Below are 112,780 nucleotides of genomic sequence, written 5' to 3' on the forward strand. Positions count from 1 at the left end.
TCTGGCGGCCACCAGCCTGGAAACCCTCAAGCTCAACTACCCTGATCACCCGAGCCTGCAGGACGGCCAGTTCGTGCCACGGGTCGCCGAAGCCGACAACCGTTCGTTCCTGAGCAAGGCGACGCTGGGCCTGATCGAATCCCGTCCACCGCTTCCGCCGGGCGAAACCCGCGCCAACCAGGACGTGCAGAAGCAGTTCCAGGACGCGAAAGACGCGATCCCGAACGAGCTCAAGCCTAAAGACGAAAACGGCGACGTGATCGAAGAGCCGGAGCCGGAATCCAGCGACACTGACCGCTCGTGGTTCAGCTACATGACCTTCGGCGTGTTCGACTGATCACATCGGCGGTACGAAAAAGGGAGATCTGCAGATCTCCCTTTTTTATTGCCGCGCTTTAATAGGCTGTGCGCTGCTCGGGTCCTTGGCTAAACTGCCGGATCATCAGTCGAAAAGCCGCTCATCATGCTTCGTTTATTGTTCTGGATTGCCCTGATCTTCGCCGCCATCTGGCTCTGGCGCAAATTCAAGGCCCCTGCCTCGTCCACCCGATCCCCGCGCGAACAGGACGCTGCGCCGATGGTGCGTTGCGCCCATTGCGGCGTGCACCTGCCGCGCGACCGCGCCCTGGGCAATCAGCAACAGTGGTATTGCAGCCAGGCTCATCTTGAGCAAGGCCCGGGCGCCAGTGGTCGCTGAGACCGCCAACGCCGACCAGAAACAGGCGCAGCGTCTGCTGCGCCTTTATCACCTGTACCGTTTAAGTGTCGGCATCACCTTGGTGCTGCTGATCTCAAGCAACATGGACAACAGCCTGCTGACGTCCGCCAACGACGATTTGCTACGCGGCGGCAGCTGGCTGTACCTGATCATCAATATGCTGCTGGTGGTGTTCCTCGAAAACACCCGGCGCCCGGCGCAACTGTTCGCCCTGGCGCTGATCGATGTGCTGCTGTTGTGCGGTCTGTTCTACGCCGCGGGCGGCGTGGCCAGCGCGCTGGGCAACTTGCTGGTCGTCTCGGTGGCGATCAGCAACACCCTGCTGCGACGGCGCATCGGCCTGCTGATTGCCGCCATTGCGGCGATCGGCATTGTCGGCCTGAGCTTTCTGCTGGGCCTCAACCATCCCCTCAGCGCCAACGCCTACCTGCAAGCGGGCACCCTCGGTGCGCTGTGCTTTGCCGCCTCGTTGCTGGTGCAAGGGCTGATCCGGCGCCTTGAGCTCAGTGAGACCCTGGCCGAACAGCGCGCCAGTGAAGTGGTTGGCCTGGAGGCGCTGAATGCACTGATCCTGCAACGCATGCGCACCGGCATTCTGGTGCTCGACGAACAGCGCCGGGTGCAACTGGCCAATCACAGTGCGCAGAGTCTGCTTGCACATAGCCACCTGCAAGGTCATCTGATTGACGATTACTCGCCCGCGCTGGTCGATCGTCTGCAACTGTGGCGCAACAACCCGACCCTGCGCCCGCAGAGCCTGAAAATTCCCGGCAATGGTCTTGAACTGCAGCCTAGCTTCATCGCCCTGGAGCAAAGCCCTAACCAGCAGACGCTGGTGTTTCTCGAAGACCTGGCGCAAATCACCCAACAGGCGCAGCAACTCAAGCTCGCTGCGCTCGGGCGTTTGACCGCCGGCATCTCTCACGAAATTCGCAATCCACTGGGCGCGATCAGTCATGCCGCGCAGCTGTTGGCCGAGTCCGAGGAACTCGATAGCGCAGATCGGCGTCTGACGCAGATTATTCAAGACCACTCCCAGCGCATGAATCGAGTCATCGAAAACGTCCTGCAACTGTCCCGCCGTCAGCAAAGCGCACCGCAACGGCTGGACCTCAAGCCGTGGCTGGAAAACTTCGTCGGCGAAACCCGCGAGCAGGCCAACGAGCGCCAGCACATTCATCTGCGGATCAATTCGGGAGATTTCACCACGCTGATGGACCCCAACCAGCTGCGGCAGATTCTCGACAATCTGATACGCAACGCCTGGCGGCACAGTGCCCAACTACACGAGCAGGCCGAAGTCTGGCTGGCACTGTTCGTCGATCCCGACAGCCAATTGGCAGTGCTCGAAGTGCAGGACAATGGCCCCGGCGTGTCGGCCGATGAACAGGCGCATCTGTTTGAACCGTTCTTCACTACAAGCAGCCAGGGCACCGGTCTTGGCCTTTATCTGTCCCGTGAGCTGTGCGAAAGCAACCAGGCACGCCTAGACTTCAAATCACGCCAAGGCGGCGGCTGCTTTCGCATCACCTTTGCTCACGGACGGAAACAAAGTTGAATAAAAGCCCACGGCAAAAAATTCTTATCGTCGACGACGAACCGGATATCCGCGAGCTCCTGGAAATTACCCTGGGACGGATGAAACTCGAGACCTTCAGCGCACGCAATCTGGGCGAGGCTCAGGCGCTGTTGCAGCGCGAGCACTTTGACCTGTGCCTGACCGACATGCGCCTGCCCGACGGCACCGGGCTGGAGCTGGTGCAACACATCCAGAAAAGCAACCCGCACCTGCCGGTGGCAATGATCACCGCGTACGGAAACCTGGAAACGGCTATCAATGCGCTGAAGGCCGGGGCATTCGATTTCCTCACCAAACCGGTGGAGCTGCCGCGACTCCGCGAGTTGGTCAGTTCGGCCCTACGCATGCCGACGGCGGCCGGCCTGAGCACGGCAATCGAGCGAAGGCTGCTGGGTGATTCGCTGCCGATGGCCAATTTACGCAAGCAGATCGATAAACTTGCGCGCAGCCAGGCGCCCGTTTACATCAGCGGCGAGTCCGGCAGCGGTAAAGAACTGGTTGCGCGCCTGATCCACGAACAGGGCCCGCGCGCCAGCCAGCCATTTGTGCCGGTGAACTGCGGGGCAATTCCGTCGGAGCTGATGGAAAGCGAATTCTTTGGCCACCGCAAAGGCAGTTTCACTGGTGCCGTCGAAGACAAGCCGGGGCTGTTCCAGGCGGCCCATGGCGGCACTCTGTTTCTCGATGAAGTTGCCGATCTGCCGCTGTCGATGCAAGTGAAGCTGCTGCGGGCGATTCAGGAAAAAGCCGTGCGCAGCGTCGGCGGCCAGCAGGAAACGGTGGTCGACGTGCGCATCCTTTGCGCCACGCACAAAGACCTTGAGGCCGAAGTCGCGGCCGAGCGCTTTCGCCAGGATCTGTATTACCGGCTCAACGTCATCGAACTGCGCGTACCTTCCCTGCGCGAACGCCGCGATGACATCGAGGCGCTTGCCATGCACGTGCTCAAGCGCTTGGCCAAAGACACCGGACAACCGGAAGCGCGGCTGCACCCGCAAGCGCTGGAAGCGCTGAAGAACTATCGCTTTCCCGGCAATGTGCGCGAACTGGAGAATGTCCTCGAACGCGCGCACACCTTGTGCGAAAACCGCATGATCGACGCGCAGGATCTGCGTTTGAGCGAAGGCAACTGCACAGCGGATGGGGCGTTGGCCGATCTGACGCAGATCGACAATCTCGAGGATTATCTGGAGAGCGTCGAGAGGAAGCTGATTCTGCAGGCGCTGGAGGAAACCCGCTGGAACCGTACGGCGGCGGCGCAAAGGTTGAGTCTTTCGTTCAGGTCGATGCGCTATCGGCTGAAGAAATTGGGCTTGGATTAGATCGCAAAGATCGCAGCCTTCGGCAGCTCCTACAGGGAACGCATTCCATTGTAGGAGCTGCCGAAGGCTGCGATCTTTTGACCTTGCTCTAGAGGCGGCCCTCAGGCGCATACGGCGCCGGATCAATGATCGGCGCCCGTCCCAGCATCACATCGGCAAACAACTGACACGACGCCGGCGCCAGCACCAGCCCGTTGCGGTAATGCCCGCAGTTCAGCCACAAACCCTCGAACCCCGGCACCCGGCCAATAAACGGAACGCCTTCCGGCGACCCCGGTCGCAGCCCGGCCCAGTGCCCCACCACCTCGGCATCCGCCAGCGCCGGCAACAACTCGATGGCCGAGGCCTTGAGGCTTTCCAGCGCTATGTCGGTGGGGGTCTTGTCGTAGCCTTCGTGCTCCAGCGTACTGCCGATCAAAATATGGCCGTCGCGACGCGGGATCGCATAACGCCCCTTGGCCAGCACCATGCTCGGCAGAAAATCAGCCGCGCACTTGTAGAGAATCATCTGGCCTTTGACCGGCTCGACCGGCAGCGTCAGGTTCAGCGTCTTGAGTAGATCTCCGCTCCACGCCCCCGCCGTCAGCACAATCTGCTCGCCGCTGATCACGCCAGTGGAGGTCTGCACGCCGACCACGCGCTCCCCCTCGCGGACGAAGCCACTGACTTCGCATTGCTCATGAATCATCACGTTCGGCAGCGCCAGCAACGCGGCCTTCAGCGATTTGACCAGTCGTGGATTGCGCACGTTGGCGACATCGGCCATATAGATCGCCCGGCTGAAACCACTGCCTAGCACCGGCACCGCGTCATGCGCCGCCGAGATATCCACAGCCCGCAGTGGCCGGTGTTCCCGCTCGGCCCAGGCCAGCGCTGCGGCTTCATCGTCCAGATCCAACCAGTACAGGCCGGTAGTGTGGACTTCAGGATCGACCCCGGTGCCGGCAAACAAGCGCTCGCCGAGCTGTGGATAAAAATCCTGCGACCAATGCGCCAGCGCAGTAACCGCCGGGCTGTAGCGCCACGGATACAGCGGCGAAACAATGCCGCCGCCGGCCCAGGACGACTCCTGGCCGACATTCGAGCGGTCCAGCAGCACTACGCTGCGCACTTCGGAGGCGAGATTGTAGGCAGTGAGCAGGCCAATTACCCCGCCACCGACAATCACCACTTGCTGTTGCCTGGTCATGTTTGATCCAACCGTAAAAAAGACAGTGGGCGCAAAAGGCGCCCGGAAGAGAGTGCGTCAGCGGCCCCAGCAATCCTTGGTGGTCACTCCGGTGGTCGCGTTGTTCATGCTTCGCACGCCGGTGTTGGTCAGGGTGAAATCCCCGCACTTGTCGGTGGCCATAGCCGAACCGGTTTTACGCGTCGCGGTGAGCACGAAGGTCTGGTCGGTCAGCGTTGGGGTGATGGTGTAGAAATCATTGCCCGTGCTCAGCCCGGTGACGCCGGTGTAGACATTGTTGCGGGTGTAGAAGCGTTCGAGGGTCTGCGCCTGCTCCGATAGCAGCGAGACCACTTCGGCGCGACGGCCCTTCTTCACGTATTCGTTGTAGCTGGGAATGCTGATGGTGAGGATGATCCCGATAATCGCGATGACGATCATGATTTCGATCAGGGTAAAACCTCGGCTGGTTTTGCGCATGCCTCAAATTCTCGCTTACTGGATTTGTCGCCACATGATACGACGGCTGCCGCCGCCACCCTTTTCCACAACGGTGGTGATGACGCCACTGGTGTCGCTCACGAGCTTGGTCTTGGCATCACTGGAGATGACGTTAAGGGTCGGGATGCCACCGGTGAATACCACGCCACTGGATATCGTGTCATTGCCATCAACCAAACGGTCGCCGTTGGTGTCGATCACGGCGTAGTTGAGCATCTTACCGTTGAACGCATCCAGTTCGACCAACCTGCCCGTGCCAAAGCTCGAACAAGGGTCAGTGGTATCGACGCTGGCAGTGGTAAAAACAACTCGCCCCAACACCAGACTGGCCTGGTTGATCACGCGCTCGCCGGTCAGCACGTTGTTGTATACCAGCGGCAAATACCAGCCTTTTTCTCCCGGATACGTCGTTTCATTCTGGCTGGTGGTCAGGAATTGCCCGGAACTGCCGGAGAACGAACCGGTTATCGCCTGCGCCTGCAAATTGCTGACGGTGATTTGTCCGGCTCCACCTTCTGCATCCCAGATTGAATAGAACGCCTGCAGATCCTTGTTGGTCTTGTCGGCGGTTTCGTTGAACTTGCCGGTGCCAAAGAACACCTGCTTGCCGCCCTGTGGGTTATCCGCCAGCAGCGGTTGCGCGGTGATCGGCTGCGTTGCCCCACCCGGGGCGGTGAACAATGGCTTGCCCGCGAACGCCACACCCCAGCTTTCCGGCGCCGTCGCGCTCAGGTCGAATTTCCACATGCGTCCCTTGAGGTCTCCACCGTAGACAGCCTGCACCACGTTCGAGGAATTGACCCGGAGCTTCACCGATGACAGACCGTTGCTGGTTTCCGTGCTGTCGATCACGATTTTCCTGATCAGCGAACCATCCAGCGCATCCAGCACATACAAAGCCGCAACCCCCGAATGGCTGCCGTAGCCATTGGCAATGAAGGTCGCCCAGCGACCGTTGGCCAAGCGTGCCACTTCCGGACGGGCGTAGGCGTAACCCAGATCATTGAAAGCATTCGCCGTGTTGGCGGTCACCGGCGCACTGACTTCCCACAGTGCCCTGATCACGTTACCTGCCGAGGCATCGAACAGTTGCAGCCCATAGAAGGTTTTGCCGCCGGCCCCCGTTCCGCCAATGGCCAGGGTTTTCCAGGTGGTACCGGACTGTGCATCGAATACGCCGACCTGACCATCCACCAGAAACTTGTGGCTGACGCCGTTGACGTAGTTGGTGTCCGCGATCAGCCGCAAGGAAGGCAGCACGCTGGAAGGCATGTACGCATAACGACGGGTGCCGTTCGCCGAATTGATCACGTTGACGAAACCGTCGTTGGCGTTCACCACCAGACTGGTGTTCATGTTCGCAGCCTTGGTCGTCAGGTAGTTGGTGTAACTGCTGTCACCTGTCAGATCGGATGCGGTCTTGTCCGAAGGCGCCGCGAGCACCAGCGGCGAATTGATGATGTCGCCGAGCAGCACACTGCGCACCTTGAGCCCGGCCTTGTTGGTGCCCTTGCTCCACTCCACCAGATCATTGCCGGTGATTCCGGTGGGCAGGCCCTGATTCAGCGTGGTCTGCTGGGCTGGGGAAAAGCTGCCAAATGCCAAGGCAATCGGCGCATTGCTCGCGGTGTTCCATGACTGAAAAGTCGGCGCCGTGGCAGCGGGCACGATCGTGGTGTCGGTCGACCATTGCGCCGCCGAGGTATTTACCGTGCCGGTCGAGGTGAAGCCGAACGACCTGATCGTGCCGCGCCAATCCTTGGGATCGTAGGTGGTCTGGTAAAAACTGCTGCCACTGGTCAACGTGCTGCTGCTGGCGACGCCGGCACCACCGGAGCCGGCCTTTGAGGTGATATCGCTCAGTGCCGACGACAATGCCGCATTGAGCCCGGAGCTGTCGGTCGCCTGGTAGTACCTGCCCTGCCCATAACTGGCGGCGTCGGACAACATGTCGTTATCCGCAGCAAAACCGACGGTGTAGGTGTTCATGTTCTGCCGGGGAAAATCCACCGCGTTCCAGCTCTTGCCGGCGGCGTCGGTGCCGGTCGAGCGCATGTCGATGTCGAAGGCAAACTTGGCAATGTCATCCAGATACAGCGTGTCGCCTTCACCGTCACCGTTGAGGTTGTCGCCGTCATTATTCACGCCATCCCAGTTCGGCAAGCGGCTGCCACCCAGTGGATCGTTGGTGGGGAAAGTACGATCGTAAGTCGGCAAGCCGTCGGTAATCACCACGCCGTAGTTTTTCTGGCAACGATATTGAATCGGGCTGGTATAGGTCGCCGGCGTGCCGTTGTAATACGGCGCCAGGCCACGCATATAGCGAGTGACTTCGTAATAGCTCTCGGCCAACGGTGTATTGGCCACCGCGTTCAAGCCGTTGATCGATGAAATCAGCGCATTGTAGTTAGCGTCGGCCTGGGCCTGGGTCACGCTGCCGGTGACCGGCGACAGATCGGTGATCGAGCGGGCAATGAAGCCGCCATTGCCCGGGTTGGTGCTGGTGGCCGGATTGAACGTCGACAGGCCCATGCGCAAGGTGCGGTTGCTGCTCACCAACGCGGTGGAAACGTTGCGCGCGACGTTCATCCGGTAATCGTTGGGAATCGCCCCAGTGGTGAAATCGCGGGTGCCGTTGCTGTTGGCCAGGCTGACTATGTAGGAAATGTAATCGCCGGAATAACGGGTGTTCTCGTTGCCTACCGGGTCGGGGAGCTTGAGGCACAACGGCGCCACACTGTTGTTGTAGAACGCATAGGCGCCTCCCGAGCAACCGGAGGTTGGCAGGCTCGATAGAAACACCGTGTCGCCAGTAATCTGCGGCGCATTGAGTGCAGAGCACAAGCCGAGGAAGGCATTGCACTGTCGGGCGGGAGTGCGATTGACATTCGGGTCGAATCCGGCAGCGTAAATGATGCTGTTCATACTCCCTGAATCGTCGATCAGCAGCATCACGTTTGGCGCCACGGCAGCCGCACTCAGCAATGGCGAATCGGAAGGCGTGAAAGCCCAGGCCGGCGCCGCCAGATAGAAACTCAGGAGCATGCCGACCAGCAGCGAGGCGCCGCGCTCAATACTTCGCATAGACACTCTCCACCACGCTACGCGAATTTCCGGCGATGCCGACCGCAGTGACGCGATACAAGGTTGCCGAGGTGTTGCTCGGCACGTTCACCGCGGTCAGAGTCGTTCCGATGTTCTGCACCCCGTAAAAGCCATTACCGGCGGCGATCCAGGTTACCCCGGAGGTCGAATTGAAGCCGGCCGAATTGACCACGGACGACTCCGCCGGCGGTAGACATGTTGTGCCGCTACACACTGCCAGCGAGTAACTGTCCAGTTGCACCGCGCTTTCGCCAATACGCAGCGCCGCTTCGGCAGCCTGGAATGATTGATTGCGCAGGCTTACGCTGCCGGCCATTTTTTCCTGCAGGTTGGCGCTCTGCATCGAGGACAAACCGATCAAGGTAAGCAACAGCAGAAACACCAGACTGACCAGCAAGACCATGCCGCGTTGTGCCTGACGTTGCTGCAAGGAAATCCTCATCGCCGCCCCCTCATGGCAAGCGGTTGCGCAATGCCGCAACCACGTTGAAGGTTTGGTTACGCACCCGATTGTTCGGGTCGGTGAGGGTCAGGCTCAGGCGTACACTGCGGATGCGCGCCGGATCGCCAGGGTTGCTGCTGTAAGTGGAGGCCGCCACGTCGGTCGCGGAGCTGGCCAGACCGAAGGTAACGTTGAAGGCGCTGACGTTGTTCACCAGCACCTGCTGCGCCGGATTGCCGCTGCCAGTGCCCATGAGGATCTGGTTATTGCTGAAGCTATAGATCAGACGCCGGATCGGGAAAGCGATCTGCCCTGTGGTCGGGCTGCGCAACCCGCTGTAGGCGACCGCGCTGTTGCGACAGTCTGAAATCACTGTCCAGGTCGGTGTCCCGCCGCCGCTGCCGACATCGGCGGTGACCATGGTCAGCTTGAGACTGGCGTTATCCCAGTTGATCGGGGTGAGCTGCGCGGCGTTGAAATCCCCTGCCGCGCTGGAGTCGACGATGGTGCCGAGACAGCCGAACATGCCGACCATGCGGATTTCCTGAATCATTTTGCTGAGGACGAAACGCGCATCTTCCTGCATCGCCGCAGCGCTGTTCTGACTGACGTAGGTGTTTTTCGCGGCGATGAAGATCTGCACCACACCCAGCACGACGATCAGCCCTAACGCCAACGCGATCAGCAACTCGATCAGGCCGAAACCGCGGCTGGAACGCTTCATGGTGTAGCTACCGGATCGACTGCTGCCCGACTGGTCAGCACGAAGCTGCGCTGGGCACTGGCAGCATTGGCCGCGCGCGCATCACTCCAGGTAATCGTGATGGTGTAGACCCGTTGGTTGAGGGTGATGCTGCCCGTCGCGGTCGGACCGCCAAAGTTGGCGATATTGGTGGTGAAGTCGTAGAGATCCTGATCCCGCGCCACACTGAGATTGCCCGAGGTCGGTGGCGTGACGGTGTAGTCGGCACCGGAGTTGGCGCGAATCCTGTCCATCATGTCGTAGGCAATGAAACTGGCCTGACTGGTCATCCGCGAACTGTCGGTGTACTTCAGCGCATTGAGCTGCACCGCTGCTGCGCCCAACAGCCCGACGGTCAGAATCAGTAACGCGACCAGCACTTCGATCAGCGTCATGCCCTCCTGTGCGTTTTTGCTCCCTGCCCTCATCCGCAATTTCCACCCAGTTGAATGCGTCCGTTCAAACACACGTTCAGCGTCCTGCTTTGCGTGCCCAGCGTGTAACCGATGACCACCGCCGTCGACGGTGCCGCCAGACCGCCGAGGTTGTTGAAATCCAGGGCGGTCACTCCTGAGGGTAGCGTCAGAGTCGCGCCACTGCTCATCGCTGGAACAACCCGCAACACATTGGCCGGATTGCCGGTACTGTCGTAGACCGCCAGTTCACCGGTCCAGACGCTGCCGCCAGCGGTCGGGCGCAAACGCGTGGTCACGCCGCGATTGATCGCCTCGAGGCGAGCGAAATTGATTGCCCGCTGCAAGTCGCCGACTTCGGTATCCGCCTTGCTGCTCTGGATCGTACGGGTAAAGGCAGGCACCGCCAGCGTGATCAGTACCAGGAACACCGCGATGGCGACCAGCAATTCGACCAGCGTGAAACCTTTTGTACGAAGATCCATCGATGCCCTCCGTTGCCGTCGGCTATACCTGCTTCTACACGCTAGAACATTCGCTCGGCACGCGCCGACTGATTTGCCCTGCGCGGCGCACGGATTGCGCTGCTCATACCATTCCACGGAGGGATTTTTTATGCCGCAACACGGTTTCAGCCTCATTGAACTGCTTATGGGACTGGCGATTGGCGCAATTGTTCTGCTGCTGGTCAGCCCGGCGTTCGCTGCGCTCAAGCAAGCGACTCAACGCGATCATGCAGCGCAGTCGCTGCTCGAAGGTATTCGCCACGCTCGCACCCTGGCTATGACACACAACCAGAGCGTGGTGATCCATGGCATCGACGGCGACTGGAGTCGTGGCTGGCGAATCATTCTGGATCTTAGCGGCAAGGGTTCGGAGGACAGCAGCAATCCGCTATTGGTTGAACGCGCCAGTGAGGTGAAGGTGCCGATTGTCGGCAATTGGTGGGTGAGCCGCTTTGTGCGGTTCAGTCATCTGGGGCAACCGCTGATGCCAGGACGGCGATTTCAGGCGGGAACAATACACATCTGCTCGCCGCGTGAACCGGTCAGCCAGCGCCAGATCGTACTGGCGGCGACCGGTCGCGTGCGCCTGAGCAGTCGGGAAACTGAACAGGCGCTGTGCGACAGACGCAGAAACGTCAGATCGAACGCACGCGCAGCTCTTTCGGCATCGAGAACGTTATGTTCTCTTCACGGCCGGCCAGTTCATCGGCACCGGTCGCGCCCCAGGCCTGCAATTGCTGGATCACGCCACGGACCAGCACTTCCGGTGCCGAGGCGCCAGCAGTAATGCCGATACGCTCGACGCCGTCGAACCAGCTCTGTTGCAGATCTTCGGCACCGTCGATCAGGTAGGCCGGAGTCGCCATGCGTTCAGCCAGTTCCCGCAGACGGTTGGAGTTGGAGCTGTTCGGGCTGCCGACCACCAGTACCACGTCGCACTCGTCGGCCAGTTGCTTGACGGCGTCCTGGCGATTTTGTGTGGCGTAGCAAATGTCGTCCTTGCGCGGACCGCCGATCGCCGGGAACCGCGTGCGCAGGGCATCGATGACGCGGCTGGTGTCGTCCATCGACAAAGTCGTCTGGGTGACGAAGGCGAGTCTTTCCGGATCGCGCACCTGCAACTCGGCCACGTCCTTCTCGTCTTCGACGAGGTAGATCGCCCCGCCATTGCTGGCATCGTACTGACCCATGGTGCCTTCGACTTCCGGGTGACCGGCGTGGCCGATCAGGATGCACTCACGACCGTCGCGGCTGTATTTGGCCACTTCGATGTGCACCTTGGTGACCAGCGGGCAGGTTGCATCGAAGACTTTCAGGCCACGACCGGCGGCTTCGTTGCGCACGGCTTGGGAAACACCGTGGGCGCTGAAGATGACGATGACGTCATCGGGCACCTGATCGAGCTCTTCGACGAAAATCGCGCCACGGCTGCGCAGATCTTCAACGACGAATTTGTTGTGCACCACTTCGTGACGCACATAGATCGGCGGCCCGAAGACTTCCAGGGCGCGGTTGACGATTTCGATCGCCCGGTCCACACCGGCGCAGAAGCCACGGGGGTTGGCGAGTTTGATTTGCATGCTGTGCCTCGTGTCTTGCGCGCGAAAACAATGGAGAACCACTGTAGGAGCGAGCTTGCTCGCGAAGGGGGCCATCACCTGCAACATTTCTGTTGGTTGACACACCGCTTTCGCGAGCAGGCTCGCTCCCACATTTTGACCTTATACAGTCAGTTATAGCGCTTTGACGGAAATGATTTCCACGTCAAAGGTCAGCGTCTTACCGGCCAGCGGGTGGTTGAAGTCGACGGTCACTTGCGTGTCGTCGAACTCCTTCACCACACCCGGCAATTCAGTATTGGCCGCATCGTTGAAGATCACCAGCAGGCCCGGTGACAACTCCATGTCGGTGAACTGCGAACGCGGGATGGTCTGCACGTTCTGCGGGTTCGGCTGACCGAAAGCGTTTTCCGGCTCGACGGTCAGGGTGCGCTTGTCGCCGGCCTTGAAGCCGAACAGTGCGGCTTCGAAACCCGGCAGCAGGTTGCCGTCGCCGACCTTGAAGGTGGCCGGGGCCTTGTCGAACGTACTGTCGACGGTATCACCGTTTTCCAGGCGCAGGGCAAAGTGCAGCGTGACTTCGGTGTTCTGGCCGATGCGTTGCTCAGTCGATAGCGGTTCAGTCATGAGCGGCCTCTTCGGTTTTCTTCGATTTGAACATGTCCAGCGCCAGCATGATCGCGCCAACGGTGATCGCGCTGTCGGCAATGTTGAACGCCGGGAAATACCAGCGGTTCTGCCAGTGCACCAGAATGAAGTCGATCACATGGCCCAAGGCAACGCGGTCATACAAGTTGCCCAGCGCGCCACCCAGAACCAGCGCCAGGGCGACGGCCAGCCAGGTGTCGTTGCGGCCCAGGCGCTTGAGCCAGACCACCAGCACGGCGCTGACGACAATGGCGATCAGCGCAAACAGCCAGCGCTGCCAGCCGGAGCTGTCCGCGAGGAAGCTGAAGGCGGCGCCGGTGTTGTAGGCCAGGGTCCAGCTGAACAGATCGGGAATGATCACGATCTGCTGGAACATTTCGAGCTTGCTTTCGAAGTAGAACTTGCTGGCCTGGTCAATGACCAGGACCAGCAGGCTCAACCACAGCCAGCTCAGCCGTCCGAAACGGCCAATGGCATCAGGCATAGTGACGAACCTCGCCAGCGCCGCTGATGTTGTCGACGCAACGACCGCAGATTTCCGGATGCTCCGGGTTCACGCCAACGTCTTCGCGGCAATGCCAGCAACGTGCGCACTTCGGGAACGCCGATTTGACGATCTTCAGTTTCAGACCGCTGACTTCGGTGACCACTGCATCGGCCGGAGCCTGCACGAATGGCGCAACGCTGGCAGTCGAGGTGATCAGGACAAAGCGCAGCTCGTTGCTCAGCTTGGCCAGATCGGCGCTCAGCGCCTCTTCGGCAAACAGCGTCACTTCGGCCTGCAGGTTGCCACCGACGGCTTTCGCCGCGCGCTGGATTTCCATTTCCTTGTTGACCGCGACCTTCACTTCCATGATGCGATCCCAGTAGGCGCGACCCAGCTCGAAGCCTTCCGGCAGCTCGGTCAGGCCTTCGTACCAGGTGTTGAGCATGACGGATTCGTTACGCTCGCCCGGCAGGTATTGCCACAGCTCATCGGCAGTGAAGGCGAGGATCGGCGCGATCCAGCGCACCAGCGCTTCGGAGATGTGGAACAGCGCGGTCTGGCACGAGCGACGGGCCTTGCTGTCGGCGCCGGTGGTGTACTGGCGGTCCTTGATGATGTCGAGGTAGAAACCACCCAGCTCCTGCACGCAGAAGTTGTGGATCTTCGAGTAGACGTTCCAGAAACGGTATTCGCCGTAGTGCTCTTGCAACTCGCGTTGCAGCAGCAGCGTGCGATCCACCGCCCAGCGATCCAGCGCCAGCATGTCTTCAGCAGGCAGCAGGTCAGTGGCCGGATTGAAACCGGTCAGGTTGGAAAGCAGGAAGCGCGCAGTGTTACGGATACGACGGTAGGCATCCGCGCTGCGCTGCAGGATCTGCTCGGACACCGCCATTTCGCCGGAGTAGTCGGTCGAAGCGACCCACAGACGCATGATGTCGGCGCCCAGGGTGTCGTTGACCTTCTGCGGCGCGATCACGTTGCCCAGCGATTTGGACATCTTGCGGCCGGACTCGTCGACGGTGAAGCCATGCGTCAGCAGTTCGCGGTACGGCGCATGATTGTCGATGGCGCAACCGGTCAGCAGGGACGAGTGGAACCAGCCACGGTGCTGGTCGGAGCCTTCCAGATACAGGTCGGCACGCGGGCCGCTCTCATGACCCATCGGGTGCGAACCGCGCAGGACGTGCCAGTGCGTGGTGCCGGAGTCGAACCAGACGTCGAGGGTGTCGCTGATCTTGTCGTACTGCGGCGCTTCATCGCCCAGCAGTTCGGCGGCGTCGAGCTTGAACCAGGCTTCGATACCTTCGACTTCAACACGTTTGGCGACTTCTTCCATCAGCTCGACGGTGCGTGGATGCAGCTCGCCGCTTTCCTTGTTGAGGAAGAACGGGATTGGCACGCCCCAGTTGCGCTGACGCGAGATGCACCAGTCCGGACGGTTGGCGATCATCGAGTGCAGGCGCGCCTGACCCCAGGCCGGAACGAACTTGGTGTCTTCGATGGCTTTGAGCGAGCGCACACGCAGGGTGTCGCCGCTGGTTGGCTCCTTGTCCATGCCGATGAACCACTGCGCGGTGGCGCGGTAGATCAGTGGGGTCTTGTGGCGCCAGCAGTGCATGTAGCTGTGTTCGATGACGGTGGTGTGCATCAGCGCACCGACTTCGGTCAGTTTTTCCACGATGGCCGGGTTGGCCTTCCAGATGAACTGGCCGCCGAAGAATTCCAGCGACGGCACGTACACGCCGTTGCTCTGCACAGGGTTGAGGATGTCGTCGTTGACCATGCCGTATTTCTTGCAGGTCACGAAGTCGTCCACGCCGTAGGCCGGGGCGGAGTGAACCACGCCAGTCCCAGCGCCCAGTTCGACGTAGTCAGCCAGGTACACCGGCGACAGGCGATCGTAGAACGGATGACGGAAGTTGATCAGCTCCAGTTGTTTACCGGTGGTGGTGGCGATCACCGAACCTTCCACGCCGTAGCGCGCCAGGCAGGCTTCGACCAGCTCTTCAGCCAGCACCAGCAGCTTGTCGCCGATATCGACCAGGGCGTAGTTGAATTCCGGGTGCACGTTCAGCGCCTGGTTGGCTGGGATGGTCCACGGGGTGGTGGTCCAGATCACGATCGCAGCAGGCTTGCTCAGCGACGCCAGACCGAACGCGGCAGCCAGTTTGGCTTCGTCGGCGATCGGGAACGCCACGTCGATGGTCGAGGACTTCTTGTTCTCGTACTCGACTTCCGCTTCAGCCAGCGCCGAACCGCAGTCGAAGCACCAGTTCACGGGCTTCAGGCCTTTGAAGACGAAACCACCCTTGACGATTTCGGCGAGGGCGCGGATTTCACCGGCCTCGTTCTTGAAATCCATGGTCTTGTACGGGTTGGCGAAGTCGCCCAGCACACCCAGGCGGATGAACTCGGACTTCTGCCCTTCGATCTGCTCGGTGGCGTAGGCACGGCACAGCTCGCGGGTTTTATCCGCGCCGAGGTTCTTGCCGTGGGTCACTTCAACCTTGTGCTCGATCGGCAGGCCGTGGCAATCCCAGCCCGGGACATACGGCGCGTCGAAACCCGACAGGGTCTTCGAGCGGATGATCATGTCCTTGAGAATCTTGTTCAGTGCGTGACCGATGTGGATCGTGCCGTTGGCGTACGGAGGGCCGTCGTGCAGGACGAACTTCGGACGATCCTTGCCAATCTCGCGCAACTTTCCGTACAGGCCAATACTGTCCCAGCGCTGCAGGATCCGCGGTTCGCGCTGTGGCAGGCCGGCCTTCATTGGGAAGGCGGTGTCCGGAAGGTTTAGCGTGGCTTTATAGTCGGTCATTTAAGGCTCTTCATTAGCGATGGGCGCTAGGTGCGGCTAGTGCACGGGCGGTGGCGACATCCGCATTGATCGCCGTTTTCAATGCCTCCAGAGAGGCGAAGCGCTGCTCTTCACGCAGCTTTTGGTGGAAAACCACCGTCAAACGCCGGTCATACAGATCGCCGGCAAAATCTAACAGATGGACCTCGAGGTGGGCTTTTCCATCCCCTTGCACCGTGGGACGCACGCCGATATTGGCGACGCCGGGCCAGGTCTTGCCTTCGATGTCGACGCTCACCAGATAGACCCCGGTGAACGGCACGCGACGACGCTTGAGTTGAATGTTGGCAGTGGGCGTGCCCAGTTGCCGGGCGAGTTTCTGGCCATGCAGCACGCGACCGGCGATGCGGTACGGGCGGCCGAGCAAGCGTTCGGCCAAGGCAAAATCGGCCGCAGCCAAGGCGTTGCGCACTTGCGTGCTGCTGACGCGAATGCCGTCCAGCTCGACGGTTTGCGCGGCTTCGACGCTAAAACCATGAACCTGCCCGGCCTGCAGCAGGAAATCGAAATCGCCCAGACGGTCGCAGCCGAAGCGGAAATCATCACCGACCTCGAGATGTTGCACGCCAAGGCCATCGACCAGAATGGTATCGACGAACTCACTGGCGCTGAGCTTGCTCAGGCGCTGGTTGAAAGCCAGGCACAAGACCCGGTCGACGCCTTCGGCGGCCAGCAATTGCAGCTTGTCGCGCAACCGCGCCAGGCGCGCTGGCGCCGTGTCGGGAGCGAAGAATTCCCGTGGCTGCGGCTCGAAAATCACCACGCAGCTGGGTACGCCCAACTCGAGCGCACGCTCACGCAGCCGGGCCAGGATAGCCTGGTGACCACGGTGAACACCGTCAAAGTTGCCAATAGTGGCGACGCAGCCCCGATGCTGGGGGCGCAAGTTGTGGAGGCCTCGAACCAGCTGCATAACGCGCTTCTTGCTCATAAAGTGGTCGATTATAACCACACCCGACGGCCGACGACAGGCAACACCGTAACGCAAAGTGAACGAGCCGACAAAACCGCCGGCCCGTGCCTGTCGATAAAGGCTGAAACCTTAGCTCAAGGCCTTGCGATTGAAGTCGCGCAGGCGGAAACCCAGCAGCAGCAACATACCGAAATACGCCACCACACCGGCAACCACCAGCGCACCCAGGCGCAGGAAGCGCTCGAGCATATGGCCCTCATCCCAAGCGGGCATGAAATGCATGCCGGCCAGCAACACCGCCGACATCACCGTCACCGCAACAACCAGTTTGAAACCGAATTTGCCCCAGCCCGGCTGCGGTTGATACATCTTCTGCTTGCGCAGTTGATAGAACAGCAGCCCCGCATTCAGGCAAGCGCCGGCGCTGATCGCCAGCGCCAGACCGGCATGGGCCAGCGGCCCGATCAGCGCCAGGTTGAACAACTGGGTGCAGACCAAGGTGAAGATTGCGATTTTCACTGGCGTGCGGATGTTCTGTTGCGCATAAAAGCCCGGCGCGAGCACTTTGATCACGATTATCCCGAGCAGACCGACAGAATAGGCGATCAGCGCACGCTGGGTCATCTCGGCATCGAAGCCACTGAACTGGCCGTACTGGAACAGCGAAACGGTCAACGGCTCGGCCAGAATCCCCAGCGCCAGCGCGCACGGCAGCACCAGCACAAAACACAGGCGCAGCCCCCAGTCGAGAATTCGCGAATACTCGTGGCGATCCTTGCTGGCGTAGGTCTTGGCCAGCGTTGGCAGAAGAATCGTGCCGAGCGCCACGCCCAATACGCCCGACGGCAATTCCATCAAGCGGTCGGCGTAATACATCCACGACACTGAACCGGCGACCAGAAACGAGGCGAAGATCGTGTTGATGATCAGCGAGATCTGACTGACCGACACGCCGAGAACCGCCGGCAGCATCTGCTTCATCACCCGCCATACGCCGCTGTCGCGCAGATTCAGGCACGGCAGCACCAGCATGCCGATCTTTTTCAGGTGCGGCAGCTGATAAAGCAGTTGTGCCAGACCGCCGACCAACACCGCCCAGCCGAGGGCCATGACCGGCGGATCGAAGTACGGTGTGAGGAACAGCGAAAACACGATCATGCTGACGTTGAGCAAAGTCGGCACGAAGGCCGGCACCGAGAAACGGTTCCAGGTGTTGAGGATCGCGCCGGCCAGCGACGACAGCGAGATCAGCAATATATAAGGAAAGGTCACCCGCAACAGATCGGAGGTGAGCTGGAATTTTTCCGGGGTATCGGTAAAACCGGGGGCCGTGGCCCAGATCACCCAGGGCGCAGCGATCATGCCCAGCGCCGTCACAACCGCCAACACCAGCGTCAACAGGCCCGATACATAGGCAATAAAGGTGCGCGTCGCCTCCTCGCCCTGCTGACTTTTATATTCGGCCAGGATCGGCACAAATGCCTGGGAGAAAGCCCCTTCGGCAAAGATCCGCCGCAGCAGGTTGGGCAGCTTGAAAGCAATAAAGAAGGCATCCGTGGCCATCCCGGCGCCGAATGTCCGCGCGATCAGCGTGTCACGAACAAACCCCAGAATCCGGGAAAGCATCGTGATAGAGCTGACGGCGGCCAACGATTTGAGCAGATTCATTGAGAGAGTTTGTGCCTGTCGATAAACAGCAGGCGAACAATGCGCCCACTTGTGCGATACTCCGCGCCGCAACAGCACAGAGCCAAAGCTCGCGAGTTTACAGGTCAAGCGCCGGAAATAAATATCCCGCCTCTTTATACCTACCACTTAGCGGAACGATTCAAGTGCCCTTGACAAGACAAGTCTTCATCGGCATGATTCGCGGCCTATTTTGTTTGCTATTTCCTAAAAAGTCTTTCGAGGAGCTCGACGGTGGCCAACTCACCTTCCGCCAAAAAACGTGCAAAACAGGCTGAGAAGCGTCGCAGCCACAACGCCAGCCTGCGTTCCATGGTTCGTACCTACATCAAGAATGTAGTTAAGGCCATCGACGCAAAAGACGCTGAAAAAGCTCAAGCTGCATACGTTCTGGCTGTGCCAGTTATCGACCGTATGGCCGATAAAGGTATCATCCACAAGAACAAGGCTGCTCGTCATAAGAGCCGTCTGAATGGCCACGTCAAAGCGCTGAAAGAAGCCGCTTAATCGACGTAGTCATTAAAAAACCGACCTCAGGGTCGGTTTTTTATTGCCTGTGATTTAACAAGCTACAGGCAAAAAAATGTGGGAGCGAGCCTGCTCGCGATGGCGGTGAGTCAGATGAGAATTTTCTATCTGACACACCGCCATCGCGAGCAGGCTCACTCCTACAATTGGTTTTGCGGTGTTATGGCTGGACAGGCACCCACGGCAGGATCGGGATAGCGGTTACGGCATTCTGCGGACTGCCTTCGATCAGACGATCGCTGTAGACCAGGTACACCAGCGTATTGCGCTTCTTGTCGAGGAAACGCACCACCTGCATGGTCTTGAACACCAGCGAGGTGCGCTCCTTGAAGACCTCGTCGCCATCCTTCAGTTCGCCCTTGAACTTGATCGGCCCGACCTGACGACAAGCGATCGAGGCTTCGGCACGATCCTCGGCCAGACCGAGACCACCCTTCACTCCGCCGGTCTTGGCGCGCGACAGGTAGCAGGTCACGCCTTCGACTTTCGGATCGTCGAACGCCTCGACCACGATCCGGTCATTCGGACCGACAAACTTGAACACCGTCGACACCTGACCGATTTCCTCGGCCGAGGCCAGCAATGGCATGGCCATCAGCAGGCCCAACAATCCTTTCGCTACACGCATCGAATTTTCCTTAGACCAGAATCAGGTTGTCACGGTGAACCAGTTCCGGCTCCGCCATGTAACCGAGCAAACCGACAATCGCATCCGACGACTGACCGATGATTTTTTGCGCCTCCAGGGCGCTGTAATTGGCCAGTCCCCGCGCGATCTCACGACCGTCCGGCGCCACGCAGACCACCATCTCACCACGCCGGAAACTGCCTTGAACCAGTTTCACCCCTACCGGCAGCAGACTTTTGTTGCCCTTGGACAACGCCGACACTGCCCCTTCATCCAGCACCAGAGTGCCACGGGTTTGCAGATGCCCGGCCAGCCACTGCTTGCGCGCCGCGAGCATGCCGCGCTCAGGCGACAGCAGCGTACCGATGCGCTCGCCCGCCTTCAGGCGATCGAGCACGCGCTCAAGCCGCCCGCCGACGATGATGGTGTGCGCACCGGAACGAGCTGCCAGTCGCGCCGCGCGCAACTTGGTCTGCATGCCGCCGCGCCCCAGGGCACCGCCGGTACCGCCAGCCACTGCATCGAGCGTCGGATCATCGGCGCGCGCCTCATAAATCAGCTGCGCATCGGGATTGTTGCGCGGATCAGCGTCGAACATGCCGTCGCGATCGGTAAGGATCACCAGCAGATCGGCCTCGACCAGATTAGCCACCAGTGCCGCCAGCGTGTCGTTGTCGCCAAAACGGATTTCATCGGTGACCACGGTGTCGTTTTCGTTGATCACCGGAATGACTTTCAGCTCGACCAAAGCACGCAAGGTACTGCGGGCGTTGAGGTAGCGCTTGCGGTCGGACAGGTCGTCGTGGGTCAGGAGAATCTGCGCGGTGTGCCGGCCATGCTCGGCGAAGCTCGACTCCCACGCCTGCACCAGCCCCATCTGACCGATTGCAGCGGCCGCCTGCAGCTCGTGCATGGCACTGGGTCGCGCGGTCCAGCCCAAGCGACTCATGCCGGCCGCCACCGCCCCGGAGGACACCAGCACCAGCTCGACGCCCGCTTCATGCAGCGCCACCATCTGCTCGACCCAGACACTCATTGCCGCGCGATCCAGCCCCTTGCCATCAGCTGTCAGCAAAGCGCTGCCGATTTTCACGACCCAACGCTGCGCACCTGTCACCTTGCTCCGCATCATCTTCAACCTTAGCTTGAGGGCAGCGCGACCGGCACTGCCCGTGACGTTAATCGTGGCGATTGCTGACCAACGATCGATTTCCGGATACTAAAACGCCGCTCGATTGAGCGGCGTTCAAGTTTATCGCAACGGATCAGTCACGCACGTAAATGATTTCCGGACCGTCTTCGTCATCCACATCTTCTTCGTCCCAGTCATCGTCGCCGATGTCATGGACCGACTTCACGCCACTGCGGCGCAGGGCACGCTTGTCGTCCAGCGCCTGCAACTGCGCACGGGCTTCGTCTTCGATGCGCTGATCGAGATCGGCCAGCTCTTCCTTGTACGCAGGGTCTGCGGCCAGGCGATCGGCACGGTCTTCCATGTAGCGCATGATGTCGTGGCACAGACGCTCGGTACCGATCTTGGCGATGGCCGAAATCACGTACACCGGACCGGTCCATTCCAGACGATCGACGATTTCCTTGACGCGAGCATCGTGCTCTTCTTCAAGGATCTGGTCGCACTTGTTCAGCACCAGCCAGCGATCACGCTCGGCCAGCGACGGGCTGAACTTGATCAGCTCGTTGACGATCACTTCAGCCGCGTCCGGAGCACTGGAATCATCCAGCGGAGCCATGTCGACGAGGTGCAGCAGCAGACGCGTACGCGCCAGGTGCTTGAGGAAGCGAATGCCCAGGCCGGCACCGTCGGAAGCGCCTTCGATCAGACCCGGAATGTCGGCAATGACGAAACTCTTCCAGCGATCGACGCTGACCACACCGAGGTTCGGCACCAGTGTGGTGAACGGGTAGTCGGCGACTTTCGGCTTGGCGGCCGAGACCGAACGGATAAAGGTACTTTTACCGGCGTTCGGCAAGCCCAGCAGACCGACGTCAGCCAGCACTTTCATTTCCAGTTTCAGGTCGCGCTGCTCGCCGGGCTTGCCTGGCGTAGTCTGACGCGGCGCACGGTTGGTACTGGATTTGAAACGGGTGTTGCCCAGGCCGTGCCAGCCGCCCTGCACTACCATCAGTTTCTGGCCGGCCTTGGTCAGGTCGCCGATGACTTCCTGAGTAGCGGAGTCGATCACGGTAGTGCCGACCGGCACGCGCAGGATCAGGTCTTCGCCCTTCTTGCCGGTGCAGTCGGTGCTGCCACCGTTGGAGCCACGCTCGGCATCGAAGTGACGGGTGTAACGGTAGTCCACCAGGGTGTTGAGGTTTTCGTCGGCCATCATGTAGATGGAACCGCCGTCACCGCCATCACCACCGTTCGGGCCACCGTTTTCAATGAATTTTTCCCGGCGGAAACTCATGGCACCGTTGCCACCGTCACCAGCCTTTACGCGAATCGATACTTCATCAACAAACTTCATAACCAACGCCTCTCGCCGTACGGACGAGCCGAAAAACAATCAAGACATAAGACTCTTGCAAAAATGAGCGCAGCGACCCCAAGACACGACCTGCATCGCACGCCGACAGCCCATACAAACAGCTTTGCAAGAGACTCACCCCACAAACGAAAAAGCCCCGTCGCAAGACAGGGCTTCTCCAGCGATCTCGCGATTAAGCCGCGATTACGCTCACGTAACGACGACCGAAGGCGCCCTTTACTTCGAACTTGATCACGCCTTCGATTTTAGCGAAGAGAGTGTGATCCTTACCCATGCCAACGCCGTAGCCAGCGTGGAATTGGGTGCCGCGCTGACGCACGATGATGTTGCCGGCCTTGATGACCTGGCCGCCATACATCTTCACGCCAAGGCGTTTGGCTTCTGAGTCGCGACCGTTACGGGTACTACCACCAGCTTTTTTGTGTGCCATGAGTTCAATTCTCCTAGTGAGGAATTAGGCTGTAATTAAGCCTGAATACCGGTGATTTTGATCTCGGTGAACCACTGGCGGTGGCCCATACGCTTCATGTGGTGCTTACGGCGACGGAACTTGATGATGCGGACTTTATCGTGACGACCTTGGGAGATCACTTCAGCCTTGACGGTTGCGCCAGCAACAACTGGTGCGCCGATGTTCACGTCGTCGCCGTTGGCGACCAGCAGAACGCGATCAAAAGTCACGGATTCGCCAGTAGCGATTTCCAGTTTTTCGATCTTCAGGTATTCACCTTCAGCGACCTTGTATTGCTTACCGCCGGTAACGATTACTGCGTACATGGTATTTCTCCGATAATCCTGCTCACCCAGCTCTTTATAAGAAGAGGTATTGGCTGGCATGGCTGCATGGGGCTGGAACGGCCCAAGTGCAATTGCGTAAGGCAGGTGCTGCCCAGGAAGTTCAGGGTGCGCGATTGTACGCAAGCCGCCGCAGGCTTGCAAGGGGCCGTCCATCGCGCCTTGACAGGTCTGGGAAGGGGTCCTAGCATGCCGCGCAACCCTTCTGGAGCGACTCTCGCTGATGCAACCCCAAGCTTTCTACCGCGCGGTGGCGGACGATTTTAGCGCCGTCGACGGCATCATCAAGAAGCAGCTGACGTCTCGAGTGCCGCTGGTATCGAAAATCGGCGATTACATCACTTCGGCCGGCGGCAAACGCCTGCGTCCTTTATTAGTGTTGCTGTGTGGCAAGGCCCTGGGTCGCGAAGGCGACGACATGCGCCTGCTGGCCGCCACCATCGAATTCCTGCATACCGCGACCCTGCTGCATGACGACGTCGTCGACATGTCCGGCATGCGCCGTGGCCGCTCGACCGCCAACGCCATGTGGGGCAACGCCCCGAGCGTATTGGTCGGTGATTTCCTGTATTCGCGCTCGTTCGAAATGATGGTCGAACTCGGCTCGATGCCGGTGATGAAGATTTTGTCGCAAGCCACGCGCATCATCGCGGAAGGCGAAGTGTTGCAGCTGTCCAAGGTACGTGACGCCAGCACCAGCGAAGAAACCTACATGGAAGTCATTCGCGGCAAGACCGCAATGCTCTTTGAAGCGTCGACCCACAGCGCCGCCGCCCTGGCCGGTGCGACCGCCGAGCAGAGCGAAGCCCTGCGCACGTTCGGTGATCACCTGGGCGTGGCGTTCCAGCTCGTCGATGACCTGCTGGATTACAAGGGCGACGCAGAAACCCTGGGCAAGAACGTCGGTGACGATCTGGCCGAAGGCAAGCCGACCCTGCCGCTGATCTACACCATGCGCGAAGGTACGGCCGAACAGGCGGCACTGGTGCGTCAGGCGATCCAGAAAGGCGGGATCGAAGACCTGGAAAGCATCCGTATCGCCGTGGAAGCGTCTGGTTCGCTGGAATACACCGCGCAACTGGCCCGCGACTACGTGGCCCGTGCGATCAAGTGCCTGGAAGCGCTGCCGGCCAGCGAATATCGCGATGCACTGGTTGAACTGAGCGAGTTCGCGGTCGCCCGCACGCACTGATTCAATCCCCTGTGGGAGCGAGCCTGCTCGCGAAAGCATTCTGCCAGCGGACAGTTATGTTGTCTGGCAGGACGCCTTCGCGAGCAGGCTCGCTCCCACAGTTGTTTCTGCGCTATGCCCTTCGCAGCCTAAAACCCTATACAATGTGCGCCCTTTAGTCCTCCTGATACCCAAGGAACCTTAGTGAGCACGTTGCCACCCTGCCCGAAATGCAATTCCGAATACACCTACGAAGACGGCACCCAACTGGTCTGCCCCGAGTGCGCCCATGAGTGGTCTGCCAGCGGCGAAGCCGAAATGGCTACCGATGATGCCGTAAAGAAAGATTCGGTCGGCAACGTCCTGCAGGACGGCGACACCATCACCGTGATCAAGGACCTCAAGGTCAAAGGCACGTCGCTGGTGGTCAAGGTCGGCACCAAGGTCAAGAACATCCGCCTGTGCGATGGCGATCACGACATCGACTGCAAGATCGACGGCATCGGCCCGATGAAGCTCAAATCCGAGTTCGTCAGAAAAGTCTGAGCCTTATGTCATCCATCCCGCGCCAGCCGTGGGATGGAGCGTTGCCCTCCCCGCTTCAGCTCAATGAATCCGCGCATGGCCATCAGCCAGCCATTTTGACCTGACACAACCCTTACCCGGAAAAATACACGATCTGCCAATAGGCGCTTGCTATTTGATGAATAAGAATTATTCTCATTGAAACCTTTCAAGGAGATGAGACCCATGACTTATTTGATCGACGCCTGGCTGGACCGCCCACACCCTTACCTCAGAATCCTTCATCGGGAAACCGGCGAAGTCTGTGCGGTGCTTGAAGAAGAAGCCTTGCATGAACTGCAGGATCAAGGTGATCTGGACGTCAGCAGCCTCAATTCCAGCGAGCCGCTGGTACTCAAGGAGCTGGTGCGCAATCTGTTCCTGTTCTGCTATGCCCGGGCGTTGCGCCCGACCAGTGAGCTGCACAACAAGATCGAAATATGAGCGGTAATACAAAACCTGTGGGAGCGAGCCTGCTCGCGAAGACGGATTTCCAGCCGACGATCGAGTTGACTGACACACCGCTTTCGCGAGCAGGCTCGCTCCCACAGGGTTAGCCCGCCATCAAGCAGGCTGGGGATTACAGAACGTCAAGCAACTCGACGTCGAATACCAGAACGCTGTGCGGCGGGATGCTGCCCACGCCTTGGGCGCCGTAAGCCAGTTCGCTCGGCACGTACAGGCGCCATTTGCTGCCGGCATTCATCAGTTGCAGGGCTTCGGTCCAGCCAGCGATCACGCCGCCGACCGGGAATTCTGCAGGCTGGCCGCGCTCGTAGGAGCTGTCGAACACAGTGCCGTCGATCAGTGTGCCGTGATAGTGCGTGCGCACGTGGTCTTCACGGCTCGGCTTGGCGCCGTCGCCCTGAGTCAGCACTTCGAATTGCAGGCCGGAAGCCAGGGTGGTGATGCCGTCACGCTTGGCGTTTTCGGCGAGGAAGGCCAGGCCTTCGCCAGCCGCGGCTTCAGCCTTGGCAGCCGCTTCGGCCTGCATGATCTCGCGGATCACTTTGAAGCTGGCGGACATTTCTTCCTGGCCCACACGGCTTGGTTTGCCGGCGAAAGCGTCGGTCAGACCGGCCAGGATCGCGTCCAGGCTGACACCCGGTGGCGGGTTGTCGCGCAGCTGGTCGCCGAGTTGACGGCCGATACCGTAGCTGACGCGGGTTTCGTCGGTGGACAGATTTACTTCGGACATGACACTGCTCCGCTGTGCGGACGGCCACAGGACTTGCCGTGCGTGCACAGCGCGTCCCGGCGCGCCCGGAACCAAAAGGGCGAGCAGACTAGCACAGATACCCCGGGGTTGGGGCCGGGCCTACAGGGCCGAGCGCCAGGCCAGTGGCACTTTCAGGCTTTCATTGATGCCACCACCCAGACCGCACATTTCATCGTGCACCGAGGTGTGAACCAGATTGAACGGCAGCACCGGAAACGCATGCAACATTTCCCGCGCGTGCTCGACGGAACGAAGAGTCAGGGTTTTCCCCAGCGGATCGTGGAGCGGATGAGCCGCCCCGTGCATGCGCGCTTCCAGCAGATAGATCCCGCCCTCCATGGAAATCAGATTCAGTTCATCGACCTTGCCGGCGTTGGCAAACGCGTTCAACTCTTGCAGGTTCATGGAAGCACCTCACACCATGGAGAATCGCACCGTTACAGGGATAGGCCGCTGCGCTTGAAAGCACAAGCCACAAACGAAACCGCCCGTCTGTTTCGCAACAGACGGGCGGTTCTTTTGCCTTGACCGGTCGATCAGTGCTTGGTGACCTTGTCCAGATATCCCATGGCAAACGCGGACACCACAAAAGTCATGTGGATGATCACGTACCACATCAAGTGCTCGGGATCGACGTTCTTGGCATCCATGAAGATGCGCAGCAAGTGGATCGAGGAAATCGCCACGATCGAGGCCGCGACTTTCATCTTCAGCGACGAGGAGTCCATGGTGCCCAGCCAGCTGAGCTTCTCTTTGCCTTCGTCGATGTCCAGTTGCGAGACGAAGTTCTCGTAGCCGGAAATCATCACCATCACCAGCAGCCCGCCTACCAGCGCCATGTCGATCAACGACAGCAGCACCAGAATCAGATCAGATTCGGCCATAGCGAAGACGTTGGGCAGGATATGGATGATTTCCTGGAAGAACTTCAATGCCAGCGCCAGCAGACCGAGGGACAGGCCGATATAGATCGGCGCCAGCAGCCAGCGGGTGGCGTACATTGCATTTTCGATAAAGCGTTCCATTGACTCTCACACAAGGGGCTGGAAATGGTGGCGAGTATAACAGCCCGCTGTGACAGCCAGAAACCGCCGGAAAATCCGCCACCTGCGTGTGTGTGACAAAGTTTTTCTGCTAGTGTCCAAAGCATTGACAGCCCTATGACAGTGGACGGGACGCGTGGAAATGGATGTGCGATCAGCCTTGACGACTGCCGGAATCTGCCTCGCCTTGCTCATCGGCGGTTGCTCGCCCGGCGATGAAAAGCACGTCGCAAACCTTGATGAAAAGACCGCCACCTTCGAACAGTCACTGGACACGATCAGCGATCCGAAGCTCAAGGACGCGATCACCGAACTCGGCGGTTCGCTGCTGTTGCTGGAAAGAGCCCGGCTCAAGCTCGACGATATCACGCCACATACCGAATACGGCGCCGATGCCCTCGCCGTGCTCAAGCACTACCCTAACCCGCAGGCGCTGGTCGATACCTTCATCAACGGCCTGTTCGTGCTGCACAAGGACGCCAGCTCGGATTACCTCACCGACCTGCAGCCGGTATTCCCGTTCAACCTGAACATTCCCGGTGGCTTTCTGTTTCCCCACGGCATCGAGTGGCATTCGGTGACGCTGAGCAACAAACGCGTGATCGCCTGGCAGCCGGAGTGGTCGGAAACCGATCCGGGCATTCAGCTCAGCCCGTCCAGCTCCAACGTGACCAACCCCGATGATCTGACGGTGACCTACCCGTTCATCGATGGCCTCAACGTCGACAAGAAAAGCCTGCCGCAACCGGTCAGTCTGCAAGGCCAGGTCGAAGTCATCGCGCCACGTCGCCTGTACAGCTTCGACCTGACGCAGAAAGACGTCGGCCAGACCCGCACCAACGACAACCTCAGCGTCAAACTGCTCAAGCTGGAGAAGAACTACGCCGAGGTCGAAGTCAGCAACAGCCTGCCGCTGGCTCCCGAAGTCGCCCAAACCCGGATCAATCCGCTGATCGTTCAGGCCCGCGACGCCAGCGGCCAATACCTGGTGCGCGCCGGTTCGATCAACGAAAGCCCGGAGCAGGTCGAGTTTTATCAGCGACAGCTGGCGCAGCTACAGAAGCAGAAGAGCTGGAGCGACACCCTGGAAAAACAGCTCAGCGACGACCAGCAAGCCTTCGAGAAAGACCACCCGCGCCGCTATAACAAGGTGTATTTCCACGGCCCGATCGACACACTGGAAGTCAGCGTGCTCGACTTCTCCTCGGCAACCGTGACGCGCAAACAGCTGGATCTGCCAGTTCGCACCTTCGATCTGCACACCACGGCCAAAGCCGTGCAACCGCTGGACTTGCCGGTGGTGGTTTACGACGATCTCGCCGCCAACTGGCTCAAAGGCGCGAACCTGACCGAAGAGCAACTGAAGGCCGGCGTGCGCATTCATCAATCGGTGGAAGAGCCGAGCGCGGCGCGTATCGAGTTCTCCCACCGCCGTACCTTCAATGACGAATTGCTTGGCGACGAACTCAACCCCGGCGTCAGCCCGGTGACCTTCTTCACGGAAAAGCGCGGCGGCAAACTCGACGAGCCGATCGAGCTGCCACCCGAGGCGTATCAGGTCGATCCGCTGCAAGCGACGATTACTTATGATCTGAATCTGTTTCCGGAAACCCCGGCGATCGCCGTGGGCTCGATGCCGCTGTTTCTGGCCACGGTGACCAAGCAATCCTACGACGCGCAGTCATTGCCCAAAGGCCTGGCGATCAAGGACAACACGCTGGTGGTTGACCTGAAAGCCTTCCCGCCCAACGAGTGGCGTTTCTTTGTCAAGGACGACAGCGGCCACTATCTCAAGCAGATTGTCTCGGTGAGCCACGACGCCAGCACCGAAGGCCCCGCGCTGGTCGGCGTGCACTACTTTTACGGTCGCCCGACTCGCGTGGAAACCTATCAGCGTACCGACCTCGCCACCGTGCAATACGGCTTTGAGGTCAAGCTCGACAAGGCGCCGGCGGACGAGGTTGCTCATTGAAGAGCAAGATCAAAAGAACGCAGCCTTCGGCAGCTCCTACAGGCTGCGCCCACGGCCGCCGTTGATCTGCCGCAACTGAGCTTGCAGGTGCAGGCTCCAGATCTGCGGATCGTCGGCCAGTTCGTAGCCGTGCAAAGTCAGGCTTTCCACGATGGTGTCGAGAATCGACTCGGCCGCGACCGGTCCGGGGAACGGGCCCTGGGCTTTGATCGCGGAAGGTTGTTCGCCGGCCATGCCGGCCGCGAAGAGCAGCGTCCACATGCCGTTGTCGCCGGCCAGCGGCTTGACGGCGCATTCGATCCGGGTCACCAGACCCAGGCATTGACGAGTGAGACAGAGGTTGCGCGACATGGCGGCGACCCTCGGTAAAGCCGGTGTTCAGCCCCCAGGAGAGGACTGGCTCGATCCAGTGATACTGTCGATATCCTTGACCTGAGAATAGAAGAAAAGTCCGCAGCGCAAGCAAGATAGAACCAGAAGGCGCCGAATGGTCATTGTGTGAATATTGGCGTCAGAGTTGTGGCGAATTTTCCGAAGATCACCACAAAGACCAATCTGGAAAAACAATTGTGGGAGCGAGCTTTCTCGCGAATACGGAGTGCCAGGCAACTGATTCGTCGACTGATACGCCGCTTTCGCGAGCAAGCTCGCTCCCACAGGGTTTGCTTTAAGACTGTTAAGCCGGTTTGGCTTCGGCCAGCGCCTCTTGTGCCAACTCCTTCTCGGCCTCTTTCAGGTCCTCTTCGCTGATCATCTCGGCGATATCGCGCAGGCGTTCGACCACCCGGGCATTGATACTGCCTTCAGGGAATTCGCCATCGGCATTCGGCTCGCCTGCCGGCTCGCCCACCAGCAGGCTCAATGCCTCGTCGGCCTGACGCACTGCATAGACATGGAATTGCCCGGCGCGTACGGCGGCGAGGACTTTCTCATCGAGCATCAGCGTGGCGACGTTGGCCTGCGGAATGATCGCGCCCTGCTCGCCGGTCAGGCCGCGTGCTTCGCAGAGGCGGAAGAAGCCTTCAATCTTCTCGTTGACCCCGCCGACCGCCTGCACCTCACCGAACTGGTTGATCGAACCGGTGATGGCGAAGCATTGCTTGAGCGGCGTTTTCGACAGCGCCGAAATCAGCGTGCACGCCTCGCCCAGCGACGCACTGTCGCCATCGACGTAGCCGTAGGACTGCTCAAGAGCAATGCTCGCCGAGATCGCCAGCGGGAATTCCTGGGCGTAACGGCTGCCCAGATAGCCGGTGAGGATCATCACGCCTTTGGAGTGGATCGGCTGGCCAAGGTTGACCTCGCGCTCGATATCGACGATGCCGCTGCCGCCCGGATAGACCGTGGCGGAAATCCGCGCCGGCACACCGAACGCCGAGTCGCCGACTTCCAGCACCGTCAGCCCGTTGCACTTGCCGACCGCCGCGCCATCGGTGTCGATGAGGATGATCCCGGCGAGCATGTCGTCGAGAATCCGCGCCGAGACCCGCCCGGTGCGGGTGGCCTTGGCTTTCAAAGCTCGCTCGATGTGCCCGGCGTCGGTCATTTCATCGCCGGCCAGATGGCGAATGAAATCGGCCTCGCTGACCAACTGGAACAGATCGCCGATACGCGCCGACAGCCGCCCTTGATGCTCGGCCAAGCGAGCGCTGTAGGTCGCCAGACGCGCCACCGCATCGGCGGTCAATGGCGCCATGCCTTCTTCCGATGTGCGGGTTTTCAGCAGTTGGGCGAACTGCTCGAGGCTTTCGTCGACCATCGGAATGTCTTCGTCGAAGTCGACCAGAACGCGGAACATCTCCTGGAAGTCCGGATCGAGGTCTTGCAGCGTGTAGTACAGCGATCGCGCACCGATGATGATGACCTTGACCTGCAACGGAATGTGCTGCGGATTGAGGGTCACGGTGGCGAAGCGGCCCATTTCGCCCAGTGGCGATTCCATTTTCAGCTTGCGCGATTGCAGGGCGCGTTTCAGCGCATCCCACACGAACGGCTCGCTGAGCATTTTTTCCGCTTCGAGAATCAGGAAACCGCCATTGGCGCGATGCAGCGCGCCCGGGCGCAACTGTCGATAGGTTGTATAGAGCGCACCTTGATCGGTGGTGTACTCGATGCGGCCGAACAGGTTTTCGTAGGTCGGATGCGGCTCGAACACCACCGGCGCACCACCGCTGGCTGGATGCCCGACCACCAGGCTGGGTGCGTATTGCTCTTCCAGCAACTTGCGCGCGACGGCGTCGGTCTTGCTGTCGTCGACCAGTTGCTCGACCACGGTTTTCAGCAGATAAACCTGCATCGCTTGCAGGTAACCGCAGACCGCAGCGTTCTCTGCGTACTTCTCCGACAGCGGCGCCAGGAGCGGCTGCAACGCCAGGGTGATGGTTTCTTCGTTGAGCTGACGCAGTTGATTGTTCGACTCGCGCTTCCACTGCGGCAGGCTGGCGAGTTCTTCGTTCAGGCGCTCTTCGAGGCCGGAAATGTCGTCGTGGAAACGCTCGCGCTCGGCTTCCGGCAACTGGGCGAATTCAGCTTCGTCCAGGGCCTTGCCGTCGAGCATCGGCGTGAACGCGATGTTGCTGCTGTCGCGGTACAGGGCGACGTCTTTTTCCAGGGCCAGGCGCTCGATGATGTCCAGCGCCTTGTCGTAGCGCTGGTTGAAAGCGCGGTCGATGGCGCTTTTTTTCTGCTGGTATGAAGGGTGTTCGAAGACGGCCGGGAAAGTCGCCAGCAGGTTGTCGATCAAGCCGTTGATGTCGCCGATGAACGAGCCCGCCGTGCCCGATGGCAGCTCCAGCGCGCGCGGTTCGCGCGGCTCGTCGAAGTTGTTGACGTAGACCCAGTCTGCCGGGGTCTGCAGGCGCTTGCCTTCGGCTTTGAGGTAGCGTTTGACGAACGAGAAGCGGCCGGTGCCTGGCTCGCCCATGACGAACACGTTGTAACCGGGGCGTGGCATCGCCACACCGAACTGCAAGGCTTCGACCGCGCGTTCCTGGCCGAGCACACCGCGAAAGGGCTCCAGATCATTGGTGGTAGTGAAGCTGAACTGTTCAGCGGAAAACGGACGAGTCAGCGCTTCGGGCGCAAGACGCAGGCTGGCAGCAACAGGATCAGGCATCGGGCTTCCTTAACAATCAGGCGGGGCAGGTAGCGGCATTCTGGCGCTGCCCGTGCCCCACTGGCAAGGCGCGCCACATGACAAAGCATAGACAAGCGCGCCGCGGGTCGACGCGTCCCGATAAATCAGAGGTTTATTCCAAATATTTTGCAAAAAGTCACGGAACCGCTGGAACGTGCCTAAACTCCAAACTGCGCGGCTGGAACTAATACCGGCCCACTGACACTTTCGGCGCTGTCCTCGGGCAGAGTGCGAAAGGCCAGAACCCTGTCCATTGGTATGCACATAAAGAGAACAAAGCTATGAAACGGATTCTTCTCGGTACTCTCTTCACCGCTGTATCCATCAACGCAATGGCGCAAGCCCCGGGCGGCCCGGATTGCGGTTGGGGCAACATGCTGTTCGAAGGTCAGCGTGGCACCCCGGCGCACTTCCTTGCTTCCACCACCAACGGCACTTCCGGTAACGCCACGTTCGGTATGACTTCCGGCACCAACGGTTGCTCGACCAACGCATCGCTGACCTACGGCGGCAAATCCTGGTTCGCCATGAATGGCATGATGAACGAGCTGTCCGAAGACATGGCCAAAGGCAACGGCGAAGCGCTGACCACCTATGCCGTGGTACTGGGCGTAGCACCGGAAGACCGCGCGCATTTCGCGCAAGTGACCCACGAGCACTTCCAGCAGATCTTCAGCAAAGCTGACGTGACCGCTGAAGACGTGCATACCAACACCCTGGCGGTACTGAAATCGGACCCACGTCTGGCCAAGTACGCAACTCAGGCTTAAGCTCGACCCCGCCCGCTTCCTTCGGGGAGCGGGTTTTTATTTTTTGCCAAATGACGCGTTGTAGGAGCTGACGAGTGCAACGAGGCTGCGATCTTGCTTTTGAAGATCAAAAGATCGCAGCCTCGTTGCACTCGTCAGCTCCTACAGTTTGTTGGTATTGAATTTTTTCTTTCGACTTAAGTTGCCGACTATGCTCAAACGCCTTGCCTGGCTGGCGCTCTGTGTCTGCGCCCCGCTGTCCGCCGCGCCTCACATCGATCCTCAACGTTTGCAGCAACTGGCCAACGACCGCTTCTGGATTTCCCTCGGTCATTACGAAACCGCCAAGCTCGGCGGCTGGCGCAGCTATGTCAGCGACAAGAAATTCTTTCTCGCCCCCGATGGCAACGAACATCCGGACCGCGAACTGGCGGCCACCGTGCAGGCGCTCTACGCCCCGGCCAGCCTCGGCGAGCAACATGCCCAATGCGTTTACCCGGCGCGTACCCGCTGGCTGAAAGCGCAACTCAACCTCTCCGACTTGCCCGCGCCGGAATGCGCCGAATACAAGAAATGGTTCAAGGACGTCTCGCCGCACAGCGCGGTGATGATTTTCCCGGCGGCGTATCTCAACAGTCCTTCGTCGATGTTCGGCCACACCCTGCTGCGCATCGATCAGGCGGATGTGCAGGCCGACAAGACCTCGCTGCTCAGCTACGCGATCAACTTCGGCGCCTACATCGAAGGCTCGGACAACAGCATTCTGTATGCCTGGAAAGGCTTGATGGGTGGCTACCCGGGGTTGTTTGCGCTGGTGCCGTATCAGGAAAAGCTCTCCGAGTACCGCAGCCTGGAAAACCGCGACCTGTGGGAATACCGGCTCAACCTGACCCAGGAAGAAACCGCACGCATGGTCGAGCATGTGTGGGAGCTCAAGCAGATCCAGTTCGACTATTTCTTCTTCGACGAAAACTGCTCGTATCGCTTGCTGGAACTGCTGCAAGTGGCGCGACCGAGCCTGCGCCTGACCGAACAATTCCCGTTGACCGCGATCCCCACCGACACCGTCAAAGCGGTGAAAGAGGCCGGGCTGGTCGAGCACATCGAATATCGCCCCTCCCGCGAACGTGAACTGCTCAGCCGCGCCGAGCCGTTGAGCGATGACGAACAGCAATGGGTACTGAAAGTCAGCGCCGATCAAAAAATCCTGCAAGAGCCAACGTTCAAAGCCCTGCCCCGCGCGCGTCAGGCGCTGATCGTCGATGCCGCCTATCGCCTGGAGCGCTACCGCGCCAACGGCCAGGAACGCGACCCGCAGAGAGCGCAGCGCAGTTTCGAACTGCTGCGGGCGATCAACAAGAACCCGGCGCCGGAGCTGGAAATTCCGCAACCCGGTCTGCCCGAAGACGGCCACGAATCGCGCACCTGGCAGGCCGGCCTCGGTACCCGCGGTGATCGGGCGTTCGGGGAATATGGCCTGCGCATGGCCTACCACGACCTCAACGACAACGCCGAAAGCTTTCCTCTCGGCGCGCAGATCGAAATTTTGCAACTGAAGCTGCGTCAGTACGAAGGCAATGACTGGCAGTTGCAGCAATTGGATCTGGCGACCATTCGTTCGCTGACACCGCGCAACGAGCTGCTGCAACCGCTGTCGTGGCAAGTCACCGGTGGCCTCGAGCGCGTGCCGGGCAAGCATGACGACGAAACGCTGGTCAGCCATGTCAACGGTGGCGGTGGCGGCACGTGGCAGTTGGGCGACGACGTGCTCGGCTTTGCCCTTGGCACGGTGCGCGTGGAACACAATAACGACTTCGCCGAGTTTGTTTCCCCGGCCGGTGGCTTCAATACCGGGGTGTTGTGGAAAAACCCGCTGGGCAACCTGAGCCTGGAGGCCAAGGGCGATTATTTCTTCAACGGGGAAGTGCGCCGCAGCCTGAGTTTGAATCAGCAGTGGGAGTTGTCGCGCAACCTCGGTTTGCGCTTGAGCGCGCAGCGCGAATTCAGCCAGCTCGCCAGCCCGGAAACGGAAGTCATGCTTGAAGTGAAATGGTATCACTACTGAAAAGATCGCAGCCTTCGGCAGCTCCTACATTTGCAATGCATCCCCCCTGTAGGAGCTGCCGAAGGCCGCGATCTTTTGATCTTTCTTTCACACCACATCGACCAATCCCCTTCTAGACTTCCCCTATCAGCCGAAAACCGGCGCGGGAGAGTGCGATGTGGCGGTGCGTGGGGTTGTTGGGGCTTGTCCTGGCGCTGGGCGGTTGCCAGACCACTCATGAAGACTTGATCGCCAAGGGTTATCCACCGGCCTTCGCCGACGGTTTCGATGACGGTTGCGTCAGCGGCCGGCAAGCGGCGGGTTCGATCAGCGGCGAGTTTCGCAAGAACGTGCCGCGCTATCTCAAGGACCAGCAATACGCCGAAGGCTGGGTCGACGGCTTCCGCCAATGCCAGGCGATGCTGGAAAACAAGGATCGCGAGCAATACCGCAACGAACATTGGGACGAACGCGAACGTGCCTGGCAGCAGCAGAAGGACCAGGACGTCGGGCGGGCTTATCGCTCGCAATAGGTCGCTTGCAGACATCCGTTGAAACCAAATGCCGGCAACCATGGCCCAAATCCTTTAACAGGAGGACTTCATGAGTCGCGCATTCGTCAACGAAGACAACGCCGCCGCGCAGGCCGATCAGCCGGTCGAACGTCAGGTCAGCACGCAGCCCAATTACGTCACGCCGCAAGGCCTGGCGCAGTTGCAGGCGAAAGTCGCCGAACTGCAAAGCCTGCACGCCGAGCAAACGGCCAAAGGCGAGCAAGCCGACAAGCAACGGCTGGCCGACCTGCAACGGGATCTGCGTTATTTCACCCAACGCCTGAGCAGCGCCCAAGTCGCTGTCGCCGCGACGTCCACCGACAAGGTGCAGATCGGCAGTTGGGTGACTTTTGCTGACGAACACGACACCGAACACCGCGTGCAACTGGTCGGCGAGGATCAGGCCGACGCCAGTAAGGGCCTGATCAACTGGGCCTCGCCGCTAGGCCGGGCCTTGCTCGGCGCCCGGCTCAACGATGAAGTGCTCTGGCAGCGACCGGCCGGCGATCAACTGATCGAAGTGATCCGCATCGAACCGGCTTAAACCACGCCTTGCGCCAACATCGCATCGGCGACTTTGACGAAACCGGCGATGTTCGCGCCTTTGACGTAATTGACCTGACCGTTGTCTTCGCCGTAATGCACGCAAGCGTGGTGGATCGACTGCATGATCGCGTGCAGCTTGCTGTCCACCTCGCCCGCCGTCCACAGCAGGCGCATGGCGTTCTGCGACATCTCCAGCCCACTCACAGCCACGCCGCCGGCATTCGAGGCTTTGCCCGGCGCAAAGAGAATGCCGGCCTCGATAAAGATATCCACAGCCTCCAGCGTGGTCGGCATGTTCGCGCCTTCAGCCACACACACGCAGCCGTTGCCCAGCAGAGTGCGCGCGGCTTCGGCGTCGAGTTCGTTCTGCGTCGCGCAAGGCAACGCGATGTCGCACGGCAGCGACCATGGATGCTGACCGGCGCGGAACTCCAGGCCATGAGCGCTCGCCAATTCGCTGATGCGCCCGCGCTTGATGTTTTTCAGTTTCAGCAGCGCCAGCCACTGTTCTTCGCTCAGCCCGGCTTCGCAGTACAGCGTGCCCTCGGAGTCGGACAGGGAAATCACTTTGCCGCCCAGATCCATCACTTTGCGCGCCGCGTACTGGGCAACGTTGCCGGAGCCGGAAATCGCCACGCGCTTGCCTTCCACGGTCTGCCCGCGGCGCTTGAGCATTTCTTCAGCGAAGTACACGCAACCGAAGCCGGTGGCTTCCGGGCGAATCAGGCTGCCGCCGTAGGTCATACCTTTGCCGGTGAGGACGCTGGTGAACTGGTTGCTCAGGCGTTTGTATTGACCGAAGAGGAAGCCAATTTCCCTCGCACCGACGCCGATATCGCCGGCCGGCACGTCTACGTCGGCGCCGATGTGGCGGTACAGCTCGCTCATGAACGCCTGACAGAAACGCATGACTTCCGCATCGCTCTTGCCCTTCGGATCGAAGTCCGAACCGCCCTTGCCGCCGCCCATGGGCAGGGAGGTCAGCGAGTTCTTGAAGGTCTGCTCGAAGGCGAGGAATTTCAGCACGCCCATGTTCACCGATGGATGAAAACGCAGACCGCCCTTGTATGGGCCGATGGCGCTGTTCATCTGGATGCGGAAACCGCGATTGACCTGGACCTTGCCTTGATCATCGACCCACGACACGCGAAACACTACGGCGCGCTCCGGCTCGCAGATACGCTCAAGAACCCCCGAGGTCAGGTAGTGCGGATTGGCTTCGAGAAACGGCCATAGACTGCGCAGCACCTCTTCGACAGCCTGGTGAAATTCGGGCTGGTCCGGGTCGCGTTTTTTCAGGCGCGCAAGGAAGGATTCGACGGATTCGATCATGGGCAAAGTCTCGGCAAATTTATTGTCGTTGGAGGAGATTGGGCCGGACTGTAACAAACGAGTTGCGCACAGGAACAGAGCAAAATGTCGCAGTTATGAAATTAAATGGTGCACAGGATATAAATCAGGTCGGTTTTTGACCCTGCTTTGCACTCTGATGGTGAGATCAGACTCACGTCATGCACCAACAGTTACACCCCCTTCGCGAGCAAGCTCGCTCCCACATTTGAAATGCGTTCTTCTGTGGGAGCGAGCTTGCTCGCGAAGGGAGCGCCTCGGTTTCGCTAAAAAACCAGGCAAAAAAAACGGAGCCCGAAGGCTCCGCTCTTACTGCAACCAACCCGATATCAGGCCAGTTTCTTGTGACGTACCCGATGTGGCTGGGCCGCTGCTTCGCCGAGGCGCTTTTTGCGGTCGGCTTCGTACTCGGTGTAGTTGCCTTCGAAGAACACCGCTTGCGAGTCGTCTTCGTACGCCAGGATGTGCGTGGCGACACGGTCAAGGAACCACCGATCGTGGGAGATCACAATGGCGGCGCCCGGGAAGTCCAGCAGGGCTTCTTCCAGCGAACGCAGGGTTTCCACGTCGAGGTCGTTGGACGGTTCGTCGAGCAGCAGGACGTTGCCGCCCTCCTTCAGGGTCAGCGCCAGGTGCAGACGACCGCGCTCACCACCGGACAGGTCCTTGACGAACTTCTGCTGGTCGCCACCCTTGAAGTTGAAGCGACCGACGTAAGTGCGCGACGGGATTTCGTAGTTGCCGATGCGGATCTGGTCGGAACCGTCGGAGATCTGCTGGAACACAGTCTTGCTGCCATCGAGGTCTTCGCGGCTCTGATCAACGCAAGCCAGCTGCACGGTTTCGCCGACTTCGATGCTGCCCGAATCCGGTGTTTCCTTGCCCATCAGCATGCGGAACAGGGTCGATTTACCGGCACCGTTACCGCCGATCACGCCGACGATGGCGCCTTTCGGCATGGAGAACGACAGGTTGTCGATCAGCACGCGATCGCCGTAGCCCTTGGTGACGTTCTTGAATTCGATGACCTTGTCGCCCAGGCGCGGACCGGCCGGGATGTAGATCTCGTTGGTTTCGCTGCGCTTCTGGAATTCCTGCGATTGCATTTCTTCGAAGCGTTGCAGACGTGCCTTGGATTTCGACTGGCGGGCCTTCGCGCCTTTGCGCACCCACTCCAGTTCTTCCTTCATGGCTTTTTCATGGGCCGACTGCTGCTTGGATTCGGCGGCCAGACGATCGGACTTGGCTTCAAGCCAACCGGAGTAGTTGCCTTCGTACGGAATGCCCGCGCCGCGGTCGAGTTCGAGAATCCAGCCAGCGACGTTGTCGAGGAAGTAACGGTCGTGCGTGATCGCTACCACAGTGCCCGGGAAGTCGTGGAGGAAGTGCTCCAGCCACGCCACCGAATCGGCGTCCAGGTGGTTGGTCGGTTCGTCGAGCAGCAGCATGTCCGGGGCGGACAGCAGCAGACGGCACAGGGCGACACGACGCTTCTCACCACCGGACAGGTGTTCAACCTTGGCGTCCCAGGCCGGCAGACGCAGCGCATCGGCGGCGACTTCCAGCTGGCGCTCGAGGTTGTGGCCGTCGCTGGCCTGCAGGATCGCTTCGAGCTTGGCCTGTTCAGCGGCGAGCTTGTCGAAGTCGGCATCCGGGTCGGCGTAGGCGGCGTAGACCTCGTCCAGGCGCGCTTGCGCGTCCTTGATCACGCTGACCGCTTCCTCGACCACTTCACGCACGGTCTTGGCAGGGTCGAGCTGCGGCTCTTGCGGCAGGTAACCGATGTTCAGGTCCGGCATCGGACGGGCTTCGCCTTCGAACTCGGTATCGACGCCGGCCATGATTTTCAGCAGCGTGGATTTACCCGAACCGTTGAGGCCGAGCACGCCGATCTTGGCGCCGGGGAAGAAGGACAGCGAAATGTTCTTGAGGATTTCCCGCTTCGGCGGAACAACTTTGCCCAGCCGATGCATGGTGAAGACGTATTGAGCCATGGAGAACCTTGGGTCAGTGACAGATGAATGATTGGAGCGCAGGCGATGCCTGGCCAGACCGGTGCGCGTCGTTCACTTGAGGGTCATCAATGCGTGCGCGCTGGAAAAAGTCTGATTGTAGGGGCTGGAACGCCCCCGGTCTAACCGGCAAAGCTACCTTAATGCTGGAAGGCAGTCCAGCCGAGAGGGGCTGGCACTTCGCCACAACTCAAGGCATGCTAGCCGCCCTTCGGGCGTCCGGCTTATAGTGCACGTCGCGCCAGTCCAGCCAAATCGCAGGATCACAGCTTGACCAATGTCACTCCGCCAGCCTCTGTGAGCAGCACCCCACCGGCGCCCGGCTCGCCCCTGCGCGGAACATTGAAGGGGGCGCTGGCCACCCTCGTGCTGTTATTGCTGGCGCTGCTGTTCTGGCAACTGCTTGATCAATTGCGCGAAACCCAGAAGAACCAGCGTCAGTTCACCATCGATTACACCGCCGACCTCGCCGCGCAGGTCAGCCTGAACATGGCGCTGAACGCACAAATCGCCCTCAATCTGCTACCGATCGTCGAACAACCGCAAACCGCCGACGAACAGCAGATGCTCCTGCGCAAACTGCAGCGCTCGCTGCCCGATCTGCGCAGCATGGCCCTGCTCTCGCCCTCCGGCCGCATCATCAGCGACAGTGCCAGCGACAGCTCCGATGCCGATTACCTGACCGAACTGGTGCGCCGCAGCCGCGCTCAGGCGCATTACTTCAGCAATGCCGATGACGGCTCGGTGGTGCATCTGCTGCTGCATCAGGCCAGCGGCAGCAGTCGCGGTTACTGGGCCTTGCGCCTGACGCCGACCTTCTTCGACTCGCTGACCAAACAGGACGCCACCGCCCTGCGCCCCTTGTGGCTGGTGGAAAACCGCCTCAATCACCAGATCATCAGCCGCGACGCCGCGCTGACATCGGCCAAGGCCGGCGTGCTGACCCCGGACGATGTCGCCAACACCGTGCTGACCGTGCCGCTGAGCAGCAGTGACTGGCAACTGCGTGGGCTGTTCGACCGCCAGCGCGTACTGGAAGAATTGCTGCCGGCGTTCATTGGTAAGTGCCTGCTCGGCCTGGCGATTTCGATGCTGCCGGTGATCGCGCTGCTGAACATGCGCCGCCGCCAGCGCCAGGTGCACGAAGGTCGGCGGCGCTATCAGGATATTTTCGAAGGCACCGGCGTGGCCTTGTGCGTGCTTGACCTGTCCGGCCTCAAGCAGATGTTCGACAAGGCGCAGATCCAGACCAGCGACCAGCTAAAAGCCTGGCTCGACCAACCACAGCAGCGCCAGCAACTTCTACAGGAAATGCGCGTCACCGAGGTCAATCAGGTCGCCCTGCAACTGCTCGATGTGCATTCCTGCGACGATGCCTGGCAACTGCTGATCGACGGCCAGCGCCATCCGCAGTGCGCAATCGGCCAGCAGATCCTCGACGCCGTCCTGCAACAGCAGAAGCAGCTGGAACTGGAAATCAAACTGCCCAACAGCAATGGCCGCGACCAGCACCTGTGGATGGTCCTGCGCCTGCCGAGCGAGCAGCACGACTATAAAGCGGTGATCCTCAGCATCAACGACATCACCAGCCGCAAGCTGATCGAACTGTCGTTGCTGGAGCGCGAAGGTTTCTGGTCGGACGTGGTGCGCACCGTGCCGGATCATCTGTATGTGCAGGACGTGATCAGCCAGCGGATGATTTTCAGTAACCACCACCTCGGCCAGACCCTCGGCTACAACCGCACCGAGCTGCATCAAATGGGCGAATACTTCTGGGAAATCCTCCTGCACCCGGAAGACGCCGACTACTACCATCGCTCGCGGCAGTTGCAGCGCCACGCCGGTTACAGCCAGTTGTTGCAATGCCAGTTGCGCTTCCGTCATCGCGACGGCAAGTGGCGGCGCTTCGACATTCGCGAACAGGCACTGGCGCGGGACAAGCACGATCAGGTCACGCGGATCATCGGCGTCGCCAAGGACATCACCGAACAGATCGAGGCCAGCGAATCGCTGCGTGACAGCGAACAGCGCTATCGCATGCTCGCCGAAAGCATCAGCGACGTGATTTTCTCCACCGACAGCAAGCTTTCGCTGAACTACGTCAGCCCGTCGGTGCAAGCCGTGCTTGGCTACAATGCCGAATGGATTTTCCAGAACGGCTGGCAATCGACCATCGCCAATCCCGGGCAACTGAACGGTATCTATGCGCTGATGGACCGCGTCAGCAAGGCGCTGGACAAGCCCGAGCAACTGGCGTTGCTGCGCAGTCAGGTGCAAACGCAGCTGTTCCTGTTCGATTGCCTGCGCGCCGATGGCCGCAAGATTCCGATCGAACTGCGCCTGGTACTGGTGTGGGACGAACATGGCGCGTTCGAAGGTGTGCTCGGCGTCGGCCGCGATATCAGTCAGCAGCGCCGCGCGGAAAAAGACCTGCGCATGGCCGCCACGGTATTCGAGCATTCGACTTCGGCGATCCTGATCACCGACCCGGCCGGCTACATCGTCCAGGCCAACGAAGCGTTCAGTCGGGTCAGCGGTTACACCGTCAGCGAAGTGCTCGACCAGTTGCCGAACATGCTCACTGTCGACGAGCAGCAGGACGCGCACCTGCGTTACGTGCTCAAGCAGTTGCACGAGCACAGCACCTGGGAAGGCGAAGTATGGATGAAGCGCCGTAACGGCGAGCATTACCCGGCGTGGGTCGGCATCACTGCCGTGCTCGACGACGAGGGCGATCTGGCCAGCTACGTGTGTTTCTTCAGCGACATCAGCGAGCGCAAGGCCAGCGAGCAGCGCATTCACCGCCTCGCCTATTACGACGCCCTCACCCACCTGCCGAACCGCACGCTGTTCCAGGATCGTCTGCACACCGCCCTGCAAGCGGCCGAACGGCAGAAGTCGTGGGTGGTACTGATGTTCCTCGACCTCGACCGTTTCAAACCGATCAATGACTCCTTGGGCCACGCCGCCGGCGACCGCATGCTCAAGGACATGGCCACGCGCCTGCTGGCCTGCGTCGATGACGACGACACCGTCGCGCGCATGGGTGGCGACGAATTCACCTTGCTGTTGCAACATCGCTCCAGCCGCGAACTGGCGCTGAACCGGGCGATTCACGTGGCCGAGCAGATTCTCGCCAGCCTGGTGCGGCCGTTCGTGCTCGAGGGCCGCGAGTTCTTCGTCACCGCCAGTATCGGCATTGCCTTGAGCCCGCAGGACGGCAACGAACTCAGCCAGTTGATGAAGAACGCCGACACCGCGATGTACCACGCCAAGGAACGCGGCAAGAACAACTTCCAGTTTTATCAGGCCGACATGAACGCCAGTGCGCTGGAACGTCTGGAGCTGGAAAGCGACCTGCGTCATGCGTTGGAACAGAACGAATTCGTCTTGTATTACCAGCCACAGTTCAGCGGCGACGGCAAACGTTTGACCGGCGCCGAAGCGCTGCTGCGCTGGCGTCATCCCCGTCGCGGGCTGGTGCCGCCGGGGGATTTCATTCCGGTGCTGGAAGAGCTCGGGCTGGTGGTGGACGTTGGCGACTGGGTCATCAGCGAGGCGTGCCGGCAGCTGAAAACCTGGCACCAGCAACGGGTGCGGGTGCCGAAGGTCTCGGTGAACATTTCCGCACGGCAGTTCTCCGACGGCCAGTTGGGCACGCGGATCGCCACGATCCTGCGGGAAACCGGCCTGCCACCGGCGTGCCTGGAACTGGAATTGACCGAAAGCATCCTGATGCGCGAGGTCAGCGAGGCGATGCAGATTCTTGCCGGGCTGAAGAACCTCGGCCTGAGCATCGCAGTCGATGACTTCGGCACCGGTTATTCATCGCTGAACTACCTCAAGCAATTCCCGATCGACGTGCTGAAGATCGACCGTACCTTCGTCGACGGCTTGCCGTCCGGCGAACAGGACGCGCAGATCGCCCGGGCGATCATCGCCATGGCCCACAGCCTGAATCTGGCGGTGATCGCCGAGGGTGTGGAAACCCATGAACAACTGGACTTCCTGCGTGAGCATGGCTGCGATGAGGTGCAGGGTTACCTGTTCGGACGGCCAATGCCGGCGGGACGGTTTGAAGCGCAGTTCTGTAACGACGCGCTGTTCATGTTCGACTGAAGATTCGCGGCGGGGCCTTCGCGAGCAAGCTCGCTCCCACAGGGATTGATGGCGGTCACAAAATAGCGAGGTCACCTCGGTTACTGTGGGAGCGAGCTTGCTCGCGAAGAGGCCGGCAGATGCACCGCACATCTGTCATGAACACCACTTGTCTGCGACATGATGTCGTTTCATATGTCATCCAAAAGCGGTTGGGTTAGAATGCCCCCCTTTTCTGCCCCCGATCCTTGAGGACCGCCATGTTCAGCCGTGATTTGACTATTGCCAAGTACGACGCCGACCTTTTTGCCGCCATGGAGCAAGAAGCTCAGCGTCAGGAAGAACACATTGAGCTGATCGCTTCGGAAAACTACACCAGCCCAGCGGTGATGGAAGCTCAAGGCTCGGTCCTGACCAACAAGTACGCCGAAGGTTATCCAGGCAAGCGTTACTACGGTGGTTGCGAATACGTCGACGTGGTTGAACAACTGGCCATCGACCGTGCCAAGGAACTGTTCGGCGCCGATTACGCCAACGTTCAGCCGCACGCCGGTTCCCAGGCCAACGCTGCGGTGTACCTGGCGCTGCTGTCGGCTGGCGACACCATTCTGGGCATGAGCCTGGCCCACGGCGGTCACCTGACCCACGGCGCCAGCGTTTCCTCCTCGGGCAAGCTGTACAACGCCATCCAGTACGGCATCGACGCCAACGGCCTGATCGACTACGACGAAGTCGAGCGCCTGGCAGTCGAGCACAAGCCGAAAATGATCGTTGCCGGTTTCTCTGCCTACTCGCAGATCCTCGACTTCCCGCGCTTCCGCGAAATCGCTGACAAGGTCGGCGCCTACCTGTTCGTCGACATGGCTCACGTCGCCGGTCTGGTTGCCGCTGGTGTCTACCCGAACCCGGTGCCTTTCGCTGACGTCGTGACCACCACCACGCACAAGACCCTGCGCGGTCCACGTGGCGGTCTGATCCTGGCCAAGGCCAACGCCGAGATCGAGAAAAAGCTCAACTCCGCCGTATTCCCGGGCGCCCAGGGCGGCCCGCTGGAGCACGTGATCGCGGCCAAGGCCATCTGCTTCAAGGAAGCGCTGCAGCCTGAGTTCAAGGCATACCAGCAACAAGTGGTGAAGAACGCCAAGGCCATGGCCGAAGTGTTCATCGCGCGCGGTTTCGACGTGGTATCGGGCGGTACTGAAAACCACCTGTTCCTGCTGTCGCTGATCAAGCAGGACATCTCCGGGAAAGACGCCGACGCCGCTCTGGGCAAAGCGTTCATCACCGTGAACAAGAACTCCGTGCCTAACGATCCACGCTCGCCGTTCGTCACCTCCGGCCTGCGCTTCGGTACTCCGGCTGTGACCACTCGCGGTTTCAAAGAGGCTGAGTGCAAAGAGCTGGCCGGCTGGATCTGCGACATCCTGGCTGACCTGAACAACGAAGCGGTGATCGACGCCGTTCGCGAGAAAGTCAAAGCCATCTGCAAGAAATTGCCGGTATACGGCGCTTAATGCGACGTTAGACTTGCAGCATGAAAAACCGGCCAAGTGATTGGCCGGTTTTTTTTCGCCTGTGATTCCGCTGTAGGAGCTGCCGAAGGCTGCGATCTTTTGATCTGGATTTAAAAACAAGATCAAAAGATCGCAGCCTTCGGCAGCTCCTACACGTGGCTAGGGCCACTGGCCAGACCGGTCATGCCAATTCTGATCTTTTCACTTGTCATCCCGAAAAAACCGAGCGTAGACTGCGCCTGCACTGGACATACCGGTAAGACCACAATAATTAAGTCCTGAATCCGATGCGCAACGCGTGCGGCAGCCAGGACACCGACCCAGGATTCCTCCCATGCTCAGATGGTGCTCGCGTTCAATCTTCCTTCAAGTGGTTCTCGGACTGATGCTCGGCATCGTCTGCGGGCTGACCCTTCCTGAATACTCCGCCCAACTGAAACCGCTCGGCGATGGCTTCATCAAACTGATCAAGATGTTGATCGGCCTGATCGTGTTCTGCGTAGTGGTCAGCGGCATCAGCGGCGCGGGCGATCTGAAGAAGGTCGGGCGCATCGGCCTCAAATCGGTGATCTACTTTGAAGTGCTGACCACCATCGCCCTGGTGATCGGCCTGGTGTTCGCTTTCAGTACCGGCATCGGCAGCGGCGCGAATATCCATCTTGAGCAACTCTCCAGCGCCGACATGGGCGACCTCGCCGAACGCGGTCAGCACATGCACACCACCACACAATTCCTGATGGACCTGATCCCGACCTCGGTAATCGGTGCCTTCGCCGACAACAACATTCTGCAAGTGCTGCTGTTCTCGGTGCTGTTCGGCAGTGCGCTGAATCTGGTCGGCGAAGCGGCGTCCGGGATCTCGCGGCTGATCAACGAACTGAGCCATGTGATCTTCCGCATCATGGGCATGATCGTGCGTCTGGCGCCGATCGGCGTGTTCGGCGCCATCGCCTTCACCACCAGCAAATACGGCCTCGACTCGCTGCAGCACCTGGGCAGTCTGGTCGGTCTGTTCTACCTGACCTGCGTCGCCTTCGTCGCGCTGATTCTCGGTCTGGTCATGCGCGTTTCCGGCCTGCGCATGTGGCCTCTGCTCAAGTACCTGCGCGAAGAACTGCTGATCGTCATGGGCACCGCCTCTTCCGACGCCGTGCTGCCGCAGATCATGCGCAAGCTCGAACACCTCGGTATCGGCAGCTCCACCGTCGGGCTGGTGATCCCGACCGGGTACTCGTTCAACCTCGACGGTTTCTCGATCTACCTGACCCTGGCCATCGTGTTCATCGCCAATGCCACCGGTACACCACTGGCGATGACTGATTTGCTGACGATTCTGCTGGTCTCGCTGATCACCTCGAAAGGCGCCCACGGCATTCCCGGTTCGGCGCTGGTGATTCTCGCGGCGACGCTGACGGCGATCCCGGCGATTCCTGTGGTTGGTCTGGTGCTGGTGTTGGCGGTCGATTGGTTCATGGGCATCGGCCGGGCGCTGACCAATCTGATCGGCAACTGCGTCGCCACTGTGGCCATCGCCCGCTGGGAAAAGGACATCGACGTGCAGCGCGCGAACAAGGTGCTCAACGGCGAACAGGGCTATAACTTTCAACCGCGAAAAACCGTCGCTCAGGCGGCGGCCAAAGAATTTTGAATGAGTGCCGTGCCTGCCAATGCGCAGGCACGGCGCAGGGAGCCAATACGTGATTACAACTTCAACCGTCGTCAACTCAGTGGTGGAAAAGCTCCGCGCCGCGTTGGCTCGTGGCCAGTGGCGCACAGGCGACATGCTGCCAGGCCAGCGCGAACTGGCCGAACAACTGGGCATCAGCCGGCCGAGCCTGCGCGAAGCAGTGATCGTCCTCGAAACCCTCGGTCTGGTGCGCTCGATGCCGGGCAAAGGCGTGGTCGTCCTCGATGCGCAACTCAGCGACAGCCAGAGCCACGACAGCGCGGTGGCCGGGGCCAGCCTCGAAGACGTGCTGCAACTGCGCTACACCCTCGAGCCGTTCATCGTCGGGCTGGTTGCGCAATCGATCAGCAGCAAGGAAGTCGGCCAGTTGCGCCTGACCCTGATGGACATGCGCGAAGCCCTCGAGGCCGGCGACAGCGAAGCCGGGGTCAGCGCCTACATTGCCTTTCACGAAGAGCTGTTCACCCTCACCTCGAACCCGATTTTCCAGAGCGTGGTCCAGCAGACCAGCAATGCCCTCAAGCAAAGCGCTGACGTGTTGCGCAATTCCCCGGAGCATCTGGCTGAGCGTCTGGAAGAAAACGAAGCCGTGGTCCGCGCGATCCGCAGCAAGAACAGCGCTCAGGCCAGCGCCGAGATGCGCCGGCACATTCTGCGCGAAGGCCAGCGCATGGGCGTCGAGCTGAATATTCCGGACGACAACCTGCCCACCTGATCTGCCAGGAGAACGGCCATGAACAGTTTTGCTTCAACCTCGCATGCGCATTCGACCGCCCTGCTCTTCTCTGGCCTGCGCACGCCGGTGGAGGATCTGTATCCGCGAGTGTTCGATGCGATTCTCGAGCAGCGTATCGATGAACACAGCCGGTTTACCGAGGACAGTCTGAAGGCGATGTTCAGCGCCGGCCGCGCCGATGTGCGGCGGGTACTGACGCAGTTGTCCCATGAACAGATCGTGGTGCTGCGCGCCAATCATCGGCCGCGAGTGGCGGCGCCCGATCGAGAGTTGATCCGACAGACCTTGCATGCGCGGCGGCTGGCTGAAAGCACATTGGTGCGATTGGCCTGTCAGCGGCCGCGTGCAGATGAATTGAAATGCTTGCGCACGTTGATCGAGCGCGAGAAGCGCGCCGTCGAGCAGGATCGGCGCGGGGCGGCGATTCGGTTGTCCGGGGAGTTTCATCTGACGTTGGCGCAGATGGCGGGCAATCTGCCGTTGGCGCATTTTCTTGCCAGTCTGGTGCCGCTGACGTCGCTGGCGATTGCGCGGAGTGACTGCCAGACGCACAGCTGTTGCGCGTGGCAAGAGCATTTGGCGCTGGTTGAAACAGTGGAGCGAGGTGATGCTGCCAAGGCAGGGATGGTGATGAGCCGACATCTGGATCATCTTGAGCAGACCCTGCTGGGTTCAGACCTTGAGCATTGTGCTGTCGGTTAGATCGCCTTCGCGAGCAAGCTCGCTCCCACAGTTGAGCGCATATCTCTGGACGGAATACCGTCTCCTGTGGGAGCGAGCTTGCTCGCGAAGAGGCCATCACTGACAACCAAGATCCATCAGGCAGAAACCACTTTGGCAAACCCCGCCCGAATCTTCTCTTCCGGCAAATCATCGGCAATAAACACGATCACGCTTTCCCGCGCCTCGCCTTCGGCCCATTCGGTGTCCCAGTCGAAACCATAGAGTTTCAGCACCCCCTGAAACACCAGCCGTCGATCCTCGCCGGCAATATTCAGCACGCCTTTGTAGCGCAGCAATTGCTTGCCGTGTTCCTCCAGCAGTTCGTTCATGAACTCGCTGAGCTGATCGATATCCAGCGCCTGATCGGTGCGCAGCACCAGGCTGGAGATGCGATCGATCGACGGCGCCTTGCTCACCGGACGCAAGCTCAAACCACCACCGAGATCAGCATTGAGATTGAAGCCGCGCACATCCAGCAGTTCGGCCAGATCGATGTTGCCATGCTCGACCACCCGGATCGGCGCGCGGCGGTTGATCCGCGTCAGCCGCTCGCTCAGTGCAGTGAACGAGGCCTCATCGACCAGATCGGTCTTGCTCACCAGCAAGCGATCGGCAAAACCGATCTGCGCCTGGGCGATGGCCTGGGTCAGGTGCACATCGGCGTGGGCGGCGTCGACCAGGGTGATGATGCCGTCGAGCAGATAACGCTCGCGCAGCTCTTCGTCTATGAAGAACGTCTGCGCCACCGGCGCCGGGTCGGCCAGACCGGTGCACTCGATAACCAGACGGTCGAAGGAGATCTCGCCGCTGTCCAGGCGTTCGAGCAGCAGGTACAGCGCCTTGGTCAGATCGGTGTGAATGGTGCAGCAGACGCAGCCATTGGCCAGGGTCATGACTTGCACCGGCTCATCACCCAGCAACTGAGTGTCGATGCCGGCTTCGCTGAATTCGTTTTCGATCACGGCGATTTTCAGGCCGTGCTCGGCTTTCAATAAATGACGCAGCAAGGTGGTCTTGCCGGCGCCGAGGAAACCGCTGAGGACCGTTACCGGAATGGGAGATGACAAACACTTTCTCCTTCAAAAATAAATGAACAACCCAAAAACAAATGTGGGAGCGAGCTTGCTCGCGAAGGGGTCGTGTCAGCCGACATCAATGCCCGATGACACACCGCTTTCGCGAGCAAGCTCGCTCCCACAGGGATTACCTCAACCGCAGGCTGTCAGCTCAACAGCACTTCGGCCCACCCTTGCCACCGTAACGGGCCTCCTGACGTTCGCGAAAGAACATCTCGTAGCTCATCACCGGTTTGTCCGGGTGTTTGGTTTGCATATGCTCGACGTAGGTGTCGTAGTCGGGCATGCCGACCATCAGGCGCGCGGCCTGACCGAGGTATTTACCGAGGCGACTCAGGTCATTGAACATGCTGCAATCCTCTGGTTACGCATCCGGCAGGGCCTGGAATGGCGATTCTTTATCCGTACGCTCTTTTTTGCCCCAGGCGGCGATGCCGACCTTGAGCGCATAGAACAGGATGCTGAAGACCACGAACAGGAACAGCGCAGTGAGTGTGGCGTTGGTGTAGGCGTTGAAGATCACGTGCTGCATCTGCTCGACGCTTTTCGCCGGTGCCAGCACCTGACCGTTGGCCAGCGCATCGCTGTACTTCTTCGCCAGCGACAGGAAGCCGATCGCCGGGTTGGCGTCGAACAGCTTGATGAAGCCAGCAGTGGTGGTGCAGATCAACAGCCAGGTGGCCGGCAACAGGGTGACCCAGATGTAGCGCTGGCGCTTCATCTTGATCAGGACCACGGTGCCGAGCATCAGCGCGATACCGGCGAGCATCTGGTTGGAGATGCCGAACAGTGGCCACAGGGTGTTGATGCCGCCCAATGGATCGACCACGCCCTGATACAGCAACCAGCCCCACATCGCCACACAACCGGCGGTGGCGATCAGGTTGGCGCTCCACGATTCGGTGCGTTTCAGCGCCGGAACGAAAGAGCCGAGCAAGTCCTGCAGCATGAAACGCCCGGCACGGGTACCGGCGTCGACAGCCGTGAGGATGAACAGCGCTTCGAACAGGATCGCGAAGTGGTACCAGAACGCCATGGTGTTTTCACCCGGCAGGACACTGTGCAGGATCTGCGCGATACCGACCGCCAGGGTCGGCGCACCACCGGCGCGAGCCAGGATGGTGGTTTCGCCGATGTCATGGGCAACCGCTTGCAGCGCTTCCGGCGTGATCGCGAAGCCCCAACTGGTGACCATTTGCGCTACTGACGCGGCATCACTGCCGACCACGGCGGCCGGGCTGTTCATGGCGAAGTACACGCCCGGCTCGATCACCGAAGCGGCAACCATGGCCATGATCGCCACGAACGATTCCATCAGCATGCCGCCGTAACCGATGTAGCGGGCGTTGGTTTCGTTATCCAGCAGCTTCGGCGTGGTGCCCGACGAGATCAGTGCGTGGAAACCCGATACCGCACCGCAGGCGATGGTGATGAACAGGAACGGGAACAGACCGCCCTTCCACACCGGCCCGGTGCCGTCGACGAACTGGGTCAGCGCCGGCATTTTCAGCTCGGGCATGGTGATCAGGATGCCGATCGCCAGCGCGACGATGGTGCCGATCTTGAGGAAGGTCGACAGATAGTCACGCGGTGCCAGAATCAGCCAGACCGGCAGCGAGGCGGCGACAAAACCGTAACCGACCAGCATCCAGGTAATCTGCACACCGGTGAAGGTAAAGGCCTTGGCCCATACCGGATCGGCAGCAATCTGCCCGCCCAGCCAGATCGAACCGAGCAGCAGCAACACGCCGACCACGGAGATTTCGCCGATGCGGCCCGGGCGGATGTAGCGCATGTAGATGCCCATGAACATCGCGATCGGGATGGTCGCCATCACGGTGAAGATGCCCCACGGGCTCTCGGCCAGGGCCTTGACCACGATCAGCGCCAGCACCGCGAGGATGATGATCATGATCAGGAAGCAGCCGAACAGCGCGATCGTGCCGGGAATCCGGCCCATTTCTTCACGCACCATGTCGCCCAGGGAACGGCCGTTGCGGCGGGTCGACATGAACAGGACCATGAAGTCCTGCACCGCGCCCGCCAGCACCACGCCGGCAATCAGCCAGAGCGTGCCGGGCAGATACCCCATCTGCGCCGCCAGCACCGGACCGACCAGCGGCCCCGCGCCAGCGATGGCCGCAAAGTGGTGACCGAAAAGAATGTGTTTGTTGGTCGGCACATAGTCCAGACCATCGTTGTTGAGCACGGCGGGGGTGGCCCGACGCGGATCCAGTTGCATCACGTTGTTGGCGATGAACAGACTGTAGTAACGGTACGCAACCAGATAAATGGCCACGGCAGCGACCACAATCCACAAGGCGTTGATCGCCTCGCCGCGGCGCAATGCCACTACGCCCAGGGCGCACGCTCCTACGATTGCCAGCACGAGCCAGGGTAAGTGGCGCAGCAGGCTATTATTATTTTTCATTTTTTTATTCCAGCCAGGGTGGACAAGAAAGACAGCCACCCCGAGTTTAGCGCTTACGGCGCCAAAGGCCATACCCCGACATAGGTCTAGACGCGTGAGCGATTGGCTGGCGCCCGCATTCGCGGTCTATAGTCAGCGAACCTTCATGAGGATTGCGCCATGAACGAGCAACCCGCCAATCGACGTCGCTTCAAACGTATTGCGTTCGATGCCCGAACCGAGCTGAAACAAGGCGAGTACATCTGGCCGGTCAGGCTGATCGACCTGTCACTCAAGGGCCTGCTGATCGAGCGACCGGAGCCGTGGCTTGGGGATAAAGAGCAGGACTTCTTCGTCGACATTCATCTGAGCGACGACGTCGATATCGAGATGGACGTGCATCTGGCGCATGAGGAGAACGGCCATTTGGGGTTCATCTGCCGGCACATCAGCCTGGAATCGATCCAGCGCCTGCGGCGGTTGATCGAGCTGAACCTGGCGGATGAGGCCGAATTGGAGCGCGAGTTGGGCGCGCTGATCGACATCTGACTTGGCCCCCTGTAGGAGCTGCCGAAGGCTGCGATCTTTTGATCTTGAAACAGAATCAAAAGATCGCAGCCTTCGGCAGCTCCTACACAGGGGATTGTGGTTATTCGAAGAGTGCGTCGAGGGCTTGTTCGAGGCGAGTGACCGCAATGATCTGCAACCCTGCCGGCGCTTCCTTCGGTGCGTTGCCCTTGGGCACGATCGCGCGTTTGAAACCGTGCTTGGCCGCTTCTTTCAGCCGCTCCTGCCCGCTCGGCACCGGGCGCACTTCGCCGGACAGGCCGACTTCACCGAACACCAGCAAATCATGGGGCAACGGCCGATTGCGCAAACTCGACATCACCGCCGCCATCAGCGCCAGATCCGACGCCGTCTCCAGCACCTTCACGCCACCGACCACGTTGAGGAACACGTCCTGATCGTGAGTCGGAATGCCGCCATGACGGTGCAGCACCGCGAGCAGCATTGCCAGACGGTTCTGATCCAGCCCCAGCGTCACCCGACGCGGGTTGGCCAGATGGCTGTCATCAACCAGCGCCTGGACTTCCACCAGCATCGGCCGGGTGCCTTCCCACGTCGCCATGACCACACTGCCCGGGACTTCTTCCTGGGCCCGGGTGAGAAAAATCGCCGAAGGATTGGAGACTTCTTTCAGGCCCTTGTCGGTCATGCCGAACACGCCCAATTCGTTGACCGCGCCGAAACGGTTTTTCACTGCACGCAGCAAACGCAGGCGACCGTCGGATTCGCCTTCGAAATACAGCACGGTGTCGACCATGTGTTCCAGCACACGAGGACCGGCCAGAGCGCCCTCTTTGGTAACGTGGCCGACGAGGAAAATCGCCGTGCCACTCTGCTTGGCGTAACGCACCAGCAGCGCCGCACTCTCACGCACCTGGGACACGCCGCCCGGCGCCGATTGCAGTTGCTCGGTGAAAATGGTCTGGATCGAGTCGATCACCATCACCTTGGGCTTTTCCTGGCGGGCGGTGGCGATGATGGTTTCGATGCAGGTTTCGGTCATCACCCGCAGCTGATCCTGCGGCAGACCGAGACGGCGTGCGCGCATCGCCACTTGCTGCTGGGATTCCTCACCGGTGACGTACAGCGCCGGCATGCTCTTGGCCAGGTTGCACAGGGTTTGCAAAAGGATGGTCGATTTGCCGATCCCCGGATCACCGCCGATCAGCACCACCGAGCCATCCACCAGACCACCGCCGAGGACGCGGTCGAGCTCACCGGACGCGGTGGAAAACCGTGGAATTTCTTCGATGCTGACTTCGGCCAGGGTCTTGATCTGCGCCTGTTGCCCGGCCCAGCCGGTGCGCCCGGTAGGTGCCGTGGCGCCGCCGCTTTCGATCATGGTTTCGGTCAGGGTGTTCCAGGCACCGCACTCACCGCATTGCCCGGCCCATTTGGGAAAGGTTGCGCCGCACTCGGTGCAGCCGTACATGCGCTTGGCCTTGGCCATCAGAACCCCCGAAGCAAAAGACGCGATGATAACGCAGCCACCGCCGATCAGCGCGGCGCAGCGGTACGGATTTCACCGCTGGCCAGACGCGCGGCACTATTACCCAGCGGATCCTCGGCATCGAGATCGGCGCCCTTGGCTTGCAGTGCATCAAGCAATTCCAGACGCTTGAACAGTCCGGCATACATCGCCGCAGTCTGCCCGGCGCCGTTACGCTGGTCTGGGCTGCAATCGGTGGCCATCAGGCGCCGGGCGATCTGCAACTCGCCTTTGAAAATCGCGCCCATCAGCGCCGTGTTGCCGCGTTGATCCTGAGCACAGGCGTCGGCGCCAGCGGCGAGCAGGCGCTCAACCGCCGGTGCCTGACCGTGGTAGGCCGCCAGAATCAGCGCGGTGTAACCCTTGCTGTCGCGGGTATCGAGGGAATAGCCGGACTCGATAAAGGTATCGAGCATCGGCACATCGCCCCGGCGTGCGGCGTCGAAATAGTATTCCTGCAACTGTGCCTTGATCGCCTCAGGGCTTTGCTCGACCGGGGCCGCCCACGCGGTGAAGGACAGGCACGCGGTGAACCATAAAAGACAAAAACGCATCGGCACTCTCCTGTAACGCACGCGAGGCCGAACTGCCCCCGCGTGCGCCGCATCGCTATCAGTCGGTCAGTTTGGCCGCCAGCGCCTTCACGCGGCTAAGGTCGCCCTTGGCCACTTCGGTGACACCGCTGCCGTACTCAGGGTCGGCCTTGTACAAGAACGACAGGATGATGTGTTTGCTCTCGTCATCGGTGGTGGCCAGCGAGCCGCCAAAGCTTTCGATCAGGTCGCGGCGTTCCTGCTTGCTGTACGAGCGATACAGATCACCGGCCTGCTTGAAGTTCTGCTCCCTCTGGATTTTCGCCTGCTGGGTGCTGCCCGCCAGCGCCGACTGGCTGTAACGCGCCGACGGCGTCTCTTCACGCGGTTGCAGGCGGCTCGGCTGGTAGTTGACCCCGGACTGGCTGGCACCGAAGTTCATCGCACCATCCTGATTGCCATTGTTCACCGCGGTTTTCGGCGCGTTGATCGGCAATTGCAAAGCGTTGGCGCCGAGGCGATACATTTGCGTATCGGCATAAGAGAACACCCGGCCCTGCAACAAGCGATCTTCCGAAGGCTCGATACCCGGAACTACGTTGGCCGGCGCCATCGCAACTTGTTCGGTTTCCTGAAATACATTGGCCGGATTACGGTTCAAGACCATTTGTCCAACTTTGCGCTCGGGAATACCCGGCCAGATCTTGGTGGCGTCCAATGGATCGAAATCAAACTTGGACAAATCCTGTGGCTTGAGAACTTGCACGTACAAGTCCCACTTCGGGAAGTTGCCTTTGTTGATATTGCTGACCAAGTCATTGGTCATATGGCTGTAATCCTGCCCCTGAACTTTTGCAACCTGCTTTGGCCGCAGGTTATTAATGCCTTGCAAGCTCTTCCAATGAAACTTCACATAATGAACTTCATTCTTTGCGTTGATCAGCTTATAGGCATGAACGCCATTGCCGTCCATTTCCCGGTAACTGGCCGGAGTGCCATAGTTGGAATACAACTCGGTCAGCGTGCGGGTCGATTCCGGTACATGGGAGAAGAAATCGAACCGGCGCGAATCGTCATCGAGGTTGGTGCGCGGATCGGGTTTGAAGGCATGGACCATGTCCGGGAACTTGATCGCATCGCGGATGAAAAAGGTCGGGAAGTTGTTGCCGACCAGATCCCAGTTGCCGTCAGCGGTGTAGAACTTGGTGGCGAAACCGCGCGGGTCGCGCAGGGTTTCCGGGGAATGGTTGCCGTGCACCACCGCCGAGAAACGCACGAACACCGGGGTGCTCTGGCCTGCGGCGAACACCTTGGCCTTGCTCAGGTCGCTGAGGTCATTGGTCACGGTGAAGGTGCCATGGGCGCCAGTGCCGCGCGCATGCACCACGCGCTCCGGAATGCGTTCACGATCGAAACGCTGCAGCTTCTGGATCAGTTGCACATCCTGCAGCAGCACCGGGCCGTTGGCGCCGGCGGTTTGCGAGTTCTGATTGTCACCGACAGCAGCGCCGTTATCGCGGGTCAGCGGAGCAGCGTTGACCGAAAAGGTCAGCAGGCTGGCGGTCAATACACCGAAGGTGCGGCGGTAGGGAAAAGCCCCCAGTCCAAGCGTGGAAGTCATATCAGGTTCCTCTGGTTTTATTGGGCGCATCCAGGTGCGCCACCCCAAGGCTAGAGGCCTGTGCCGCGGAACATAAATAGAAAGAACGTAACACCATGATTGAAGAAATTGGCTGTGCAATCAGCGCTTTAGCGCGTATTTCGCGCGCGATTGCTGGCATTTTGCAAACTAATCGTCGATTGATGTGTCGATAAAAACGGGCATTGTAAGAAGGTGTTACGCGCAGGAGGCGTTTCGCTGATTTACACTGCCACCACCAAACTCATCTGTAACAAGGAAATAACTATGGGCGTGCTTAGCGAGTTCAAGGCCTTCGCGGTCAAAGGCAATGTGGTCGATATGGCCGTCGGTATCATCATTGGCGCGGCGTTCGGCAAGATTGTTTCGTCGTTTGTCGGCGACGTGATCATGCCGCCGATTGGCCTGTTGATCGGTGGGGTGGACTTCAGCGACCTGGCCGTCACGCTCAAAGCCGCCCAGGGCGATGCGCCCGCGGTGGTGCTGGCTTACGGCAAATTCCTGCAGACCGTGCTGGATTTCGTGATAGTCGCGTTCGCCATCTTCATGGGCGTCAAAGCCATCAACCGCCTCAAGCGCGAAGAAGCCGTAGCACCGACCGCGCCGCCGATCCCGAGCAAGGAAGAGCAACTGCTGGGCGAAATTCGCGACCTGCTCAAGGCGCAAAACGAGCGGCCCTGAGGCATTCGGTACTCATTAAGACGGCACCCGCGGGTGCCGTTTTCGTTACCAGTAATTCTCCACGGCAACCTGCCCCGGCTTGCGCGTCAGACTGAGGCGCATGTCGCGTTGCTTCAGTAGAGCACGGCTGTCGTCGATCATTTGCGGGTTACCGCACAACATCACCCGCGAATGCTCTGGCGATAGCTCAACGCCCGTCGCGCGCTCCAGTTCGCCGTTTTCGATCAGCGTGGTAATGCGACCTTGCAACGCGCCGGGATGCGCTTCGCGGGTCACCGTTGGGATGAATTGCAGCTTGTGGACGTGTTCGCTCAGGTAGTCACGTTGCGCCAATCCGGCGATCAGCTCCTGATACGCCAGCTCCCGAGCCTCGCGCACGCTGTAAACCAGAATGATGCGCTCGAATTTCTCCCAGACCTCGAAGTCCTGCAGGATCGACAGAAACGGCGCCACCCCGGTGCCGGTGGACAATAACCACAGGTCTCGGCCATCGACAAAGCGATCCAGCGTCAGATAGCCGAACGCCTGGCGCTCCACCATCAAGCTGTCGCCAACCTGGAGCCGGCTCAGCTCACTGGTGAATTCGCCGCCCGGCACGACGATGGAAAAGAATTCCAGAAACTCGTCGAAGGGCGATGACACCATCGAATAAGCGCGCCAGACCGTGCTGCCATCGGCTTTGGTGACGCCCAGGCGGGCGAACTGGCCGGCACGGAATCGAAAGCCGGGGTCACGGGTGGTGCGCAGCGTGAACAGGTTCGGGGTCAACGGTTGGACATCGAGTAACGTCTGGGTGGTGTACTTCTCGGCGCTGGCAGTCATGAGGCACTCCTTGAAACGATTACCCACAGTGTCCCGCAAAATCGTGCTGCCGGACACTTGTCATTGTTACGGGACGAGCAGCTTCAGCGCAGTGTATTAGTACTCGCCGCCAACATCAGATTTGGAGTAATAACTTTAAGATGCCAGTTTGAATATAACGGTTTGTATTGCTAAGAACGCTTTATGAAAAACCTCCAAGTTTCAATCTCGAAATAATGTAAGGCGATTCGTAGGAAAGATCCTACACTTCGCTTCGTGCCGGATCTTTTGGATCCATTCGGCGCCCAGATAAAGCAATGGAGGCAATGGTTCATGGAAACGTGGAAGGAATCACAACTGAAACAACTGACGTTTGCCAAGGGAATAGAGACGGCGTACCCAATACTGCTGAGATTCGCCGAAAACCTGGGCTTCAATTAGTGCGCGATCGCCGTAACCTCGCCACATCGCGATGTGCACCTCAATGCCCTGCAAATCAATAATTACCCCAAAGATTGGAACGTACAGTACGACAAAGAAAATTACCGCAACGTTGACCCGATAATAGCGCATTGCAATCACTCAATATTGCCAATTGTCTGGGAGGAAAGAGTCTTCGCCCAGGCACCTGAACTTTGGCGAGCGTTGCAAAAAAACGGACTGCAGCATGGCTGGTCGCAAGCGTTTCATGATGAGACCAGCGGCTTGTGCAGCATTATCAGTCTCGCCCGCTCTCACTGTTCGATCAGCCCGCTGGAGCTGTATGAGCATTACGGTTATATCTTTTTCGCCAACCGACACGTCAGCGAATTGTATGCCCGCACCGTGCCCATACCGACCAAACCCAGCAGGCCCAGGCTTTCGTCCCGGGAACTGGAGATTCTGCAACTGTCCGCCATGGGCAAGACCGCGCATGATATTTCGAGAATTCTCAGCCTCAGCGAACGTACCGTTAACTACCATGTGCAAAACCTGATCGAGAAGTTCAAAGTCTGCAATAAGATCTCCGCCGTGATCGCGGCGGCTCGGGCGGGAATCATCTGAATCGTCAACTGACTCCCGACTCAATCCTGCGAGTATTCGCCCGCAAAAAAACGTACCATTGAGGTCTTCTCCGAGTGATGACGCACACCGCTTGCATCGCAGTCCACTCGGTCGGGTTCCGTGGCGTGAGAAGCCGGCAACGGGACACCAGCCGAATATTCCGAGTCCCCGCCCCATGCCTTTGCTTGAAACACCTTTCGCCCAACTCGACCTGATCCGCCAGCCCGAACAGCAGAATGAACCGCTGCAAGCCTTCGATGCGGCAGACGAATACGTGCTCAATCATCTCGCCAGCGAACAACCGGCAAGCAGCACCCGCGTGCTGGTACTCAATGACAGCTTTGGTGCCTTGGCGATCAGTTTGCTGGGCAAGGTCGAGGTCAGCAGCAGCGGCGACTCGTTCCTGGGTTTCGTCGGGTTGGAAAAAAATCTGCTGCGCAATGGTCAGGCGTTCGATGCGATCCGGCCGCTACCGGCCAGCGAACCTTTAGTGGGGCCGTTTGACCGGGTGCTGATCCGCGTTCCCAAAACCCTGGCGCTGCTGGAAGAACAACTGATCCGCCTGCAAGGACAACTCGCCCCCGGCGTGCAAGTGATCGCGGCCGCGATGGTCAAGCATCTGCCCCGTGCCGCCGGCGATCTGCTCGAGCGCTACATTGGCCCGGTGCAGGCGTCGCTGGCCGTGAAGAAAGCCCGACTGCTGATCGCCACGCCTGAAAGCAAACTGCCCGCGACATCGCCCTACCCGACTCGCTATCGCCTCGATGAACCGGCGATCGAACTGCTCAACCACGCCAACGTGTTCTGCCGCGAAGGCCTGGACATCGGCACGCGCGCGTTTCTGCCGCATCTGCCGAAAAACCTTGGCAACGCACGAGTCGCCGACCTGGGTTGTGGTAACGGTGTACTGGCAATTGCCAGCGCCCTGCAGAACCCGGATGCGCATTACACGCTGGTCGACGAATCGTTCATGGCGGTGCAATCGGCTGCCGAGAACTGGCGCGAGGCGTTGGGCGATCGCGAAGTCATCGTGCGCGCTGGCGATGGTCTGGCCGGGCTGGCGCCGCAGTCGCTGGACGTGGTGCTGTGCAACCCACCGTTCCATCAGCAGCAGGTGGTCGGCGACTTCCTCGCCTGGCGCATGTTCCAGCAGGCCCGCGAGGCACTGGTGGTAGGCGGTGCGCTGTACATTGTCGGCAATCGGCACCTGGGCTATCACAGCAAACTGGCGCGCTTGTTCCGCGGTGTCGAGCAAGTCGCGGCAACGCCGAAGTTCGTCATCCTCAAGGCGCGCAAATAAATCCCGGGCATAAAAAACCTCCGTGAGGAGGGTTGCAAACCCGTACCCGAAGGCGCCGGGACGGGATGTTTCAGTGGGTGGTCAAGCCTGCGGCATTCATGAACATGCGCATCAGGCTGGCGGCGATGAACAACACGCCGACACTGCCAACCCAGATCAAGGCCAACCAGCCGAGCCGCTGCCACAGCGGTTTTTTTTCGGCTTCTTCAATGTCGTGCAGGGAATGCTTGCCGGTCATAGAATCGATCTCCGTTAAGCCAAGGCGCCACCGATGGCGCCTTCGCGAGCAGGCTCGCTCTCACAGGGCAAGCCCGGCATTGGATTAGTGATAACCGTCTTCATGGGTGACTTTGCCGCGGAACACGTAGTAGCTCCAGAAGGTATAACCCAGGATGAACGGGATGATGAACAGCGTGCCCACCAGCATGAAGCCCTGACTTTGCGGCGGTGCGGCGGCGTCCCAGATCGAGATCGATGGCGGTACGATGTTCGGCCAGAGGCTGATGCCCAAGCCGCTGTAGCCGAGGAATATCAACACCAGAGTCAGCAGGAACGGCGTGTAGTTGGCATTACGTGCCACTGCGCGGATCAGGCCATACAGGGTAACCAGCACCAGAATCGGCACCGGCATGAACCACAACAGATTCGGCATGCTGAACCAGCGCGAGGCAATTTCCGGGTGGGACAACGGCGTCCAGATACTGACAATGCCGATCACCGCCAACAGCACAAACGCCAGCGGCCGCGCCAGATCATGCATCTGTTCCTGCAACTTGCCTTCGGTCTTCATGATCAGCCAGGTGCAGCCGAGCAAGGCATAGGCCACCACCAGCGCTGCGCCGCAGAACAGTGTGAACGGCGTGAGCCAGTCCAGTGATCCACCGGCGAACTGGCGATTGACCACCGGCAAGCCGTCGATGAACGCACCTAGCGCCACACCCTGAAAGAACGTCGCCGCGATCGAACCACCGATGAACGCCTTGTCCCACAGGTGACGTTTTTCATCCTTGGCCTTGAAGCGGAACTCGAAGGCCACGCCACGGAAAATCAGCCCCATCAGCATGAAGATCAGCGGCAGGTACAGCGCCGACAACACAACCGAATAGGCCAGCGGGAAGGCGCCAAACAACGCCGCGCCCCCCAGCACCAGCCAGGTTTCGTTGCCGTCCCAGACTGGCGCAACCGTGTTCATCATCACGTCGCGGTCTGTCTTGCCGGGCACGAACGGGAAAAGAATGCCGATGCCCAGATCGAAACCGTCCATGACCACGTACATCATGATGCCGAAGATGATGATCACGGCCCAGATCAGCGGAAGATCAATACCCATGAGTCAAATCTCCTTGGTCAAGCGAGTGTTGTCTTCGTGCTCGCCCTCGGCCGGATCGTCGGCTGCGGACAGCGGACGCGCCGGGGTGCGTTTCTTGCCTGGACCACCGTCGGGCGTTTCGCTGCCTTCGCTGATCTTCGGCCCCTTGCGCACCAGACGCATCATGTAGCCGAGACCTGCGCCGAACAGCGCGAAATAGATCACGACGAACATGATCAGGGTGATGCTCATCTGCATGAAGCTGTGGTTGGAAGAAGCATCTGCGGTGCGCATCAAGCCGTACACGACCCATGGCTGACGGCCGATTTCCGTGGTGAACCAGCCGGCAAGAATCGCGATCAGGCCGGACGGCCCCATCCACAACGCCAGATGCAGGAACGGCCGCGAGGTATACAGCGAGTCACGCTTGCGCAGCCACAGACTCCACAACCCGGTGAAGATCATCAGGAAACCGAGGCCGACCATGATGCGGAACGACCAGAACACGATGGTCGAATTCGGCCGGTCTTCCGGCGGGAATTCCTTCAGTGCCGGCACTTGCTTGTCCAGCGAGTGCGTGAGAATCAGGCTGCCGAGGTAGGGAATCTCCACGGCGAACCTGGTGCGTTCTTCTTTCATGTCCGGCCAGCCGAACAGGATCAGCGGCGTCGCTTCGTCGCCGTGGTTTTCCCAGTGGCCTTCGATCGCAGCGATTTTTGCCGGCTGATGCTTGAGCGTGTTGAGCCCGTGGAAGTCGCCGATCACTGCCTGGATCGGCGCGACGATCAGCGCCATCCACATGGCCATCGACAACATGGTGCGGATCGCCGGGTTGTCCCTGCCGCGCAGCAAATGCCAGGCCGCCGACGAGCCGACGAAGAATGCCGTCGCGACGAACGCGGCGGTGGCCATGTGCATCAGGCGATAAGGGAATGACGGGTTGAAGACAATCGCCAGCCAATCGGTCGGAATCACCTGACCGTTGACGATTTCAAAGCCCTGCGGAGTCTGCATCCAGCTGTTGGAAGCGAGAATCCAGAAGGTCGAAATCAGCGTGCCGATCGCCACCATCACCGTCGAAAAGAAGTGCAGGCCGCGCCCGACCTTGTTCCAGCCGAACAGCATCACGCCAAGGAAACCGGCCTCGAGGAAAAACGCTGTAAGCACTTCATAGGTCAGCAACGGCCCGGTGACGGCACCGGCGAAATCAGAGAATCGACTCCAGTTGGTGCCGAACTGATAGGCCATGACCAGACCGGAAACCACGCCCATGCCGAAGTTGACGGCAAAGATCTTCGACCAGAAATGGTAGAGGTCACGGTAGGTATCGTTGCGGGTTTTCAGCCACAAGCCTTCGAGCACCGCCAGGTAACTCGCCAGGCCGATGGTGATGGCCGGGAACAGAATGTGGAACGAGATGGTGAACGCGAACTGAATTCGGGCGAGATCGAGAGCCTCTAAACCGAACATATGGCTTCCTCTGTCAGGTAGTACGGGTAGCGGACCCGGAGGCCTGCACCACTGCCCCCACGGATATGGAGTGCGGCGAATTCGGATTCGTTCTTTTTTTACAACCATCGCAACGCAGGGAGTCTGGCCAACTGGCCGTCAGATCAGTTCCGGTCGGGGTCTTGATCTGGATCAAGCAACGTTGAAAGAGTAGTCCCATTTTTACCAACGAACCGCGTGGTCGTTTGCCGCGTGACAAGTTGTCTCATTGGCGCAGCAAGGTTCTGGCCTGAATAAGTTGTGGGTTAACCCGAAAAGATTGATGCACATCTGACTGAATTTTTTCTCGTAGCAACTTCCTGTTACAGACTGGTGATAATCTCGCCGTTCACTCGTCCAAGACCTGCCTTCAGATGCCCACTCAAGAGCCCCTGCTGCTACGTCACCATCGTCCGTTCATGGCCTTCTGGCTGGCGCGGATTTTCACCGCCAGCGGTTTCCAGATGCTCACCGTGGCGATTGGCTGGAATCTGTATCAACTGACCGGCAACGTGCTGGATCTGGGCCTGGTCGGTCTGGTCGAATTTGCCCCGCGCGTGCTGTTCATGCTGCACACCGGGCATGTCGCCGACCGCTATGACCGGCGCAAGGTCGCCGCGCTTTGTCAGTCGTTGCAGGCACTGATTGCCTTGGCGCTGGCCATCGGCAGTGCCACCGACAATGTCACTCGCGAGATGATTTTCATCCTCGCCTTTCTTCTGGGCGCTGCGCGGTCGTTCGAAATGCCGACGACCCAGGCGCTATTGCCAAGCATCGTCCCCAGCGCCCTGTTCCCCCGCGCCGTCGCTGCCGCGCAATCGGCGCAGCAGTCTGCGACCATCGTCGCCCCGGCTCTCGGCGGCTTGCTCTATGCATTTGGCAGCGTCTGGGTCTACGGTCCAACCGTACTTCTGTATGTGATCGCCTGCACGCTGATGCTCAATCTGCCGGCACGCCAGACGCCGCTGAACAAAGGCAAAGCCACGCTGGATTCGTTGCTGGCGGGAATCCGTTTCATCCGCAGCCGCCCGGACATCCTCGGCGCGATCTCGCTGGACCTTTTTGCCGTGCTGCTCGGCGGCGCCACGGCGTTGCTGCCGGTGTTCGCCAAGGACATTCTGCTGACTGGCCCGTGGGGCCTTGGCCTGCTGCGCTCGGCGCCGGCAGTGGGCGCGTTGCTGATGTCATTGTTCCTGGCGCGATTTGCCGTGGAGCGCAATGTCGGTCGGGTGATGTTCACCGCCGTCGGCATCTTCGGCGTCGCCACCATCGCCTTCGGCCTGTCGACCTCGTTCTGGTTCTCGCTGGCAGTGCTGGTGGTGCTCGGTGCAGCGGACATGATCAGCATGGTCATCCGCGCCTCGTTCGTACAACTGGAAACCCCGGACGAAATGCGCGGCCGGGTCAGCGCGGTCAACGGCCTGTTCATTGGTGCCTCGAACCAGTTGGGCGAATTCGAATCCGGCCTCACGGCCCACTGGTTCGGCACCGTGCCGGCGGTGGTCATGGGCGGAATCGGCACGCTGGTGGTGACCGGGACGTGGATCAAGCTGTTCCCGACATTGGCGAACCGGGACCGGATGCATGTGCCGGTGGAGGAGAAGGTCTGAATCCTTCAGGCCATCAACTCCACCGCCACCCTCGTCCGCAACGCCTTGCCGCCAAGTTGCTCGACCAGGGTCAAGGCAAATTCCAGCGCCGGTCCCGAGCCTTGGGCGGTGATGCAGTTGCCGTCGACCACCACTGATTGATCAACAAACGTACAGCCCGACAACTGATGACTGGCGCCGGGCTGGCAGGTCATCCGTCGCTGGCGCAGCACGCCTGACGCTTGCAGCGCGACGGCCGGGGCTTCGCCGATGGCGGCGAACAGTCGGCCGGCGCTGGCTTGGTCCTTGAGCAATTGCTGTAATGGCTGATGCGCCGCCAGATGCTGGGAACCGACGGCGCCGCCCGGCAGGACAATCAGGTCGAAGCGCTGCGCGAGTACATCGACCAGCATGCCATCGGCAGTCAACCGGGTGCCGCGCGCGCAGGTCAGCATGCGCCGGCCTTCGATACTGGCGGCGACCACTTCGATGCCGGCGCGGCGCAGCACGTCGATCAGGGTCACGGTTTGCAAATCGTCGATGCCCTCGGCGAGGGCAATCAGGGCTCTGGAAGTCATGGGCGCTTTCCGCTGGGTAGTCTGTAAAGCGTAGTCAGCTTTGTCCCACCCTGTTCGAAGTCAGCCGTTACTTGATGTAAAGCTGAGTCGAGAGCGTGTTGCGCGGAGCGTTGATCGAGGTGTTGCTGAAGCTGAAGGTGCCTTCCTGTTTGCCGGCCAGATCGAAGGTATAGAGAGAACCGACGGTTTTGCTGCCAGGCGTGCATTCGGTGAGGTTGCCATTATCGAAGGCACACACCGGGCCTCGAGTGCCGTTGACCTCGAAGCCATCCAGAGTCACGTGTGGCTGGTTCTGGCCATAGCCGACTTCCAGCACGAAGACTTTGATATTCGGCCCACTGTGATTGCATTGGGTTTGCGGCTGGTTATCGGCGATATCTTCCAGTCCGCAGGGCGGTGACTGTACTTTGATCACCTTCACTTCGCTCAACGGCGGCGCCGAAGCCGCGAACGCCGGGACCGCCGCCAGCAGTGCTGCAATCCATCCGAAAATCCTGATCCCGCTGTTGCGCATGCCTGCCCACTCCGAAAAATCAGCGCGCAGTATGGCGCAGTTGTCTGCTGCGCAAAACTTCGCCGACGATCGACACCAACATCCGCCAAATTCCTCACGCGGCTGGTATGATGCGCGGCTTTTTCCGGCCCACGACAATTTCCCAGGCGCTTGCGACGGTCTGTGCTTTGCTGTTGAGGTCGATACATTCACGGCGCCACGCGCGCCACGGGGAGCAGACATGCTGGAAAGGCTGTTTCAACTCAAGGCACACAACACCAACGTGCGCACCGAAATTCTCGCGGGCGTCACGACTTTCCTGGCCATGGCTTACATTCTGTTCGTCAACCCGAGCATCCTCGGCGAGACCGGCATGGACAAGGGCGCGATCTTCGTCGCCACCTGTCTGGCGGCTGCAATCGGCTCGACCGTGATGGGCCTGATCGCCAACTACCCGATCGCCCTCGCTCCGGGCATGGGCCTGAACGCCTTCTTTACCTACACCGTGGTTCTGCACATGGGCCACACCTGGCAGGTGGCGCTGGGTGCGGTGTTCATTTCCGCCGTGCTGTTCTTCCTGCTGTCGATCTTCCGTATCCGTGAATGGATCATCAATGCCATCCCGCTGCCGCTGCGCTCGGCAATTGCCGCCGGTATCGGCCTGTTCCTGGCGTTGATTGCCTTGCACAACGCGGAAATCGTGGTCGGCAATTCGGCGACCATGGTCGGCCTCGGTGATCTGACGAAACCGGCACCGATCCTTGCGACTATCGGCTTCGCTGTGATCGTCGCCCTCGAAGCGCTGAAAGTGCGCGGCGCGGTGCTGATCGGCATCCTCGCGGTAACCATCGCCTCGATCGCGCTGAACGTCACCAAGTTCGGCGGCATCCTGTCGATGCCGCCGTCGCTGGCGCCGACCTTCCTGCAACTGGACATCAAAGGTGCACTGGACATCGGTCTGGTCAGCGTGATCTTCGCCTTCCTGTTCGTCGACCTGTTCGACAACTCCGGGACCCTGATCGGCGTCGCCAAGCGCGCCGGCCTGATGGGCAAGGACGGCCACATGCCGAAAATGGGTCGCGCGCTGATCGCCGACAGTACTGCGGCCATGGCCGGTTCGCTGCTGGGCACTTCGACCACCACCAGTTACATCGAATCCGCTGCCGGCGTCAGTGCCGGCGGCCGCACCGGCCTGACCGCCATTGTCGTGGCAATTCTGTTCCTGCTGGCGCTGTTCTTCTCGCCACTGGCGGCCAGCGTTCCGGCTTTCGCCACCGCCCCAGCGCTGCTGTTCGTCGCCGTGCTGATGACTTCCGGCCTGGCGGAAATAGACTGGGATGACATCACCGTCGCCGCGCCGGTGGTGGTCACCGCGCTGGCGATGCCGTTCACCTATTCGATCGCCAACGGCATCGCCTTCGGCTTCATCGCCTGGACCGCCATCAAGCTGCTGTCCGGCCGTGCCCGTGAGCTGAACCCGGCACTGGTGATTCTGTCGATTCTGTTTGTGATCAAGCTGGGTTGGTTCAACGCATGACTTTCGATTCCCAAGCCTACGCCGAACAGCTCGAAGCCAAGGTCACACGTCTGCGTGAGCTGCTGGCGCCGTTCGATGCACCCGAGCCGACGGTGTTTGATTCGCCGCTGCAGAACTTCCGCCTGCGCGCCGAATTCCGCCTGTGGCGCGAGGGCGGCGAGCGACATTACGCGATGTTCTCTCAGGACGACAAACGCACGCCGATCCTCATCGAAGAATTCCCGATTGCCAGCCTGCGCATCAACCAGTTGATGCCGCAGTTGAAGGCCGCGTGGCAGGCCAGTTCGGCGCTGAGCCACAAGTTGTTCCAGGTCGAATTCCTGACCACGCTGGCCGGCGACGCGATGATCACCCTGTGCTATCACCGCCCGCTGGATGAGCATTGGCACGCGGCGGCGACTCAGTTGGCGACCAATCTCGGTGTGAGCATCATCGGCCGCTCCAAAGGCAAGCGCGAAGTGCTCGGCCAGGATTATGTCGTCGAAAAACTCGAAGTCGGCGGCCGCATCTTCAGCTATCGCCAGCCCGAAGGCGCGTTCACCCAGCCCAACGGTACGGTGAACCAGAAAATGCTCAACTGGGCATACGAAGCGCTGGGCGATCGCAGCGACGATCTGCTGGAGTTGTACTGCGGCAATGGCAACTTCACCCTGCCGCTGGCCACCCGCGTACGCAAAGTGCTCGCTACCGAAATCAGCAAGACGTCGGTCAACGCGGCCCTGAGCAACCTCAGCGAAAACGCTGTGGATAACGTCACCCTCGTGCGTTTGTCCGCCGAAGAACTGACCGAAGCGCTCAACGAAGTGCGCCCGTTCCGCCGCCTGCACGGCATCGATCTGAAGAGCTACGACTTCGGCAGCGTCTTCGTCGACCCACCGCGCGCCGGCATGGACCCGGATACCTGCGAACTGACCCGACGCTTCGACAATATCCTGTACATCTCCTGCAACCCGGAGACCCTCGCGGCCAACATCGCCCAATTGCATGACACCCACCGCATTACCAAGTGCGCATTGTTCGACCAATTCCCGTGGACCCATCACATGGAATCCGGTGTGCTGCTGACCCGGCGTTGATTGCGGGTAGCGGATACGGAAAAGCCGTCGTGATTGACGGCTTTTTCGTGGCTCTAAAAGATCGCAGCCTTCGGCAGCTCCTACAGATAACCGCGTTCCACATGTAGGAGCTGCCGAAGGCTGCGATCTTTTGATCTGTGCGATCACCGAACATAAAACGCCCAGGTCATTTCTGTTCAATTGACCGATGTAACCATCTAGTACATTTTATCTCCACAGGCCGGAACCTCTTGGCCCATGCCAAAAACAAGAAGTGGAGTTACCCCCATGCCCCCTATCGTTCTGGTGCTTAACGGCCCGAACCTGAACCTGCTTGGCACCCGCGAGCCGGCGACTTATGGTCATGAAACCCTGGCGGACATTTCCGCGCTGTGTGGTCGCGCGGCTGACGAGTTCGGCCTGACCGTGGAGTTTCGCCAGACCAATCATGAAGGCGAGCTGCTCGACTGGATTCACGCCGCGCGGGGGCGTTGCGCCGGGATCGTGATCAATCCGGCGGCGTGGACGCATACTTCGGTGGCGATTCGCGATGCCTTGGTTGCCAGCGAGCTGCCAGTGATTGAAGTGCATCTGTCCAACGTGCATGCCCGCGAGCCGTTCCGTCATCACTCGTTCGTTTCAGGCATTGCCACGGCGGTGATGTGCGGGTTCGGCAGCCATGGTTATCGCTTGGCGCTGGAACATTTCAGTCAGCGGTTAAAGGGATAAAGGCCATGTCGCGCTCCAATGTAATACTCGCCGGTCTGATCGGGGCCGGCATTCAAGCTTCGCGCACTCCCGCACTGCACGAGCACGAAGGCGATGCGCAGGGCCTGCGTTATCTCTACCAACTTATCGACCTCGATCAATTGCGCCTCGACAGCACGGCCCTGCCCGATTTGCTGCAAGCGGCCGAGCGGATGCATTACACCGGGCTGAACATCACGTTTCCGTGCAAGCAGGCAATCATCCCGCTGCTTGATGAATTGTCGCCGGAAGCCCGCGGTATCGGCGCAGTGAACACGGTGGTGCTGAAGGACGGCAAGCGTGTCGGCCACAACACCGACTGTCTCGGCTTCGCCGAGGGTTTTCGCCGGGGTCTGACAGACGCTGCCCGTGAACGAGTAGTCCAGATGGGCGCTGGCGGCGCTGGTGCGGCGGTGGCCCACGCACTGCTCAGCGAAGGCGTACGGCAACTGACGATTTTTGATGTCGATCACGAGCGCGCGGAAAGTCTGGCGAACAATCTGAATCAACATTTTGGCGCCGGTCGCGCGCAGGCCGGGCGGGATTTGCCCTCGGCGCTGGCGCAGGCCGATGGTCTGGTCAACACCACGCCGATGGGCATGGCCAAGCTGCCGGGTACACCAGTGCCGGCCGGGTTGTTGCGCAAGGAAATGTGGGTGGCGGAGATCGTGTATTTCCCGCTGGAAACCGAACTGCTGCGCGACGCCCGTGCTTTGGGTTGCCGCACGCTGGATGGCGGCAACATGGCGGTGTTTCAGGCGGTCAAGGCGTTTGAATTGTTCAGCGAAGTGGTGCCGGATGCGCAACGCATGCTTGAGCATTTTCAGAACATGAATGGTTAAAGAGCAAAAGATCGCAGCCTTCGGCAGCTCCTACAGGAAACGGTGTAGGAGCTGCCGAAGGCTGCGATCTTTTGACTGTCAGGCCTTCAGGTAGCGCAACACCGATTCGCAGATCATCTCGCGGTGGCGCTGCTTGATGGTTTCGTCCGGCAGATCGATCTGGAAGATTTCCCCCAGCGTGTGGCGGTTCGAGACGCGGTAGAAGCAGAACGAACTGATCAGCAGGTGCACGTCCAGCGCATCGATGCCGCGCCGGAACACATCTTCGTCCGCCCCTCTTTGCAGAATCCCGCCCAAGGTATCGAGGATCGTGTTGTTCAGCGCCTTGATCGCATCGGAACGCTTCACGTACTCGGCATTGTGGATATTTTCGATGCTGACAATGCGCACGAAATCGACATTGCGGTCGTGGTGATCGAAGGTGAATTCCACCAGCCGACGGATCGCCAGTTCGGGCGGCAGTTCGTCCAGGTGCAGGCGGTTTTCCGTGCTGCGGATATCGCCGTAAAGCTTCTCCAGCACCTCGACGTACAGCCGCTCCTTGCTGCCGAAGTAGTAGTAGATCATGCGTTTGGAGGTTCGGATGCGCTCGGCGATCGCGTCGACGCGGGCGCCGGACAGGCCCTGCTGGACGAACTCGACGATCGCCTCCTGCAGGATGTTTTCGCGGGTCTTTTCCGGGTTGTTCTTGCGACTCTTGCGCGGCACTGCGTCGGACTCGACAGCCGCGGCGGAAAGTTCTGAATTCATGGTCATCGCGGGCTCACGGCCATCACTGCACAAGCTGGCGATTATGGGCCGCGCGGGACAGTGAAGGAAGCCGCGCAGCCAGTGTTTAATCCCGCGTTTACGAATTCCCTACAACTTCGCCTGACGCACCGCGCCGCTGCGGGATTTAGCCATCGCCGCCAGCCGCACCGCAACGTTGGCCGCGCCGTAGCCGGCATAGCCATTCTTGCGCTGGATGATCTCGAAGAAGAAGCGCCCTTCGAACGGCTCGGTGTAGACATGAAACAACTCGCCGCCTTGGGCGTCACGGTCGTAGAGCACGTTGTAATAGGCCAGCTCGCTGAGAAACTCATCGTCGAAATCGAAGCGCGCCGCGAGGTCATCGTAGTAGTTCAGCGGGATGTCCAGCAGCGGCACACCGGCCTCTTTGGCGCGACTGACCTGGGCGAAGATGTCGTCACAATCGAAGGCGATGTGGTGCACGCCGGAGCCGCGATAGCTCGACAGTGCATGGGAGATCGCGGTATTGCGGTTCTCGGAAATATTCAGCGGCAGCCGGATCGAACTGTCGCGGCTGCGCAGTGCGCGGCTTTTCACCAGACCGTACGGATCGGGCAGCACCACTTCGTCATCGGCCTCAAAATCCAGCAGGCTCTTGTAGAACAGCACCCAACTGTCGAGGCTGTCGGCCGGCAGCGCCATGGCCATGTGATCGATTCGCTTGAGGCCGCCGCCGGTCTGTGCGTTCGGCAGCAGATTAAAATCGGTGCCGTAAACGTCGGCGTCCTCGTCGACCAGATAAATCAGGCTGCCGTCCGGTGCACGCACCGCCGCCAGTTCCAGCTCATTCGGCCCGACCAGCCCGCGATAGGGTTGCCCCTTGTAAGCGACCGCGCGGGCCAGCGCGCTGGCGCTGTCCTTGACCCGCACAGCCGTGGCGCAAAGCGAGGGGCCGTGGGCTTCGAAAAAGCTGTGGGCGAACGAATAGGGCTCGGAGTTGAGGATCAGGTTGATATCGCCCTGACGCAACAGGCTGACACTTTTCGAGCGATGCTGGCCGGCCTTGGCAAAACCGAGTCGTTGCAGCCAGTGACAGAGCTTCGCCCCGAGCGCTTCGTCGACGGCAAACTCGAGAAACTCAACGCCGTTGTATTCGCTGGCCTGCGGCGTTTCGAAGAGGATTTCGCGGTTGGCCACCGGCGGTGCTTCCTGCTCGAGACGCTGGCGGGTCTTCTCCTCCAGATACAGCAGCGAACGCAAACCGTCGGCGGCGTTGGCCCGTGGCGGCGCAGCGCGGAAGCCGTCGTTGAAAATTTCCAGCGACAGCGGCCCGGTATAGCCACTCTTGATGATCGGCGCGAGGAAACCCGGCAAATCGAATTCGCCCTGCCCCGGGAAGCAGCGGAAATGCCGGCTCCACTCCAGCACATCCATCTGCAGAATCGGCGCGTCGGCCATTTGCACGAAGAAGATCTTTTCGCCGGGAATATCGGCGATGGCGCTTGGATCGCCCTTCAGCGACAGCGTGTGGAAGCTGTCGAGCAGCACGCCGAGACTAGGATGATCGGCCTGACGGACGATGTCCCAGACCTGTTGATAAGTGTTGACGTGACGGCCCCAGGCCAGCGCTTCGTAACCGATACGCAAGCCACGGGCGTCGGCGCGTTCGGCCAGCAGTCGCAGATCATCGACAAGAATCTGATGATCGCCGAGGCTGTCGGCAGAAGCGTTACTGCAGACCAGCACCAGGTCGGTGCCAAGTTCCTGCATCAGATCGAACTTGCGCTCGGCGCGCTCGAGGTTGCGCGCCAGGCGATCACGGCGGCAGCCTTCGAAATCACGGAACGGTTGAAACAAGGTGATAGCGACGCCGAGATCGGCGCACATCTGTTTAACTTCGCGGGGACTGCCGTCGTAGTACAGGAGGTCGTTTTCGAAAATCTCCACCCCGTCGAACCCGGCGGCGGCAATGGCTTCGAGTTTTTCCGGCAGGGTGCCGCTCAAGGAAACGGTGGCAATGGAACGCTGCATGTTTCAACTCCCGGACTGCGCCGCTTTTGGGTAGGAGCTGCCGAAGGCTGCGATCTGTTGATCCTGAAAAGCAAAGATCGCAGCCTTCGGCAGCTCCTACGAGGGAATGGGTTTTTATAGTGAGGGAAATTATTGGCTGCATCCTTGCGCGCAGCAATTTAAAGTGTACTACCCGGTTAGTTTTGCGTGCGATTATCGAACACTAAGGCGATTTGGCGAATTGACGATTTTTTGTTCACTGCCCAACATCGGTTGCACATCGAGTCCGGCCGCTAACCACCGGACAAGGTGTTCGACCGTAAAGAACACCAAATAACAAATCCAAAAACGGGTGGAACACATGATTCCTTCACAGACTTCCCGCATGGCTCCGGCCATGAGCACTGCCACGGGTGGCATCGGCGACAAGATCCGCGGCGCCATGGCGGTCGGCAAGACCCGCTGGGGCATGCTGGCGCTGGTGTTTTTTGCCACCACTCTCAACTACATCGACCGCGCCGCCCTAGGCGTCATGCAGCCGATCCTCGCCAAGGAAATGAGCTGGACGGCGATGGATTACGCCAACATCAACTTCTGGTTCCAGGTCGGCTACGCGATCGGGTTTGTCCTGCAGGGACGCCTGATCGACCGGGTCGGCGTCAAGCGCGTGTTCTTCTGCGCCGTGCTGCTCTGGAGCCTGGCCACCGGCGCCCATGGCCTGGCGACCTCGGCAGTCGGCTTCATGGTCTGCCGCTTCATCCTCGGCCTCACCGAAGCGGCCAATTACCCGGCCTGCGTGAAAACCACGCGCCTGTGGTTCCCGGCCGGTGAACGTGCAGTCGCTACCGGCATCTTCAACGCCGGCACCAACGTCGGCGCGATGTTCACGCCGATGCTGCTGCCGCTGATCCTGCATGCGTGGGGCTGGCAAGCGGCGTTCCTGTGCATGGCCGCACTCGGCGGGATCTGGCTGCTGTTCTGGGGCTTGAAGTACTTCAATCCGGAAGATCATCCACGGGTGAAACAGTCGGAGCTCGAATACATCCAGCAGCAAGTCGAACCGGAACAGGCCCGCGTGCCGTTCAGCAAGATCCTGCGCATGCGCGGCACCTGGGCCTTCGCCCTCGCCTACTCGCTGACCGCGCCGGTGTTCTGGTTCTATCTGTACTGGCTGCCGCCGTTTCTCAATCAGCAATACAACCTCGGCATCAACGTCACGCAGATGGGTATTCCGCTGATCATCATCTACGTCACGGCTGACTTCGGCAGTGTCGGCGGCGGAATTCTGTCCTCGTTCCTGATCGGTCGCGGCATGAACTCGATCAAGGCGCGGCTGCTGTCGATGTTGCTGTTTGCCTGCTGCATCATCGGCGTGGTCATGGCCGCCGGCTCGGCGAATCTGTGGGTGGCGGTGGCGGCGATCTCGCTGGCGATCGGCGCGCATCAGGCCTGGACTGCGAACATCTGGAGCCTGGTGATGGACTACACGCCCAAGCACATGATGAGCACGGTGTTCGGCTTCGGCGGCATGTGCGCGGCGATCGGCGGGATGTTCATGACCCAGATCGTCGGCCACATTCTCACCGTTACCAACAACAACTACACGGTGTTGTTCACGCTGATTCCGGCGATGTACTTTCTCGCACTGACGTGGATGTACTTCATGGCACCACGCAAGATTCCGACCGTCGAATAACCCGCTAAATTGCCCCTGTAGGAGCTGCGGAACGCTGCGATCTTTTGATCTTGCTGTTTAAGATCAAAAGATCGCAGCCTCGTTTCACTCGTCAGCTCCTACAAGGGATCTTTGCTCCCCCTTAGCGCCGGCTCTGCTGCCACGCCGCCGCCAATCCGCTGCAGCAGATCACTGCAATACCGATCACCGTCAACCCGCTTGGCGTGTGATTGAACAGCAGCCAGCCCAACAACCCGGCAAAGACGATCTGGCAATAGCCGAACGGCGCCAGCAGCGCCGGAGCTGCGTGACGGAAGGCCTGGGTCAGAAACAGGTGAGCAGTCATTCCGCAACTGCCCAGCGCCAGCATCAGCGCGGCATGAGGCAACGTCGGCACCTGCCAGAAGAACGGCACCAGCGCGCTCATCACCAGGGTATTGCACAGCCCGGCGAAGAAGTTGCTGGTGGTCGGGCTGTCCACTTCGGCGAGCTTGCGCGTCAGCAGTTGGTAGAAGCAGAAAAACAGCGCCGAGCAGAACGGCAGCAGGATCGCCGGGGTGAACAGTTCGCCGCCGGGGTGGACGATGATCAGCACGCCGATGAAGCCGCAGATCACCGCGATCCATTGCCCGCGCGTCACCCGTTCCTTGAGCAGCGGCACCGACAACGCCGTCACCAATACCGGCGCGAGAAAGTTGACCGCCGTGGCTTCTGCCAGCGGGATGTACAACAGCGCCGTGGTGAAAAACAGGCTGGTGCCGAGCAGGCACAGGGCACGGGCGAGCTGCCATAGCGGTTTCTTGGTGCGCAGTACGCGCAAGCCAGACTGCGGCAGGAAAATCCCCGCCATCAACAAGGTGTGCACCACATAGCGCGCCCACACCACCATCACGATGGGATAGAAGCCGGACAGGTATTTGGACAATGCGTCGTGGCTGGAAAACAGGAACGTCGCCACGACAATCAGCAGGATCCCCTTGAAGGGCTGGTTGACACCGGAGAGCGGGGTGCTGACGGTCATTGGCAATCTCTGAAAAATACCCAGGCGAGCGTTCGCGCTGGCGGCAATCGGTGTGGCAATCATAGTCGGCAGAGCTTTCAGCAACCGCACAGGTTGCCATCTTCTTCGCCGGGAAACCGCCGTTGAGCAAAACCGTGAGGCAAGATTCCCGCCACTTCGGCTCTCGACAAGTCTGCAACATCACAGACTGCTGTCGAAACAGCCGGTTCATGGATTCGCCGGAAGAAATTCCTTTCGGGATTGAATTCACGGCCCGCTCGACCGTCAATACCAGGCCCGCACCACGCGGGCGCGTGTGCATGGACGGACGACCGGACTGGCGCCACACTCACACAACGGCAACACTCATCACCTGACTCATCACCCGCAATAAAGAGGATTCCCACATGCTATGGAAAAAAGGCCGACGCAGTGACAACGTCGTCGACGCCCGGGGTGATGATGCCGGCGGTGGCGGCGGCATGCGCTTCGGTGGCGGCAAGGGCCTGAGCCTGACTGCCATCGTGCTGATTGTCGGTATCGGCTGGCTGACCGGCCAGGACCCGATGCAGATCCTCGGCCAGTTGACCGGGCAGATGGACCAACCGGCGCCCACCTCGCAAACCCGTCAGGCACCGCCGGCCAATGATGAACAAGCCGAATTCGTCCGCTCAATCCTCGGCGACACCGAAGACACCTGGGGTCCGATCTTCCAGCAGGCCGGGCGCCAATACAAAGACCCGACGCTGGTGCTGTTCAGCAACCGGGTTAACTCGGCGTGCGGCATGGCCACTTCGGCCACCGGCCCGTTCTATTGCCCGGCCGACCAGAAGGTCTATCTGGACATGGCCTTCTTCCAGGAAATGTCGCAGCGCTTCAAAGCCGCCGGGGATTTCGCTCAGGCCTACGTGATCGCGCACGAGGTCGGCCACCATGTGCAAACGCTGCTCGGCGTCTCGGCGAAGATGCAGACAGCGCGCCAGCAAGGTCGGCAAATGGAAGGCGACGGCGGCCTGCTGGTCCGTCAGGAATTGCAGGCCGACTGCCTCGCGGGCGTCTGGGCGTACAACGCGCAGAAGCGCCTGAACTGGCTGGAGCCCGGCGACATCGAAGAAGCCTTGAACGCTGCCAATGCCATCGGCGATGATCGCCTGCAACAACAGGGTCAGGGCCGTGTGGTGCCGGACTCGTTTACCCACGGTACGTCGGCGCAAAGGGTGCGCTGGTTCAAAACCGGATTCGCGCAAGGCCAGGTAAGCCAGTGCGACACCTTCGCGGCGAAAACCCTGTAAATGCATAAATGGCTTGTGGCGTTACTGTTCATCGCCGGCACCGCGCAAGCGGCCGGCGTCGATGCGATCAGCCCCGGTCGCCTGCAACTCAAGGCCGGGGAAATGGCGGTGGGCATCGGCCCGGCGCCGGAGAAGATCGAGCGCGTGCTGATCGTCATTCACGGTCGCCTGCGCAACGCCGAGACCTATCGCAAAAGCGCGGAAAGCGCCGCCGAACTCGCCGGGCAAACCGCGCACACGCTGGTGATCGCCCCGCAATTTCTCAATGAAAGCGACGTCACTTTGTACTCCTTGCCACCGACGGTGCTGCGCTGGCAGGGCAACGAGTGGATGGGCGGCGGCTTGTCCACCGGGCCGAATCCGCTGAGTTCCTACGCGGCGCTGGACGAAATCGTCGCGCGCGTCAGCGATCGCAAACAGTTTCCGGACGTGAAACAGATCGTGATCTTCGGCCACTCCGGCGGTGCTCAGGTGGTGCAGCGTTATGCGCTGCTGGCCAAGGATCAGCCGGCACTCAAGGCCAACGGCATTCGCTTGCGCTTTGTAGTCGCCAATCCTTCTTCTTATGCGTATTTAAACGAGCAGCGGCCGGTGGCGTTCGATCACGCGCAATGCCCCGGTTTCAATCGCTGGAAATACGGATTGGCGGACATGCCGGTGTATGCCGGCGGGCAAACGCCTTTGCAGGTCGAGAGCGCTTACGTCAAACGCGAGGTGATTTATCTGCTTGGCCAACAGGATGTCGACCCGGAGCATCCGGCGCTGGACAAGAGTTGCGCGGCCGAGGCGCAAGGGGCTTACCGCTTGATGCGCGGCAAACTGTATTTCGGTTATTTGCTGCGCCGCCATCCTGAGGGAGTCAATCAAAGGCTGATTGAAGTGCCTGGGGTTGGGCATGACGGGGATGGGATGTTGACGTCGGCGGAGGGGCAGAAGGCTTTGTTTGATCAGTGAGTTGTTTGCTGAATCTACCGGCCTCTTCGCGAGCAGGCTCGCTCCCACATTTGGAATGAATGCCACATTTGGAATGCATTCCCCCTGTGGGAGCGAGCTTGCTCGCGAAGGGGCCGGCTCAGGCGACGAAAATGTCAGGCTGACAGCATCCGCCGCAACTCAACACAATCCTGTGCATGCCAATCGGTCAGCTCCGGCCAAGGGTTATCCGGCAGATTCACCAACACCGTGCGCGCCCCCGCCGCGCGCCCGCAATCCAGATCAAAGCGGTAATCACCAACCATCACCATGTCACTCGCTGGCACCTGCCAGGCCTCGGCCAGTTTCAGCAAACCGCCGGGGTGCGGCTTTGGCGGTGCTTCATCTCGACCCAGCACATCCTCGACCGCGAAGCAGTCAGCCAGGCCGATGGCCTCCAGCGTGACATGCGCCAGTTCCCGCGCATTGCGCGTGAGGATGCCGAGGCGATAACCGCGCGCGTGCAGGTCACGCACCAGCTCCACCGCGCCGGTGGCCGGGGTCGAACCCAGCGCCAGATCGCGTTCATGCTCGAGCAACCAGGCATGCTTGGCCGCCGCTTCAGCGGCCGGCAACGCGGCGAGATGGGTGAGGATGTCGTCCTCCGGCGGAATCGCCAGCGCCACGCGAATCGCCGCGAAGTCATGCACGGCCACGGTCAGCGTGCCGTCCATGTCGAACACCCAATGACGAACCTCGGTCAGGCTCATGCCCAGTCCTTGCGATGGCGAATCAGGCCTTCCTGAGTCACCGAAGCGACCAGTTGCCCGGCACGGTTGAATACGCTGCCACGGGAGAAGCCGCGCGAATTACCGGCCCACGGGCTGTCCATCGCGTAGAGCAACCAGTCATCAGCACGCAGGTCATTGTGGAACCACAGCGCGTGATCGAGGCTGGCGACCTGCATGTCTTTCTGCCAGACCGACTTGCCGTGGGGCAACATCGACGTGGTCAGCAGGCCGAAGTCCGAGGCATACGCCAGCAGATACTTGTGCAGCGCCGGGATGTCGGCCAAGGCGCCGTCGGCGCGGAACCACACGTACTTCACCGGATCGGCCGGTTGCGGGTTGTACGGGTCTTTTTCGGTGACCGGGCGCACTTCGATCGGTTTCGGGCACAGCAGTTTTTCACGCATATGCTCGGGAATCAGGTGCGCGCGCTGCTGGGTCAGTTCCAGCTCCGAGGGCAGGTTTTCCGGGCCGACCACCGCCGGCATCTGACCCTGATGTTCGAAGCCTTTTTCGTCGTACTGGAACGAAGCGCTGCAGGTAAAGATCGGGTGGCCCTTCTGGATCGCCGTCACGCGGCGAGTGCTGAAGCTGCCGCCATCACGCACGCGATCAACCGAATACACCACCGGCAACTTGGCATCGCCCGGGCGCAGGAAATAACCGTGCAGCGAGTGCACGTGGCGCGCTTCTTCCACCGTCTGACTGGCCGCCGACAGCGACTGGCCGAGCACCTGACCGCCGAACAACTGGCGGAACCCCAGATCCTGGCTGCGGCCACGGAACAGGTTTTCTTCGATCGGCTCCAGGGTCAGCAGATCGACCAGATCTTCCAGCACTTGGCTCATTCAGGCACTCCTCACACAAAGCAATGGCCGCGCAGTCTTGGCTGCGGCGGACGATTCAGGTTCTGGCACGGGCCAAATACGATGGCGGCCATTGTAAACGTCCGTGTCGGCTTATTCATGCAAGGTTTGCAGCCATTGTTCGCGGCTGATGCGATACAGGACATGTCGGCGCAACGGGTGATCGAGCGCAAGCCTGGGGTGATCGAAATCGTCCTGCGGGTCGTGATGCATGCCGATGGCCTGCATGACCTTTTCCGACTGGGCATTCTGCTCGGCGGTGAACGAGACGATTTCCTCCAGTTTCAAGCGGTCGAAGCCGGCGCGCAGAGCGGTCCACGCCGCTTCACTGGCGTAGCCCAGCCCCCAATGTTCCCTGGCCAGACGCCAGCCGATTTCCACCGCCGGGGTGAACGGCGCATCGAAGCCGACCACGCCGAGCCCGGTGAAACCGATGAACTCGCCCGTGTCCTTGCGCTCCAGCGCCCACAGGCCAAAGCCGTGCTCGGCAAAATGCCCGCGCACGCGGCCAATCAAAGCGGCACTTTCCAGCCGGGTCAACGGCGCCGGGAAGTAGCGCATCACCTGCGGATCGGCACACATCGCCGCAAATGCCGGCAAATCCTCGTCCTGCCACTGCCGCATCAACAACCGCGCGCTTTGCAACTCCAGTATCGGCTCCATCGTCCCCTCCATTTCCATGCCGTTGAGTCTACATCGCTGGTAGGATCGTTCATTCGTTCCCAGGTTCTGCGCGAAACAAGCCATGCCCTTGCCGTTGATCTATCACGAAGACTACAGCCCCGAGTTCCCGGCGGATCACCGCTTTCCGATGGACAAGTTTCGTCTGCTGCGCGATCACCTGATCGACAGCGGCCTGATCCGTGACGCCGACCTTCTGCGCCCGCAGATCTGCCCCAACGACATTCTCGCCCTCGCCCATGACCGCAGCTATATCGAACGCTACATGAGCGGCGAGTTGTCCCGCGAAGACCAACGGCGCCTCGGTCTGCCGTGGAACGAAGCGCTGGCGCGGCGCACCGTGCGTGCGGTGGGCGGTTCGATCCTCGCGGCAGAGAAAGCGCTGGAACATGGCCTGGCCTGTCATCTGGCCGGCGGCACCCATCACGCTCACTACGATTACCCTGCCGGCTTCTGCATCTTCAATGACCTGGCGATCATCAGCCAGTACCTGTTGCAGAGCGGCCGGGTCAATCGCGTGCTGATCTTCGATTGCGACGTGCATCAGGGCGACGGCACTGCGCGGATTCTTCACGACACGCCGGAGGCGATTACCGTTTCCCTGCACTGCGAAAAGAATTTTCCCGCGCGCAAAGCCGAAAGTGACTGGGACATTCCACTGCCCAAGGGCATGGGCGATGCCGATTACTTGCGGGTGGTCGATGACACGCTCAACTACCTGCTGCCGCTGTACCAACCGGATCTGGTGCTCTACGACGCTGGCGTTGATGTGCACAAGGACGATGCCCTTGGTTATCTGCAACTGACCGACGAGGGCGTAGCCGAGCGCGATGAACGGGTGATGCGCCATTGCCTGGGCCGCGACATCCCGGTGGTCGGAGTGATCGGCGGCGGCTACAGCAAGGATCGCCACGCCCTCGCCCGCCGCCACGGCATCCTCCATCACAGCGCGCAACGAGTGTGGGATTCACACGGCTGTCACTGAAACGTGCTGCGTTACCCACAATCGCTGTGGAACTGCCTGTGGATAACCTGCGCGAAAGGGACTGCAGGCCATGCTGGGCATGGGGTACAGCGCACTGTTTATTTTTTAACCACACTCGAAACACACCGCAGCCCCTGTGGGAGCGAGCCTGCTCGCGAAGGCGGCAGATCAGCCAACACATCATCAACTGACCCACCGTCTTCGCGAGCAAGCTCGCCCCCACATGGGGTCTCCCACAGGGTTCAGCGCTGTTAGAATGCGCGCCTTGTCCCGCCATACCGCAGCGCACGCCCATGACTCAGAACACCGCCCCCGCCAACACCCACGTCGCCATCATCGGCGGTGGCCCTGCCGGCCTGATGGCCGCCGAAGTGCTGAGCCAGGCGGAAATCCGCGTCGATCTGTATGACGGCATGCCCTCTGTCGGGCGCAAATTCCTGCTGGCCGGGGTCGGCGGCATGAACATCACCCACTCCGAAGCCTACCCGGCATTCCTCTCCCGCTACGCTGAACGCGCACCGCACATCGCCCCGCTACTGCGCGCGTTCGATGCCGATGCCTTGTGCCAGTGGATTCACGAGCTGGGCATAGAAACCTTCATCGGCAGCTCCGGCCGCGTATTCCCCACCGACATGAAAGCCGCGCCGCTGTTGCGCGCCTGGCTCAAACGCCTGCGCGACAGCGGCGTGGTTATCCACACCCGCCATCGCTGGCTCGGTTGGGACGCAAGCGGCGCATTGCGCATCGCCAGTCCGCACGGCGAAATCAGCGTTAACCCCGACGCCACCCTACTCGCTTTGGGTGGCGGCAGCTGGTCGCGCCTGGGCTCGGATGGCGCGTGGATGTTGCCGCTGGAGCAACGTGGCGTGGATCTGGCGCCGCTGCAGCCGAGCAACTGCGGCTTCGAGGTACAGGCCTGGAGCGACCTGATGGTGAGCAAATTCGCCGGCGCGCCGCTGAAAAACATCGCCATCGGCTTGAACGACGATATCCCGCGTCTGGGCGAATGCGTGATCACCACGACCGGCATCGAAGGCAGCCTGATCTACGCCCTGTCGGCGCCAATTCGCGAAGAGATCAATCGCTATGGCGCAGCGGTTATCCACATCGACCTGCTGCCCGGCCGCCCTGTGGATAAATTACACACGGCGCTAAGCAAACCACGCGGCTCGCGCTCAATGGCCAAGCATCTGCACAGTCAGGTGGGGATTGATGGGGTTAAGGCAGCGTTGTTGCGCGAGCTGACCGATGCCGAAACCTTCGCCGATCCGGCGCTCCTGGCGCGAGCGATCAAGGCATTGCCGCTGACTCTGGTGAAAACCCGTCCGCTGGACGAGGCGATCAGCAGCGCCGGTGGCGTGAGGTTCGAAGCGATGGATGAGCGCTTGATGCTCAAGGCGTTGCCGGGGGTGTTTTGCGCCGGCGAGATGCTTGACTGGGAAGCGCCAACCGGAGGGTATTTGCTGACCGGGTGTTTTGCCAGTGGGCGGGCGGCTGGGCTGGGAATCGTGCAATGGCTTAAGCACAAAACCCTGTAGGAGCTGACGAGTGAAACGAGGCTGCGATCTTTTGATGTTCAAAAATCAACATCAAAAGATCGCAGCGTTCCGCAGCTCCTACAGGGAAACGCATTCCCAATGTGGGAGCGAGCCTGCTCGCGAAGACGTCCTTACAAACGCTTCATCAAATCAAGGCTTGCGCTTGCGCGGCCCGGTATTGAACACCGGCACTTTGCGCACTGGCTTGATCGATGGCTCCGGTGCCGAGGTCTCGCCGCTGTCGACCCACTTGCCCAGATTGCGTTTACCACCGCCACCGCCCGACGCTTTCGGCTTCTTCGGTTTTTTCGGCTTCTTGATCACCTGACCACTGGCATCGGTGTCCGGCACGCGGTGCTCGGGTTCGAAATCCGGTTCGTTCTGGCGCTTCAGGTTCTGCCGCGTGAGCATTTCGATCGCCGAGAGCATGTTCACTTCATCGGCACACACCAGCGAGATCGCCTCACCGGTGGCACCCGCGCGGCCAGTGCGGCCGATGCGGTGAATGTAATCTTCGGCGACGATCGGCAGATCGAAGTTGACCACCAGCGGCAGATCTTCGATGTCCAGACCACGGGCGGCAACATCCGTCGCCACCAGAATCTGCACTTCGCTGAGCTTGAAACGGTCCAGTGCGCGCTGGCGCGTGGCCTGCGGTTTGTCGCCATGGATGCCGTCAGCGTTCACGCCCAAACCTTGAAGTTTCTCCACCAGCGCATCGACGCCGTTACGGGTCTTGGCGAACACCAGGACCTGCTTCCACTTGTTCTTGCGCATCAGGTGCACGAACAGTTCGGCCTTGCGTTTCTTGTCCACAGTCACGATCCACTGCTTGACCGTGTTGGCGGCGACATTGCGCGGGCTGACTTCGACGCTCAAAGGATCGTTGAGCATCTGCCCGGCGAGCAGGCGGATGTCATCGGAGAAGGTGGCGGAAAACAGCAGCGTCTGGCGCTTTTTCGGCAGCATGCGGTAGATATTCGCCAGTTCCTCGGAGAAGCCCAGGTCGAGCATACGATCGGCTTCATCCAGCACCAGCGTTTGCAGCTGATCCAGTTTCAGCGCGTTCTGACGGAACAGGTCGATCAAGCGACCGGGCGTGGCGACCAGCACATCGACGCCGCCGCGCAGCTTCATCATCTGTGGGTTGATGCTGACACCGCCGTACACCGCATAAGTGCGCAGCGGCAGGTTTTCCGCGTATTGGCGCACGGCTTCGTGGACCTGCTCGGCCAGCTCGCGGGTCGGCACCAGAATCAGCGCGCGCGCCGAGTTGGCGCTGACTTTCGGCCCTTCCATGGCCAGCAACTGCAACAGCGGCAAAGCGAAACCGGCAGTTTTGCCGGTGCCGGTCTGGGCCGCTGCCATCAGGTCGCGACCGGCCAACACCGCCGGAATGGCTTGCGCCTGCACCGGCGTCGGGGTCTGGTAGCCGAGCGTCTCGAGGGAGCGCAGCAAGGGTTCGATCAGGCCAAGGGAGGCGAAAGTCATGGGAGTACCGTAGGAGAAAATGACGCGGGGATGCAATGCCGCGCAGTTTACCCTAATTCGTACGCGCTTCCGTCGGAACGACTTTCGCCTCCCCCACTGGCGGCTGTGCCGGCCGGCGCCACTGCGGCAGGCTGATCAGCAGCACGGCGCTGATGATCACCAGCATCGCCAGCGCTTCTTCGATACCGATGGTCTCGCCAACAAACACCACGCCGAGCAACACCGCCACCGCCGGGTTGACGTAGGCATAACTGGTCGCTGCCGCCGGGCGTACGTGCTTGAGCAGATACATGTAGGAATTGAAGGCGATGATCGAGCCAAAGAAGATCAGATAGGCCAGTGCCAGCCAACCTTCGATCGGTGGCATGGCTTGCAGGTGCTCGCCGCTCAGCGCGCTGCCGATCAGCAAGACCACGCCGCCAATCAGCATTTCCACCGCACTGGCCATCGCCCCTGCGGGCAGCGGCAGATGCTTGCTCCACACCGAACCGAACGCCCAGCTCGCCGCCGCGAAGATCAGCAACATCGCGCCGAGTGGACTCGACTGCAGATTGGAACCCATGTTGAGCATGGCGATGCCAATGATCCCCAGCGCGACCCCGGCCCATTCGAGACGGGTATTGCGCGCGCCCCAGAAATAGCCGAACAACAAGGTGAACAGCGGCACCGTCGCCACCGCCAGCGCGGCAACGCCCGAAGCCACGCCGGTGTGCTCGGCGACGCTGACCGCGCCGTTACCGAAACTGAGCAGCAGAATGCCGACCAGCCCCGCCGCTTTCCATTGCGCCCAGGTTGGCGCCGGAGTCCCACGCCAGCGCAGCCAGGCATACATCAAGCTGCCAGCAATGACGAAACGCACCCCAGCCAGCAACAACGGCGGCCAGTATTCGACGCCGATGCGGATCACCAGATAGGTCGACCCCCAAATTACGTACAGCGCAAAAAACGCAGCGATCAACGGCAGGGAAAAACGGCGCAAGGCAGGCATGGGCAGCTCGACATTCAGATTTCGGTGGACGGGTTATTCTAGAAAGGCCGCCAGGCAAAAATAAGTTACAAAACCTGTTTATCGCGCCGGTACACTTTTGAAATCACGGAGATCACCGGCTTCAACCACGATTTCGAAAGTCCGCCCATTTCAGGAGTTCGCCTTGGACAAATACGACCGCATGCTGCTCAGCGCCCTGCTGGAAAACGGCCGCGCGTCCTACGCCGATCTGGCGCGCAAGGTTAACCTCTCCGCCCCTGCCGTCGCCGAGCGCGTGGCCAAACTGGAAGCGGCCGGAGTGATCACCGGGTATCAGGCAAAAATCGACCTGGCGAAAATCGGCCTGCCGATCCAGTGCGTCATCGAACTGCGCCTGAACCAGCACGGCAACCAGAAGACTTACGACGAACTGATCAAAATCCCGCAGATCACCGAATGCCATCGGGTCACCGGCGACCCGTGCGTGATCATGCAAGCGGCGGTGGCCTCGATGCCGGAGCTGGAAGAGTTGATCAACCGCGTGGCGAAATTCGGGTTCAGCAAGACGTCGATTGTGCTTTCAAGCGCAGTCGAAAAGCGTGTGCCGTTGGGACACATCGAAGGCAATGGTAAATCCTGAAAACGATGATTCCCCCTGTGGGTGCGAGCCTGCTCGCGAATACGGTGTATCAAACAACATCAATGTTGAATGAAAAACCGTATTCGCGAGCAGGCTCGCTCCCACAGGGGTTAGTACTGGATTCAGGATCAGCGATAACGCTGCAAATGTTCGCCCACTTTGGCGGCGGGGACTTTCTGCAATTTGCACAGCAGGTCGTGATTCAACTCGCGCACGCCGTGCTTGCCACGCAATTCATCGGCCAGATGCGCCATCAGATTGGCTGCCATCTCGGCATCGGCCATGGCCCGGTGAGCCTGGCCCGTATGCGGCAACTGCGCGAACGTGGTGAGCGTACCGAGCTTGTGATTCGGTGCCGCCGGCATCAGGCGTCGCGCCAGTAGCAGCGAACAGGCGAAGTTCTGCAGGCGCGTGCGTTTGATCCGCCCCAGTTCGAAATCCCAGAACTTCTGGTCGAACGAGGCGTTGTGCGCCAGCAGCGGCGTGCAGCCGACGAACTCGTTGACCTCTTCCATCACGCGCTCAGCGGGCGGCGCGGTGCGCAGCATGGCGTTGCTGATGCCGGTCAGTTGTTCGATGAACGCGGGGACGCGCACGCCGGCGTTCATCAGGCTCTGGTAACGCTCGACGATGCGGCCGTTTTCCAGCATGACCACGGCGATTTCCGTGGCGCGGCAGCTGCTGTTCGGCGACAGGCCGGTGGTTTCAAAGTCGATGACTGCAATGCGTTCCAAACCGGTTTCAACTCCGTACGAATCAATTCTTTAAAAGCAGCGCGCCTTCGATCGGCACGTAACGGCTGGCGGCGCGGATCAGCGAGTTGGCGGTCAGGCCGGGTACGCCGTAGGCCACCGCCTGCACACCGTGCTTGTTGATGATGCGCTCGAGCAGCATGTCGAAATCGCCGTCACCGGAGGCCAGCACCACTTCGTCGACATGGTCGGCGGCGTCCATGATGTCCAGCGTAATGCCCACGTCCCAGTCGCCCTTGGCCGAGCCGTCGCTGCGCTGGATGTAGGGCTTGAGCTTCACGGTGAAACCGAGGTTGCGCAGGATCTGCTGGAACTGCTGCTGCTTGCTGTCGCCACGGTCGATCGCGTAGGCGTAGGCCTCGACGATCTGCCCGTGCTTGCTGATGTCGGCCCACAGTGCGGCGTAGTTGAAGTGGCAACCATAGGCCTGACGCACGGTGTAGTAGAGGTTCTGCACATCGGCGAACACTGCGATTTTTTTCACCGGAGTTCCTGTGAGCGCGCGAGCGCACGAAGCGGGTTCAGGCGATCAGGCCCGAAAAAGGCGCTCAGTATGCCAGTCCGAAGGAGGGTTCCGCGAATAATCGGCCCGAAGCCCCGCAGGGCTCCGGACGAATGGTGAATCAGACGAAGGAGTCGTCGTCATCGAACAACGACGAATTGTCGCTGCTGTAATCGGCGTCGCTGAAACCGCCCTGATCATTAGCGTAAGTATCGTTGCCGGCCACGTGCTGCTCATCGCCCCAGCCGTTGTTGCTCTGGTCGGCGACCTGCGCCGGTTCTTCCTTGATGATCTCGACGATTTCTTCCGGTTGCTGATTGTGGTGGAACAGGCTGCTGATGCCCTGCGCCAGCATCACACCGCCGGCCACGCCCGCAGCGGTTTTCAGCGCGCCGCCGAGGAAGCTGTTGCCGGCCGGCGCCGCTTGCTGGGCATAGTTGGGCGGCGCGGCGCCGAAGCTCTGTTGTGGCGCCGGTGCCTGATAGCTCTGCTGCGGCGCCGGCTCGCGCCAGCCGCCGGTAGATGCGGGTGCTGCGCTCTGGCTCGGCGCCGGACGCGAATTGCCGCCACCAAAAATGCTCGACAGGAAACCACCGCCACCGCTCGCTGCCGGTGCGCCGCTCTGCGCCTTGGCCGATTGCAGTTCAGCCTGCAAACGCTGCACCTGCTGGGTCAGCTGCTTGTTCTGCTCGTCGAGGCTTTTCAGCGCGGCCTCTTGCACCAGAATCGCCTGGGTCATGAAATAACCTGCCGCCGGTTGGCGCGTCAGGTGTTCCTTGATCCGCGCCTCGGCCTGGGCGTCGCGCGGGGCTGCCTCCGTCTCGGCCTGTTGCAGCCGGGAAAACAGTCCATCGATCAGGGTTTGCTCTTCGCTGTTCATGGCGACCTCGTAGATTGCCGGTAATAACGTGCCCGCGCCCACTCTGGGCGTGGTGCTCTCCTGTAATGGAGACAGTGACAAAACGTTTCAATGACCTTTACCGAATGTTTACGTTTGTGTCGCCCCGCGTTGCATCGGTTAAAGTGAGCCACTGTTTTCGACCTGCGATACCGACTGATGAATGCCCTCGAAGTACTGCGCGACTCTTTGTATTTTTTCAAACGCCATCTGGGCAGCATCGTGCAGTTGTGCCTGCCGCTGGTGATTGTCGAAGCCTTCCTGCAGCAGGCAGTCGATCACGCCACCGGGCCGGACACCTTTGCCGGGGTCAGCATCATCGTCGGTCTGCTGGTGTATCCGCTGTACACCGCCGCGCTGATCCTGTTTCTCGATGCGCGCAGTCGTGGCGAGTCGCCGCGCAACCGAGACCTGCTGGCGATGGCCGCAACCCTGTGGCCGCGCTTCGCCGTGCTCACCGCGCTCAATACCTTGCTGATTCTGCTCGGCCTGTCGCTGTACTTCCTGCCGGGCCTGATGCTGATGGTCATGCTCGCCTTCGCTGAATACCTGCTGGTGTTGCGCGGCCTCGGGCCGTTGCAGGCGATGAAGGAAAGCCTGCGCCTGACCCGCGGACACTTCTGGCGCATTCTGCTGTGCATTCTCTGTGTGATGACGCCGTTGTGGCTGCTCAAGGGCGCGACGCTGGCGGTCTACCCCGAGCCGCAGAATCCGCTGATCGCCGGGCTGATCGACAGCGCTCACAGCTTTCTGCAACTGTTCACCAGTGTGGTGCTGTTCCGTCTGTTCATGCTGATCAGCGAATTGCCTGACAAACGTAACGGAGCGGTCTGACCGCGCCATGCTTGGGCTTCGCCGCTGCCGTCAGGTATGCTCGGGGCCACTTTCTGTAACGCTATAAGCCGAGCCATGACCCGTCTGCTGCGCTACACCTTGCTCCTTGTTGTCCTCGCCGTCGTCCTGCTCGGCGTGCTGCTGTTCAGCCTCACCTGGCGTCCCGACGCCCGCGAAACCCTGCCGGTCAGCTGTAATGCTACGGCGCCGACACTGGTGCCCGGGCAAGCGCTGAAAGTCATGACGTGGAACGTGCAGTTCCTCGCCGGCAAGCGCTACGTGTTCTGGAATGACTTGGCTCAGGGCGACGATGAAGCGCCAACTCTCGAAGACATGGCTTTCAGCCTCGACGAAGTGGCGCGGGTGATCCGCGACGAACAACCCGATGTGGTGCTGTTGCAGGAGCTCGACGACGGCGCCAAGGCCAGCGATTACCAGAATCAGCTCAAGCTGTTGCAGGAACGCGTCGCCGACCTGTATCCGTGCAGTGCCAGCGCCTTCGACTGGAAGGCCGATTTCGTCCCCGACCCCCATATCTACGGCAGCGTCGGCCGCCAGTTGGCGACATTGAGTCGCTATCGCATCGAACACGCCGAACGCCTGCAACTTCCTGTTGCCTCAAGCAACTTCATCAGCCGCCAGTTCCAGCCCAAAGACGCTTTGCTGGCAGCCAAGCTGCCGCTCAGCGATGGCGGACAACTGACCGTATTCAACACCCACTTGCAGCGCGCCAGCCAGGCGGACGGCAACGTACACGCGCAAGTCGCTGCGGTGGCCAAAGTGCTCGACAAGTATGAAAGCCAAGGCCTGCCCTGGCTGATCGGTGGCGATTTCAATCTGTTGCCGCTCGGCCAGTATCGGCGCCTGCCCGTCGAGCGGCGCACGCCCTACTCCGCCGACAGCGAACTGCACCTGCTGTGGGACAAGTACCCGATGATCCCGACCAACAACGAAGCCGGCGGCATCGACCGGGCCAAATGGCTGACCCATTACCCCAACGACCCCGGCCTCAACGGCCCGGATCGCACGGTCGATTATCTGTTCTACAGCCCGAAGCTCAAACGCGTGCAAGCGCAGGTGCGGCAGGACGATACCTTGCGCATCTCCGATCACTTGCCGGTGATTGCGCGGTTCTTGCTACCCGCTGCGCCATAAGCTTTTGCCCTTATAAACCGGGCGGAACGTAACCCGGAACATAGCGAACATTGGCGCACTTGCCGTGCAGTATTCGCCCGTCTTCGATCAGGAACTGGGCGATCTTCTTCTGCTGATTGATCTTCGCCTGCAACTTGCAGGTAGAACTATGGCCGACCTGTTGGTAGTGCTCGGTGTACATCATGCCGTTGCCGGTATGGGTCATCGAAGTCCCGGCCGCTTCGGTGGTGGTCCAGCTCGCGGACTTGTACCAGGTCAGCACGGCCAAGGGTTCGCCATTCGGGCCGGTTTCCTTTGCCATCGAGTCGGGCGTGCCGAACAGGTCCAGTGCTTCCTGGAGGTCGCGGCCTTCCCAGCGGCTTTGCGCAATGCTGGAACAACCGGTCAAAAATAACCCCGCCAACAGGATTGCCAGCCATAAGCGTGTGTAAGTCATTGGAGGCCCCGGCTTATTTCTTGAGTTCGAGCAGGCTGTCGATGTTGTCCATCATCTGGCTCTTTTGCTGAATCGGCGCGAGCTTGAAGAACATCTGCTGCAGCATCTCGATCATCTGCAGGTATTCCATCTTGCCCACGGCGGCCATGTCGTTTTTCGCGCGACTGCCCGGCGCACAGGCAAACTTCAGCGCTTGCTGGACCCAGAACTCTTTCGGCGTCTGCCATTGATTGGCAACTTTCAGATGACGCATGGTGTAGGCGAGACGTTCGATGGACTGGCCATTGATAAACCGAACCTTGCCGGTAGAGCACTGGGCTTCGAGGTTGTAGACGTCGATCATCGGTTTGCCCGGCTCTTCATAAACCAGAGTCACCGCGACCATGGTCGCGCCTTTGGTTTTCTGCGAAGGCACTACCGACGTCGCATCGGCGACGTACATGATGTTTTTCTGGGGCACGCCGTTGCCGTAGATAATCCACCAGTCGCCAATCGGATTGGGTTCTTCGGCCAGGGCCGGACTGGAGGCGGCCAATAGCGCAGCCGACAAGAAGATCAGCTTCTTGAGCTTGAAAAAAGAGGTCATGGGGCAGTTCCGTTCCTTGGGCACAAGTTGCCAGGCAACAAGGCTTGTTATTGTTCAGGCGGCGATTTTGCGAGCCTGAACAAACAAGGGCAATTAGCACGGATGGGCTAATGGCGCGCTGCCATTGCAGGTCAGGTGCCCCGTGGTTTTGCCCGTGCGGTAGCTTCGGCGACCAAGGGATCATCCGGCCAATAGTGCTTCGGATATCGCCCCTTCAGATCCTTCTTCACCTCGGCATAAGTGCTGCGCCAGAAGTTGGCCAGATCCTGAGTAACCTGCACCGGGCGCCGCGCTGGCGAGAGCAGATGCAGCTTGACCACTTGCCGGCCGCCGGCAATCCGTGGCGTATCAGCCAAGCCGAACAGCTCTTGCAGACGTACCGCGAGAATCGGCGGGTATTCGCTGTAATCCAGACGAATCGATGAGCCCGACGGCACGCTCAAATGATGCGGCGCCAGTTCGTCGAGCTTCTGTGGCAGCGGCCACGGCAGCAGATTGCGCACGATGCTCAATAGATCGAGGCTGGCGAAATGGCTGAGCCGCGAGACCTTGCCCAGATACGGCATCAACCAGTCTTCCAGCGTATTCAGTAGCGCTGCGTCGCTGACATCCGGCCACTGGCTGTCGTCCTGAGTGCTCAGATCGAGCTGGCGCAACAGCGCCACCCGCGCTTGCCACTGGCGCAGTTCCGGCGTCCATGGCAGCAGCTCCAGCCCCTTGCGCCGCACCAGATTGACCAGCGCCTGACTGCGCGCGTTTTCATCCAGACCGGTCAGCGGCTCGCGGCTGAGAATCAGCTCGCCGACCTTGCGCTGGCGCTCGGCGCGCAACACGCCTTCGCGCTCGTCCCAGTCGAGTTGATCGACGCTGCGCACTTGCTCGGCGAGCAACGAATCGAACAGCGCCGGATCGAAATCCGCCGCCAGATAAATCCGTTCCTCGCGCTGGCCCTGACGGCTGCCGAGGTCGGCGATGACGATCCACTCGTGCTTCATCAGGCTGTCGGCCTCAGCGAACAGCGCGGCGCGACCGTTGGCCAAACGATATTCAGCACCACCGGCACGTCGTTGCTGGGCGACGCGATCCGGGTAGGCCAGCGCCAGCAGTGCGCCGAGCCAGCGCGGATGCTCGGCATCGCTGACCGGTTCGCTCGGCTTGCCGCGCAGATAGCCGCGATATTGCCGGGCCAATTGCCGGGCGCGCTGCACCCCGCCCTGCGCCCCACGACCGGCGCGCTCTTCGCCAGAAAGCAGGACCAATCGGCTGTGCAAATCCGCGCCAGCGCCGCGCAGGATATCGCGCTCGCCGAGCAGTGCCGCCACATCGCAGGCCATGGCCGCCAACCCCAGCGCCTGACCGCGCAACAGCAAATGCGCAATGCGCGGATGCGCCGGCAGTTCGGCCATCGCCTGGCCGTGGGCCGTCAGCGTGTCGCCGTGCAAGGCGCCGAGCCGTTGCAGCAGATCCTGCGCCTGGGCATACGCGGCGGCGGGCGGCACGTCGAGCCAGACCAGTTCGCCCGGGGCCACGCCCCAGCGCCCAAGCTGCAACGCGAGGCTGGCCAGATCCGCCGAGAGAATTTCCGCGCTGCCATAGGCCGCCAGTTGTTCGTGCTGGTCCTGCGACCACAGGCGGTAACACACGCCCGGCTCCAGGCGCCCGGCGCGGCCGGAACGCTGGGTGGCGCTGGCCTTGGAGATTCGTTGTGTGTCGAGACGGGTCATGCCGCTGCCCGGGTCGAAACGCGGCACGCGCGCCAGCCCGGCATCGATGACCACGCGCACGCCGTTGATGGTCAGGCTGGTCTCGGCGATGTTGGTCGCCAGCACCACTTTGCGTTGGCCGGACGGCGCCGGATCGATCGCCGCGCGTTGCGCATTGAGGTCGAGTTCACCGTGCAGCGGGCACAGCAAAACGTCCTTGCGCTCGCCGATGGCGTCGGCCAACTGCTGATGCACGCGGCGGATTTCTGCTTGCCCCGGCAGGAACACCAACAGGCTGCCGGTCTCGTCGTGCAGCGCTTCGAGCACGGTTTGCGTGATGCGCTGATCGATATATTCGCCCGGCTGAAATGGTCGGCCCCAGCGCATCGTCACCGGATACATGCGCCCTTCGCTGCGAAGGATCGGCGCGTCATCGAGCAAGCCAGCCAAGCGCTCGCCTTCGAGGGTGGCCGACATCAGCAAAATCTTCAGCGGCTGTTCAGCGCGAAACAGCTCGCGACCGTTCAGACTGAGCGCCAGCGCCAGATCGGCGTCGAGACTGCGTTCATGAAATTCGTCGAAGATCAGCAGGCCCACGCCTTCCAGCGCCGGGTCGTCCTGCAAGCGCCGGGTGAGGATGCCTTCGGTGACCACTTCGATACGCGTCTTCGGGCCGACCTTGCTGTCGAGGCGAATGCGATAACCGACGGTTTCACCGACCTGCTCACCGAGCTCGCTGGCCAAACGCTCCGCCGCCGCCCGCGCAGCCAGACGCCGGGGTTCGAGCATGACGATGGTCTGCCCGCCCAGCCAGGCTTCATTGAGCAAGGCCAAGGGCACGCGGGTGGTTTTACCGGCGCCGGGCGGTGCTTCGAGCACAGCTTCATGGCGCGACGCGAGGGCTTCACGCAGCGCGGGTAAAACATCGTCGATCGGCAAAGAAATCATGCTGGCTCCCAAACAGAGGCGCGAGTATAACGGCGAACTGCAACGCGTTCGTCAGGGTCTTAACTTCACAAGACGAAGCTTCGTTATTTGATGACTCAGGAGACATTTCCATGCGCTTACCCTTTCGCCTGATTGGCGGTGTTCTGGTTGCCACCCTTCTCACGCAACTGTCAGCGTGCGGTTCGATTTTCTACCCGGACCGGCGTGGCCAGATCGACGGCAAGATCGACCCGGCGATTGCCGTGCTCGACGCCGTGGGCCTGCTGTTCTACATCATTCCCGGGCTGATCGCGTTTGCCGTCGACTTCGCCACCGGCGCGATCTATTTCGAACCGGGCCACACTGCGCAGATCGATCCGGCCAGGCTCAAGCAAGCCATCGGCCCGGACGGTCAGGTCGACAATCACAAGTTGCAGGCGATTCTTGAAAGCGAGTTGGGCCGAGATTTCCCACTCGACGACCCGCGCCTGATTCAACACAAAGGCAGCACTCAACAACTGGCGATGTTCGGCCTGCAACCCGCCGCTTAACAAGGACGTTCAATGACCTCCAGCCCCGAACACGCCCGCCTGCTGCGGCTGGCGACCCGCGCTTCGGTGGCGGTCGCCTGCACGCTGATCGTCGCCAAGGCGATTGCCTGGTGGCTCAGTGGTTCGGTGAGCATGCTCGCCGGCCTCACCGACTCGGCGCTGGATGGCGTCACCTCGATGCTCAATCTGCTGGCAGTGCATTACGCGTTGCGCCCGGCGGATGACGATCACCGTTATGGCCACGGCAAAGCCGAGTCCCTGGCGGGCATGGCGCAGGCGTTGTTCATCGGTGGCAGCGCGGTGTTGATCGCGTTTCAGGCCTACCAGCGCTTGCAGACGCCGGAGCCGCTTGGCGCGCCTTGGCTGAGCATCGGGGTGATCGTGTTTTCTCTGCTGCTGACCGCCGCGCTGCTGATGTTGCAGCATCGGGTGATCAAGCAGACCGGCTCCAACGCCGTACGCGCCGACTCGCTGCATTACCGTTCAGACCTGCTGCTCAACGGCAGCATCCTGATCGCGCTGGTGCTGGCGGGTATGGGCTTTGCGCAACTGGATGCTTGGTTTGGCCTGGGGATTGCCGCGTACATTTTCTGGAGCGCGATCCAGATCGCCCGGGAAAGTTTTTCGGTGTTGATGGACGAGGAACTGCCGACCGATGTCAGCCAGCACATGCTCGAACTGGCCTGCAGCGTGCCGGGCGTGCTCGGCGCACATGACCTGCGCACGCGGATTTCCGGCAATCACTGGTTTGTGCAATTGCATCTTGAATTGCCAGGCGAACTGACCCTGTCAGTTGCCCATGGCATCAGCGATCAAGCGGCAGCGGCGATTCACAGGGCTTATCCGAAGGCCGAAGTGCTGGTGCACGCCGACCCACAGGAAGTGGTGCTCGCCGCCCGCACTCAATAATTGACCTGGTAACCGCGACTGCTCAGGCAGTTGCCCTGCGCCTGGCGATACGCCTGAACCACTTCGGGCGCCGGTTGATAAGTCGCGGTGCGCGGGTCGAAACCGCTTTGCTGCACCGCGTACTGCGAGCACTGGTAACCGTCCTGCTGCACTTGCTGCGGTGACTGGCCGTTGGCCGGGTAGGCTTCGACGTCATAGCCTTGGGATTGTGGTTGCGGCTGTTGCTGCACCGGCGGCTCGACCACCACGTAATCCTGCGTCGCCTCCTGATAGGCGTAATACGAGCCGGCGGCGAGGAACAGCAGCGAACCACCGACCCACACTTCACGGGCGTAATCCGGCAAATACTGGATGCGGATCCCGCGCGGTGGCTGCACGACGATGTAGCGCGGGCCTTGCGGCCGATACCAATAGCCGCCGGAATAGAAGTACTCCTGACCGCGATAAGGCACGCGGTAATCACGATCCGGGAAACGCTCGATCACATGCCCCGGTCGATATTGCGGGCCGGGGCCCCAGCCATTGCCGTGACCGTTCGGACGACCCGGCCAGCGGTTGTCATCGGGACGCGGCCGCGTCTGCCATTGCTGATTGTGATAACCGTTCTGCGGGCGCTCGTCGCGGTAGTAACCCTGACGCGGCTCCTGAGTCTGGTGCACGGCGTCGGGTCGCGGCTGGATCGGCAGGTTGTTGCCCGGCTGGCGAGGCGGTTCTGGACGATCATCGGCACGGTTGCGGTTCTGCCATTGACCGTCATTGTTGGGCGGCTGGCCGTTCTGTTCGAACTGGCGGCTGTTGTCGCCACGGATGATCCCGTCGTTTTGCGGCCCGTTGCCCGGCCCGCGATTCTGCGGCTCATCCGCCAGCGCTTGCGCACCGACACCCACACACAGCAAACCAACACCGGCCAGACGCCAGATGCGCGAATTCATGCTTTTCCTCATTGTGGGAGCCTGTCGTTGGGAGGGCCTGTTGCTGAGACTCGAATCAGGCCCACCGGGTTCTGCCACAGGTTATCAGTCGCGCGACATATTTATTGAGTCGCCAACATGAAATCGCAGGCAAGAAAAAAGGGAGACCCGTCGGCCTCCCTTCTGGAGAACTTCGTCCTGGCTCGACGCTTTTGACGTCGGCTCACCTCACGCCGTCTTCTGGACAGTGTGCAGCTCGGGGGCCGGCACATCCCCGGTGGGGGTGGCGGCCGCGGCGGGCCTGATTGGGCGGGCCGCGTGGACTATGTTACCGAGCAGTGATTCTGGTGATAAGAATAGGCCTGAGACCGCGACAGATGATTGCGAAAATTGCTCAATTAAACACTGCTTGCGCAATTTTTAACCCTGGATAGATAATCTGCCGCAATAGTTACGACCAAGGACAGATTGATGAGCAAACTTGACCGGTATGACCTGAGTATTTTGGCGGAATTGCAGCGCGACGCCCGTATCTCCAACCAGGAACTGGCCGAGCGCATCGGTCTGTCGCCCTCGCCTTGCTCGCGCCGGGTCAAGCAGCTTGAAGACGATGGCTATATCTCGCGCCAGGTTGCGCTGCTCGATCGCAAGATGCTCGGCTTGAGCCTGACGGCGTATGTGCTGATCGGCATGGACCGGCACACCCCCGAGCGCTTCGAGAATTTCGAGGCGGCAATTCGCACGTTGCCGCAAGTGCTGGAGTGCAGCCTGGTGACCGGAGTGGATGCTGATTACCAGTTGAAAGTGGTGGTGCCGGATATGGATCACTATCAGAAGTTGCTGTTGGGGCATTTGACCCGGATTGAGGGGGTTACGAGCGTGCGGTCGAGTTTTGTGTTGAATCAAGTTTTAAACAGCACGGAATTGCCTCTCACCCATCTGCGCAATTGAACACTGTCCCTCTGTAGGAGCTGCCGAAGGCTGCGATCTTGTGATTGGGACGCAGAGCGCCCCAAACTGCATTCCCACGCAGAGCGTGGGAACGATCAAATTGCCGCTGACTCATTTGCGTAGCTGAAATCGCTTTCGCGAGCAGGCTCGCTCCCACATTTGGAATGCATTTCAACCTGTGGGAGCGAGCCTGCTCGCGAAGAGGCCGGCACAGGCGACACAGATCAATGCCCCGCCATCCGCCCTTGGCGTATACTCGCCGCCGCCCTTTAGCCCTGTCCGCGCCGGAGATCGCCAATGGATCCAGCACTGTTCGAAGAATGGATGATGACCGGTCTGGTCAGCATCCTGATCATTTTCATGGGTTTCATCGTCTGGGATCTGGCGAAGAAGTCCAAGGCCGGGCGGTTCGGCTCGTTCATTCTGTTTTTCGTGCTGGGGCTGGGCGTGGCCGCGTTCATCATCAAGAGTGTGGTGATCGGCCTGATCGAATCCGGCGCCTTATAAGCGCGCCGGCACTTCCTGCCACTGGCCCTGATCGAGCCCTTCAATCGTCCAGTCGCCAATCCTGACCCGCACCAGACGCAACGTCGGTAGCCCGACCGCCGCCGTCATGCGCCGCACCTGACGGTTGCGTCCTTCGCGAATCACCAGTTCCAGCCAGCTCGTCGGCACGCTTTTGCGAAAGCGCACCGGGGGATTGCGCGGCCACAACTGCGGCTCATCCACCTGCCGCGCTTCTGCGGGCAAGGTCATGCCGTCATTCAGCTCGACGCCATCACGCAGGCGCTGCAACTGCTCGGCCGTCGGCTCGCCCTCCACTTGCACCCAATAGGTCTTCGCCAGTTTGTGTTTCGGATCGGCGATGCGCGCCTGCAACTGGCCGTCGTTGGTCAGCAGCAATAAACCTTCGCTGTCGCGATCCAGACGTCCGGCCGGATAAATCCCCGGCACCTCAATGTAATCCTTGAGCGTCGCCCGCCCTTCACCGTCGCTGAATTGCGTCAGCACGTCGAAAGGTTTGTTGAACAGGATCAGCTTCGGCTCGGCCGGCGGCGCTTTTGCGACACGGCGTGGCGAGGACGATTGCGCTTTCACACCGGGACGGCGCGAAGGTGGACGTGGGGGACGGGACATGGCGAAGAGAACATCTAACGGTCAGGGCTGTTAATGCTAGTGCCCCGACCGCCAAATGACCACGACTAACCGTTAACGGAACGGCGGCTCGTCGAAGCTGCGCAACTTGCGCGAGTGCAGCGAGTTGAGTTCGGTGCGCAGCAGATCCACCGCTTCGATACCGATTTTCAAATGCTGGCTGACCGCACGCTCATAGAAGGCGTTGGCCGAGCCCGGCAGTTTGATTTCGCTGTGCAGTGGTTTGTCCGAAACGCAGAGCAGCGTGCCATACGGCACTCGCAGGCGATAACCCTGGGCGGCAATGGTGCCGCTTTCCATGTCCACTGCGACCGCGCGGGACAGGTTGATCAGCGGTCGTTCCTGAGCCCAGCGCAATTCCCAGTTACGGTCGTCGTAGGTCAGGACCGTGCCGGTGCGCAGGCGTTTTTTCAGGTCGTCGCCCTTCTCGCCAGTGACATTCGCCGCTGCCTGCTGCAGAGCAAGCTGCACTTCGGCCAGTGCCGGGATCGGAATATTCGGCGGCACCACGCGGTCGAGAATGCCGTCGCGGCGCATATAGGCGTGAGCCAAAACGTAGTCGCCGATGGTCTGCGACTGACGCAGACCGCCGCAGTGGCCGATCATCAGCCAGCAATGCGGACGCAGCACAGCCAGGTGATCGGTGATGTTCTTGGCGTTGGACGGGCCGACGCCAATGTTCACCAGCGTGACGCCGTGGCCGTCGTTGGCGATCAGGTGATAGGCCGGCATCTGGTAACGGTGCCAGACCACACCGGCGGCAATCGCCGAGGCTTCGCCGTGATCCATGCTCTTCTCGATGATCACGTTGCCCGGCAGAACCATGCGCACGAAACGCGGGTCGTTGCGCAGTTGCTCCAGGCCATGAACGATGAACTGGTCGACGTAGCGGTGATAGTTGGTCAGCAGGATCCACGGCTGCACATGGCGCCAGTCGCTGCCGGTGTAATGCACCAGACGGCGCAGGGAAAAGTCCACGCGTGCGGCATCGAACAGCGCCAGTGGCAGCGGATCGGTGTTTTCCCAGTCGTAGAGACCGTCGGCAATGCCATCAGTGGCGGCGGACAGATCGGTACTCGGGAACACCCGCGCCAGCACCGCCGCGGTGACGCCGGAACCGGCCAGTTCATCGCCCTGCTCGACCACATACGGATACGGAATGTTCTGCTGGCTGACGCCGACTTCGACGGTTACGGTGAAGTCGTGCATCAACGGCGTCAGTTGTTCGAGCAGGTATTTGCGAAACGCCGCCGGGTGAGTGACGGTGACGCTGTAAGTGCCCGGCAACTGCACCTTGGCGTAAGCGCGGGTGGTCTGCGGCACTTCGCCCTGGCAGTGGTAGGTCAGACGCAGTTCGGGATAGCGAAACAGGGCACGCTGTTCGGCGTCGGGTTCGACGCGGTCCTTGAGGTAACGCTTGAGCGCTGAATTCAGCGCAGTGGTGGCCCGCTCATGCAGCTCGGCCAGACGATCCACGGCTTGTTCGGCGGTTTGAACGACAATAAACGCTTCGGTCACGATCAGCTTCCTGTGTTCTGACTTGCAGAGCTTCATCTTGCCTGCATCGTGGTCGCACGGGAACAGTGGCGTTGTGGGTGTACCGAAATCTTTAAATTAATGAAGATCCCCTGTGGGAGCGAGCTTGCTCGCGAATGCGGTTTGTCATTCAACATTTATGTCGACTGATGTACCGCTTTCGCGAGCAGGCTCGCTCCCACAGGGGGAATTTGAGGTGGGTCATAAAAGCTGTGGGGTCGAGCGGGCGACGATGGTTTCGACATCCAGCCCACGCGGCAACGCGCCGTAGACGCGACCACCACCACTCAAGCGGCTGGCAATGAAGGCATCACTGACGGTTGAATTCCCCGCCTCCAACAGAAGCTTGGCCTGCAACCCAAGCGCAATGTCCTCGGTCAGCTGCCGCGCCCGATACTGAATATCACTGGTGTCCTTGAATTGCGCCTGCAACTGCTGGATATGCGTGGCCAGACGCTTGTCGCCATGGCCGTCGCCCAGTTCGCTGAACAGCACATCGAGCACGCCCGGCTCTTTCGACAATGCGCGCAGCACGTCCAGACACTGCACATTTCCCGACCCTTCCCAGGTCGAATTCACCGGCGCTTCGCGGTACAGGCGCGGCAGGATGCTGTCTTCGACATAACCGGCGCCGCCCATGCACTCGGCGGCTTCGTTGATCATTCCTGGCGCACGTTTGCATATCCAGTATTTGCCCACCGCCGTCACCAGCCGCGCGAACTGCGCTTCGTGACGATCATCCAGATGATCGAGGGCCTTGCCCATGCGCAGACTCAAAGCCAGCGCCGCTTCGCTTTCCAGCGCCAGATCGGCCAGCACGTTTTGCATCAGCGGCTGCTCGCTAAGCAATTTGCCACCAACCTTACGGTGTGCGCAGTGATGGCTGGCCTGGGTCAGCGCCTGGCGCATCAGCGAGCTGGAGCCGACCATGCAATCGAAACGGGTCATCGCCACCATCTCGATAATGGTCGGCACACCGCGCCCTTCTTCGCCGATCATCCACGCCAGTGCACCACGAAATTCCACTTCGCTGGAGGCGTTGGACTGGTTGCCGAGTTTGTTTTTCAGACGCTGGATGTAGAACTGATTGCGCGTGTCGTCCGGGCGATGCCGCGGCAGCAGGAAGCAACTCAAGCCCTTGTCGGTCTGCGCCAGCGTGAGGAAGGCGTCGCACATCGGCGCCGAGCAGAACCACTTGTGCCCGACCAATTCATAAGCCTGTCCCGGGCCGCTGGCGCCGACCGGATAAGCCTTGGTGGTATTGGCGCGAACGTCGGTGCCGCCCTGCTTCTCGGTCATCGCCATGCCGATGGTCACGCCGGCCTTGTGCGCCATGCCAACGTTGCGCGGATCGTATTCGGTGGCGAGGACTTTCGGCAGCCACTGTTCAGCCAGGTCCGGCTGCAAGCGCAGGGCCGGCACGCTGGCGAAGGTCATGGTCAACGGGCACCCACTGCCCGCTTCAGCCTGGCTGTGCAGATAGGTCATCGACGCGCGGGCGACATGTGCGCCGTCCTGCGGGTGCGCCCAGGGCAGCGAGGTCAGGCCATGTTCAATCGCGGTACGCATGAGCTCGTGATAAGCCGGATGAAATTCGACGAGATCGATGCGGTGACCGTAGCGATCATGGCTGGCAAATAGCGGTTTGTTCTGGTTGGCGAGAAACCCCGCTTCCATCAAAGGCCCGCCCGCCAGTGCGCCATAGGCGTCGATCCGCGACTCGGCCCAACCGGCGCCAAAACGCCGCGACCACTCCTGTAACGGCAGGTCGATGCGGTACAGATTGGTGCCGTCCAGCGACGGCGGCTGATTGGTGACTTCGTGGGTTTCGGCGAACTGATGCAGGTTCATGACGGCGCTCCTTGTTCAGCAATGGCACCAGTTAAGCACTGGTGCTTTTTTGAACAAAGTGTCATAGGCGCCGTTTTTGCGGCGCTTTTACCCCATCAGCAGCTGAGCACGCGGCGCTGCAACGCAGCCTGCAGATCCTCGAATTTCACCGGTTTGGGCAGATAGTCGATGACCACGCCCGGGGCGCATTGCTGGCGGTCAGCGCTCAACGCCAACATGAATACCGGCAGGTGCGCGCAGCCCGGCAACGCATGGATCTGGCAGCACAACGATGCGCCTTCGTGGCTGGGCAACTGGCAATCGATCAGCACCGCGTCGAAGCTTTCCCGTTGCAGGCAGTCCAGCGCGGCGGCGCCGTTGTCAGCGCTGCGCACGCGAAAACCGAGCTTGAGCAACATGCCGCGCATCACCAGTTGGTTGACGCTGTTGTCATCCACCAACAGCACCGTGCAATCCTGCGGCGCACGAATGCAATCGCGGGTCGGCTGATCCGCAGGCGCTTCGATAATCGGCAGCTCGAACTCAACATCGAGCTGGAAACGGCTGCCGCGCCCCGGCTCGGAGCGGTGGGTGAGTTTGCCGCCGAGCAATTCGACCAGTTGCCGACAGATCGCCAGACCTACCCCCAGGCCGCCGTATTCGCGAGTCATCGAACCGTCGAGCTGGAAGAAGCGCTGATACAGGGTGGCCTCGCCGAGATCGGTGAAACCGATGCCGGTGTCGATCACCGCAAACGACAGCGCCATGCGGTTATCCGTCGAAGGCCGCCCGGTAACGCGTAGCGCAAGGCCGCCGACACGGGTGAACTTGATCGCATTGTCGAGCAGGCATTCCAGGCACTGCGCCAGTTTCGCGCTGTCGCCGAGCAAGCGATCCGGCAGGGTCGGCAGCACGTCGACCTTGAAGTCCAGCGACTTGCTCGCCGCATTACCCTCGAACTGCACGCGCAGCGCTTCGACCACTGCGCGCAGGCTGAAACTGCCCGGCGTGGCCTTGAGCTTGCCGGCCTGCAATTCAGTCAGGGTGAGGATGCCATTGACCATGCGCATCATGTCGCGGGCGGAACCGGCGGCGGTCTGTTGATATTGCTCAAGCTCGGGATCGAGGTCGACGGTCTGCATCAGCTCCAGCGAACCGATCACCCCGTTCATCGGCGTGCGCAGTTCGTGGGTCAGGGTGGCGAGAAATTCATCCTTGAGCTTGTTGCTGTGGGCCAGTTGCTGGTTGAGCACTTCGAGTTTCTGCCCGGCGTCGAACAAGGTCTGCGCCTGTTGTTCGCGCATGGCGTTGATGCGATCGGCCAGCGCCAGCGACAGTAGCGCGACCTCGATCGCCGAGCCGATCTGGCTGGCGTACATGGTCAGGAACACATTGGGCAGCAGGCCCAGCACCATCAGCGTGTTGACGATGCCACCAAGCAAAAACGCCGACCAGGCGATGATGAAATAGCGCGCCACGCGCAGGCCGCGCCACCAGGCAAGGATTCCGGCGGCAAAGATCACCACGGTGAAGGTCAGCGCCAGGGTGGTGGCCAGGCGCAGGGCCAGGGCGTAACTGGTCATCAGCGACAGACCGATCACCAGCGCACTGAAGGCAACCAAACCGACCAGCAAACGATCCAGCCAGGGGCTGTGGGTTTTGGTCTGCAGGAAACTGCGGGCGAACTGGCTGCCGAACAGTCCGGCGCATCCAATGAAGAACGGCGTCGCAGCGTTGGCCCACCATGGGTTGTCCGGCCAGAAATACTCGACCGCCGCACCGTTTACCGACAACTGATAAAGGCCGAACGAGCCGATATAGAAGATGTAATAGAGGTAGCTGGTGTCGCGCACGCTCAGGTAGATGAACAGGTTGTAGACCAGCATCCCCAGCAGCACGCCATAAATGATGCCGAGCACATACAGGCGCACCGGTTGGTCTTCGAGGTACGCGGTGCTCGACCACAACGTCACCGGCGCCTGGATCGAGCCTTCGCTGGCCAGGCGCAGGTACAGCGTCTGTTGTTGATTCGGTTTGAAAGGCAGGTCGAACAGGTAATTGTTCTGGCGGATCTCGCGGCTGGCGAACGGCAAGGCATCACCGGTCTGGCGCTCCAGACGGTATTCACCACTGGCGTCAGGCAAGTACAGATCGAGGTGATCGAGGGGCGGATACGCCAGCTCCAGCAGCCAGGTGCGCTGTGCGGCCGGATTGCTCGGGCGGTAATGCAGATCGATCTTCAGCCAGAACGCCGAACGCGAGTAACCGGCATTGAGCGTGGCTTTGTCGTGGGCTTTGAACTGGCCGGCGGCGTCTTGCGCACGGACGTCGGCAATCGTCGCTTGACCGCTCGGGTCTTCGAACACTTGCAGCGATCGGCCCAGCGGCAGGCTCTGGGTGAATTCGTCGAATTCGACAGCGCTCGCCATGAGGGGCAAGCAGAACAGCAACATCAGCAAATAGCGCATTGAAGCCCCAGCGTGGCTCGTCCGGTTGTGTCAGGAAGCCCCCCATTCCCTTTGAGTAGACGTAAAACCGGTATTACCTGTGATTGTTTGGATCCAGCCTAGCATAGCCGTTGATGGCCATTGAGCACCATGGAAATTTTTCCTACAACGGCTCTAGAACGGGCGTTCCAGGGCAAAGCAGCGGCCTAGAGCTGTTGCATTGGTCAGGAAGATCAAAAGATCGCAGCCTTCGGCACCTCCTACAGGGGAATGCGGTCCGATGCAGGAACTGCCGGAGGCTGCGATCTTTTGATCTTGCGCTGCCTCCCACACCCCAAATTCAGCTTTGGTGGTAAGCTCGCGCACCATGAATATCTACAGCTCCCGCCCCGTTGTCCTCTGTCTCTCCGGCCACGACCCCAGTGGTGGCGCCGGCTTGCAGGCAGATATCGAAGCCCTGCTCGCGCAGGGTTGCCATGCGGCTCCGGCCGTCACCGCCCTGACCGTGCAAGACACCGTCAACGTCACTGACTTTCGCGTTCTCGACCGCGAGTGGGTGCTGGCCCAGGCCAACGCCGTGCTCAACGACTCGGAAGTCGCGGCGGTGAAACTGGGCATGCTCGGTTCGCTGGAAATGGTCGACACCGTGGTCGAACTGCTCTCGGCGCACCCGCACCTGCCAGTGGTCTGCGACCCGGTGTTGCGTGCCGGCGGCGGCGGACGCCTGGGCAAGGACGAGGTCGGCTATGCGATGCGCGAGCGTCTGCTGCCGCTGTCGATCATTGCCACGCCCAATCTTCCTGAAGCGCGGATCCTCGCCGAATTGCCTGACGGCAGCGCCGACGAATGCGCAGAAAAACTCCTGCCGTTCGTCAAGAACCTGCTGATCACCGGCGGCCACGGCGACGAAACTGAAATCCACAACCGCGTGTACAGCCGCGACGGTCTGCGCGAAACCTTTATCTGCCAGCGCCTGCCGGGCAGCTATCACGGCTCCGGTTGCACGCTGGCCAGCGCCCTCGCCGGTCGATTGGCCCAGGGCGAACATTTGGCCAGTGCCGTGCGCAGTGCGCTGGATTACACCTGGCGGACCCTGCGCGACGCCGAACAACTGGGTAAAGGCCAGTTCGTCCCGCGTCGCCTGCCGCTGGATTTCTGCTCGTAACGTCGTGAGGTCTGCCCGATGAAACTCCGTGGCCTGTATGCCATTACCGACAGCCAGTTGCTGGCCGGCAAGTTTCTGTCTTACGTGGAGGCGGCGCTCGATGGCGGCGTCACCCTGCTGCAATACCGCGACAAGAGCAGCGACGAGGCCCGCCGTCTGCGCGAGGCCGAAGCGCTGCGCAATCTGTGCGAACGCTACAAAACGCAGTTGATCATCAACGACGACGCCGAACTGGCCGCGCGCCTCAACGTCGGCGTGCACCTCGGCCAGACCGACGGCCCGCTGTCGCCGACCCGCGCCCTGCTCGGTTCGAAAGCGATAATCGGTTCGACCTGCCACGGGCAGATCGCCCTGGCCGAACAAGCCGCCAAAGAAGGCGCGAGTTACGTCGCCTTCGGCCGCTTCTTCAATTCCACCACCAAACCCGGCGCGCCGAGTTGCAGCCTCGACTTGCTCGACGAAGCCAAACGCACGCTGCACTTGCCGATCTGCGCGATTGGCGGCATCACCCTCGATAACGCCGCGCCCCTGGTCGAGCACGGTGTCGATCTGCTCGCCGTGGTCCATGGCCTGTTCGGTGCTGACAGCAGCGCTGAAGTGACCCGCCGCGCCCGCGCCTTCAACGAACTTCTGAAAATCTGATTTGAGAGCCCGATCATGTCTCGTTCCGAAACCCTGTTTGCCAATGCTCAGAAACACATCCCCGGCGGCGTCAACTCGCCGGTGCGCGCGTTCAAGAGCGTCGGTGGCACACCGCTGTTCTTCAAACATGCCGAAGGTGCCTACGTCACCGACGAAGACGACAAGCGTTATGTCGATTACGTCGGCTCGTGGGGTCCGATGATCCTTGGCCACAGCCATCCGGACGTGCTCGACGCGGTGCGCAATCAACTGCAACACGGCCTGTCCTACGGCGCGCCGACGTCGATGGAAACCGAGATGGCCGATCTGGTCTGCTCGCTGGTGCCGTCGATGGACATGGTGCGCATGGTCAGCTCCGGCACCGAAGCGACCATGAGCGCGATCCGTCTGGCCCGTGGTTTCACCGGTCGCGACAGCATCATCAAGTTTGAAGGCTGCTACCACGGCCACTCCGACAGCCTGCTGGTCAAGGCCGGTTCCGGCGCGCTGACCCAAGGCGTCCCGAGCTCGGCCGGCGTGCCGGCAGCGTTTGCCAAACACACCCTGACCCTGCCGTTCAACGACATCGATGCGGTTGAAACGATGCTCGCTGAAGTGGGCGAAGACGTGGCGTGCATCATCGTCGAGCCGGTCGCGGGCAACATGAATTGCGTGCCGCCAGCGCCGGGCTTTCTCGAAGGTCTGCGTTCGCTGTGCGACAAGCACGGTGTGGTGCTTATTTTCGACGAAGTGATGACCGGTTTCCGCGTCGCCCTCGGCGGTGCCCAGGCGCACTACGGCGTGACGCCGGACCTGACCACGTTCGGCAAGATCATCGGCGGCGGCATGCCGGTGGGCTGCTTCGGCGGCAAGCGCGAGATCATGCAGCGCATCGCCCCCCTCGGTCCGGTGTATCAGGCAGGTACGTTGTCGGGTAATCCGCTGGCGATGGCTGCCGGCCTGACGACCTTGCGTCTGATCAGCCGCCCGGGTTTCCACGCCGAATTGACCGACTACACCGCGCGCATGCTCGACGGTCTGCAGCAGCGTGCCGATGCTGCTGGCATTCCGTTCGTGACCACCCAGGCCGGCGGCATGTTTGGCCTGTATTTCAGTGGGGCTGACGACATCGTCACTTTCGACGACGTGATGGCCAGCGACGCGGCCCTCTTCGGTCGCTTCTTCCACTTGATGCTTGAAGGGGGTGTGTACCTGGCGCCGAGTGCCTTCGAAGCCGGTTTCACCTCGATCGCCCATGGCGAAGCCGAGTTGCAACTGACGCTGGACGCTGCCGAGCGTGCCTTCGCCGCATTGAAATAATCGCCGCACCGCTGACGTTGGCTATGGCCAGCGTCAGCTTTCACCTACATCCGCTCGGTTTTTCCGACGCATCTGCGAAAAAGCTGCCTGAATCCGGCGATATATTCCCCATGCAGCAGAAAAACGAGTAAAGACTTTGTAAGGTTGGCCTCGCTTATTTCATAATGCGCGCTTATTGGATCCCTCGACGGGTCCGCGTGCCCTTCAGAGGTAAGTCGATTCCCATGAACCGCACCGGCCGCACCCTTGCATTGGGCTGCCTGTTGCTCCTTCAGCCCCTGCTCGCGCATGCACAAGCAGGCGGCAACTCGTTGTTGATCCCGGCGATGGGTCGTTGCACCCTCAATACTCAGCCGCAAGACGTCACGCAGGCACTGGCCGCCTGCCAGAAAGCGGCGGACGAAGGGGACGCGCAAGCGCAATACGAGTTGGGTGAGTTCTACTACGACGGCAAGAACGCGCCGCGCGACCTCAATCAAGCCCTGAGCTATTTCGAAAAGGCCTCGTTGCAAGGCCACGCCCAGGCGCAATTCAAGCTCGGCAGCATGTTCTTCCACGGCGAGGGCGTGCAGGCCAACAACATCCAGGCGTACATCGTGCTGAAGATGGCGGCGGTCAACGGTGCCGAAGAGGCGCTGGACACGGCCGACGAAGTCTCGGAAAAGATGTCCCGCGAAGATCTGGAAACCGCCACTCAGGTGCTCGGGCAGATTTTCCGCAAATACCTGATGGAACTGCAAAGCGCGGATGGGCGTACGCCTTTCTCCCCTCTTCCCTGATTTCTCTATAGATTTTTCTGGCCTCTTCGCGAGCAGGCTCGCTCCCACAGTAGATCTCCAGTGTTCAGAAGATCCCCTGTGGGAGCGAGCCTGCTCGCGAATGAGGCGACGCGGTCTTGAAGCTTACTTTTCAGGCATCGGCATCGGGAACGGCATGACATTGCCGACCGCACCGCGCGCTTCGCTGATTTTCGGCGTGCCCAGGCGCTCCACTTCGTCGATGCGCACGATCGAATGCATCGGCACAAAGCTGCGCACCACGCCTTCGAATTGCGCCTTGAGCTTTTCTTCGCTCGGATCGACGACCATTTGCGTGCGCTCGCCAAAGACGAATTCCTCAACTTCCAGGAAACCCCACAGATCACTTTGATAGATCTGCTTGGCGTACATTTCGAATACCTGGCCCTGGTTGAGGAAAATCACCTTGTAGATTGGAGCTTCGCGTTTGGTCATGGCGGGCGGATAACATCGGGGTAAAAATGAGGGCGCGAACTATAGCATAGCCACCGGACGCACAGCGGTAGGAACCTGACGGCTTGTTCCCTATAATGCGCGGTTCTTTGAATCACGTGACGACCCGAATCCATGGCCAAGAAGCTTTACATCGAAACCCACGGTTGCCAGATGAACGAGTACGACAGCTCGCGCATGGTCGATCTGCTGGGCGAACATCAGGCCTTGGAAGTCACCGCTCGCGCGGAAGACGCCGACGTGATTCTGCTCAACACCTGCTCGATCCGCGAGCGCGCGCAGGATCGCGTGTACTCGCAGCTCGGCCGCTGGCGCGAACTGAAGCTGGCCAACCCGGAGATGGTCATCGCCGTCGGCGGTTGCGTGGCCAGTCAGGAAGGCGCGGCGATCCGCGATCGCGCCCCGTACGTTGACGTGGTGTTCGGCCCGCAGACCCTGCACCGTTTGCCGGAGATGATCGACGCCGCGCGCATTACCAAGCTGCCGCAAGTCGACGTCTCCTTCCCGGAAATCGAAAAGTTCGACCACCTGCCCGAACCGCGCATCGACGGTCCGAGCGCTTATGTGTCGGTGATGGAAGGTTGCAGCAAGTACTGCACGTTCTGCGTGGTGCCGTACACCCGAGGCGAAGAAGTCAGCCGGCCGTTCGATGACGTGATCGCGGAAATCATCCACCTCGCCGAACACGGCGTGCGTGAAGTGACCCTGCTCGGGCAGAACGTCAACGGCTATCGCGGCCAGACCCACGACGGTCGCCTGGCCGATCTGGCCGAGCTGATCCGCGTGGTCGCCGCCGTCGACGGCATTGATCGCATTCGCTACACCACCTCGCACCCGCTGGAGTTCTCCGACAGCCTGATCCAGGCCCATGCCGAAGTGCCGGAGCTGGTCAAGCACCTGCACTTGCCGGTGCAGTCGGGTTCGGACCGGATTCTCGCGGCGATGAAGCGCAACCACACGGCGCTGGAGTACAAATCCAAGCTGCGCAAACTGCGCGCGGCGGTGCCGGGGATCTGCATCAGTTCGGACTTCATCGTCGGCTTCCCCGGTGAAACCGAGAAAGATTTCGAGCAGACCATGAAGCTGATTGCCGATGTCGGCTTCGATTTCTCCTATTCGTTCGTCTACAGCCAGCGCCCGGGCACACCGGCCGCCGATTTGGCCGACGACACCCCGGAAGAATTGAAGAAAGAACGTCTGAATGCGCTGCAACATCGCTTGAATCAGCAGGGCTTCGAAATCAGCCGACAAATGGTCGGTACAATCCAGCGCATTCTGGTGACCGATTATTCGAAGAAAGATCCGGGCGAACTGCAGGGCCGGACTGAGAATAACCGTATCGTCAACTTCCGCTGCGACAATCCGACCCTGATCGGCCAGTTCGCCGACGTGCACATCGACGCCGCACAGCCGCACTCGCTGCGTGGTTCGCTGATTCAATAACACTGCATTTCTCCTGTGGGAGCGAGCCTGCTCGCGAAGGCGGTCTGCCAGACACATCAATGTTGAATGCGTCGCCGCCTTAGCGAGCAGGCTCGCTCCCACAGGTACAGCGCCAGAGGCATGAATCGGGTGGGCTCATTTAAGAGCTTTCGCACCCACGCCACTGGCGTTATCCTTGATTTCATCCTAATTGCCCCAGGGCGGCTAAATACGACCTTGAACGCACCCATCGAACCACATCGTTTTCTCCTCGAGCCTTTTGAGGCTCGCCGCTTCGCCAATCTGTGCGGGCAATTCGACGAGCACTTGCGCTTGATCGAACAGCGCCTGGCCATCGAGATCCGCAATCGCGGAAACCAGTTCGAGCTGATTGGCGATCCAAAACTCACCACGTCCGCGGAAAACCTGCTGCGCCGCCTGTACCGGGAAACCAAGGGTACCGAGCTGTCGCCAGACCTGGTGCACCTGTTCATCCAGGAATCGGCCGGCGATCTGGACAATCCAGCCCCTGCCGAACCGACCGTCGCCCTGCGCACGAAAAAAGGCATGATTCGCCCACGCGGCTTGAATCAGCAGCGCTACGTGAAGGAAATCCTCGGCAACGACATCAACTTCGGCATCGGCCCGGCCGGTACCGGCAAGACTTATCTGGCCGTCGCCTGCGCGGTTGACGCGCTGGAGCGCGAGCAGATCCGCCGCATCCTGCTGGTGCGTCCGGCGGTCGAAGCGGGAGAAAAGCTCGGCTTCCTGCCTGGCGACCTGTCGCAAAAGATCGACCCGTACCTGCGCCCGCTCTACGACGCGCTGTACGAAATGCTCGGTTTTGAATACGTCGCCAAGTTGATCGAAAAGCAGGTGATTGAAGTCGCACCGCTGGCCTACATGCGCGGTCGCACGCTGAACAACAGTTTCATCATTCTCGACGAAAGCCAGAACACCACCGTCGAACAGATGAAGATGTTCCTCACGCGCATCGGCTTCGGCTCCACCGCCGTCATCACTGGCGACATCACCCAGGTCGACTTGCCGCGCGGCACCAAGTCCGGCCTGCACCATGTGATCGAAGTGCTGAAAGACGTGCCGGGCATCAGCTTCACCCACTTCCAGCCCAAAGACGTCGTGCGCCACCCGTTGGTGCAGCGGATTGTCGAGGCCTACGAGCGCTTCGAAACCCGTGCCGAAGCCGCGAAGGAAGCCTCGCGCGATGCTTGAGCTGGATCTGCAAATCGCCACCGAGGCCAGCGCGCCGAGTGAAGCCGAGTTCCGCCAGTGGTGCGAACTGGCCCTGCGCCAGCGCACCGCTGATTCGGAAATGACCATTCGTCTGGTCGACGAGGAAGAAGGCCGCGAGCTCAACCACACCTGGCGCCACAAGGATTATGCGACCAATGTGTTGTCGTTCCCGGCGGAAGTGCCCGACGAGTTTCTCGATATCCCGCTGCTTGGCGATCTGGTGATCTGCGTGGCCGTGGTCGAACGCGAAGCCGCCGAGCAGGGCAAGGAACTAAAGGCCCACTGGGCACATCTGGTCATTCACGGCTGCTTGCATCTGCTCGGTTACGACCATATAGATGACGACGAAGCCGAGGAAATGGAAGCACTGGAACGCGAGTTGCTTGCTGAACTGGGCTATCCCGATCCGTACGCGGACGACGAAACCGAACACTCCCCTATCGTTACAACAAAGGATTCAGAGTAATCGCTATGAGCGAAGATCGATCGAGCAACGGGCAGAAGTCATGGCTGGGTAAACTCACCCAGGCTTTTGCCCACGAGCCGAAGAACCGTCAGGAGCTCCTCGAGCTGCTGCGTGATGCACATCAGAACAAACTGCTGGACAGCGAAGCGCTGGCCATCGTCGAAGGCGCCATTCAGGTGGCTGACCTGCAAGTGCGCGACATCATGGTGCCGCGCTCGCAGATGATCAGCATCAAGGCGACCCAGACACCCCGCGAATTCCTCCCTGCCGTGGTCGACTCGGCCCACTCGCGTTATCCGGTCATCGGCGAAAGCCATGACGACGTGATGGGCGTGCTGCTCGCCAAGGATCTGCTGCCGCTGATCCTCAAGGAAAACGGCGACAGCTTCAACATCAAGGACCTGCTGCGCCCGGCCACCTTCGTGCCGGAGTCCAAGCGTCTGAACGTGTTGCTGCGTGAATTCCGCGCCAACCACAATCACATGGCCATCGTCATTGACGAATACGGCGGCGTGGCCGGTCTGGTGACCATCGAAGACGTACTGGAACAGATCGTCGGCGATATCGAAGACGAGCACGACGTCGAAGAAGACAGCTACATCAAGCCGCTGCCCAGCGGTGATTTCCTGATCAAGGCGCTGACGCCGATCGAGAACTTCAACGAGTTCTTCGACAGCGAGTTCTCCGACGACGAGTTCGACACCGTCGGCGGTCTGGTGATGAGCGCGTTCGGGCACTTGCCAAAACGCAACGAAATCACTGAAATCGGCGCCTATCGTTTCCGCATCCTGAACGCCGACAGCCGTCGGATTCATTTGCTGCGACTCACACCAATCGCCCGGTAAAGAAATCTAAGGACTGAAATGCGCTGGACTACCCGCCCCGGCTGGCCCGGTAACCTGCTGGCCGTGGCGGCCGGTGCAATCACCACGTTCGCTCTTGCCCCGTTCGACATCTGGCCACTGGCGTTGCTGGCGGTCGGATTGTTCTATGCCGGTTTGCGTGAGCTGAGTCCGCGTCAGGCGCTGGGCCGTGGCTGGTGCTTCGGCTTCGGCCTGTTCGGCGCCGGCACCAGCTGGATCTATTACAGCATTCACCATTTTGGCGGCGCTTCGGTGTTGCTCGCCGGGTTCCTGATGCTGCTGTTCACCGCGGCGATTGCCTGGTTCTTCGCCCTGCCCGCCTGGTTGTGGGCGCGCTGGTTGCGTCGTAACGAAGCACCGCTGGCGGATGCCTTGGCATTTGCTGCGCTGTGGGTCGGCCAGGAAGCGTTTCGCGGTTGGTTCCTTACTGGTTTCCCGTGGCTTTACTCCGGTTACAGTCAGCTCGACGGTCCGCTGGCCGGGCTCGCCCCAGTGGGCGGTATGTGGCTGGTGTCGTTCGTTCTGGCACTGACCGCAGCCTTGATCTACAACGCTCCGCGCTTGTTGCAGGCTCGCCGCAAAGGCTTTATCGCTGCCGGCCTGGTACTTCTGCTGGGGCCTTGGGCAGCAGGCGTCGCCCTCAAAGGCCATGCCTGGACCAGCCCGTCCGGCGCACCGCTGACGGTCGCCGCAATTCAGGGCAACGTCGCGCAAAGCATGAAATGGGACCCGGCCGAGCTCAACGCGCAACTGGCGCTGTACCGCGACTTGAGTTTCCGTTCCAAACCGGTCGATCTGCTGATCTGGCCGGAAACCGCCGTGCCGGTGCTGAAGGAATCCGCCGAGGGCTACCTGACGATGATGGGCAACTTCGCCGCCGAGCGTAAATCGGCGTTGATCACCGGTGTGCCGATCCGCCAGACCGTGCATCACGAGCGGCGCTTCTTCAACGGCATCACCGTGGTCGGCGAAGGCGACGGCACTTACCTGAAGCAGAAACTGGTGCCGTTCGGCGAATACGTGCCGTTGCAGGATGTGTTGCGCGGTTTGATCGCGTTCTTCGACCTGCCGATGTCGGACTTCGCTCGCGGCCCTTCCGATCAGGCGCTCTTGCAGGCCAAGGGTTATCAGATCGCACCGTTTATCTGCTACGAAGTGGTCTATCCGGAATTCGCCGCTGGGCTATCGGCCCGCAGTGATTTGCTGCTGACCATCAGCAATGACACCTGGTTCGGTACCTCGATCGGGCCGCTGCAACATCTGCAAATGGCGCAGATGCGCGCGCTTGAGGCCGGACGCTGGATGATCCGCGCCACCAACAACGGCGTCACCGGCCTGATCAATCCGTTCGGCCAG

General features: G+C 60.6%; 105 protein-coding genes and 1 pseudogene (2 of these 106 cut by a window edge). 49 read left to right on the plus strand and 57 right to left on the minus strand.

The features are described 5' to 3' along the window. The 4 genes from AC0Z4S_RS18120 to AC0Z4S_RS18135 all read left to right on the plus strand — a co-directional run. Positions 1-337, plus strand: partial view of an outer membrane protein assembly factor BamD gene (locus tag AC0Z4S_RS18120; RefSeq protein WP_016773139.1) — the 3' end only. 680 nt of this gene lie to the left of the window's left edge; only the last 337 of its 1,017 coding nucleotides appear in the window; its start codon lies beyond the left edge, outside the window; its stop codon occupies positions 335-337. A gap of 126 nt (positions 338-463) precedes the next feature. After that, positions 464-697, plus strand: a complete 234-nt coding sequence (locus AC0Z4S_RS18125; protein ID WP_253495992.1) for a PP0621 family protein — start codon at positions 464-466, stop codon at positions 695-697. Beyond that, entirely contained in the window at positions 687-2,276 is a 1,590-nt protein-coding gene (locus AC0Z4S_RS18130; protein WP_485624208.1) for a sensor histidine kinase, read from the plus strand. The genes AC0Z4S_RS18125 and AC0Z4S_RS18130 overlap by 11 nt, the downstream gene beginning before the upstream one ends. Then, positions 2,273-3,619, plus strand: a complete 1,347-nt coding sequence (locus AC0Z4S_RS18135; RefSeq protein WP_485624029.1) for a sigma-54-dependent transcriptional regulator — start codon at positions 2,273-2,275, stop codon at positions 3,617-3,619. The genes AC0Z4S_RS18130 and AC0Z4S_RS18135 overlap by 4 nt, the downstream gene beginning before the upstream one ends. Before the next feature lie 88 nt (positions 3,620-3,707). On the opposite strand, the gene thiO is transcribed toward AC0Z4S_RS18135, so the two are convergent. The 7 genes from thiO to AC0Z4S_RS18170 are packed head-to-tail and all read right to left on the minus strand — an operon-like array spanning position 3,708 to position 10,475. After that, complete coding sequence (thiO, locus tag AC0Z4S_RS18140; RefSeq protein WP_485624030.1) at positions 3,708-4,808, minus strand: glycine oxidase ThiO; 1,101 nt, start codon at positions 4,806-4,808, stop codon at positions 3,708-3,710. 57 nt (positions 4,809-4,865) lie between these two features. Further along, positions 4,866-5,267 carry a type IV pilin protein gene (locus tag AC0Z4S_RS18145; RefSeq protein WP_485624031.1) on the minus strand — a complete coding sequence of 134 codons (402 nt, stop codon included), beginning with the start codon at positions 5,265-5,267 and terminating at the stop codon, positions 4,866-4,868. A 15-nt stretch (positions 5,268-5,282) separates the two neighbouring features. After that, complete coding sequence (locus AC0Z4S_RS18150) at positions 5,283-8,372, minus strand: pilus assembly protein (RefSeq protein WP_485624033.1); 3,090 nt, start codon at positions 8,370-8,372, stop codon at positions 5,283-5,285. Continuing rightward, positions 8,359-8,835, minus strand: coding sequence for a pilus assembly PilX family protein (locus AC0Z4S_RS18155; protein ID WP_485624034.1), 477 nt, complete (start codon positions 8,833-8,835; stop codon positions 8,359-8,361). Before AC0Z4S_RS18155 ends, AC0Z4S_RS18150 begins: the two co-directional genes overlap by 14 nt. A 10-nt stretch (positions 8,836-8,845) precedes the next feature. Beyond that, on the minus strand, positions 8,846-9,559 hold the full coding sequence (locus AC0Z4S_RS18160; protein ID WP_485624035.1) for a PilW family protein: 714 nt from the start codon (positions 9,557-9,559) through the stop codon (positions 8,846-8,848). Beyond that, positions 9,556-10,005, minus strand: a complete 450-nt coding sequence (pilV, locus tag AC0Z4S_RS18165) for a type IV pilus modification protein PilV (RefSeq protein ID WP_253496006.1) — start codon at positions 10,003-10,005, stop codon at positions 9,556-9,558. The genes AC0Z4S_RS18160 and pilV overlap by 4 nt, the downstream gene beginning before the upstream one ends. Then, a complete protein-coding gene (locus tag AC0Z4S_RS18170; protein WP_064364110.1) occupies positions 10,002-10,475 on the minus strand; it encodes a GspH/FimT family pseudopilin in 474 nt (157 codons plus the stop codon). The genes pilV and AC0Z4S_RS18170 overlap by 4 nt, the downstream gene beginning before the upstream one ends. Before the next feature lie 130 nt (positions 10,476-10,605). Here AC0Z4S_RS18170 and AC0Z4S_RS18175 point away from each other — a divergent pair. Beyond that, positions 10,606-11,157, plus strand: a pseudogene (locus AC0Z4S_RS18175) (GspH/FimT family pseudopilin); the annotation flags it as partial. Here the strand turns inward: AC0Z4S_RS18175 and ispH are convergent. The 6 genes from ispH to murJ all read right to left on the minus strand — a co-directional run bounded on the left by ispH (position 11,132) and on the right by murJ (position 18,631). After that, positions 11,132-12,076, minus strand: coding sequence for a 4-hydroxy-3-methylbut-2-enyl diphosphate reductase (gene ispH / locus AC0Z4S_RS18180; protein WP_137215615.1), 945 nt, complete (start codon positions 12,074-12,076; stop codon positions 11,132-11,134). The pseudogene AC0Z4S_RS18175 and the gene ispH overlap by 26 nt on opposite strands. Positions 12,077-12,229: 153 nt before the next feature. Next, positions 12,230-12,682, minus strand: coding sequence for an FKBP-type peptidyl-prolyl cis-trans isomerase (gene fkpB / locus AC0Z4S_RS18185; protein ID WP_064364108.1), 453 nt, complete (start codon positions 12,680-12,682; stop codon positions 12,230-12,232). Beyond that, positions 12,675-13,187, minus strand: coding sequence for a signal peptidase II (lspA, locus tag AC0Z4S_RS18190; RefSeq protein ID WP_350571393.1), 513 nt, complete (start codon positions 13,185-13,187; stop codon positions 12,675-12,677). Before lspA ends, fkpB begins: the two co-directional genes overlap by 8 nt. Next, on the minus strand, positions 13,180-16,011 hold the full coding sequence (gene ileS, locus AC0Z4S_RS18195; RefSeq protein ID WP_485624037.1) for an isoleucine--tRNA ligase: 2,832 nt from the start codon (positions 16,009-16,011) through the stop codon (positions 13,180-13,182). Before ileS ends, lspA begins: the two co-directional genes overlap by 8 nt. Before the next feature lie 13 nt (positions 16,012-16,024). Further along, positions 16,025-16,963 carry a bifunctional riboflavin kinase/FAD synthetase gene (gene ribF, locus AC0Z4S_RS18200; RefSeq protein WP_485624039.1) on the minus strand — a complete coding sequence of 313 codons (939 nt, stop codon included), beginning with the start codon at positions 16,961-16,963 and terminating at the stop codon, positions 16,025-16,027. 129 nt (positions 16,964-17,092) lie between these two features. Beyond that, positions 17,093-18,631: a murein biosynthesis integral membrane protein MurJ gene (gene murJ / locus AC0Z4S_RS18205; RefSeq protein WP_485624040.1), complete on the minus strand. Its 1,539-nt coding sequence runs from the start codon at positions 18,629-18,631 to the stop codon at positions 17,093-17,095. 252 nt (positions 18,632-18,883) lie between these two features. On the opposite strand from murJ, the gene rpsT reads away from it, so the two are divergent. Further along, positions 18,884-19,156 (plus strand): 30S ribosomal protein S20, encoded by a 273-nt coding sequence (gene rpsT / locus AC0Z4S_RS18210; RefSeq protein ID WP_003228351.1) that lies wholly within the window; start codon positions 18,884-18,886, stop codon positions 19,154-19,156. A gap of 181 nt (positions 19,157-19,337) precedes the next feature. On the opposite strand, the gene AC0Z4S_RS18215 is transcribed toward rpsT, so the two are convergent. From AC0Z4S_RS18215 to rplU, 5 genes are all read right to left on the minus strand, one after another. Continuing rightward, positions 19,338-19,805, minus strand: coding sequence for a CreA family protein (locus AC0Z4S_RS18215; RefSeq protein WP_042610504.1), 468 nt, complete (start codon positions 19,803-19,805; stop codon positions 19,338-19,340). A gap of 10 nt (positions 19,806-19,815) precedes the next feature. After that, complete coding sequence (gene proB, locus AC0Z4S_RS18220; protein ID WP_039761700.1) at positions 19,816-20,934, minus strand: glutamate 5-kinase; 1,119 nt, start codon at positions 20,932-20,934, stop codon at positions 19,816-19,818. 136 nt (positions 20,935-21,070) lie between these two features. Beyond that, positions 21,071-22,294 carry an Obg family GTPase CgtA gene (cgtA, locus tag AC0Z4S_RS18225; protein ID WP_016773122.1) on the minus strand — a complete coding sequence of 408 codons (1,224 nt, stop codon included), beginning with the start codon at positions 22,292-22,294 and terminating at the stop codon, positions 21,071-21,073. Between the two features lie 193 nt (positions 22,295-22,487). After that, entirely contained in the window at positions 22,488-22,745 is a 258-nt protein-coding gene (gene rpmA / locus AC0Z4S_RS18230) for a 50S ribosomal protein L27 (protein ID WP_016773121.1), read from the minus strand. 35 nt (positions 22,746-22,780) lie between these two features. Beyond that, positions 22,781-23,092 carry a 50S ribosomal protein L21 gene (rplU, locus tag AC0Z4S_RS18235; protein ID WP_007924746.1) on the minus strand — a complete coding sequence of 104 codons (312 nt, stop codon included), beginning with the start codon at positions 23,090-23,092 and terminating at the stop codon, positions 22,781-22,783. Between the two features lie 241 nt (positions 23,093-23,333). Here rplU and AC0Z4S_RS18240 point away from each other — a divergent pair, with 241 nt between their 5' ends. The 3 genes from AC0Z4S_RS18240 to AC0Z4S_RS18250 all read left to right on the plus strand — a co-directional run bounded on the left by AC0Z4S_RS18240 (position 23,334) and on the right by AC0Z4S_RS18250 (position 25,289). Beyond that, positions 23,334-24,302 (plus strand): polyprenyl synthetase family protein, encoded by a 969-nt coding sequence (locus tag AC0Z4S_RS18240; protein ID WP_016773120.1) that lies wholly within the window; start codon positions 23,334-23,336, stop codon positions 24,300-24,302. Positions 24,303-24,485: 183 nt separating this feature from the next. After that, complete coding sequence (locus AC0Z4S_RS18245) at positions 24,486-24,827, plus strand: zinc ribbon domain-containing protein YjdM (RefSeq protein ID WP_485624041.1); 342 nt, start codon at positions 24,486-24,488, stop codon at positions 24,825-24,827. 204 nt (positions 24,828-25,031) lie between these two features. Next, complete coding sequence (locus AC0Z4S_RS18250) at positions 25,032-25,289, plus strand: PA4570 family protein (RefSeq protein WP_039761704.1); 258 nt, start codon at positions 25,032-25,034, stop codon at positions 25,287-25,289. A 136-nt stretch (positions 25,290-25,425) separates the two neighbouring features. Here AC0Z4S_RS18250 and bamJ read toward each other — a convergent pair whose 3' ends face one another. From bamJ to AC0Z4S_RS18265, 3 genes are all read right to left on the minus strand, one after another. Then, the gene (gene bamJ / locus AC0Z4S_RS18255; protein WP_471878707.1) at positions 25,426-26,043 is read right to left on the minus strand and encodes a BamJ family beta-barrel-assembly machinery protein; all 618 of its coding nucleotides are present in this window, start codon (positions 26,041-26,043) and stop codon (positions 25,426-25,428) included. A 120-nt stretch (positions 26,044-26,163) separates the two neighbouring features. Then, a complete protein-coding gene (locus AC0Z4S_RS18260) occupies positions 26,164-26,469 on the minus strand; it encodes a DUF6482 family protein (protein ID WP_485624043.1) in 306 nt (101 codons plus the stop codon). A 131-nt stretch (positions 26,470-26,600) separates the two neighbouring features. Further along, the gene (locus AC0Z4S_RS18265; protein ID WP_016773116.1) at positions 26,601-27,089 is read right to left on the minus strand and encodes a TIGR00645 family protein; all 489 of its coding nucleotides are present in this window, start codon (positions 27,087-27,089) and stop codon (positions 26,601-26,603) included. A gap of 160 nt (positions 27,090-27,249) precedes the next feature. Between AC0Z4S_RS18265 and AC0Z4S_RS18270 the strand changes: the two genes are divergently transcribed. After that, positions 27,250-29,079 (plus strand): hypothetical protein, encoded by a 1,830-nt coding sequence (locus tag AC0Z4S_RS18270; protein ID WP_485624044.1) that lies wholly within the window; start codon positions 27,250-27,252, stop codon positions 29,077-29,079. A 36-nt stretch (positions 29,080-29,115) separates the two neighbouring features. Here AC0Z4S_RS18270 and AC0Z4S_RS18275 read toward each other — a convergent pair whose 3' ends face one another. Together AC0Z4S_RS18275 and AC0Z4S_RS18280 are read right to left on the minus strand one after the other, a co-directional pair. Further along, positions 29,116-29,430: a PA4575 family protein gene (locus AC0Z4S_RS18275; RefSeq protein ID WP_253496024.1), complete on the minus strand. Its 315-nt coding sequence runs from the start codon at positions 29,428-29,430 to the stop codon at positions 29,116-29,118. Between the two features lie 325 nt (positions 29,431-29,755). Further along, positions 29,756-32,194 (minus strand): Lon protease family protein, encoded by a 2,439-nt coding sequence (locus tag AC0Z4S_RS18280; RefSeq protein WP_485624045.1) that lies wholly within the window; start codon positions 32,192-32,194, stop codon positions 29,756-29,758. Between the two features lie 302 nt (positions 32,195-32,496). Between AC0Z4S_RS18280 and AC0Z4S_RS18285 the strand changes: the two genes are divergently transcribed. The 4 genes from AC0Z4S_RS18285 (at position 32,497) to AC0Z4S_RS18300 (ending at position 36,106) form a co-directional block, all read left to right on the plus strand. After that, positions 32,497-32,985 (plus strand): DUF3015 domain-containing protein, encoded by a 489-nt coding sequence (locus tag AC0Z4S_RS18285; protein WP_016773112.1) that lies wholly within the window; start codon positions 32,497-32,499, stop codon positions 32,983-32,985. 190 nt (positions 32,986-33,175) lie between these two features. Further along, positions 33,176-35,029: an Lnb N-terminal periplasmic domain-containing protein gene (locus tag AC0Z4S_RS18290; RefSeq protein ID WP_485624047.1), complete on the plus strand. Its 1,854-nt coding sequence runs from the start codon at positions 33,176-33,178 to the stop codon at positions 35,027-35,029. A 155-nt stretch (positions 35,030-35,184) separates the two neighbouring features. Beyond that, positions 35,185-35,541, plus strand: coding sequence for a hypothetical protein (locus tag AC0Z4S_RS18295; protein WP_485624048.1), 357 nt, complete (start codon positions 35,185-35,187; stop codon positions 35,539-35,541). 70 nt (positions 35,542-35,611) lie between these two features. Then, positions 35,612-36,106: a GreA/GreB family elongation factor gene (locus tag AC0Z4S_RS18300; RefSeq protein WP_485624049.1), complete on the plus strand. Its 495-nt coding sequence runs from the start codon at positions 35,612-35,614 to the stop codon at positions 36,104-36,106. Here the strand turns inward: AC0Z4S_RS18300 and gdhA are convergent. Continuing rightward, a complete protein-coding gene (gene gdhA, locus AC0Z4S_RS18305; RefSeq protein ID WP_485624050.1) occupies positions 36,103-37,440 on the minus strand; it encodes an NADP-specific glutamate dehydrogenase in 1,338 nt (445 codons plus the stop codon). The genes AC0Z4S_RS18300 and gdhA overlap by 4 nt on opposite strands. Before the next feature lie 347 nt (positions 37,441-37,787). Next, entirely contained in the window at positions 37,788-39,452 is a 1,665-nt protein-coding gene (ettA, locus tag AC0Z4S_RS18310) for an energy-dependent translational throttle protein EttA (protein WP_123463988.1), read from the minus strand. Positions 39,453-39,740: 288 nt separating this feature from the next. Here ettA and morA point away from each other — a divergent pair, with 288 nt between their 5' ends. The 5 genes from morA (at position 39,741) to AC0Z4S_RS18335 (ending at position 48,207) form a co-directional block, all read left to right on the plus strand. Next, the gene (gene morA, locus AC0Z4S_RS18315; RefSeq protein ID WP_485624051.1) at positions 39,741-43,589 is read left to right on the plus strand and encodes a cyclic di-GMP receptor MorA; all 3,849 of its coding nucleotides are present in this window, start codon (positions 39,741-39,743) and stop codon (positions 43,587-43,589) included. 239 nt (positions 43,590-43,828) lie between these two features. Then, positions 43,829-45,082, plus strand: coding sequence for a serine hydroxymethyltransferase (glyA, locus tag AC0Z4S_RS18320; RefSeq protein ID WP_039761726.1), 1,254 nt, complete (start codon positions 43,829-43,831; stop codon positions 45,080-45,082). A gap of 334 nt (positions 45,083-45,416) precedes the next feature. Next, on the plus strand, positions 45,417-46,730 hold the full coding sequence (locus tag AC0Z4S_RS18325; RefSeq protein WP_110603140.1) for a C4-dicarboxylate transporter DctA: 1,314 nt from the start codon (positions 45,417-45,419) through the stop codon (positions 46,728-46,730). Positions 46,731-46,779: 49 nt separating this feature from the next. Further along, positions 46,780-47,484, plus strand: a complete 705-nt coding sequence (locus AC0Z4S_RS18330) for a FadR/GntR family transcriptional regulator (protein WP_083353603.1) — start codon at positions 46,780-46,782, stop codon at positions 47,482-47,484. Between the two features lie 18 nt (positions 47,485-47,502). After that, positions 47,503-48,207: a GntR family transcriptional regulator gene (locus AC0Z4S_RS18335; protein ID WP_485624054.1), complete on the plus strand. Its 705-nt coding sequence runs from the start codon at positions 47,503-47,505 to the stop codon at positions 48,205-48,207. 116 nt (positions 48,208-48,323) lie between these two features. Here the strand turns inward: AC0Z4S_RS18335 and yjiA are convergent, their stop codons facing one another. The 3 genes from yjiA to AC0Z4S_RS18350 form a co-directional block, all read right to left on the minus strand. Then, on the minus strand, positions 48,324-49,295 hold the full coding sequence (gene yjiA / locus AC0Z4S_RS18340; protein ID WP_485624055.1) for a GTPase: 972 nt from the start codon (positions 49,293-49,295) through the stop codon (positions 48,324-48,326). 160 nt (positions 49,296-49,455) lie between these two features. Next, complete coding sequence (locus AC0Z4S_RS18345) at positions 49,456-49,653, minus strand: YbdD/YjiX family protein (RefSeq protein WP_003228401.1); 198 nt, start codon at positions 49,651-49,653, stop codon at positions 49,456-49,458. Between the two features lie 15 nt (positions 49,654-49,668). Beyond that, positions 49,669-51,735 carry a carbon starvation CstA family protein gene (locus AC0Z4S_RS18350; protein WP_471878721.1) on the minus strand — a complete coding sequence of 689 codons (2,067 nt, stop codon included), beginning with the start codon at positions 51,733-51,735 and terminating at the stop codon, positions 49,669-49,671. Between the two features lie 159 nt (positions 51,736-51,894). Here AC0Z4S_RS18350 and AC0Z4S_RS18355 point away from each other — a divergent pair, with 159 nt between their 5' ends. Further along, on the plus strand, positions 51,895-52,263 hold the full coding sequence (locus AC0Z4S_RS18355; protein WP_485624056.1) for a PilZ domain-containing protein: 369 nt from the start codon (positions 51,895-51,897) through the stop codon (positions 52,261-52,263). A 100-nt stretch (positions 52,264-52,363) separates the two neighbouring features. Here AC0Z4S_RS18355 and radA read toward each other — a convergent pair whose 3' ends face one another. The 3 genes from radA to katB are packed head-to-tail and all read right to left on the minus strand — an operon-like array spanning position 52,364 to position 55,924. Further along, the gene (gene radA / locus AC0Z4S_RS18360) at positions 52,364-53,731 is read right to left on the minus strand and encodes a DNA repair protein RadA (protein WP_003228407.1); all 1,368 of its coding nucleotides are present in this window, start codon (positions 53,729-53,731) and stop codon (positions 52,364-52,366) included. A 47-nt stretch (positions 53,732-53,778) separates the two neighbouring features. Then, complete coding sequence (locus AC0Z4S_RS18365; protein ID WP_485624058.1) at positions 53,779-54,324, minus strand: ankyrin repeat domain-containing protein; 546 nt, start codon at positions 54,322-54,324, stop codon at positions 53,779-53,781. Between the two features lie 58 nt (positions 54,325-54,382). Beyond that, positions 54,383-55,924 carry a catalase KatB gene (gene katB / locus AC0Z4S_RS18370; protein WP_485624060.1) on the minus strand — a complete coding sequence of 514 codons (1,542 nt, stop codon included), beginning with the start codon at positions 55,922-55,924 and terminating at the stop codon, positions 54,383-54,385. A 285-nt stretch (positions 55,925-56,209) separates the two neighbouring features. Between katB and mscL the strand changes: the two genes are divergently transcribed. After that, a complete protein-coding gene (gene mscL / locus AC0Z4S_RS18375; protein WP_024014404.1) occupies positions 56,210-56,623 on the plus strand; it encodes a large-conductance mechanosensitive channel protein MscL in 414 nt (137 codons plus the stop codon). Positions 56,624-56,668: 45 nt separating this feature from the next. On the opposite strand, the gene AC0Z4S_RS18380 is transcribed toward mscL, so the two are convergent. After that, complete coding sequence (locus AC0Z4S_RS18380) at positions 56,669-57,445, minus strand: ferredoxin--NADP reductase (protein WP_485624061.1); 777 nt, start codon at positions 57,443-57,445, stop codon at positions 56,669-56,671. Positions 57,446-57,898: 453 nt separating this feature from the next. On the opposite strand from AC0Z4S_RS18380, the gene AC0Z4S_RS18385 reads away from it, so the two are divergent. Next, the gene (locus AC0Z4S_RS18385) at positions 57,899-58,468 is read left to right on the plus strand and encodes an autoinducer binding domain-containing protein (protein WP_485624062.1); all 570 of its coding nucleotides are present in this window, start codon (positions 57,899-57,901) and stop codon (positions 58,466-58,468) included. Positions 58,469-58,643: 175 nt separating this feature from the next. Then, a complete protein-coding gene (locus tag AC0Z4S_RS18390; protein ID WP_485624063.1) occupies positions 58,644-59,768 on the plus strand; it encodes a methyltransferase in 1,125 nt (374 codons plus the stop codon). 70 nt (positions 59,769-59,838) lie between these two features. Here the strand turns inward: AC0Z4S_RS18390 and AC0Z4S_RS18395 are convergent, their stop codons facing one another. From AC0Z4S_RS18395 to AC0Z4S_RS18405, 3 genes are all read right to left on the minus strand, one after another. Continuing rightward, entirely contained in the window at positions 59,839-60,006 is a 168-nt protein-coding gene (locus tag AC0Z4S_RS18395) for a DUF2474 domain-containing protein (protein WP_016773090.1), read from the minus strand. Between the two features lie 84 nt (positions 60,007-60,090). Continuing rightward, positions 60,091-61,098 carry a cytochrome d ubiquinol oxidase subunit II gene (gene cydB, locus AC0Z4S_RS18400; RefSeq protein WP_042610525.1) on the minus strand — a complete coding sequence of 336 codons (1,008 nt, stop codon included), beginning with the start codon at positions 61,096-61,098 and terminating at the stop codon, positions 60,091-60,093. 3 nt (positions 61,099-61,101) lie between these two features. Beyond that, positions 61,102-62,547, minus strand: coding sequence for a cytochrome ubiquinol oxidase subunit I (locus AC0Z4S_RS18405; protein WP_253496054.1), 1,446 nt, complete (start codon positions 62,545-62,547; stop codon positions 61,102-61,104). Between the two features lie 392 nt (positions 62,548-62,939). On the opposite strand from AC0Z4S_RS18405, the gene AC0Z4S_RS18410 reads away from it, so the two are divergent. Then, the gene (locus AC0Z4S_RS18410; protein ID WP_485624065.1) at positions 62,940-64,175 is read left to right on the plus strand and encodes an MFS transporter; all 1,236 of its coding nucleotides are present in this window, start codon (positions 62,940-62,942) and stop codon (positions 64,173-64,175) included. A gap of 5 nt (positions 64,176-64,180) precedes the next feature. Here AC0Z4S_RS18410 and AC0Z4S_RS18415 read toward each other — a convergent pair whose 3' ends face one another. After that, the gene (locus AC0Z4S_RS18415; protein ID WP_485624066.1) at positions 64,181-64,732 is read right to left on the minus strand and encodes a DJ-1 family glyoxalase III; all 552 of its coding nucleotides are present in this window, start codon (positions 64,730-64,732) and stop codon (positions 64,181-64,183) included. A 67-nt stretch (positions 64,733-64,799) separates the two neighbouring features. After that, positions 64,800-65,246 (minus strand): DUF4879 domain-containing protein, encoded by a 447-nt coding sequence (locus AC0Z4S_RS18420; protein WP_485624067.1) that lies wholly within the window; start codon positions 65,244-65,246, stop codon positions 64,800-64,802. Between the two features lie 220 nt (positions 65,247-65,466). Here AC0Z4S_RS18420 and AC0Z4S_RS18425 point away from each other — a divergent pair, with 220 nt between their 5' ends. The 4 genes from AC0Z4S_RS18425 (at position 65,467) to AC0Z4S_RS18440 (ending at position 69,406) form a co-directional block, all read left to right on the plus strand. Further along, positions 65,467-66,762 (plus strand): NCS2 family permease, encoded by a 1,296-nt coding sequence (locus tag AC0Z4S_RS18425; RefSeq protein WP_039761753.1) that lies wholly within the window; start codon positions 65,467-65,469, stop codon positions 66,760-66,762. Continuing rightward, on the plus strand, positions 66,759-67,838 hold the full coding sequence (trmA, locus tag AC0Z4S_RS18430) for a tRNA (uridine(54)-C5)-methyltransferase TrmA (RefSeq protein ID WP_485624068.1): 1,080 nt from the start codon (positions 66,759-66,761) through the stop codon (positions 67,836-67,838). The genes AC0Z4S_RS18425 and trmA overlap by 4 nt, the downstream gene beginning before the upstream one ends. Positions 67,839-68,105: 267 nt before the next feature. Next, positions 68,106-68,546, plus strand: coding sequence for a type II 3-dehydroquinate dehydratase (gene aroQ / locus AC0Z4S_RS18435; protein ID WP_485624069.1), 441 nt, complete (start codon positions 68,106-68,108; stop codon positions 68,544-68,546). A 5-nt stretch (positions 68,547-68,551) separates the two neighbouring features. Next, entirely contained in the window at positions 68,552-69,406 is an 855-nt protein-coding gene (locus AC0Z4S_RS18440; RefSeq protein ID WP_485624070.1) for a shikimate dehydrogenase, read from the plus strand. A 78-nt stretch (positions 69,407-69,484) separates the two neighbouring features. Here AC0Z4S_RS18440 and AC0Z4S_RS18445 read toward each other — a convergent pair whose 3' ends face one another. Together AC0Z4S_RS18445 and quiC are read right to left on the minus strand one after the other, a co-directional pair. Then, a complete protein-coding gene (locus AC0Z4S_RS18445) occupies positions 69,485-70,162 on the minus strand; it encodes a TetR/AcrR family transcriptional regulator (protein ID WP_485624071.1) in 678 nt (225 codons plus the stop codon). Positions 70,163-70,264: 102 nt separating this feature from the next. Then, positions 70,265-72,166 (minus strand): 3-dehydroshikimate dehydratase QuiC, encoded by a 1,902-nt coding sequence (gene quiC / locus AC0Z4S_RS18450; protein WP_485624072.1) that lies wholly within the window; start codon positions 72,164-72,166, stop codon positions 70,265-70,267. A gap of 340 nt (positions 72,167-72,506) precedes the next feature. Here quiC and AC0Z4S_RS18455 point away from each other — a divergent pair, with 340 nt between their 5' ends. After that, entirely contained in the window at positions 72,507-73,841 is a 1,335-nt protein-coding gene (locus AC0Z4S_RS18455; protein WP_485624073.1) for an MFS transporter, read from the plus strand. A 121-nt stretch (positions 73,842-73,962) separates the two neighbouring features. Here AC0Z4S_RS18455 and AC0Z4S_RS18460 read toward each other — a convergent pair whose 3' ends face one another. After that, on the minus strand, positions 73,963-74,841 hold the full coding sequence (locus AC0Z4S_RS18460; protein ID WP_041477756.1) for a DMT family transporter: 879 nt from the start codon (positions 74,839-74,841) through the stop codon (positions 73,963-73,965). A gap of 386 nt (positions 74,842-75,227) precedes the next feature. On the opposite strand from AC0Z4S_RS18460, the gene ypfJ reads away from it, so the two are divergent. Together ypfJ and AC0Z4S_RS18470 are read left to right on the plus strand one after the other, a co-directional pair. Beyond that, positions 75,228-76,112, plus strand: coding sequence for a KPN_02809 family neutral zinc metallopeptidase (gene ypfJ, locus AC0Z4S_RS18465; RefSeq protein WP_042610540.1), 885 nt, complete (start codon positions 75,228-75,230; stop codon positions 76,110-76,112). Next, positions 76,113-77,066: an alpha/beta fold hydrolase gene (locus AC0Z4S_RS18470; protein ID WP_485624074.1), complete on the plus strand. Its 954-nt coding sequence runs from the start codon at positions 76,113-76,115 to the stop codon at positions 77,064-77,066. It begins immediately after the preceding gene. A gap of 134 nt (positions 77,067-77,200) precedes the next feature. Here the strand turns inward: AC0Z4S_RS18470 and AC0Z4S_RS18475 are convergent, their stop codons facing one another. The 3 genes from AC0Z4S_RS18475 to AC0Z4S_RS18485 form a co-directional block, all read right to left on the minus strand. After that, a complete protein-coding gene (locus tag AC0Z4S_RS18475; protein WP_485624075.1) occupies positions 77,201-77,794 on the minus strand; it encodes an HAD family hydrolase in 594 nt (197 codons plus the stop codon). After that, positions 77,791-78,660 carry an acyl-CoA thioesterase II gene (gene tesB / locus AC0Z4S_RS18480; protein WP_101160533.1) on the minus strand — a complete coding sequence of 290 codons (870 nt, stop codon included), beginning with the start codon at positions 78,658-78,660 and terminating at the stop codon, positions 77,791-77,793. The genes AC0Z4S_RS18475 and tesB overlap by 4 nt, the downstream gene beginning before the upstream one ends. 111 nt (positions 78,661-78,771) lie before the next feature. Beyond that, a complete protein-coding gene (locus tag AC0Z4S_RS18485; protein ID WP_485624076.1) occupies positions 78,772-79,341 on the minus strand; it encodes a GNAT family N-acetyltransferase in 570 nt (189 codons plus the stop codon). A gap of 82 nt (positions 79,342-79,423) precedes the next feature. On the opposite strand from AC0Z4S_RS18485, the gene AC0Z4S_RS18490 reads away from it, so the two are divergent. Then, positions 79,424-80,344: a histone deacetylase family protein gene (locus AC0Z4S_RS18490; RefSeq protein WP_485624077.1), complete on the plus strand. Its 921-nt coding sequence runs from the start codon at positions 79,424-79,426 to the stop codon at positions 80,342-80,344. Positions 80,345-80,637: 293 nt separating this feature from the next. Then, positions 80,638-81,882, plus strand: coding sequence for a TIGR03862 family flavoprotein (locus AC0Z4S_RS18495; RefSeq protein WP_485624078.1), 1,245 nt, complete (start codon positions 80,638-80,640; stop codon positions 81,880-81,882). Between the two features lie 150 nt (positions 81,883-82,032). Here the strand turns inward: AC0Z4S_RS18495 and rhlE1 are convergent, their stop codons facing one another. Together rhlE1 and yedA are read right to left on the minus strand one after the other, a co-directional pair. Further along, complete coding sequence (gene rhlE1 / locus AC0Z4S_RS18500) at positions 82,033-83,373, minus strand: RNA helicase RhlE1 (protein WP_485624079.1); 1,341 nt, start codon at positions 83,371-83,373, stop codon at positions 82,033-82,035. Between the two features lie 52 nt (positions 83,374-83,425). Further along, positions 83,426-84,361 carry a drug/metabolite exporter YedA gene (gene yedA, locus AC0Z4S_RS18505; protein ID WP_485624080.1) on the minus strand — a complete coding sequence of 312 codons (936 nt, stop codon included), beginning with the start codon at positions 84,359-84,361 and terminating at the stop codon, positions 83,426-83,428. A 163-nt stretch (positions 84,362-84,524) separates the two neighbouring features. On the opposite strand from yedA, the gene AC0Z4S_RS18510 reads away from it, so the two are divergent. Then, a complete protein-coding gene (locus AC0Z4S_RS18510) occupies positions 84,525-84,980 on the plus strand; it encodes an Lrp/AsnC family transcriptional regulator (protein WP_329516597.1) in 456 nt (151 codons plus the stop codon). Between the two features lie 128 nt (positions 84,981-85,108). On the opposite strand, the gene AC0Z4S_RS18515 is transcribed toward AC0Z4S_RS18510, so the two are convergent. The 3 genes from AC0Z4S_RS18515 to AC0Z4S_RS18525 form a co-directional block, all read right to left on the minus strand. Beyond that, complete coding sequence (locus tag AC0Z4S_RS18515) at positions 85,109-85,714, minus strand: exonuclease domain-containing protein (RefSeq protein WP_476461019.1); 606 nt, start codon at positions 85,712-85,714, stop codon at positions 85,109-85,111. A gap of 22 nt (positions 85,715-85,736) precedes the next feature. Then, positions 85,737-86,216 carry an NYN domain-containing protein gene (locus tag AC0Z4S_RS18520; RefSeq protein ID WP_253496094.1) on the minus strand — a complete coding sequence of 160 codons (480 nt, stop codon included), beginning with the start codon at positions 86,214-86,216 and terminating at the stop codon, positions 85,737-85,739. 139 nt (positions 86,217-86,355) lie between these two features. After that, on the minus strand, positions 86,356-87,114 hold the full coding sequence (locus tag AC0Z4S_RS18525) for a DUF2076 domain-containing protein (protein WP_485624081.1): 759 nt from the start codon (positions 87,112-87,114) through the stop codon (positions 86,356-86,358). Positions 87,115-87,291: 177 nt separating this feature from the next. On the opposite strand from AC0Z4S_RS18525, the gene AC0Z4S_RS18530 reads away from it, so the two are divergent. Both AC0Z4S_RS18530 and AC0Z4S_RS18535 read left to right on the plus strand, forming a co-directional pair. Beyond that, complete coding sequence (locus AC0Z4S_RS18530; RefSeq protein WP_016773061.1) at positions 87,292-87,966, plus strand: YciC family protein; 675 nt, start codon at positions 87,292-87,294, stop codon at positions 87,964-87,966. 75 nt (positions 87,967-88,041) lie between these two features. Further along, positions 88,042-89,121, plus strand: a complete 1,080-nt coding sequence (locus AC0Z4S_RS18535; RefSeq protein ID WP_485624083.1) for an endonuclease/exonuclease/phosphatase family protein — start codon at positions 88,042-88,044, stop codon at positions 89,119-89,121. Between the two features lie 10 nt (positions 89,122-89,131). Here the strand turns inward: AC0Z4S_RS18535 and AC0Z4S_RS18540 are convergent, their stop codons facing one another. From AC0Z4S_RS18540 to hrpB, 3 genes are all read right to left on the minus strand, one after another. Then, on the minus strand, positions 89,132-89,557 hold the full coding sequence (locus AC0Z4S_RS18540) for a hypothetical protein (RefSeq protein ID WP_485624084.1): 426 nt from the start codon (positions 89,555-89,557) through the stop codon (positions 89,132-89,134). Positions 89,558-89,570: 13 nt separating this feature from the next. After that, positions 89,571-90,143 carry a hypothetical protein gene (locus AC0Z4S_RS18545; protein WP_485624085.1) on the minus strand — a complete coding sequence of 191 codons (573 nt, stop codon included), beginning with the start codon at positions 90,141-90,143 and terminating at the stop codon, positions 89,571-89,573. Positions 90,144-90,274: 131 nt separating this feature from the next. Then, a complete protein-coding gene (gene hrpB, locus AC0Z4S_RS18550) occupies positions 90,275-92,794 on the minus strand; it encodes an ATP-dependent helicase HrpB (RefSeq protein ID WP_485624086.1) in 2,520 nt (839 codons plus the stop codon). 110 nt (positions 92,795-92,904) lie between these two features. On the opposite strand from hrpB, the gene AC0Z4S_RS18555 reads away from it, so the two are divergent. Further along, positions 92,905-93,324 (plus strand): polyribonucleotide nucleotidyltransferase, encoded by a 420-nt coding sequence (locus AC0Z4S_RS18555; protein ID WP_485624088.1) that lies wholly within the window; start codon positions 92,905-92,907, stop codon positions 93,322-93,324. A 12-nt stretch (positions 93,325-93,336) separates the two neighbouring features. Further along, the gene (locus tag AC0Z4S_RS18560; RefSeq protein WP_064364070.1) at positions 93,337-94,233 is read left to right on the plus strand and encodes a cation diffusion facilitator family transporter; all 897 of its coding nucleotides are present in this window, start codon (positions 93,337-93,339) and stop codon (positions 94,231-94,233) included. Here the strand turns inward: AC0Z4S_RS18560 and AC0Z4S_RS18565 are convergent. After that, a complete protein-coding gene (locus AC0Z4S_RS18565) occupies positions 94,227-95,165 on the minus strand; it encodes a DUF6515 family protein (RefSeq protein WP_485624090.1) in 939 nt (312 codons plus the stop codon). The two genes, AC0Z4S_RS18560 and AC0Z4S_RS18565, sit on opposite strands and share 7 nt — an antisense overlap. A gap of 450 nt (positions 95,166-95,615) precedes the next feature. On the opposite strand from AC0Z4S_RS18565, the gene AC0Z4S_RS18570 reads away from it, so the two are divergent. Next, positions 95,616-96,095, plus strand: a complete 480-nt coding sequence (locus tag AC0Z4S_RS18570) for an Lrp/AsnC family transcriptional regulator (RefSeq protein ID WP_008081091.1) — start codon at positions 95,616-95,618, stop codon at positions 96,093-96,095. Positions 96,096-96,392: 297 nt separating this feature from the next. Next, the gene (locus AC0Z4S_RS18575; RefSeq protein WP_016773053.1) at positions 96,393-96,602 is read left to right on the plus strand and encodes a DUF2788 domain-containing protein; all 210 of its coding nucleotides are present in this window, start codon (positions 96,393-96,395) and stop codon (positions 96,600-96,602) included. Here the strand turns inward: AC0Z4S_RS18575 and AC0Z4S_RS18580 are convergent. The 4 genes from AC0Z4S_RS18580 to AC0Z4S_RS18595 all read right to left on the minus strand — a co-directional run bounded on the left by AC0Z4S_RS18580 (position 96,597) and on the right by AC0Z4S_RS18595 (position 103,084). Next, positions 96,597-97,232, minus strand: coding sequence for a pseudouridine synthase (locus AC0Z4S_RS18580; RefSeq protein ID WP_485624093.1), 636 nt, complete (start codon positions 97,230-97,232; stop codon positions 96,597-96,599). The two genes, AC0Z4S_RS18575 and AC0Z4S_RS18580, sit on opposite strands and share 6 nt — an antisense overlap. 72 nt (positions 97,233-97,304) lie before the next feature. Beyond that, positions 97,305-98,804 carry an AMP nucleosidase gene (gene amn, locus AC0Z4S_RS18585; RefSeq protein WP_161806087.1) on the minus strand — a complete coding sequence of 500 codons (1,500 nt, stop codon included), beginning with the start codon at positions 98,802-98,804 and terminating at the stop codon, positions 97,305-97,307. A gap of 183 nt (positions 98,805-98,987) precedes the next feature. Then, entirely contained in the window at positions 98,988-100,637 is a 1,650-nt protein-coding gene (locus AC0Z4S_RS18590; protein ID WP_485624095.1) for an acyl-CoA dehydrogenase family protein, read from the minus strand. A gap of 95 nt (positions 100,638-100,732) precedes the next feature. Beyond that, positions 100,733-103,084 (minus strand): 7TM diverse intracellular signaling domain-containing protein, encoded by a 2,352-nt coding sequence (locus AC0Z4S_RS18595; protein ID WP_485624097.1) that lies wholly within the window; start codon positions 103,082-103,084, stop codon positions 100,733-100,735. A gap of 346 nt (positions 103,085-103,430) precedes the next feature. Between AC0Z4S_RS18595 and AC0Z4S_RS18600 the strand changes: the two genes are divergently transcribed. The 4 genes from AC0Z4S_RS18600 to AC0Z4S_RS18615 all read left to right on the plus strand — a co-directional run bounded on the left by AC0Z4S_RS18600 (position 103,431) and on the right by AC0Z4S_RS18615 (position 106,948). Continuing rightward, positions 103,431-104,228, plus strand: a complete 798-nt coding sequence (locus AC0Z4S_RS18600; RefSeq protein WP_253496116.1) for a hydroxymethylpyrimidine/phosphomethylpyrimidine kinase — start codon at positions 103,431-103,433, stop codon at positions 104,226-104,228. Between the two features lie 18 nt (positions 104,229-104,246). Then, positions 104,247-104,870: a thiamine phosphate synthase gene (gene thiE / locus AC0Z4S_RS18605; RefSeq protein WP_485624100.1), complete on the plus strand. Its 624-nt coding sequence runs from the start codon at positions 104,247-104,249 to the stop codon at positions 104,868-104,870. Positions 104,871-104,885: 15 nt separating this feature from the next. Continuing rightward, positions 104,886-106,169 carry a glutamate-1-semialdehyde 2,1-aminomutase gene (hemL, locus tag AC0Z4S_RS18610; protein ID WP_434766821.1) on the plus strand — a complete coding sequence of 428 codons (1,284 nt, stop codon included), beginning with the start codon at positions 104,886-104,888 and terminating at the stop codon, positions 106,167-106,169. Positions 106,170-106,393: 224 nt separating this feature from the next. Next, positions 106,394-106,948, plus strand: a complete 555-nt coding sequence (locus tag AC0Z4S_RS18615; protein WP_064364065.1) for a tetratricopeptide repeat protein — start codon at positions 106,394-106,396, stop codon at positions 106,946-106,948. 123 nt (positions 106,949-107,071) lie between these two features. Here AC0Z4S_RS18615 and AC0Z4S_RS18620 read toward each other — a convergent pair whose 3' ends face one another. Beyond that, positions 107,072-107,401, minus strand: coding sequence for a DUF1820 family protein (locus AC0Z4S_RS18620; protein ID WP_016773045.1), 330 nt, complete (start codon positions 107,399-107,401; stop codon positions 107,072-107,074). Between the two features lie 132 nt (positions 107,402-107,533). Between AC0Z4S_RS18620 and miaB the strand changes: the two genes are divergently transcribed. The 5 genes from miaB to lnt form a co-directional block, all read left to right on the plus strand. Next, positions 107,534-108,862, plus strand: coding sequence for a tRNA (N6-isopentenyl adenosine(37)-C2)-methylthiotransferase MiaB (gene miaB / locus AC0Z4S_RS18625; RefSeq protein ID WP_485624103.1), 1,329 nt, complete (start codon positions 107,534-107,536; stop codon positions 108,860-108,862). A 216-nt stretch (positions 108,863-109,078) separates the two neighbouring features. Then, on the plus strand, positions 109,079-110,074 hold the full coding sequence (locus tag AC0Z4S_RS18630) for a PhoH family protein (protein ID WP_253496127.1): 996 nt from the start codon (positions 109,079-109,081) through the stop codon (positions 110,072-110,074). Next, complete coding sequence (gene ybeY / locus AC0Z4S_RS18635; protein ID WP_252868341.1) at positions 110,067-110,561, plus strand: rRNA maturation RNase YbeY; 495 nt, start codon at positions 110,067-110,069, stop codon at positions 110,559-110,561. Before AC0Z4S_RS18630 ends, ybeY begins: the two co-directional genes overlap by 8 nt. A 5-nt stretch (positions 110,562-110,566) precedes the next feature. Further along, entirely contained in the window at positions 110,567-111,406 is an 840-nt protein-coding gene (locus AC0Z4S_RS18640; protein ID WP_007909641.1) for a CorC family transporter, read from the plus strand. 18 nt (positions 111,407-111,424) lie between these two features. Next, positions 111,425-112,780 carry the 5' portion of an apolipoprotein N-acyltransferase gene (gene lnt, locus AC0Z4S_RS18645; protein ID WP_253496129.1) on the plus strand. Its footprint extends 168 nt past the window's final position, so the window shows 1,356 of its 1,524 coding nt (coding positions 1-1,356); the start codon lies at positions 111,425-111,427; the stop codon falls past the right edge of the window.

This window comes from Pseudomonas sp. 1L-B-1-E-C1 (assembly GCF_057291835.1).

What these genes read in the sequence shown, in the direction of transcription:
- AC0Z4S_RS18215 (WP_042610504.1), bottom strand. Translation starts at nt 19,805, where the DNA reads ATGCGTGTAGCGAAAGGATTGTTGGGCCTGCTGATGGCCATGCCATTG.
- cydB (WP_042610525.1), bottom strand. Translation starts at nt 61,098, where the DNA reads ATGGGTATTGATCTTCCGCTGATCTGGGCCGTGATCATCATCTTCGGC.
- AC0Z4S_RS18150 (WP_485624033.1), bottom strand. Translation starts at nt 8,372, where the DNA reads ATGCGAAGTATTGAGCGCGGCGCCTCGCTGCTGGTCGGCATGCTCCTG.
- AC0Z4S_RS18275 (WP_253496024.1), bottom strand. Translation starts at nt 29,430, where the DNA reads ATGTCGCGCAACCTCTGTCTCACTCGTCAATGCCTGGGTCTGGTGACC.
- AC0Z4S_RS18170 (WP_064364110.1), bottom strand. Translation starts at nt 10,475, where the DNA reads ATGGATCTTCGTACAAAAGGTTTCACGCTGGTCGAATTGCTGGTCGCC.
- AC0Z4S_RS18600 (WP_253496116.1), top strand. Translation starts at nt 103,431, where the DNA reads ATGAATATCTACAGCTCCCGCCCCGTTGTCCTCTGTCTCTCCGGCCAC.
- AC0Z4S_RS18355 (WP_485624056.1), top strand. Translation starts at nt 51,895, where the DNA reads ATGAACGAGCAACCCGCCAATCGACGTCGCTTCAAACGTATTGCGTTC.
- ypfJ (WP_042610540.1), top strand. Translation starts at nt 75,228, where the DNA reads ATGCTATGGAAAAAAGGCCGACGCAGTGACAACGTCGTCGACGCCCGG.
- katB (WP_485624060.1), bottom strand. Translation starts at nt 55,924, where the DNA reads ATGACTTCCACGCTTGGACTGGGGGCTTTTCCCTACCGCCGCACCTTC.
- AC0Z4S_RS18300 (WP_485624049.1), top strand. Translation starts at nt 35,612, where the DNA reads ATGAGTCGCGCATTCGTCAACGAAGACAACGCCGCCGCGCAGGCCGAT.
- miaB (WP_485624103.1), top strand. Translation starts at nt 107,534, where the DNA reads ATGGCCAAGAAGCTTTACATCGAAACCCACGGTTGCCAGATGAACGAG.
- AC0Z4S_RS18380 (WP_485624061.1), bottom strand. Translation starts at nt 57,445, where the DNA reads ATGACTGCCAGCGCCGAGAAGTACACCACCCAGACGTTACTCGATGTC.
- yedA (WP_485624080.1), bottom strand. Translation starts at nt 84,361, where the DNA reads ATGCCTGCCTTGCGCCGTTTTTCCCTGCCGTTGATCGCTGCGTTTTTT.
- AC0Z4S_RS18475 (WP_485624075.1), bottom strand. Translation starts at nt 77,794, where the DNA reads ATGAGCCTGACCGAGGTTCGTCATTGGGTGTTCGACATGGACGGCACG.
- aroQ (WP_485624069.1), top strand. Translation starts at nt 68,106, where the DNA reads ATGCCCCCTATCGTTCTGGTGCTTAACGGCCCGAACCTGAACCTGCTT.
- gdhA (WP_485624050.1), bottom strand. Translation starts at nt 37,440, where the DNA reads ATGATCGAATCCGTCGAATCCTTCCTTGCGCGCCTGAAAAAACGCGAC.
- AC0Z4S_RS18420 (WP_485624067.1), bottom strand. Translation starts at nt 65,246, where the DNA reads ATGCGCAACAGCGGGATCAGGATTTTCGGATGGATTGCAGCACTGCTG.
- AC0Z4S_RS18250 (WP_039761704.1), top strand. Translation starts at nt 25,032, where the DNA reads ATGACTTATTTGATCGACGCCTGGCTGGACCGCCCACACCCTTACCTC.
- AC0Z4S_RS18425 (WP_039761753.1), top strand. Translation starts at nt 65,467, where the DNA reads ATGCTGGAAAGGCTGTTTCAACTCAAGGCACACAACACCAACGTGCGC.
- rplU (WP_007924746.1), bottom strand. Translation starts at nt 23,092, where the DNA reads ATGTACGCAGTAATCGTTACCGGCGGTAAGCAATACAAGGTCGCTGAA.
- AC0Z4S_RS18470 (WP_485624074.1), top strand. Translation starts at nt 76,113, where the DNA reads ATGCATAAATGGCTTGTGGCGTTACTGTTCATCGCCGGCACCGCGCAA.
- murJ (WP_485624040.1), bottom strand. Translation starts at nt 18,631, where the DNA reads ATGAATCTGCTCAAATCGTTGGCCGCCGTCAGCTCTATCACGATGCTT.
- thiO (WP_485624030.1), bottom strand. Translation starts at nt 4,808, where the DNA reads ATGACCAGGCAACAGCAAGTGGTGATTGTCGGTGGCGGGGTAATTGGC.
- AC0Z4S_RS18240 (WP_016773120.1), top strand. Translation starts at nt 23,334, where the DNA reads ATGCAACCCCAAGCTTTCTACCGCGCGGTGGCGGACGATTTTAGCGCC.
- AC0Z4S_RS18265 (WP_016773116.1), bottom strand. Translation starts at nt 27,089, where the DNA reads ATGGAACGCTTTATCGAAAATGCAATGTACGCCACCCGCTGGCTGCTG.
- AC0Z4S_RS18285 (WP_016773112.1), top strand. Translation starts at nt 32,497, where the DNA reads ATGAAACGGATTCTTCTCGGTACTCTCTTCACCGCTGTATCCATCAAC.
- AC0Z4S_RS18290 (WP_485624047.1), top strand. Translation starts at nt 33,176, where the DNA reads ATGCTCAAACGCCTTGCCTGGCTGGCGCTCTGTGTCTGCGCCCCGCTG.
- lspA (WP_350571393.1), bottom strand. Translation starts at nt 13,187, where the DNA reads ATGCCTGATGCCATTGGCCGTTTCGGACGGCTGAGCTGGCTGTGGTTG.
- AC0Z4S_RS18580 (WP_485624093.1), bottom strand. Translation starts at nt 97,232, where the DNA reads ATGTCCCGTCCCCCACGTCCACCTTCGCGCCGTCCCGGTGTGAAAGCG.
- AC0Z4S_RS18155 (WP_485624034.1), bottom strand. Translation starts at nt 8,835, where the DNA reads ATGAGGATTTCCTTGCAGCAACGTCAGGCACAACGCGGCATGGTCTTG.
- ettA (WP_123463988.1), bottom strand. Translation starts at nt 39,452, where the DNA reads ATGGCTCAATACGTCTTCACCATGCATCGGCTGGGCAAAGTTGTTCCG.
- hrpB (WP_485624086.1), bottom strand. Translation starts at nt 92,794, where the DNA reads ATGATTTCTTTGCCGATCGACGATGTTTTACCCGCGCTGCGTGAAGCC.
- AC0Z4S_RS18445 (WP_485624071.1), bottom strand. Translation starts at nt 70,162, where the DNA reads ATGACCATGAATTCAGAACTTTCCGCCGCGGCTGTCGAGTCCGACGCA.
- AC0Z4S_RS18365 (WP_485624058.1), bottom strand. Translation starts at nt 54,324, where the DNA reads ATGCGTTTTTGTCTTTTATGGTTCACCGCGTGCCTGTCCTTCACCGCG.
- AC0Z4S_RS18565 (WP_485624090.1), bottom strand. Translation starts at nt 95,165, where the DNA reads ATGAATTCGCGCATCTGGCGTCTGGCCGGTGTTGGTTTGCTGTGTGTG.
- AC0Z4S_RS18405 (WP_253496054.1), bottom strand. Translation starts at nt 62,547, where the DNA reads ATGTTCGGTTTAGAGGCTCTCGATCTCGCCCGAATTCAGTTCGCGTTC.
- ispH (WP_137215615.1), bottom strand. Translation starts at nt 12,076, where the DNA reads ATGCAAATCAAACTCGCCAACCCCCGTGGCTTCTGCGCCGGTGTGGAC.
- AC0Z4S_RS18455 (WP_485624073.1), top strand. Translation starts at nt 72,507, where the DNA reads ATGATTCCTTCACAGACTTCCCGCATGGCTCCGGCCATGAGCACTGCC.
- AC0Z4S_RS18595 (WP_485624097.1), bottom strand. Translation starts at nt 103,084, where the DNA reads ATGCGCTATTTGCTGATGTTGCTGTTCTGCTTGCCCCTCATGGCGAGC.
- AC0Z4S_RS18410 (WP_485624065.1), top strand. Translation starts at nt 62,940, where the DNA reads ATGCCCACTCAAGAGCCCCTGCTGCTACGTCACCATCGTCCGTTCATG.
- ileS (WP_485624037.1), bottom strand. Translation starts at nt 16,011, where the DNA reads ATGACCGACTATAAAGCCACGCTAAACCTTCCGGACACCGCCTTCCCA.
- AC0Z4S_RS18485 (WP_485624076.1), bottom strand. Translation starts at nt 79,341, where the DNA reads ATGGAGCCGATACTGGAGTTGCAAAGCGCGCGGTTGTTGATGCGGCAG.
- amn (WP_161806087.1), bottom strand. Translation starts at nt 98,804, where the DNA reads ATGAAGCTCTGCAAGTCAGAACACAGGAAGCTGATCGTGACCGAAGCG.
- glyA (WP_039761726.1), top strand. Translation starts at nt 43,829, where the DNA reads ATGTTCAGCCGTGATTTGACTATTGCCAAGTACGACGCCGACCTTTTT.
- bamJ (WP_471878707.1), bottom strand. Translation starts at nt 26,043, where the DNA reads ATGTCCGAAGTAAATCTGTCCACCGACGAAACCCGCGTCAGCTACGGT.
- AC0Z4S_RS18440 (WP_485624070.1), top strand. Translation starts at nt 68,552, where the DNA reads ATGTCGCGCTCCAATGTAATACTCGCCGGTCTGATCGGGGCCGGCATT.
- AC0Z4S_RS18615 (WP_064364065.1), top strand. Translation starts at nt 106,394, where the DNA reads ATGAACCGCACCGGCCGCACCCTTGCATTGGGCTGCCTGTTGCTCCTT.
- AC0Z4S_RS18145 (WP_485624031.1), bottom strand. Translation starts at nt 5,267, where the DNA reads ATGCGCAAAACCAGCCGAGGTTTTACCCTGATCGAAATCATGATCGTC.
- AC0Z4S_RS18560 (WP_064364070.1), top strand. Translation starts at nt 93,337, where the DNA reads ATGACCTCCAGCCCCGAACACGCCCGCCTGCTGCGGCTGGCGACCCGC.
- rpmA (WP_016773121.1), bottom strand. Translation starts at nt 22,745, where the DNA reads ATGGCACACAAAAAAGCTGGTGGTAGTACCCGTAACGGTCGCGACTCA.
- ybeY (WP_252868341.1), top strand. Translation starts at nt 110,067, where the DNA reads ATGCTTGAGCTGGATCTGCAAATCGCCACCGAGGCCAGCGCGCCGAGT.
- AC0Z4S_RS18160 (WP_485624035.1), bottom strand. Translation starts at nt 9,559, where the DNA reads ATGAAGCGTTCCAGCCGCGGTTTCGGCCTGATCGAGTTGCTGATCGCG.
- fkpB (WP_064364108.1), bottom strand. Translation starts at nt 12,682, where the DNA reads ATGACTGAACCGCTATCGACTGAGCAACGCATCGGCCAGAACACCGAA.
- trmA (WP_485624068.1), top strand. Translation starts at nt 66,759, where the DNA reads ATGACTTTCGATTCCCAAGCCTACGCCGAACAGCTCGAAGCCAAGGTC.
- AC0Z4S_RS18460 (WP_041477756.1), bottom strand. Translation starts at nt 74,841, where the DNA reads ATGACCGTCAGCACCCCGCTCTCCGGTGTCAACCAGCCCTTCAAGGGG.
- AC0Z4S_RS18125 (WP_253495992.1), top strand. Translation starts at nt 464, where the DNA reads ATGCTTCGTTTATTGTTCTGGATTGCCCTGATCTTCGCCGCCATCTGG.
- radA (WP_003228407.1), bottom strand. Translation starts at nt 53,731, where the DNA reads ATGGCCAAGGCCAAGCGCATGTACGGCTGCACCGAGTGCGGCGCAACC.
- AC0Z4S_RS18570 (WP_008081091.1), top strand. Translation starts at nt 95,616, where the DNA reads ATGAGCAAACTTGACCGGTATGACCTGAGTATTTTGGCGGAATTGCAG.
- AC0Z4S_RS18590 (WP_485624095.1), bottom strand. Translation starts at nt 100,637, where the DNA reads ATGAACCTGCATCAGTTCGCCGAAACCCACGAAGTCACCAATCAGCCG.
- tesB (WP_101160533.1), bottom strand. Translation starts at nt 78,660, where the DNA reads ATGAGCCAAGTGCTGGAAGATCTGGTCGATCTGCTGACCCTGGAGCCG.
- thiE (WP_485624100.1), top strand. Translation starts at nt 104,247, where the DNA reads ATGAAACTCCGTGGCCTGTATGCCATTACCGACAGCCAGTTGCTGGCC.
- quiC (WP_485624072.1), bottom strand. Translation starts at nt 72,166, where the DNA reads ATGCAGCGTTCCATTGCCACCGTTTCCTTGAGCGGCACCCTGCCGGAA.
- AC0Z4S_RS18345 (WP_003228401.1), bottom strand. Translation starts at nt 49,653, where the DNA reads ATGTTCAATGACCTGAGTCGCCTCGGTAAATACCTCGGTCAGGCCGCG.
- ribF (WP_485624039.1), bottom strand. Translation starts at nt 16,963, where the DNA reads ATGCAGCTGGTTCGAGGCCTCCACAACTTGCGCCCCCAGCATCGGGGC.
- AC0Z4S_RS18555 (WP_485624088.1), top strand. Translation starts at nt 92,905, where the DNA reads ATGCGCTTACCCTTTCGCCTGATTGGCGGTGTTCTGGTTGCCACCCTT.
- AC0Z4S_RS18525 (WP_485624081.1), bottom strand. Translation starts at nt 87,114, where the DNA reads ATGAACAGCGAAGAGCAAACCCTGATCGATGGACTGTTTTCCCGGCTG.
- AC0Z4S_RS18575 (WP_016773053.1), top strand. Translation starts at nt 96,393, where the DNA reads ATGGATCCAGCACTGTTCGAAGAATGGATGATGACCGGTCTGGTCAGC.
- hemL (WP_434766821.1), top strand. Translation starts at nt 104,886, where the DNA reads ATGTCTCGTTCCGAAACCCTGTTTGCCAATGCTCAGAAACACATCCCC.
- AC0Z4S_RS18640 (WP_007909641.1), top strand. Translation starts at nt 110,567, where the DNA reads ATGAGCGAAGATCGATCGAGCAACGGGCAGAAGTCATGGCTGGGTAAA.
- AC0Z4S_RS18495 (WP_485624078.1), top strand. Translation starts at nt 80,638, where the DNA reads ATGACTCAGAACACCGCCCCCGCCAACACCCACGTCGCCATCATCGGC.
- pilV (WP_253496006.1), bottom strand. Translation starts at nt 10,005, where the DNA reads ATGAGGGCAGGGAGCAAAAACGCACAGGAGGGCATGACGCTGATCGAA.
- AC0Z4S_RS18530 (WP_016773061.1), top strand. Translation starts at nt 87,292, where the DNA reads ATGAATGCCCTCGAAGTACTGCGCGACTCTTTGTATTTTTTCAAACGC.
- AC0Z4S_RS18260 (WP_485624043.1), bottom strand. Translation starts at nt 26,469, where the DNA reads ATGAACCTGCAAGAGTTGAACGCGTTTGCCAACGCCGGCAAGGTCGAT.
- AC0Z4S_RS18540 (WP_485624084.1), bottom strand. Translation starts at nt 89,557, where the DNA reads ATGACTTACACACGCTTATGGCTGGCAATCCTGTTGGCGGGGTTATTT.
- AC0Z4S_RS18280 (WP_485624045.1), bottom strand. Translation starts at nt 32,194, where the DNA reads ATGCCTGATCCTGTTGCTGCCAGCCTGCGTCTTGCGCCCGAAGCGCTG.
- AC0Z4S_RS18295 (WP_485624048.1), top strand. Translation starts at nt 35,185, where the DNA reads ATGTGGCGGTGCGTGGGGTTGTTGGGGCTTGTCCTGGCGCTGGGCGGT.
- AC0Z4S_RS18335 (WP_485624054.1), top strand. Translation starts at nt 47,503, where the DNA reads ATGAACAGTTTTGCTTCAACCTCGCATGCGCATTCGACCGCCCTGCTC.
- AC0Z4S_RS18620 (WP_016773045.1), bottom strand. Translation starts at nt 107,401, where the DNA reads ATGACCAAACGCGAAGCTCCAATCTACAAGGTGATTTTCCTCAACCAG.
- AC0Z4S_RS18390 (WP_485624063.1), top strand. Translation starts at nt 58,644, where the DNA reads ATGCCTTTGCTTGAAACACCTTTCGCCCAACTCGACCTGATCCGCCAG.
- proB (WP_039761700.1), bottom strand. Translation starts at nt 20,934, where the DNA reads ATGCGGAGCAAGGTGACAGGTGCGCAGCGTTGGGTCGTGAAAATCGGC.
- AC0Z4S_RS18270 (WP_485624044.1), top strand. Translation starts at nt 27,250, where the DNA reads ATGGATGTGCGATCAGCCTTGACGACTGCCGGAATCTGCCTCGCCTTG.
- AC0Z4S_RS18325 (WP_110603140.1), top strand. Translation starts at nt 45,417, where the DNA reads ATGCTCAGATGGTGCTCGCGTTCAATCTTCCTTCAAGTGGTTCTCGGA.
- AC0Z4S_RS18535 (WP_485624083.1), top strand. Translation starts at nt 88,042, where the DNA reads ATGACCCGTCTGCTGCGCTACACCTTGCTCCTTGTTGTCCTCGCCGTC.
- AC0Z4S_RS18490 (WP_485624077.1), top strand. Translation starts at nt 79,424, where the DNA reads ATGCCCTTGCCGTTGATCTATCACGAAGACTACAGCCCCGAGTTCCCG.
- rhlE1 (WP_485624079.1), bottom strand. Translation starts at nt 83,373, where the DNA reads ATGACTTTCGCCTCCCTTGGCCTGATCGAACCCTTGCTGCGCTCCCTC.
- AC0Z4S_RS18415 (WP_485624066.1), bottom strand. Translation starts at nt 64,732, where the DNA reads ATGACTTCCAGAGCCCTGATTGCCCTCGCCGAGGGCATCGACGATTTG.
- AC0Z4S_RS18545 (WP_485624085.1), bottom strand. Translation starts at nt 90,143, where the DNA reads ATGACCTCTTTTTTCAAGCTCAAGAAGCTGATCTTCTTGTCGGCTGCG.
- cgtA (WP_016773122.1), bottom strand. Translation starts at nt 22,294, where the DNA reads ATGAAGTTTGTTGATGAAGTATCGATTCGCGTAAAGGCTGGTGACGGT.
- AC0Z4S_RS18350 (WP_471878721.1), bottom strand. Translation starts at nt 51,735, where the DNA reads ATGAAAAATAATAATAGCCTGCTGCGCCACTTACCCTGGCTCGTGCTG.
- AC0Z4S_RS18395 (WP_016773090.1), bottom strand. Translation starts at nt 60,006, where the DNA reads ATGACCGGCAAGCATTCCCTGCACGACATTGAAGAAGCCGAAAAAAAA.
- mscL (WP_024014404.1), top strand. Translation starts at nt 56,210, where the DNA reads ATGGGCGTGCTTAGCGAGTTCAAGGCCTTCGCGGTCAAAGGCAATGTG.